Genomic DNA, 115,343 nt, shown 5'->3' on the forward strand with positions numbered 1-115,343 from the left:
CGGCATGCCTGTATTGGAGGCGAACAGCCGCGAGAAATGCGGCGTCTGTCGAAAGCCCGTTTCCTCCGCTACGCGAGCGATCGTCCAGTCCGTCTTAATGAGCAGCAGCTTGGCCTGATCCAAGCGATAATACAGCAAATATTGCTGCGGGGTACAGCCGAACACCTCAGTCATCGAGCGTGTAATGTAATTGGTATGAAGCTGCAGCACCTCGCTCAGCATCGTATTGCTGATCGGATTGCGATAATTAAGCTTTAAATATGCGGCAGCCCTCTCCGCGACGGATACAGCAGCCTTCGCCGCATCCGAGCGCCAGCCCTCGTCAAGCATTTGCAGCAAATGCAGAAACCGTTGCTGACGATCCCAGAAAGCGCCATGCGACGAGCTCTTAGCCGCCTCATGCAGCTGAGAGAATATAACCTTGGCCTCATCCGGATACGTAAGCTTCATATGCTTCGGCAGCCGAATCGCATATGTATAATAGTCGCCTCGGAGCGAGCCCGACTGACTGCCCTCCGTCTCTTCCCATGCGCCGACTGTCTGAAAATGAACCCAGTCAAACACCGTATTTTCCGAGCAAGGCTTCGTTGAATAATGCCAACGATCGGGGCGCAAAATGAGCACGTCTCCCGGACCTAGCGTCCATCTGCGATTTTCTTCGGCTACATGAAGCGACCCCTCATTTACAAATAACAAATCAAATACGCCTAAGTTGGAACGATTCGGATGCTCCTCGCCAACTCGATAGGTTAATCGATTCGATTCTATAAAAAATGGCAGCGGCGGCGAACGAAATGTTAGCAATAATTCCTCTGTCAACCTGATCTCTCCCATTAGCTTCTTATATGACCCTTGCAACTACTGCCATGTTACTTGAAATCGGATTCAATTGTCTATAACAAACAACAAATAAGCAGGTTAAGAATTATCCCGTCGGGATTGCTCTTAACCTGCTTATTCTCGTATCCTCAATTAACTTGCCCCGCATCTATCAGCGGCAACAAACTTTTGGCCAGGCTCATATAGTCTAGCGATTGCAAGAGTGTAGCCTTATCGGGATGATACACGTGTTTTTTTCCATTATACAAAGACAGAATCTCAATTGAAACTGGAAGACACTCGAACGCATGCGCACATAACACCGTTGTCATGTGGAAGAACGTGGAGACCGTTGCTTCATTTGCTTCGAAAACGCACTTTTGAACCTTGTAGCCTTTCGCAGCCGAATCACGGCTATTGTCCTCGACAATAAGCTGGATAATTTGCGAGAGCTCCAAGTCTATAGACGGTATATAGACGCTAAACTGCTCGAAGCAAACGATCGGTTCGCAGGCTCGGTTCTCTCCTGTGAGAAACGCTGCTAGTTGCGAAATCACTTGCTGTTTCGTTTGCAAAAAATGCTCATTGGAATGAAACTTATAATTCCGATTACTCCACCGCCGCTCAATAATAGCCGCTATCGACTGCTCTGTTCGAGCTTCTAATGGAAGCGTATAGAACTCGTTCACGCAATGACTGGCCGCATATTGAGCCAACTGCTGCCAGTTAACATCCCGCTCCCGCTCGCTGTTGCGGCGAGGATTGCGAAGCAGCTCCTCCAGCTTGTAATCCTCTAACCGTAATACCTCATGTGTCTGACTCATCGGAACGGCCGCCCTTCTGCCCTAGTTAACCAACAACTGCAACGAGGCCTGCGATCTGGCGTCCGACGCTCTTGCCTGCTTCTAATTCTTCGTTCGAAGGGTTATATTCGAACTTGATGCTTTCAGCGGCGATGTCTGCTCCTAGCTCCTTAAGCTTCTCTTCGATTGTATCGACTGCTCCGCAGTAGATCGGATACGACGTGTCGCCTGAGCCGAAAACGGCAGCCTTCTTACCTGTCAGATCAAGTCCCTCCATTTCTTCATAGAAATCGATGAACTCGTCGGGCAGTTCTCCGTCTCCCCACGTATATGCGCCGATGATAATACCGTCATACTCAAGCAGCTCTGCTGCGGAAGCATCGAATGCGTCCTTCGACACGACCTCTGCTCCCGCCTCGGCAGCCCCAGCGGCAATCGCTTCCGCCATCTCTTCCGTATTGCCCGTCATGCTTGCATATACTACTAATACTTTTGGCACCGTATCAGCCTCCCGTCTTCTTCTATCCTCTATTCAACGTTTGAATCCCCTGGAACAACGTCGCCATATAAATACTGTCACCCTGCAGATCGATGTCCGTAACCGGGCAACCCAGCTTCACCGAAAGCAGCGTCACCTGCTGTCTCATATAAGCAAGTCGGAATAATCCCTTATCGGTACATACAAAAATGTCATTTCCTTTGGCTTGCACGGAGAATATAAACGGCTTACCGAAGCGGATCCGATTGAAACGCCCCTTTTTATCACCGATTAACAGCTCGCCTTTATCGCTTGTTCCGATTAGATGGCCTCTATATACGGCCAAGCTTGTAACGCTCGCCTCCAGCTCGAAATGCGTCCAATCGTCCATAAAGCGATCATATAGCGAAATACCGCTCTCATTGGCAATAACAAGATATTGAGGTAAGTTGATGAAATCGTAGACTCGTTTATCCGAGCAAGCCGCTTTCTCCCAGCCCCCCGCTCCTTTCGCCCACAACCCGTACTCCGTTGCCGCATAGGAAGTTCCGCCGATCAGGCGGTATTGATAGCAGGGGATTGTCAGACCGTCATTCACCCACTCGCTTCCATCCCATTCATACAAGCCGTCGCTGGTGCAAGCATGAAGCAGGTCGTGCTGCAATTGCAGTCGATTAACCGATGTCCCTTCCGGCATCCCGTTCCCCAGCTTCACCCATTTCTCTGAAGCATCAATCGCGTAGATACCATGACCAACCGAAGCCGCGTACAAAAAGTCCGGACCTGCCTTGATCGATGAAAAAGGGAACAGCAGCCAATTCCAGGGCCTGCTCTTTTCCGTTTGCATACGTTTCTCTCCTTTATTCTCAGTTGTTCGCTTGTTGTGCTGATGCTGCTTCACGTTATTTATTCAACCGCGTATACGCTCCGCGTCAATGGATTATTGTTATCTGCCTGTTTATGCTCTAGGGATACTTCTCCCTTTGGCGTCCGTGCAATTGCTGCTTCGTGTCCGGCAATACGGTTCTCCTCATGCAGCAAAACGCTTATTTCCCGTTTATTCGTTACCATCTCATAAAGCAAGCCCACTCATGAAACCTCCTGCCTGGTTAACGCAACAACTTTTGTTGTGTTGATTTATTGATAATGATTATCACTTTCGTATATATGATAACCATTCTCAGTTTTGGTGTCAATACACCTACCTCATCTTCTTCCTATAACTGCCAAACTTTTTCTGCTCTGCGCCGGTATCTGCCCTCCTCCTCCAAATGTACCTAATTGATAGAGTACTTCGACCTCTACTTGACGTACAACGGCCCCCTCTAAACAAGGGAGATAGGCACTTTCTCTACTTTTTCTAGTGAATCTATGGCTAGCAAACAACTAATTTTAAGAAATAAGGCTAATTCTCTTAACATAGCAGACAAATCCCCAAGCCACTGTTAGAAGACACGCATAAGATAGGAGCAAATACTAGGGAGGTGTTTCATCTGGGTAATCTTTATGAGAAAAAACGTAGTGTTAAAATCTCTGGCTGCCATCCAAAAAGAAAAAAAGATGATTGTATCGTCATTAAGAAAAAAATCGTAACGGGTAAAATTCAAGTCAATGCTCCAACGGGACGTAGAGGTCCCCGCGGTTTCACTGGTCCTGTCGGCCCAATCGGGCCTGCTGGAAGCGGTGCAACCGGTGCTCCTGGACCGCAAGGACCTGCCGGACCTGCTGGCGCTACTGGCGCACAAGGCATTCAAGGGATTCAAGGCTTGATCGGACCTACCGGCGGTACGGGCGCTACAGGCGAACCTGGAACAACCGGTTCGATCATTCCGTACGCTTCCGGTATTCCTGTAGTTCTAATTTCTGCTTTAGGATTAGTAGAAACCGTTAGTCTAGTCGGTTTTGGCATAGCCCTTCCGGGAGTATCCTTGATTGGTGGAACAATCGATTTAACAAGCCTTGCCAATATCGCCCTTCTCGGTCCAAATATGGCATTCTCCGTTCCTCGCGATGGCACAATCACTTCGATCTCCGCTACGTTCAGCAACACAGTTTCTATCACGCTCACGGGTGTGGCAACTGTAACTGCGCAGCTCTATAGCAACACGGATTTAACCAATAACGTATTCTCTCCTGTTCCAGGCGCCCTCGTTAATATGACTCTACCTGCTGGTCTGCTTAATATCGGCGACACGTTTAGCGGTATCACTTCTCCTATAGCTGTTCCGGTAACGGCTACTACTCGCTTGCTGATGGTTTACTCTGTTACAGGCGATGCTCTTATCGAACTCTTCACCGCAACTGGCTTCGGCAGCGCGGGCATTACGATCAACTAATTTTACTAGAATAAAAGAAAGACCGACTCTCGGGGGTCGGCCTTTCTTTATTTCCATCATAAATTCAGCTTAAGTTGCAGCTTGAAAAGTATACTTATCTGCTCGCCGCTGAACTGGACATCCTGTACGGTCACAACGTCCTGCTGCGGCAAATCTAGCGGAATGACTTGCGTCTCTAGCATCCGCAGCGGCAAATGGATATCCTTGACGGTCAGCGCCCTAGGCCGCAGCACGATGTTCGGCGCTTGCCACTCCAGCTTATACTCCGCCTGCAATTGTACGGGCAAGCGATCCTTGTAAGTAACGTTCAGCTTTGCAATCAGACGATCGCCGTCCAAATCGAACGCGGCGCCGTCCAGTGTCGTATCCGGAGCGAGCGGCTCGGCGGACGCGGACATATGCATTTTGACCAAGTTGTTAATATCCGCTTCGGTCAGTACAAGCTCCGGCTTCAGCTTCTTGATCATATCGAGCGCCTTGTCCTTCACGCTGATTGCCTCATACGACATCGTGAGCTCCTCATCCGGCTCGACGTAGGATACGAGCCACCAGCCTCCGCAGGCGAGCAGCAGTATAAGGATACCGATTAGGATAGCTAATCTTTTGAGAGCTTTGCGCATGGTTTGCCTCCTATTCGTCAATTTCTTCGATAGAGAATGCGGTCATTCGGCAATGAAGGTGCTATAATAGACCGATAATTATGGATATTCATACAGATCGAGAGGATGGACGCTATGAGTCAACACGTTGAACCTTCACCCCGCATCGGGCTTGAAGATATTGTACATGCCCAAATGCATTTGAAAGATGTCATTACACGTACGCCGCTGCAATACAATCGTGTGCTCTCCGAGCGTTACGGCTGCAACCTACTGCTTAAACGCGAGGATTTGCAGATCGTCCGATCGTTCAAAATACGCGGTGCTTACCATCTTATCCGCTCCCTGTCTCCTGAGACACTGGAGAAAGGCGTTATCTGTGCTAGTGCAGGCAATCACGCTCAGGGTGTGGCTTACTCCTGTCAGGCGCTCGGTATTCCAGGCAAAATCTATATGCCAAGCACGACACCGCGCCAGAAGGTGAGCCAAGTGTCCTTCTTCGGCGGCTCGCAGGTCGAGGTTATATTGACCGGCGATACGTTCGATGACGCTTACGCAGAAGCGGTCGCCGAAAGCGAGCGCAGCGGCATGTCCTTCGTTCATCCGTTCGACGATGCGAAGATAATCGCAGGCAACGGAACGATCGGCCAAGAGATTATGGAAGCCGCCGATTCGGTTCCCGATTATGTCTTCCTAACGGTCGGCGGCGGCGGCTTGGCGGCGGGTGTTGCTTCTTATATTAAGATTGTATCGCCTACGACGAAGCTCATCGGCATCGAGCCCGAAGGCGCCCCTTCTCTTCGCGTCTCGCTTGACCATGGCGAAGTTACGCCGCTCGATCAAATTGACAAGTTCGTAGACGGCGCTGCCGTCAAACGGGTAGGCGATCTCACGTTTGCGATATGCAAGGAACTTCTGGATGACGTCGTTGCTATTCCCGAAGGCAGAGTATGTACAACGATGCTCGACCTTTACAACGAGAATGCAATCGTCGCCGAACCTGCCGGCGCGCTTCCGATTGCGGCGCTTGAAGCGTTCCGCGATCAGATCGCGGGCAAGACGGTTGTATGCATCGTTAGCGGCGGCAATAACGATATCGACAGAATGCAAGAAATTAAGGAGCGTTCGCTCATCTATGAAGGCTTGAAGCATTATTTCATGTTGAGCTTCCCTCAGCGGGCCGGTGCGTTGCGCGAGTTTCTAGACCAAGTGCTTGGACCGAATGACGATATTACCAGGTTCGAGTACACGAAGAAGCATAATAAGGACAATGGTCCCGCTCTCGTCGGTATTGAACTGAAGCATCGCGACGACTACACATCGCTCGTGGAGCGTATGTCGCGCAAAGGCTTCCAGTTCGTCGAGTTGAACAAGGACCCTGTATTGTTTAATCTGTTGATTTGATTGGTTATTTAGCGCCTTCGCCGACTTGCGGCGGAGGCGCTTTTGTTAATAGCGCAAAGTTGTTGCGCTATTCGGCATTCCGGGGCTGCTATCTTACCAGGCGTAGGCGCGAGGCGCGTCGCCGCCAGGGCCAGGGAAGATCTCGTCGATGCGCTTCAACGCCGACTCGTCGAGCTTAATCTCAACCGCGCGCAGCGAGCGCTTGAACTGGTCGAGCGTGCGCACGCCGATGATCGGCGCCGTCACGGCAGGGTTCGCGAGCAGCCACGCGAGCGATACAAGATCCTCGGGCTCGCCGAGCTCGTCGCAGAACTTGGCATACGCGTCCAGCTTCTCGCGGTGCTGGTCCAGGCGCTTCGAGTCGCCGCTGCGGCGGCCGCCGTCCTTGCGGCGATGGTTGCCGGCGAGCAAGCCGCCGTCCAGCGGGCTCCAAGGGATTACGCCGAGGCCAAGCGCCTGCGATGCCGGAAGCACTTCGAGCTCAGGCAATCTGCACAGCAGATTGTACTTGTGCTGCTCGGATACAAGGCCGATATGCCCTCTCGCTTTCGCTTCTCCTTGGGCTACTGCAATATCCCAGCCTGCGAAGTTGCTTGAGCCTACATAGCCAATCTTTCCTTGCGCTTCCGCGTTCTCGAAAGCTCTCCACAGCTCGTTCCAATCTACGCTGCGATCAACGTGATGCATTTGATAAAGCTCTATATGATCGGTCTGTAGACGCTTCAGAGAGCTCTCCAAATGTCTGCGAATCTTGTATGCGGACAGTCCCGCCTCGCGGTTAGGTCCGTCATGGGCGTCATGCATATCGCCATATACTTTCGTTGCAAGCACGGTGCGCTCGCGTCTGCCATCGCCTTGCTTGAACCAGCGTCCGATGATTTCTTCTGTACGCCCCGAGTTTTCACCCCAGCCGTAAATGTTAGCGGTGTCAAAAAAGTTAATGCCCGCCTCCAAAGCGGCATCCATAATTCGGAATGATTCCTTTTCGTCCGTATCTACTCCAAAGTTCATCGTACCGAGACATAAGCGGCTTACGTTTAGACCTGAACGACCTAGCTTCGTATACTCCATCTTCGTTATCGCTCCTTCAAATTTTAGATAGGCGGATATTAAATCCATTATACAAAAATAATATAAAGGAAACCAACCGTAGTTCACGCTGAGATGACAAATGCCCGCTACACTAACGGCAGGAGGTGTGCCTATGCTTCGTTTCGACTATAATCGGCATCCAAAATTGTTGATTCTATACGCTTCTTACGGTGATGGACATTTGCAGGTGTCCCGCGCTATTCAAGGCGCGCTCGAAGAAAGGGGCAATTATCGTTCCGCTATGATTGACCTGATGGCCGAATCGCACCCTTGGCTCAATGAGGTTACACGGCGCTTCTATCAACAAAGCTATACCCGCATGCCTTCTCTTTATGGCTGGATGTACGACGTTACGAAGCCGATTAAGCACAACTCTCTGCTTGGCGGGCTGCTCCATTCGTTCGGCAGTGAGAAAATAAGGCGGATCATCGCCGCCGAGCGGCCCGACGCGGTTATTCATACGTTCCCGTTGCTGGCCGTTCCGCCCATTACGCGCAGGCGTCGGGCGGTATTTCACCCGCCCTCTTATGCCGTCATTACCGACTTCGACCTGCACCGCCGCTGGGTGCATCCGAGCATTGACCGCTATTATGTCGCGACCGATGACTTGAAGCGTGAGCTTGGCCATATCGGCATTCCGGGCAGCCGGGTGCAAGTGAGCGGCATTCCGCTGAGGCGCAGCTTCCGCATGCTGGACGCATCGGATATGCTGTATGCCCGTTACGGTCTCTCCCCTGATCGGCCGGTCATCCTAATGATGCCCGGCGCGCAAGGCACGCTTGCCGATACCTGGGACATCTGCAGCCTGCTGCTGCGGCATCCGCGACTGCAGATCGCGCTCGTCTGCGGACGCAACGAGCAGCTCAGGGCCGCTGCGCTGGAACAGTTCGCCTTCCACCCCGAGGCCAGCCGGCTGCGGGTGTTCGGCTTCATCGATACGATTCACGAGCTGATGTCGCTCGCTTCCTGCATCGTCACGAAGCCTGGCGGCGTCACGCTCTCCGAGGCGATTGCCGCCAGGCTGCCCATATTCGTCTATCGGCCGGTTCCCGGACAAGAGAAACAGAATGCGAAATACTTATCGTCGAAGGGCGCTGCCACTATAGCACGCGACCCTGCCGAGCTTTGCGCGCAAATTATGAAACTGATTGACGATCCGATACGTTTAACTAACAGCAGGATATTAATCGAACAGCTTCAGACGGCGCATACGGCAGCGGACAGCATTGTTTCGGATATTTTGGCGAGACATTCTATAGTGGGCAGAGCTTCTATCTTGTAATATAAGGAGCTTATCCGTGCCGACAAAACAAACCCGCTGGTTTGGAGCCGAGATGACTCTCATCTCCATCATTATGTTCTTCGTCGAATTCGTCCGCGGCGCCGTGCTTGTCAGCCTGCTGCCGATCTACGGCGCGAAGACGCTGGGGCTCTCCCCTGACGTGATTGGCGTCGCCATATCCGCTCACTACATTACCGACACGCTGCTCAAGATTGCAATCGGCTATTTGCTGGACCGATTCTCCATGCGTCTCATCGTGCAAGTCGGACTCTTCATATCGCTTATTGGCGTCTACCTGCTGCAATTCGCCGATCTCCCTTGGATGTTCATTGGCGCGGCCGCCATCTACGGAATCGGCATGTCGCCGATCTGGATCGTCTGCCTGACCAAAGTAACAGAGGGAAATCGCGGCACGCAGATGGGCTTCCTGTATACGATTTGGTTCGTTGGCCTAGGAAGCGGACCGATTGTTTGCAATATTTTGCTCGATTACAGCTCTTCGTTCACGTACACGCTGCTCGTCAGCCTATCGGTGCTCGCCTGCCTGCTCTCCATGTTCATGAGCAAGCAGCGCGCGCAGAAACGCGAATTTCTGCCGATGCGCGAGCAGCTTGGCGTGCTTAAGAGCAGAATGAGCCAAATGAAGCTGCTGCTGCCGGGCATGATCCTGCAGACAATGGGGGCAAGCATGCTAGTTCCGATATTGCCTGCTTTCGCGGAAAACAGGCTCGGCATATCGGGCACGCAATATTCCGTCCTGTTGACAGTCGGCGGCGCATGCGCCGCCGCAGGCCTTATTCCAATGGGCAAGCTGTCGGACAAGCTAGGCGGCAGGAAATGGTTTCTCGTGTTCGGCTTCGGTTTCTTCGCCTTCGCTTTGTACATGCTGGCATGGGGACTATCCTTTTGGTATTGTTTACTTATAGCGATGGCGCTCGGATTGTCCTACGCCACCGTACTCCCTTCCTGGAATGCACTGCTTGCGGCTTATGTGCCGCCGAAGCAGGAGGGGCTTGGTTGGGGAATCCTGTCCACCGTTGAAGGAATCGGCGTCATGATCGGCCCTGTAGCCGGGGGACTGATTGCCACCTGGAATGGCGAAACGTCCGTCGTTTGGTTCAGCGCCGTTCTGTTCGGCCTTATCGGCCTCTTTTACCTATGGTTTCCGTTCCATGGTCTTCGGGCAAGCGGAACTGCTACAAACAAGTAGATCGGAGTTAACTTATGAACGAATGGCAAGAATGGCTGCATTATTTGAAACATATGGATTTGGATCAAATTCAACGAACGCTGGAGAGCTACTCGCAGCTGGGGCCGTTGCCCGGATTGCTCTTGCCGATGCTCGAGTCCTTCCTGCCCTTCTTGCCGCTAATCGTCATCGTAGCTGCCAATGCCAACATTTACGGTTTAGGCTTCGGCTTCTTATTTTCTTGGATCGGCGCGGCGGCCGGTGCATTATGCGTATTCTGGATAAGCCGAAAGATCGGAAGACGATTCAAGGGCTGGGTCATGCGCCGCTTCCCGAAGTCGGAGCGCTTCTTCACTTGGGTCGAGAATCGCGGCTTCACGCCTCTCTTCCTGCTTGCCTGCTTTCCGTTCACGCCTTCCATTATCATTACCGTCGTATCCGGTATAAGCAATGTGCCGTTCAAGACGTTCATGCTCGCAACGCTGCTCGGCAAAGCGGTCATGATCTTCAGCATATCGCTTATCAGCTTCGATATCGGCAATCTAATCGATGAGCCTTGGCGCATATTCGTTACGATTACGGCCGTTCTCGTGATGTGGTTCGGCGGCAAAAAGTTGGAGTCGCGTTATCAAGTTAACTGATGAGTTGAGGTGAACGAAAATGACAACCTTGGCAGCAGCGGCACTGCATACGCAGCTTCTGTTCTCCTGGTTCGGCTTCGGCGCCACGGCAATCGTTCTGCTGGTGGCGTTTCTGCTGCTAGCGGGGATGATCTTCTTCATTCGCATCGCTTCCAGCGGAGAGGACAAGCATGCCGAAATACGCGAGATGGTCGAGACGTTATTCGGCACGCCCGCTCATCTTCGAGCTGCCCCGCCGAGCGACGCCTCAACTTCCGCTTCTTCCTCACCGTCACCTCTCACGAAACCCGCGGCTTCCTTCTCGGAGCCTTGCCCAGCTTGCGGCGAGACCGTTACTCAGAACGACGTCCATTGTCCCTCTTGCGATCTCCGCTTGCTCTAAGCCTTCCTTATTGCACTCATACAATTCCTCCTTTTGTGGCAAACTGTTGATGATCTTCTGTCGAAGGGAGGATACCGCCATGTCCGGTACACAACCGTCCAATCAGCAAGTAGCTGCTAGCAAAGCGCAATCGAAAGCGGATCGCCATCTCGCCAGCAAGCAAGCTGCCAGTGAACAGCAATCGACCGCCGACCGCGCCGCAGTGCCGAAGCACGGACTTTGATCATAGGAAGGTAGGTATTAGGCAATGAGCGACAATGAGAAGCATAATGCAATGGATCCGCTCTCTGGCGAACCGGTCGAGGTAGACGGCGTCTATAAGAACGAATGGGGCCGCGAAGAGAAGATGAAGCGCGGTGACGTATTTCCCGCCGACGAGATGCTTGGCACGACCGAGTGGGAGCTGGTTGAGCTTGACTTTAGCAATCATCATCAAGGCAAGACCGATCCTAGGCTCGTACCGCATGATGATGACGACGACATAGAAGCTCATATGCAGCATCCGCGTCGTCACGAAGGCAGCAATAAGACGGATGAGGAGTAACTAGAAGAAGCAGGCTTTAGAACGTCATCAAGACGCCTGAAGCCTGCTTCATTTTTCTGAGCTTTAGCCTTCCTTCTCCTCCACTGACACCGTGCGCTGCTGCACCTGATCGATCAGCTTCTCCAATCGGCGCAGGTGATACGCGTATTCGAACAACGCGGAAGCGACAAAAACAAGGCGCTTGTTCTCATCCGGATCATCCATAATATACGCGGTCAGGTCCTTCACTAGGCGTCCTTCGCGCTCCTCTTCCGGTTCAATCTGCGCATTCGGTTTTATCTTCTCCTCATGCTTCAATAAGATGTGCTCATGGTATTTGGTCATATCCTCGATCTGACGGTCGAACCGCGCAGCCCATTCGTTCGCGCTCGGCGAGGCGAAGTAATGCTCTTCGACGACATCGAGCAGATCGGCGCCCTTCTGCAGCGTCTTAATCATCTGCTTGGATACGAGCAGCTTACGGGCGTGGCTGGTTTTCGTGCGAGCTAATATTTTGCGTTCCTCTTCAAAGACGAGGTAGCGCTCTTCCAGCTTGCGCAGCGTCCCATGCAGCTTGTCCTTCTCTTGGCGGAACACCTGCTCCTTCATTTCATTCGATATGGCCGTGCGCAGCAGCAACGATAATTGAGTATAGGCCTGACTTACCTGCTCATTGAACTGGCGCTTCGGTCGCGGCGGGAAGACGAGTACGTTCACCGCAAAGGAAGCTCCGATGCCGGTAAGAACCATAAGGAAACGATCGATCGCCACATCCCACCCTTGTCCGGTCGCCTCCATGATTGCCACGACTGTGACGAGCGTCAGGCTGATCGTACTTTCCATTTTGAGCCGAATACTAATGAGAATGACGACGATGCTGACAAGCCCGACCGCAATCGGCGTATGGCCGAACAATCTGACAGCCGCAAGCGCGATAAGCGCGCCAAGCAGGTTCGTCTGCAATTGATCCGCCACTCGCTGCCAGGAGCGATAGATCGACGGTTGAATCGTGAAGATCGCTGCGACGGCGGCAATAAGCGGCGTCACAAAGCCAAAGAGGCTGCTTAAGTAGATCGAGAGCGCGACGGCCATGCCCGTCTTAAGCACTCTTCCTCCAATAGTCACCACTATACTTCCCCTTTCACGAGCAGCTCGCTGCTCGCTGCCTGAACGCCGTTCACCCATAAGGTTAACCGATGAACGCCTTCATAATGCTTTCGTGTCGTCAGATCGGCGAATCGATGCGTCCTCGTCCCTGAAGCGACAGCTCCGCCGGCGTATTCCTTGTCCGACAAAAGAAATCTTTTCTGCGACGTTTTCCCGCCCGACTTCACGAAGTCGATTCCGTACTCTATTCGCACCTTCGTCCGCGCGGTATCGCGAAGCTGCACCTTGTAGCTCAGCTGTACTTCCCCGCCGATCGCCACTTCGGACGGATCTACGTTAAGCGTCGCCGATGTGAATAGCGTCTCTTCATCTGCGGCGGCCGAGTAACCGAACAGTTGCATGACGCGCGGCTCTGCGCGCTTGATCAACGTACGGCAGCCATGTCTGACGATCCAGTCCGTCCATTCATGCTCTCCATGCCATCTCTCCGCCAGCTCTATGACTAGCTCCGGATGGTCCTTGGCGATATCGTTCAGGTTATTGGCCACGCTCTTGCGCACATACAGCGACGGATCCTGCTTCAGCTTCTCCAGGATCGGCAGGATCGGCGATGGATCGCGCTTAAACAGCGGAAGCGCCTGCGCCCATGGCAGACGCGGTCTTATACCTTCGCTTGCCAGCCTTCTTAGATGCTCATTCGAATCGTCTGCCCACGCATGCATTTGGGCAAGCGTACGCTCTTGATCGGTCAGAATGAATGTCCGAATAGCGAACTCCGCGGTCGAACGCCGCGTGAATCTTGCGAGCGCCGCGAACGATAGCTCCCAATCGGGCTGCTCGAGTCCGTACACCTCTACGAAATCAGGGAAGAAAATATAAGGCAAGCCCGAGCATTGCTCATCGATCTGGAACAATACGGCTATCGCTTCTTCATACTTGCTCGGCAGCTCTGCCCCAAGCGCCAGCGTAATCGCTCTTGCCCGCGCCTTCAGCTCGAGACGCTCCCACTCTCCGCCGCGCACCCGTTCTGCGAAGGAGCGCTCGTTGAAAGGCTGCCACGCCTCCTTCACCTTAGCGGCGAATTGTTCAATAAATAATCCGTCGTATAACGCTTTTAACGGTTCGGCCAAATGGTTCTCCTCCCTTATTGCTCTACTATGATGAATTATACCGTTTGTCCGCAGCAAATGACACAAGCCTACGCTGTAAACGAGGCGAACGTGCAAAAAAACTACGACGGCTCGATTAACGAACATACAAGTTTCTTTGTATTGGAATAGAGGGAATTACTCCAGTTATTTATTTGGATTCCAAACGGAAATGTAGAATAACTGGAATTACTCCAGTTAATTTCAGTGATATGACCCCTTCTGATTGAAAATAGATGATTTTAACGGGAGTTATTCCATCTATTTGATAAAAAGTAGTCGGCGAGCTCAGTAATAGCGGGAAAAATTCCAGTTATTTCGTTCAAGGTGTTTTTTTTCGTATGCTGATTGGTCAATCGTAAAAAAAAGCCTGGAAGGCGCTCCAAGCGGAACGTCTTCCAGGCTGCGGCTGCGGTCTCTGATCGCTATTAACGAGCGAAACGAGCAATAATGTCAGCGAGCTGATGCGATACCGTCGCTGCTCCTTGATTCAACTGCTCATTCGTATATTTGACTCGCACGAATGATTCGTCCATGTTCATCGCTTCCGCGAACATGCTTGCAAGCCCGCGCGCGCGGCGGTCGATCTGGAGCACGATCTCGAGCTCGCGATCCGACGGGAAGAACATCACTTCAACCTCATCCAGCTGTCCGCGGAATTGGGTCGTCGGCACGAATTCGATCTCCTGTACGAACGGCATCTTGCCGCCGAGACGGGATGCGTATTCACAGTCCGCTTTGCGCAGCTGGAAGCCGAGGCGGTTCATCGCTTCAAGAACCGTATTCATCTGCGGCGTCGGCACAACCTCGATCTTGTCGTTGTCGCCTGGATCAACGCCTCCGCGCACATCAAGCTCCGTCTTCACCCATACCGGCGTACGCGCGAAAGTAAGCGGCGTTTGATGCGGAAGGTTGAACGAGAAAGGCACCTCGCGATTCTCTCCTGCCTTCAGCAAGAAAGGCGCGCTAACATGATAACGGCCGACTTCGGCATTCTGGTTGTACTTCTGGTCGTTGCTCTCGCGAACATATTGTGTCATAACGGACAGATKAATCGTCTCGATCTGCTGCTCCACATTGCCTCCGCGTATACGGACGACACCGCGAACCTCCTCGCCCGGCATATAGCGCGGCTTCTCCAATACCGTATCGATCGTTGCGTTCCCAATCCCGATGCTGGCTAGAAAACGATTGAACATGTGAACATCCTCCTATAAATTAGCTTTCCAATTTTTATTCCAGGTGCTTCTACTGTGTATGGTGAGGATTTATACGTGCGTCGTTCGGAACAGGTTTCATTCCCGTTCATCCCGTTTATGTAAATTATATTATAAAATCGTCCATGTGAGCACTTCGAACATGAATGACCGCCATATTTAGTGATAAGGTCCTCTAGGGCACTTTTCACTTTCGGACATTTTCGCTAGAATGATAGAATACATTTGCTAGATTCAGGGCAAACTATAGTTAAATAGGAGCAGGAGGAAGCTTACGTGAAAATCGTCAAAGAGTTCAAAGAGTTCGCCATGCGCGGCAACGTTATCGACCTGGCTGTCGGTGTTATTATAGGGGGAGCGTTCGGCAAAATCGTTACGTCGCTTGTCAACGATGTCATTATGCCGCCGATTGGGAGAGTATTGGGCGGGGTTGATTTCAAGCATTTGAAGATTCCGCTGTATACGAAAGAGCAACTCGATGATAAACCTGCCGATTTCGTCGCACCAGTCATCGCCTACGGGCAATTCATCAACGTACTTATCGACTTCCTAATCGTTGCATTCTGTATTTTCATGCTGGTTAAGGTCATTAATGTTCTACGGCGTACGGAGAAGAAAAAGGATGAAGCGCCTGCTGCGCCAACGGAGAAGGAGTGCCCGTACTGCTTGTCCATGGTTCCGATTAAGGCCACTCGCTGCAAGCACTGCACTTCGCAGTTGGAGGCTGTACAGCATGGCTGATGAGCTGTTCGACATCTATGATGAAGAGATGAATCCGCTCGGCACGGCAACACGATCCGAAACGCATGCGAGGGGCTATTGGCATCGCTCGATCCATTGCTGGCTGACTCGCCGCGAAGGCGACAACCGCTTCGTCCGCTTCCAGCTTCGGCAAGCGACGAAGGATACGAACCCAAGCTGCTACGATATAACGGCAGCCGGTCATCTAACGGCAGGAGAGACGCTCGCGGAAGCGGTGCGCGAGCTGGATGAGGAGCTTGGCGTTCAAGCTCCTCTCGAGCAGCTCATCCCGCTCGGTCAGGTACGCGAGCGATGCGAGGGCATCGTGAACGGTGTTCCGTTCATCGACCGTGAGGTCAGCGATGTATTCGGGCTCGTGTGCGAGACGCCTCTGAGCGAACTTCGGCTGCAGCCCGAAGAAGTGGCCGGGGTGTATGAGGCCGACCTGGAGATGCTGCTTGCTTTGTTCGAGGGCTCGCTGACAGAGCTGCCGGCGACTGGCGTGGCGCTGCCTCCGGGCGGCGGTCCGCTGCTGGCTTCCCATGTTGTAGTGAAAGCAGATCAGTTCGTTCCGCGCGAGCTTTCTTATTATACGAACGTCCTTCGCTCGCTCCGCAATTGCACGTAGAGCGAGCTTTCTTCACTTCCGCGCGATTCGAGTCCGAATCGCGCATTCCCCATGCCCGCTCCCAATTCTGAAACCATCCGTCAATCAAAAAATGAATATTATAAAATTCCGTATTGCGCGGCGCCAGATCGAAGTCGTTCAGCTCCGGATTGTTCCACAGCTGCGCTGCCATCGGATGCAGGCAGCCGTGCAGGTTCATCTCGATGAAGCTGCCCAGCTCATCGGCCGATCGGAACGATTGCGGCTGATAGGTAACGCGCTGCTCGGCTGCCGCATCGTAGCATGGCGCACGCCTAATGGCGTCAGGTATTCCGTTCCATCCGGCAATCGCTCTCGTATCGTAGCCCTGGCTGGCATACCAGCCGGCAACCCGATTAATATAGTCGCGGTGAAATCGCAGAAACCGTTCCCCATAACCTGGCGGCGGCATGGAACCGGGCGCCAAATGGTTCGTATGATGCCATATGCGATGCTCCTCCAGCAATGCCGGAGGGAAATTCGGTATGCGCGGCATATTGTCACTCCTCGCTGCTCAGGAAATCGTTTATCCCAGCTCATGTTTGCTGTAATAAGGTATGCGCCCGAAGCGGCGGCCGTGACTGTCGTCATTAGAAAAGCGATACATAGAAGGAGGATACATATGGCAAGAAGAGCAAAAAGAAGGCGCGGGAACTGGCTTGGACCGTTTTTCAATTTCATGACCGAACTTCTCGGATTCCTTGGCGATCTGATCAAAAAATAGTCTAATCGAACGGCATCTGCCGGAAAATAAAAAAAGCCCCCTGCGTTAATCGCAGAAGACTCCTTCGCACTAAGAGGTATGCTGATGAAGGGAATTGAACCCCCGGCCTACGCATTACGAGTGCGTTGCTCTACCCCTGAGCTACATCAGCAAATCATTTGTTTTTCTCAAAATATAAGACTTTATAAGTTTTCCGACTTATAAACAGGCTTATATTTCACCGGAATGAAACGCGCCTAGCCACCAAAGGACGGCGTTATCCGTTTCACCTCGCAATTTCAAGAAACAACTTTATTAGAATAATAATTTTCAGAACAAAAGTCAATAGATTTGCAGCTGGTTTTCGCTTCCTATATTGTGTCGATTTTTCGTCCGAGCTTTCGCTTCCTGTCTGCATGACATGCCGGCCGAGCGCATACTTATATGACAAATCGATTCGAATGGGGGTAATTCCTTGTCCGACAAAAAACAGCAAGCGGCGGCAAGCAATACGATCGTCTACAAGGCCGATAAGGCGCATACCGCGACGGTTAGCGACATTCGAGACAAGGTCATGCGCCTGTGCGGCAGCCATATGCATAAATACGTCTGTGTCAAAATGTCCGATGGCCGTTGCTACGAGGGCGTCATTATACATGTTGACCCGTGCTTCGTTCATTTGCAGTGCACCATGCACGATCCTCGTGTGTTCCACAGTCCATTCAATACCGTCCTTCCACTGCTCCTATTCGACTTGCTCGTTATCGCTTTGAAATAGCTAGACCGCACACCCTCACTCACTGCCATTCGACAATGCGTGTCCTATTTTGTCAGATTGCAGGTCTACGACGACGCCTGCTGTCATACACATGACAAGGAAGGAATACGTAACGGAAAGAGGTGTGCGCTGCCTTGTTCGAGAGGATCAATAAGCTTCAAATCGAGCTGCCTCCCTCCCCCTACGCAGACGCCAATGCGGCGGCAGCCGTACAAGAGCTGCTAGGGGGCAAATTCGGCGAAATGTCGACGCTGAACAACTACATGTATCAATCATTCAACTTCCGTGATCGCAAACGGCTTAAGCCGTTCTACGATCTCGTCTCCAGCATTACGGCGGAAGAGTTTGGCCACGTCGAGCTCGTATCGACGGCTATCAATATGGTGCTGACCGGCTCCACCCAGCCTGGTCCGCCGGACTCTACGCCGCTGAGAGAAGGCGTGCATAAACGCAATACGTATCACTTCATTGCTACGGCGCAGACGTCCCTAGCCGGGGACTCCATGGGCAGAGCATGGACTGGCGACAATGTGTTCAGCAGCGGCAATCTTGTGCTGGACCTGCTGCATAACTTCTTCCTGGAATGCGGTGCCAGGACGCATAAGATGCGGGTATACGAAATGACCGATCACCCGACAGCGCGGGAGATGATCGGATATTTGCTCGTACGAGGCGGGGTTCACGTACTTGCCTATGCGAAGGCGCTGGAGATTGCGACAGGCGTGGATGTGAAGAAGCTCATTCCGATCCCCGATCTAAGCAATAACGCTTTCGATGCGGCACGGAAGTTCGAGGCGATGGGGCTTGGCAACAAGCTGTATACGTTCAGCCCGAACGATTACAAAGATATTGTTCTTATATGGAACGGACAGAACCCGCAAACCGGTGCCCAGCTCGAAGTCATTCAAGGAGCTCCGCAAGGGGCGCCTATGCCTGATCTAGCACCCATCCCAGAAGAATTCGCGCCAGGTATCTCAGCCGAGGACTTCCGGGAAATTGCTAGACGGCTGCAGAAAAACGCCGGGCTGTGAACCTTGTCCGCTCGTTGATCAGATTCCATAGGATTCGCAGCCTCCCGCTTCCAACTGCCGAAGCTGGGGGCTTTTCTAACCCCTCTATTCCGATCAAGGTTATGCTATACTGGGAAAAACCTTAGTTCAAAGGTGGTTTCCATGCAATTTTTAGCTATGCTGACCATGTTAATCGATCATATCGGCATCGTCTGGTTTCCAGACGACTCCAAGTGGCGGATGTTAGGCAGACTAGCGTTGCCCTTCTATGCCTATGCGCTTGTGATTGGCTACTTCCGCACCCGCAGCGTGAATCGTTATTTGCAGCGTACCGGACTTATCGCTCTACTCTCTCAAATTCCTTATATGATGCTGTTCAAGCAAGCGGAAGTCAATACGGTCGGCACGTTATTCATCAGCTTGCTGCTGCTCATGCTTTTGGATCGATGGAAGGGAAAGCTGCCTGCGCAGATCGCCGTCATTGCATCAGCTATCCTGCTCGTTGAGCTATCACCCTTCAGCTATGGCGCTTATTGCCTATTACTAGTAATCCTATATCGCTACTCGTCTCCTTATTGGATGATAGCTTGGCATTTTGCCCTAAATGCGATCTTCGTATTTTATAAGGGCTGGTATATTCAACTATTCAGTCTTGCTTCGACGATGCTGCTCGTCTACTTGCCCGAATTCGTTCAAGCCGCCGATCGGATCAAAATACCGCGTATCGTTTGGCGAAGTTTCTACCCGCTCCACCTTCTGCTGCTTACCGCCGCCTACTACTTGTTAACTTCCGGATGACGTTGCTTGGCCCTCTAAGCGCTGCAATGAGCTGCACTAATTCCTGTTCACACTGCTCCGCTGATAGATAGCCGTCCTCTCCTGACGTAAGCAGCTTGCGAATGAAGGATATGACTTGCGCGGGAAGCGCCAGCTCCTCCTCCCAGCCGCGTTCCTCGAGATCGTCTGTCGCCTCGAAGCCGGCGTACATCAAGAAGAGGAACAGATGACCGAGACCGTACAGGTCGCTCGTTGGGTTCGGCTCACGCATTCGCCGCTTCACGGCCGCCCAACTGCCGGACGCCGCCTTATCTCCCGTCGTTACCTCCTTAAGCTGTTCACGCAGCTCCTGAGGGAGCTCTTCTCCGATGCGGCAGGCTAAGCCGTAGTCGATCAAATACATGACGCCTTGCTTATACAGCACATTCGGTACACGGACGTCACGATGCACGAACCCCATTCGGTGCAGCTCTTTAAGCGGCTGAAGCAGATTTTGCAATACGCACAACGCCTCAAGCGCCGAATAGGTGCGGCCGTGCTCCTGCAACTCGTCCTCCAGGCAACTGCCGTCGATGAGCTCCATAATGAGGCCGTCTTCACCCGCCATTCTCTCGAAGCCGTACCATCGCGGAATTTGGGGATGCAGCAGCTCCTGCAAAATAAAGCTTTCCCGCTCCAGCAACCGCCTGCCCAGCTCCCCTTTGCTCGGCTTGCTGCGCTTCAGCAATACGGATTGACCGCTCTGCAAATCAAGGCAGGCATATGCCTGACCGTAGCTTCCCATTCCGAGGAACCGCTCGATAAGGTAGCGTCCCTTCCACTTCTTCCCTTCGCGGAGCGGATAATCTCGCCAATGATTAAGCATCTCTCTCCATTTGTGAGCGATTGAATGCAGCATGGTGACTCCCTCCTTAAAGGTTTGCGAATGCAAACCTACTTCGTAAGCGTGTGCTTAAGTTTGCGTAGCAAACTTACTTCGTAAGCGTATGCGTTAGCCTATATATATGCCGTAAGCTCAGCTTACATCGCCTATTTTTTGTTGTCGAGGAKAAAACCGCCATTCGCAAGAAACTTCGGAGCAGCCCCGCCGTACTACTTTTCAAATGGATGAACAGGAGGTCATAACGATGATTAGACATTTGCTAAAGCGTTTGTTTTACTCCCTCATCGGCCGAAAAAACCATAGGCATCACCACTACAGCAGCAGCGACCATAGAAGAAGTCATAACCGTCCACCGCACTATCCACCGCCAAGTCAGCGCCATTACGGGCATGGCTATTATAAGAAAAAATATAGCAGCTTTTCCAGCTCGTAAATGTATTAGGAAAGTATGAGCAAAATAAACAAAATCCTCACGGCAGTTTCATAAGGCGCTAAAAATTGTACGTTAGAATGGGAAAAAATGATCGGAGGTGTTCGAGGTTATGATGCGAATCATTAACTTCAAAAAACGTTCTGTTCCCGTCTATTATCCTAACGAACAATCAGCATTGGTAGAACAGCTCAACCATAAATTGCACCAAATGGAGCTCGATTTCGACTTCCGCAAAAAGTGGAGACGGATCAAATCCGTCGAAATGGTACGCGACGTCGCTATCTTCCAATACACGGACGGCACAAAGCTTTATTTGGAAGTTTCTTAACATTTTCACAATACTTTATACCCTTTATAATTAACCGCATTTCATGTCATCATCTCTCTTTCATATCATTCCGAATCCGCGAAAGCCGCCGACGCCAAGGCGGTTTCTTTGCGTTCCGCCCAGCCCATTGAAGCCTGTAAGCACATATGCGCTCTTACACTGACCAATCACACACTTGTTACTCCCCATTAGCGCACATATGCCCTTACAGCACTACTTCGGCGTGTCACAGGACTAGGCGAGTATTTGCCCAGGAACGCAAAAAGCCGTCCAAGCAGGCAAGCAATCGCCGGCTGGACAGCCCTATTGAAACTACTACACTTGGAATCGATTGATTTGAAGCTGCAAATCCTCGGCCATTCGCGCCAGCATCGTTGAGGCAGCCGCGATCTCTTCCATCGAAGCCGTCTGCTCCTGCGCTGCCGCTGCGACCGACTGGGAGCCGGATGCGCCTTCTACAGCGACTCTTGCAACCTCTTTGATGGACTGCATTACCTGCTCTGTCCCGGCCGCAATACTACCAGCCGCTACGGAAACCTCATCGATCTGCTGAGCTACCTGAAGCACCTCTACGCGGATTGAATCGAACATCTCGCCGGCATTTTCGACAACGACGATACCGTGCGTTACTACTTCGCCTGCCTCATCCATCGCTTTGACAACCTGCTCTGTTTCGATGCCAATCGCATGAATCACAGTCGCGATTTGACCGCTGGACGCTTTCGTCTGTTCAGCCAGCTTCCTTACCTCGCCTGCCACAACGGCAAAGCCTTTGCCATGTTCGCCCGCTCTAGCCGCCTCAATGGAAGCATTAAGCGCCAGAAGATTCGTCTGAGCGGATATGTCGGTTATTACTTGAACCATTCTGCCAATTTCATGCGACCTCGCACCTAATCCGCGCACCGCCACGGCAAGACTGTTGAAGGACTGTTGAATCGACTCCATCTGTGTAACCGCCTGCTCCAGCGTATCGTTGCCCGCAGTTGCACGCTCCGACGTGTATTTGGCCGCATGGGAAGCTTGTTCCGTACTGGATGCGATCTGCTGAATGCTAGCCGACATATCGTGAATGACTTGATAGCTTTCCTCTGCGCTTGACGACTGCTTCTCAGCACCCTCAGCAACCTGCTGAACCGTATTAGCGATATGCTCGCTTGCTTGACTCGTCTGCTCACCGCTTGCCATCAGCTCTTCCGACGACGCAGCCACTTGATCGACGCTCCGACCAACCTCGACGACGAGGCCCTTCAGCTGTACGACCATTTCATTGAAGCTGCCTGCGAGCGCTTCAAGCTCATCTCCGCTCTTGCAAACGATAGGCTCTAATTTCAAGTTACCCTTCGCGACTTCAGACGCGCGCTGTGACACTTGCTTGATCGGCTTCGTCAATCTAATCGTAAACAAGCTGGCCGCCGCTACTCCTAGAAGGCTCGTAATGATGAGCGTAATAATCGTTACTTTAATGATCTTGCTTGCACCGCTGTTGAAATCTTGCATATAGGTGCCGGCCGCTATATTCCAGCCCCAGTTCGGATCTTTCTCTATGTATGTAACCTTGGATGCGTACTTATCCGTCTGTCCCGGCAATTGCCAATCGTAATATACGAAACCACCGCCGGATTTTGCCGTCTCAACGAAGGCGTCGGTAACCGGCAGATGGTTCACGGTATCCAGGACGAGCTCGCCTTTGTTATTCTCAAGTCCGTCAAGGCTCGTTCCTTCCATCGAAGGATGCGCCAGCGTCAGGCCGTTATCATCGATAATGAACGGATAGCCGCTTTCGCCAAGATCAATCGCTTTATTAATCGGCCGTTTGCCATCCTCGCCTTTTGGCCCCAGCATCGTCATGCGGACGAATTCTTCGGCGCCTGCCTTCTCCACTACGCCAGCCTTAACTTGCGCGTCCAGCATGGCGATCAACTGTATCGTGCTTTTGACATTATTTTTAAGAATGACCTCGCCGTTGTGGTTCAATGCATCGGTTGCAGCCTGATAGCTTAATACCGATACGATAACGCTTGGTACGAGAAGCAAAGACAAGCATAACATCATGAGCTTGCCMCGAATAGGAAACCTCCCCTTCATAATACCTTTTGTCTTATTTGATAGCCCCTGCTTCAACATGTACATCTCCCTCGCCAAATGGTAGATCTTGTTTGTCATTTGTCTTGATCATCGATAGATCGAGCTGCTCAGGCTCCATAGGCTTGCCGAACAGGAATCCCTGAACGTAGTCGCAGCCCCAAGACTTAAGCAAATCGTATTGCTCTCTGTACTCGACGCCTTCAGCTATCACCTCAAGGCCAAGCTTATGAACAAGCTCAATCAGAGACTCAACGATTAATCTCTCCGCGCTTGGCAGATCGATCGCTTTAATGAATGATTTATCGATTTTCAAGCAATGAATCGGAAGCTGTTTGAGATTGCTGAGGGAAGAATAGCCCGTGCCGAAATCATCCAGCGCGATACGCACGCCTGCGCCGCGCAGCTTACTTAAGGAGGACAGCACCGTATCGGAATGCTTCAGCGTCACGTTCTCCGTAATTTCCAGCTCAATCGAGCTGTATTGGATTTTGTATTCGTCAAGAATATGAAGCACCGTCTGCGGAAACGTTGGATCTTGAAGCTGCACCGGCGATATATTCACGGACATGATGAGCGGTCCCAAGCCGTATTTGTGCATGCCGGCAAGTCTCTTGCACGCTTCGCGCAGCACCCACTCACCAATCGGCACAATAAGCCCGTTATGTTCGGCAATCGGGATAAACTCCGCTGGGCTAATCGTACCAAGCTCGGGATGCTTCCAGCGAATGAGCGTCTCGAAACCTCTCATCTTGCCATCCACTAAACGGAAGATAGGCTGATAGGCCAGGTAAAACTGCCTCATATACAATGCCGGTCTAAGCGACGCTTCAATGTCAATTCTGCGTTGCAATCTATCTGTATTGTCCGAGTTGTAAAATTGTGTGCGATTGCCGCCTTCATTCTTCGACTGATGGAGTGCGGATTCTGCACGGCATACGAGTTGTTCGCTCGCTAGCCCGTCCTCCGGGAATATGGCAGCGCCTATGCTGGAGGTCAGATATAACTCAGTCCCATTCTCCTCGATCGGGAGTTCGACTGCGTGCTTGATTGCTTCCACAGCATGTAGACAAGTATCCGTACCTTGTGCAAGCTGCATAGCTACCATGTACGTATTACCTCCGATTCTGCATACTGTTGTAGGAGCAATTCCTGTTTCTAACAGCCGATTCCCAACAATGCCAAGCACATCGTCGCCAAATTCATGTCCTCTTGTTTCATTTAACCGATAAAACCGATCCAGATCGACAAGTGCAATAAGCAATCTATTGTCTGCCACTCGAGCAAGATGAACAGCTGATTCCAGTTGCGCAAATGCTTCCTTGCGTCCAGATAAGCCGGTTAATGCCTCCATCCAATGGTCACCGCCTCAACATTTTTTTCGTTAAGGCAATCTTGCCATATAACTATTAGGGAAATTTATGGGAAGGGTTTAGAGTTTCGTTAGATATTTTAACAAACGCAGAGGCAGGCCTAACGACTTATTCCAATAGGTCCTCCGCTGCTATCGAATAACCAGCCGCATGCTAATAGCCCTTGAGCAAAAATAACTATGTTGATAAAAAAAAGAAACCACCCGCTTGAATCGCGGTATGGTTTCTTTGCTAATTAAGTTTCGGTGATTAGTAGAAGATGGGAACTTATTCCTTGCCTATGTTCGAGTGATCTGCCGTGTATTTGTAACCAAATCCCCATACGGTTCGAATGAGACGCGGCTCCTTCGGGTTCTGCTCAATCTTCTTCCGAAGATTGACTATGTGTACGTCTATAGCGCGATCGGTAACGAAGGAGTCGAAGCCTCGAATCGTGTTAATCAGTTCTTCCCTGCTGAACACTTTGCCTGGATAAGCCAAAAACAGCTTCATCAGTTCATACTCGGAAAAAGTCGTCTCCACCAATTGTCCTCGCACGAGCAGCAGTCTTCTCTCAAAATCCAATTGAATCGGATCAAGGTCGAGGGCAATCTCGCTCGTTGCAGCTACCTGCATCACAGTCTCGGATATCGTCGTCTGTGAACGCCTGATTAACGCTTCCACCCTTGCCGTCATTTCGTGCATGCTGAAGGGCTTGCACATATAGTCGTCAGCCCCCGCTTTGAGCGCCTGTACACGCTCAGACACCTCGCTCTTCATCGATAGGATCATAATAGGCACATTAGACCGTTTGCGAATAACAGCGCACACTTCCATGCCGTCTAGGTCGGGGAGCATAAGGTCGAGCAGCACTAGATCAGGGTCGAACTCTGCTGCCAGCTTAATCCCATCGTCAGCGCGATACGCCTGCGCAACGGAGTAGCCTTCCTCCGACAAATACATAGACAACATATCACTCATCATGACATCATCTTCAATAACTAGAACTTTATACATGTCGTCACCCTTTTTCAGGATTGAAGATTTCTGTCGAATATATTTTGTAACTCTACTATACAATACCAATTATATCTGGACAATAACTTGTTAGAAAAATGTTAGGCTTTACTGTCGAAGAGCGCCGGAACGTCTTGAAGCTCTTCCAAAAGAGTTGTAAGATCCCTATTAAGTATGGCAATGGAAGCATGTAATTCCCCCGGTTCGGGCTGCCCTTCTTTCAGAATGCGATCAACCTCGGCTGCAGATGCTGACAGTTCCCCCGCCGACAAATAACCAGCCGCTCCCTTCAGCGTATGAACCATTCTCTTCGCGGTGGATAGGTCCTCCTGCAATACCATCAACCGCAACTGTTCACAGAATGATAGGTAATCCCTTCTAAACTGTTCTAACATATGAATAAAGATCGGAAGCTTGCCGTTCACCCGGGCCAAAGCGCTCGGCACATCCATTCCTTTCACTTCCGGCAGCACCAGCTGGGTCTTCTCCTGCTTGCTCTTGCTGTTCTCTGCTTCAATTAAATCTTCTTCCCATATGCCGGGAGGCAGCAGCTTGTCTTTGCCGGCCTGCGCCAGCCAATACGTAATTACATTTTGCAGACGCTCGGCATCAATCGGCTTCGTCACAACCCCGTTCATTCCCAGCTTCAAGTACTGCTCATGGTCTTGTCTGAGCGCATTGGCCGTTACCGCAATGATCGGAAGCTTACTGAATCTAGGCTGTTCGCGTATAATCCGCACCGCCTCGGAACCATCCATGACCGGCATATGAATATCGATCAGAACAAGATCCCAATGCTCTTCGTCCAGCTTATTCAGCGCCTCCTGCCCATTCTCGGCCAAGCCCGCTTCATAGCCGCTGGCCTTCAATATTTCGAGGGCGACGAGCTGATTGATTTTGTTGTCCTCGGCTAGCAATATTCTGGCCCTGCCCACCCTTACTGCCTCGCTTGCAGCCGCGACTTCCCTGCCATACGGCAATAGCTCCGTACCTGGACCGCGCTTCTCATCAAGTCCGCTAAGTGCACGCTGCAAGCTTGCGCGCGTCAACGGCTTAATAAGCAAGGTAACGGGACGCTGCGAATCCGGCAATTGGAGCATTTCATCCCGCCCGTAAGAGGTCGTCATGGCAATGGTTCTTACACCTCTTTCTTCTGCGACACGGTGGAACTCCAGCCAAGTCTCTACCCCATACATATCCGGCATTTCCATATCGAGAATGATGAGCTTAGGAAGCGTGCCCGCCCCTGTTCGAAGAAGCCTTTCCTTCGTCGTTTTCCATGATTTGAAAGCGACAGGCGCCATTCCGAACGCCTCCATCATGCCGCTCCAATGCGCCAGCATCTCTGCGTCATCCTCAACAATCCATACCGGCTGTTCGATCATGTCGGCGCTAAGCTGCCATGAGCTCTGCGCATAATGATGAATGATTGGGAACGACAAAGTGAAGTAGAAGCGGCTGCCAACTGCCGGCGTACTCTCAACCTTCAGCTTGCCGCCCATCAGCTCGATGAAGCTCTTCGAAATGACGAGCCCCAGTCCCGTTCCCCCGAACTTCCGCGTCGTAGATCCGTCTGCTTGCGTGAAGGGCATGAATAGTTTATCTAGCTGCTCCTTCGACATCCCGATACCGGTATCCGATATCGCAAACCTAAGCTGCACGGTATCTCCCGTCGATTGCAGCTGCTCGACCTCAAGCTTCACACGACCCTTGCTTGTGAACTTAATCGCGTTAATACATAGATTAAGCAGCGCTTGCTCAAGTCGCATCGCATCGCCTATGACCGTCTGCGGCATATGCTCGGACGACTCAATAATAAATTCGAACTGCTCCTTGCCGCCCATGAATACGCTAAGCTGGTCCGCCAGTCGGCTAAACAGCTCATCCGGCTGGAAGGGCAGCCGCTCAACCTCGATTTTGCCGGCTTCAATTTTGGAGAAGTCTAGAATATCATTAATGATGCGCAGCAGCGTCTCCGACGACGTCTGCATCTTGTCCATATAATCCTTCTGCGAGGAAGACAGCCCTGTCTTTCTCATGAGATGGGTGAGCCCTACAATGCCGTTAAGCGGGGTTCGAATCTCATGACTCATAAGCGCCAAAAACCGGCTTTTCGATTGATTCGCCTCTTCTGCTTCCTCCGTTGCCCGAATCAATTCATCCTGCACATGTATCTGCTCCGATATATCACGGGCGATACAGGAGAAAAATCTCTCCCCTGTCGTAATATCCTGATGCGCGACAACGACCATCGATACATGAAGCGGTTCGCCGTCTTTCCTTGCCAATTGCGCGCCGCCCTCCCAAAAGCCGTGTTCAGCGGCAAGAGCAGCCCCCCGCGTCAATTCCTCGTATACGGCGGGCTTTACATGCTCCTCTACTAATTCAGGAGAATCATCCTCGATTGTGATCCCGAGTATTTCCTTCCCGGCACGATTCAAGTAAATCACGTTACCTTCCGTATCAACCGAAGCGATCAAGTCCTTAGCCGATTCAACGATTTCCAGCAGCCGATTGCGGGACTTCTCCACTTGCTTCCGCTCCGTAATATTAGATACCATCCCTACGACGCCAGAGAATCGGCCATTGCGGTCGCGCAAGCCGTTCGAGCTATGAAGAGTAGGAATACGCTTGCCGTCCTTGCTGATGAATGTCCACTCTCTTTCATAAGAGAAGTTTTCATTGCGCAGCTCCTTGAATACTTCCATCCCCGGCTGTACCTCTCGTCCCAACCGTTCCGTCAGCTTGGCAGCTTCCCTCTCGATCTCCTCCATATCCATGAACACCAGCGGCGTAGCCCAGCCCATTAACTCCTCCGTCTTGTAACCGAGCATATCCTCTGCCGTCTTGTTGAGATAAGTGACGCGGTATTGATCGTCAAGCACGATAAACGAATACTGATTTTGATTAATAATCGCCTCAAGACGATCGAACATCTCCTGCAGATGCTCCATCATGCCATTAACTGAATGGGCTAACTGACCGACCTCGTCATTCGGCGTTGCGGCCAAATGATTCGATTCGAAATTGCCGCTCGCGGCTTGCTCCGTAACGACAAGAATACGTTCCAGCCGCTTAATAATACGTTCGAAATACATGTAGAACGATACGGCAATAATCGCTTCCGATACAGCAATCGTCATGAAGATGCGCCAGAAGATAGGGCTGAGCATAGCCTCCAGCTTGGATGCCGGCTCGCGAAGCGCTAGCCGCCATGGCGTCTCCTCAACTTTGGTATAGAATAGCGCATACTGCTCCGCCTGCTCGCTTATTTGCACATAGCCCTGATTAGACGAGGTAAGCTCATCCGCAACAGACTCCAAGCTTCCGCCTTTATCATAGAGCGATACATTCTCGGTAACGCCGGAAATTGAATTATATATAAGGCTGCCATTGTCGTTATACAAATAGAGAACGGATTGATCGCTCTTCTTCTCTAGAAAATGATCGATAGCCGAGAATAGGATCGATGCGTAAACAACCCCTTGCACTTCGTTCTGCGTGCCATACACCGGTACGACAATCAATAATTGCTTCAGATCGGAGAAGGAAGGCGTGTACGGATCGGTAATAACTACCTTGCCTCTGATCGCGTCCTGAAAGAAGGGTTCGTTATTAATATTCCGCCGCTCGCCATCGGTACGCAATACTAGACCATCCTTGTCCGCATAACCCATCGAGTAATAAACGAATCCGCTCCTAATCAGCTCACGCTCAAAATAGGGCAGACGCGTGTCGTCCTTGCCGAACCTTACGGCGTCGGTGCGACTCATCACCAGCACTTCGGCCTTGCGGATCGCCATCCACGAAGCCAAGTCATTCGCTTGAGAACTCTGCTGGCTGCTCGCCTTCTCGAACGCCGATGCCATCATTGACTGCTTCACTGCAGAGTAGTTGCCTATCCCTGCCAACAACAACGGAAATAATGAAATCAGAATGATTAAACATAGCCCTTTGGTCCGTAAAGACATTTTATTCAAGTGTCTTTCTCCTCTCAACCCGTCTGCTTATGTATAACGCCCAAAATGCACAATCTCATTATACCTTTAATTAGGATATTGAACTATATAAAGAGTTTTAGAAATGAAAGGATAACAACTACTCCAAAAAAAAACCGAGAAGCTGTCCAATTGATCAGACAGGCCTCCCGGCTTCATATGTTTCTATCTATTCGGCAGCTAATATGGATTCGATGCGATCAAGCTCAGAATCGCTGAAATCCAGTCTATTAAGCGTTGCAACACAATCATCAATCTGCTCGGTACGGCTGGCGCCGATTAAGGCAGTCGTTACCCTTCCGCCTCGAAGCACCCATGCAAGCGACATTTGGGCCAACGTCTGACCGCGCTCTCCAGCAATCTCATTAAGCAGCTTAACCTTCTGCAGCTTGCTCTCCGTAATTTGATCGCTCTTCAGAAAGACGCTTGGACCAGCCGCGCGCGAATCTGAAGGAACACCGTTCAAATAACGATTCGTTAATACGCCGCCGGCAAGCGGCGAGAACACGATCGAGCCGATCCCTTCTTCATCAAGCACATCCTGCAGCCCGTTCTCAATCCAGCGATTAAACATGGAGTACGACGGCTGATGGATGAGGCAAGGCGTTCCGAGCTCTTTCAGTATGGCCGAAGCGCGGGCCGTCTGCTCAGCGCTGTAATTGGAGATGCCGACATACAGTGCTTTACCTTGACGTACCGCATGATCGAGCGCGCCCATTGTTTCTTCGAGCGGCGTATTCGGGTCTGGGCGGTGCGAATAGAAAATATCCACATAATCCAGCTTCATCCGCTTAAGACTTTGATCGAGACTCGACAGCATGTATTTGCGCGATCCCCAATCCCCGTATGGGCCCTCCCACATATGATAGCCGGCTTTTGTCGATATAATGAGCTCATCGCGATAATCAGCCAGGTCATGCTTCAGAATTTGTCCGAAAGTCTCTTCCGCCGAGCCCGGCGGCGGTCCGTAGTTGTTCGCCAGGTCGAAGTGCGTAACGCCGAGGTCGAATGCGCGGCGAACCATCGCCCGTCCATTCTCGTAACGGTCGCCTCCGCCGAAGTTATGCCATAGGCCCAGCGATATTGCCGGAAGCTTCAGGCCGCTCCGCCCTACGCGGTTATATTTCATGTTTTCATATCGGTTACTTGCTGGCACATAAGTCATTTTCCTGTATTCCTCCATCCGCTGATTGGAATATTGATCCTACATGAATAGCATATCTCCCGCGTCCAAGCAGGTCAAATAGGTCTGCGGTATGTAATCTATTATTTCGCCAGCTTGCGATCAAGCTTCAGATGAGGCGTATTGCGAAGCGTTTCTTTGAAAAATTCAGGTTGCTCGGCAACGAGTCTTACCCATGCCTCCACGCATTTTGGATCAAAATGGATGCCGCTCTCCGCTTCAATAATTTTCATTGCCGCCTCATGGGACATTGCCTTCCGGTATGACCTGGAGGACGTTAACGCATCATATACGTCTGCAACAGCTGTCACGCGAGCTAGCAGCGGTATGAGGTCGCCGGCCAATTGATCGGGATAGCCGCTGCCGTCCCACTTCTCATGATGTGACCTAATAATACCCAGCTCCTCGGGCATAAAGCCAAGGCGCCTGCATAAGTCGTACCCCGTGACGGGATGCTGCTCGATAACGAGCCTTTCCTCAGGCGTCAGCTTACCCGGCTTATTCAAGATGCGATCGGATATCCGAAGCTTGCCCACATCATGAACGAGTCCGCCCTGTGCGATAGCTCGCAGCTCAATTCTTGACAGGCCAAGCTCTTCTGCAAGCTTGAGCGCGTAGAGCGCAACGCGATAGTTATGACCTGCTGTATAGGAGTCCTTCGCTTCTGTTGTCATAATCAACTCTTTGACGCTGGGCGACATATGCGTATTGATCCAATCTCTCGGATTTGCCCGAAATAACAGCTTCACCGACGACGTAATAGACTTGGAGCTCATATATTGTCTAACAATACCGCCTACCATTACGATGACGGATGCTAGCAGCATGAAGTGATAGAGCCACCAGCTTGCCTTCCATGTTTCACCGGTCACGATAATGAGCTGCGCAATGATCATCCAACCGGCGCTGTATACAATAGCAAGCTGTAAGGGAAAACGCGAGGATAAGTAGATTTGAAGATAGCGGTACATGGTCCATAGATTCATCACCACAATAAATGCGCTGACAACCCATTTGATGGGGTTCTCCTTCAAGTGGGCAGCGTGGAGCAGATCAGGGTAATTCCATATCGTAAAGCAGATTGCTGCTAGAACAACAACCCATACAGGAAGCAGCCAGCGCTGCCACTTCGCAAACCATTTTATAATGAATAAATCTGCTGACAAGGAGGAGAGCCATAGCCATATTACTGCGATTAAAACACTCAGCTGCGCGGCATTGCCGGCGATGGTGGAATGATGCATAAGAAAGCCGGGTGTAGACATGCCATGCAAGACGAATAGCGCGGCAAGCGAGACATAGGATAAGGATAGGAAGCTTATCTTGATGTTTCTCTGCCTGATTGCGACGATGCCAACTGCAACCGCTAGGAGCAGCGCAAACAAGGATACGAGACTAACCATGTAAAAATGCTCATTCGGCGCCTGAAATAATTTGTCGAGAGCCGTTGATCTCAGCCATAAATAGCCAAGCCACGGTACAAGCATCGACAATAAGAGACCTGCGAATACCCCCGCATTTTTGCGCAAGCTGATACCTCCTACACTTCAATCGTCGTCTATTAAGTGGCAAGGCGCATTTCATTCCAAATCGATAGCTTTCAGCAAATTGCGAACATATTTTACCTAGATATGGTTATCATACCATCCCTGTCGTATTCGATAAACAAAAGATTACACAGCCTCTTGCTTCAAGCTGAACAGCCAGCGATCAAGCTCCTCGCGGGGCATCGGCCTCTTGAAATAGTAGCCCTGCATGACTGTGCATCCTGCCGCCCGTAAGAAGTCGAGCTGCTGCTCCGTTTCGACTCCTTCCGCCACCAGCTCCAAATTCAGTTGATTCGCGAGCGTAATGATTGTATTGACGATCGCCCGCTTAGACGGAGAGTCGCTCTCCTGCATATAATGCTTGTCAATCTTAAGCGTATGGAACGGAATCTGATCGATCGCCCCGAGGAACGAATAACCCGAACCGAAGTTATCCATCGAGATCGTCACGCCCATCTCCTGAAGCGGGAGCAGTTGACGTATAACATCGGGCGCATCCTTCATTACGATCGATTCTGTAATTTCCAGCTCAAGCATTTCCGGCGCAAGCGTCGCACGCTGCAAGGCAGCCGTAATCATGTCCATTAAGTTCTTGCTCTCGAATACGTTGATTGACAGATTAACGGATACGCCCAGTTTATTGTCCGTTCGCATATTCCACTCTTTACAATCGATGCAAGCCCGCTCCAGTACCCACCGTGTCATGCCGACAATAAGGCCCGTTTCCTCCGCAATCGGAATGAACTCATTCGGCGCAATGAGACCATACTTCGGATGATTCCATCGCAGAAGCGCCTCGAAGCCAACCGGGCAATTGCGTTCCGAATTCCACTTCGGCTGGTAATGCAAAGCGAGCTGCTCGGAAGCAAGCGCGCTTCGCAGCCCCTTCTCAATCTCCATTCTGCGGATCAGCTTCTGTTCCAAGTCGATATTGAAGGAGCAGAATTGATTTTTGCCAAGACGCTTAGCCTGGTACATCGCCGTGTCGGCTGCCTTCAGCAGGGTCGAACGATCCTTGCCATGCTGCGGCGCGAAGCTGATACCGATACTGCCTGTGATGTACAGTTCGTTGCCCTCCAGAACATATACTTTTCGTATTTCTTCTAATATAAGCAGCGCCATCGTTTCTATCGCCTCTTGCTTCATCTCATTAACCAACAGTAGAAACTCGTCACCCCCAAGCCTGAACACATATCTGTCCTGTCCAAGAAACTTCTGCAGACGAGAAGCCACCTCTTGGATAAGCAGATCGCCTATGTCATGGCCAAGCGTATCATTAATGAGCTTGAACTGATCGAGATCGAGGAAGAGCACCGCGCTTTGAGATGAATCTCCGAGCTTTTGGTCAAAATGATGATTCATCGCATGCCGATTATGCAAACCCGTAAGCGGATCGCTGAAAGCCATCCGTTCCAGCAGCGTCCGATCCACGTAAAGCGCAATCCAGGTAACCATCATAATCATAAGCATCACAAGGGTAATCGAAATAAGCAATACGAGGTCGACTCCAACTTTCGAAACCCTCATTAACAGCTCATCGTCGCCGCACCAGAACTCAGCCGCGCTCATACCCGTATAGTGCATCCCGCAAACCGCCAAACCCATTAATGCGGATGCCCCCCACTTCGGCCAGCCCCGGTTCGTGTCTCGGCGAAACTTCGTGAAAATATACAGCGCAGCGTACGAAGCAACGACGGCAAACAATGCCGCCACCGCCCATATAAGCGGCTTATAGGTAATTGTTGTGGCTGGCGCGCGCATAGCGGACATACCGATGAAATGCATCGCAACAATGCCAGCCCCCATGATGAGGCTGCCAAGCGCTAGCCGCCGCTTCGTTGCTTGCCTTGTCATCGTCAAATAAAATGCGGCAAACGAACCGATAATACTGGCAAAAACGGAAATACTAGTCTCGCGGACATCATAATGAACAGGAAGCTCCAAATGGAAAGCAAGCATGCCGACGAAATGCATCGCCCAAATGCCGCTGCCCATGACGAAAGAAGCCGCAATAAGCCAACCCAATCGCGATTTCCCTGAGGTGCTCGTTATTTTAAAAGTGAGATTAAGCGCGGAATAAGCTACGAATAGCGCTATCAAAAATGACAATGTTACAATCCAGCCGTCATAATACCCTCGCAGTATGAACAATTGATCCCTCCGTAAAGCTGTTAACTCGTCAACAGCATGTCTTACATACTATACAATTAATATGAAACGACAATTGTTGCAAGCAATATTTTTATTTTAGATTAAGGTATTTTGCTAAACGATTTGTTATAGTAGGTAAATGACAGGAAGATTGAAGGGAGTTTATCCAATGAATAACAATGAATCGCAGTCCAAAAAAGACGAAGAAAAAGTAACGGCTGCGAAGGAAGAGCAATTCACGCAAGAGAACGAACAGCAGGACGAGCTGTTCGAGCAAGCCGAAGGTCAAGAGGAACTCGACCTTGGGAAAGAAGCCGAGGAAGCCTATGAGGATGATGCTGATCAACAAGCCGCAGCAGCTGCAGAGGTTGTGCCGCTGAACGCAGCGGGACAAGTATCCGACGCGCCAAAGACTGGCGGCGGCAAAGGATGGATGATCGTATCCGCCATATTGGCTGTTGCGCTTGTCATTGTTCTTATCAAGCCTCCATTCGGAAGCAATGGCGGCTCTGTTGCAACCGTCAATGGACAAGATATCCCGCAGAGCAGGCTGTATGACGCGCTCGTAGATGCAGGCGGTCCAACTACATTGGACAACCTGATTACAGAAGAGCTGATACAGCAAGAAGCGGATGCAGCCGGCGTGAAAGTAACGGACGCAGAGATTACTGCTGAGATCGAGAAAATCAAAGCCAACTTTGGCACGCCTGAGGAATTCCAATCCGTATTATCGCAATACGGCATGACGGAAGAAAGCCTGACTCGCGATACGAAGTTCCAATTGACGATTTCGAAGATTCTAGAGCCTAAGACAGAAGTAACGGATGAAGAAATATCCCAATACTTCGAAGCGAACAAAGATACGTTCACGGATACGCCAACAACGATTCGCGCATCGCATATCCTAGTAGCGACGCAAGAAGAAGCGGATGCTATCCTTGCTCAATTGAAAGGCGGCGCGGATTTCGCTACCGTTGCCAAGGAAAAATCGACGGATACGGCTTCGGCAGCAAACGGCGGAGACCTTGACTTCTTCAAGAAGGCTGACATGGACCCTGCCTTCGGCGAAGCAGCCTTCGCACTGAAAGTCGGCGAGCTGAGCGGCGTTGTTCAATCGAGCTTCGGCTTCCACATAATCAAGAAAACGGAAGAGAAATTGGGTACGTACCCAGCACTCGACGAGAAGAAAGAAGAAATTCGTAAGACGCTTGTCGCTCAAGAAGCAAGCGGCCTGTCCCAAGCATGGATGACTGAAATTCGCGAGAAAGCGAAGATCTCGAATACAATGCCGACGCCGCCGCCTGCTCAAGCAGACGCTGGCACAGCTGCTCAATAATAATAAAGACAGCAAGAAAGAAGCTGCAGAACCGCGCATCGGGCGCGTGTCTGCAGCTTCTTTGCTGTCGTTCTGATTATATGGGTTACTCGTAAATAACGGCTCTAACTTCCTCGCTATCGATATTCGTCTTGTCGAACCAGACGAAACCGCTGTCGATCTTCGCCGCCACTGTCTCGCCTTTGGACGCTGCCACGGCTGCTTTGACCGTTTCATAGCCGATGCCGACAGGGTTCTGCGAAATGGCCCCAGCCATCAAACCGCTCTTGATTGCGTCAATTTGCGCTTTGCCGGAATCGTAGCCAATAACGGTAATTTTCCCTTCGGCTTTCATTTCCGTTACGGCGTTGATAACACCGATTGCCGATCCCTCGTTAGCACCGAAGAACCCTTTCAGATTCGGATGCGCCTGCATAATCGCCTTCGCAAGGTCGGTCGACTTCAAATGATCGCCGCCGCCATATTGAATGTCGACGATCTTGATGTTCGGATATTTCTCCTTGATTCGGTTCACGAAGCCGTCGCGGCGGTCGATGCCCGTGCGGCTCGTCTGGTCGTGAACGATAACCGCTATTTCTCCTTCTCCGCCAATCAGCTCAGACATCTTGTCCGCGGCCATGCCCGCTGCGGCAACGTTGTCCGTTGTGACGAGACTGGAAGGAATGTCGCTGTCCACGCCCGAGTCGAATGCGATGACCGGAATACCGGCATCCTTCGCTTTCTGCAGCAGCGGAATGGAAGCTTGGCTGTCGAGGGCAGCGAAACCGATTGCGCTCGGTTTCTTATCCAGCGCGACCTGCAGCATTTCCAGCTGCTTATCGACCTGCGACTCTGTTTCCGGTCCTTCGAACGTGATTTCTACGCCCAGTTCAGCAGCAGCCTTCTCCGCTCCGTTCTTCACCGCTTGCCAGAATTGATGCTGAAAGCCTTTGGATACGATCGGGATGTACATTTTCTCCGCTTGCGCATCCTTGCCGCCGTTATCCGTCTCCGTCTTGGGTGCGGTCGTTGCCGCCGGCTCATTGCCATTATTCCCGCTGTTGCCTCCATTGCCGTTCGAACCGCATGCGCTAATGACCATAACAATCGCGAGTACCAACATAAACAAACCCTTTTTCATTGTTCACTACCCCTTTGTTTGAATGAATGGTTATTGAATGGTTGTTGCCGTTAAGCTTTGCGCCGGCGCAAGTTATCCGCGTAGACAGCGAGCAGGATTACAAAGCCGACAACGACCGTCTGCCACTCCTGCGGTACGGACAGAATGCGAAGCCCATTGGTCAGGACGCTCATAATTAATGCTCCGATGACTGTGCCGATGATCGTGCCCTTCCCGCCGCTAAGCGATGTGCCGCCGATGACAACCGCCGCGATTGCTTCCAGCTCGTAGCCCATGCCGAGCGACGGCTGCGCCGAATTGAGGCGCGAAGCCATTAGAATGCCGGCTATACCTGTGAATGTGCCGGTAATCGTATAGATGGCGATTTTCCAATTGCGCACATTGACACCGGAGAGGCGCGTCGCCTCTTCGTTGCTGCCGATTGCGAAGTTGTAACGGCCCACAATCGTTCGGGAGAGCAGAAGACTTCCGATAATCGCAGCGAGGAAGAAAATAAGAACGGCATTCGGAATATCGAAGCCGGGAATGACGGCTCCCAGCAGTGAGCCTTGCGAGATCTTCATAAATACAGGCGTCTCCGTGAAGTACACCGGCTTCGTGCCCGAGATAACAAGCGCCAGCCCTTTGGCAATCATCATCATCGCCAGCGTGGCAATGAAAGGCGGTATGCCTAACCTCGCAATCACGAGCCCGGACATCATTCCGCATACGGCCCCGGTAAGCAATCCGCCGAGGATGCCGACCCACACCGGCAGCCCCCACATCGTAATGAATACCCCTGTCATGACCGAACAGAGCGTCATTACCGTACCTACCGACAGATCGATGCCGCCTGTAACGATAACGAACGTCGATCCAAGCGCGAGTACACCGATTACCGCAGTCGATAGCAGAATGCCGACCAGGTTAGAGAATACGAAAAAATTGCTCGACGCGATGGAGAAAAAAACAATTAATAGAATTAAGCTGCCGAATGCCAATAATTGCTGCAGTCCGGATTGAATGGCGAACTTTGGTTTGACGCCGCCGGCCATTGTAGCATTTCTCATTGCAAGATATCCCCCTTCTGCCTGGCGCTTAGCTGACTCGATCTGTCGCATACGTCATAATCCTTTCTTGCGAGGCATGTTGATCATTCATAAGCTCTCCCGTAATTCTGCCTTCGCACATCACAACAATACGGTGACTCAGCCGCAGAATCTCAGGCAGCTCCGAGCTGATCATTATAATCGACTTGCCCTCCGCCGCTAGACCTTCCAGCAGCTTATAAATTTCGTTTTTGGCCCCAATATCGATTCCTCGTGTCGGCTCGTCGAAGATGAGAATATCGCAATCCCGCGTCAGCCATTTGCCGATAATAACCTTCTGCTGGTTGCCGCCGGACAGGAACTTCATCTTCTGTGCGATTCCCGGCGTCTTCACGCGCAAATCGTCGATGACTTGATCTGATATTCGAGCCATCCGCCTGTCGCTCATGAAGCCGAGCGCATTCTTGAATCGGCCAAGCGCCGCAAGCGCTATGTTCGTCTTCACATCCATATCCAGCAGGCAGCCGTAGTGCTTCCGATCCTCGGACAAATAACCGATGCCGTGCTTTACCGCTTGATGCGGCCCGGTTATGCGCACCTTGCGGCCGTGCACGTAGATTTCGCCGGCATCGATCGGATCAGCGCCGAAGATCGCGCGTGCGGTCTCCGTTCGACCTGCTCCGACCAGTCCCGCGACGCCCAGAATTTCTCCCTTAGCCAGCGAGAAACTGACATCATGAAGCACGTTCTTTCGCGACAGTCCCCGAACCTCGAGCACTTTCTCAAGCTGCTCTGCGGCTTGCCTGTCTGGCCTCGCAGGTTGATAGATTTCCCTCCCGACCATCATCGCAATGATTCGGTCGATGCTGACAGCGGCTGTATCGACGGTGTCGATATACGTGCCGTCACGCATGACCGTAATCCGGTCCGTAATTCGCTTCAGCTCCGCCATCCGATGGGAGATGTAGACGATGCCGACACCCTTCTCCTTCAGCTGCGCAATCATGCGGAACAGCTCATCGATCTCGGAGTCGCTTAGCGCGGCCGTCGGTTCGTCCATTATAAGCACCTGAGAATCGTAAGAGATCGCTTTGATGATCTCCACCATCTGCTGCTTGGCTACCGTCAGCTTCGACACCGGCGTCGTCGGATCGATGTCCAGCTTCATCTGCTTCAGCAGCAAGGCGGTCTGCCTATTCATCTCCTTGTCATCGAGCCAAAAGCGAAGCTTTCCTCGCGGCTCCTTGCCGATAAAAATGTTCTGGGCTACCGTCAAATCTTGAGCCAGATTAAGCTCCTGATGAATCATTCCGATTCCCAGCTTCTGGGCAGCTCTCGTATCTGCGATTTGCACGTCCTGGCCTTTGTAGACGATGCTTCCTTCATCCATCCGGTAGACGCCGGTCAGCACCTTCATCATCGTCGACTTGCCCGCGCCGTTCTCGCCGACAAGCGCGTGAACCTCGCCGGCACGAAGCTCGAATCGGCAGCTCTTCAAGGCATGAACGCCAGCGAAATGCTTCTCTACGCCTTCCATGCGAACAATCGTCTGCTCCATCCCTGCCCCTCCTTATCGCTAATTGATTCCTGATGTGTCTCTATTTTTGCATATCTTCACCGTCCCCTTACATGTGATTTCTTTCTGTAAAAGTCGAATAATTTTGGGTGTTAAAACAAAAAAACAGAACCCCCAAAAAGGTTCTGCTAGTTCGTAACGAAAGGAAACAGCAGCTTCTGATTTTCCTCCTCGTACATATTCTGTTTCGTAATAACCAAAGAGCCTGTATCGATAGACTTCGGCACCGATTTATTTCTAACTGCGTCAATGGCCGTCTTCATGCTCAAATATCCCATTTGAAAAGGCCGCTGGATAACCGTCGCCTTCATAACGCCTTCGTCCAGCAGCATAATTTCGTTAACCGAACTGTCGAAGCCGACCAATGTAACCTTGTCCTTCCCACCAATTTCCTGGATAGCCCTGCCCGCACCAACCGTCGTCGGCTCGTTCAACCCAATGATGCCGACGACATCCTGCTGCGACTGCAAGATTTCCTTGGCCATGAGGTAAGCGTTCTGCTCCGATCCCTCCACATAATACGTAGGAAGCAATTCAATATTCGAATTGTTCCCCAGTATCGAACGGACACCCTTCTCCCGATCGATGTGCGAGGCGGCATTTTTGACATAACTGATAATAGCGACCTTGGCTTGCCCGTTAATCTGGCTTTGCATCATCTCGCCTGCCTTCTGGCCGGCATTCACGTTGTCCGTCGCAACGCTGCTATGGGCCGCATCGGAATTTATTCCCGAATCGACAATGATGAGCTTGATTCCTTTGCTCCTGACCTTCTCGGCTATAGGGACTAGACGGTCAAAATCATTGGCGGCAAGCACGATCGCATCCGGCTTCTCCCCAATCGCCTGCTCGACGAGCGCAATCTGCTCATCGACATCTGTTTCCGTTTTGGAACCGGTCACCTTCACATTCGCTTCGAATTCCTGGGCAGCCTCCTGAACTCCGTCGATTAGCACTTCCCAGAACTCAATCGAAGCGTCCGTCGACTTAATAATAACCGTAATATCGACCGGATCCCTGCTCGACAACCCTTGCCCCCAGTAAGCCACACCAGCTGCAGCTATCAGCAGCAGCAAGATAATGGCCAATGTTCGTTTATACTTCCAGATCATCTTATGCTGCCTCCTATAACGGGGGATGCTTAGGCAACCGTATCGTTACCGTTGTACCTTCGCCCGGTTTGCTCGTATACGAAAGCCCGTATTGCGCGCCGAAGTAAAGCTTGAGCCGCCCGTGTACATTGCCCACGCCAACGCCTTTGCCCGCTTCTCCCTCGTATTGCTGGGTTAACAGCTTAGCAAGCTTCTCCTCTTCCATCCCGTTCCCGTTGTCCTCAACGATCAGAAGCACATCGGTAGCGGTCTCTTCCGAATATATGGTGATGAGTCCAGGACCGCGCTTCATCTTAATCCCATGATAAATCGCGTTCTCGACAATCGGCTGCAGAATCAGCTTAATCGTCTTGTACTGGCTCACCGATTCATCCGTCTCGATACGATAGTCCAGCTTGTTCTTGTAACGCATCTTCTGGATCTTCAGGTAGTTCGTAATATGCTCAAGCTCCGTCTCGATCGTGACGAGCTCCTCCCCCTTGCTGATCGAAGCCCGGAACAGCTTGGCAAGCGCAGAGGTCATGAGTACGACCTCCTGTGATTTTTTGCTCTCGGCCATCCAAATGATAGAATCCAGCGTGTTATAGAGAAAATGAGGATTGATCTGCGCTTGCAGCGCGTTAATCTCGCTTCTTCGCTTCAGCTCCTGATCCCTGACGACCTGGGACATCAGCTCCTTGATTCGGCCAACCATCATGTTGAACGCCCGCGCCAGCCTGCCGATCTCGATTGTCGTCGGGACGGGGACTTGAATGTCGAAGTTGCCCTTCTCCACTTCTTTCATATAGCCCTGCAGCTGCTTGATCGGCTGGCTTACCCGCTGCGACACGAACAAGGAAATGATGATCGCAATAACGATGCAGACGAGCCCCAGCACAATAATGGACAGCCGCATCTTATTCTGATTGCCGACCAGCTCGCTGACATAGGAGACGCCAACGATTTTCCACCCGAAGTCGGATTCCTGCACCGTGTACATTTTGCGGTTGCCGCCTTCTCCGCTCATGAACGTGCCGTTCTCGATTTGAAGCACCTCTTGAATTTTCTCCGTCTTCAGCTTGCTGTAGATAAGCTGCTGCTGAGGGTGATAGACGATCTGTCCCTCCGAATTAACGATGAACAAATACCCTCGCTGACCCAGTCGAATGTCCTGCAGCATATCGTTCATGACGCTGAAGTTCAGGTCGATCAAGAAGATGCCGAACTTCGTTCCGCTCTCTCTGCTCGTCAGCTCCATGCTCAATGAGACAACCCAAGGATATTTATCCTTGAATACCGGCTGAACGTGCGAAGGAGAAATGACGTATTCGCCTCCCGCTTCCTGAGCGCTGCGGTACCAGGTAAGACTCGGAATATCTATGAATGGGTTGAGCTCCAGCTCCTTGTTGCCAGGCACGAATTGTCCATTGTAGCCGAATAGACTCACCGACGAAATATCGGCGCGCGACACAGCCATCGATTCGAGGAAATCGGCAACAGCCTGCTTGTGCTCCCGTTCCTTCTCAGGGTCGTCCTCTGCCTTCCCCGACATATACTGCTGCACATACGGGTTGCCGTCGACCAGGTCGGAAATATACTTCATGCCGTTCACGTACGATTTAATATTGTTGTTCACTTGCTTCACAAGTTCCGTCGTATAGGTCTTCGCATTCGATTGTACGGCATCCTCCGACAGGAAATAAGAAACAACGCTCATGATAACGATAGTCATCAGAATGAGCAGCACAAACGCGAGCACCATATTCGTCTGCATGCTTCGAAAACGCAAGAAGGACGCGAGCTTCATCCTTCGCCTCCCAACATCTTGCCGCGGAATTCCGTAGGCGTATCCCCCGTATGTTTCTTGAACGCGCTGCTGAAATATTGCGGATCGCTGTAACCTACCGCGTAAGCGATTTCATAGCTTCGCATGGCGGTGAGCTTGAGCAGCTCCTTCGCTTTCTCCATTCGCTCGTGAATGACGTATTCCACGAACGTCTTGCCCATATTTGTTTTGAAAAGGGTGCTGAAGTAGCTCGTGCTCATGGATATATGAGTGCATACCGTCTTTAACGAAAGCTCCGGTTCCGTATAATGCTGCTTCACGTAGGCCATCGCCTTCTCGATCTGCAGCATGCTGTGATCCTCCCGCATACTGCGGATGATCGTTACCGACTTGCCGCACAGCTCCTTCATCCAGCTCTCGAGCTCATTCAATGAAGCAAGCTGCCCCATCTCGGCAATCGGATTTGCCGCTTCCCCGAATATCGTATCGGTATCGGCTCCCATCTCGTAGAGCGTATGCATAAGCGTAAGCACGAAGCGCTGCAAATAAATATAACAAACGTCGAGCGAGAAAATCCGGTTCCGGAACGTCCCGAACAGCCTGCTTATCCACTCGTCCATATCCTGAGGCGTCCCCGTCTTCAGCTTCGTAATGAGCTCATTCTCCCATGCGACGGCAGACAGCATCGCCGGCTTCTCCCGCCGTTCCATGTCCGAGATGCGAATGATTTCGTTCGTCCCGATAACGAAGCGGTAGACGAGCGCGGACAACGCCGATCGATGCGCAAGCGCGATGTTATCCTCTTGCTTGCATATATGGCCGATTCCGATTGACGCTTTAAGCGGCAAATAAGCGGTAATTGCGGCATGAATCTGTTCCGCTGCTGCGCCCGCTTCCTCGCGGAGCGCCTCGGAATCGGAACCCGACAACAAGACAAGCACACGATTTTCGCGGTCGCGAAACACCTCCGCCCCTGCATATCTCTCCATGACTTCCTTCGTAATATTATAGATGGCGAATCGGAACAGCTCATCGTCGGAAGGCGTCGACGGCAGCTTCAATTCAAGCTCGTCGACGTCGACGGCCAGCTCGACCAAGAACGGTCCGCTCCAAGCGATCTGAAAATAGTCATAACTCTCGCTTCTCTGCTTCGCCGTCATCGAGGAGGTGACAAGCCGCTCAAGGAAGCGCTCCTTCAAGAGCGGCATGCTTTCATTCAATTGCTGCTCTAATCTTTCGTAATCTCTTTTTTGCTTATTCTCCATATCCATCTGTCCGGCAATCCTGACGAGTATCTCTTCCATTTCCATAGCGGTAACCGGCTTCATAATATAGTCGGCAACCTTCATCTTAAGCGCCTGCTGGGCGTACTCGAATTCATCGTACCCGGTCAGAATAATAACCTTGATGTCCGGGTAACGAACGGAGAGCTCGCGCGTCAGCTCGATGCCGTTCATGAACGGCATTCCGATATCGGTCATGACGATATCCGGCTTCTCGCGCTCGATGAATTCCAGCGCTTCAATGCCGTCCTCGCAAGTGCCCGCACAGACGAGCCCCATGCTTTCCCAATTCATGCCCTCCTGAATCGCTTCGCGAACGAGCGCCTCGTCATCCACAATCAATAGCTTATACATGGAGCCGTCACCTCAAAGTCTCAGGGGTATCTTCTGCTTATATAGCTCATTATAAGGCCGTCCCCCGCTTCTGCCCATTTGTAATTATCGCTTTTTAGTTGAATTATTTCCTGAGGTCACGATATAGCGTAGCGTCTAAGAGCATACGGGCTCCGCCTGCATACAATACAACAAATGAAAATTGGTATGCGAAATACTCTCACTTGTCTCGTATGCCTTCTTGGGAGGCCTTAAGGTGAGAATATTGCAGTGGGTAAAGCTCGGAAGCACGATACGGGTCTATTTCGGCAAAACGTCGGTAGAAGGAAAATATCAGGGCGTTCGAGACGATACGGTCGTGATCGTAACGGATAAAAACGCAATATTTTATGTACGTGTGGCCTCGATTACCGCCATTAAGGTATGAACGGCGAACAACCGCGCCGTCGCTCGGAGGGGCGACAGCACGGATGCCGTTTTTTTCAGATGCAGGGATCGATTGTTATCATTACGGGATAGAGATAAAGTTAATTTGGCGAAGAGGGATAAAAACGAGAGCACCAGTTGTTGTTGTTAAAAGAACATTTCCGTTCTCAATACCAGCGAATCTGCCTGTAAAGTTGCCGCTGTCTGTTCCAACTGTGATCGTTTGTCCCAAGCTAACATTGCGAAGAATAGCAAGGATCGAGTTAACTTTGGAGTTAGATCCAAAGTTGTTCGAACCAGCGCCGGCGACGTTGTTTCCAAATTGTCTGCAGTTTGACATAATCTTTCACCTGCCCTTCTCTTGAAGCTAATAACATACTATTCTCGTAACTCGGAATGGCGTAGATGAATGATTTAATAGAAACGCCCAATCTCAAACCCGTATTCCATGTGTGAGAGCTATGCAGACTAATAGAGGGGAAGGTTTCCTGTCCATGAAGGCGAAGCCCCCATTCGCTGTATGAGTGATGTGGTGTTCAAGAACAATGCTATGGTATGCTTTGTCTATACGTTTTTTATCACATTTAGCATGTACATATGGAGGTTATGTTAGTGAGCAACTATGGAGTACGCAGCTACGTGGACACCTATACGATCTATGAGCTGACGGAGCAAAGCACGGTATCGCGTATCATTGTATGCCCCGAGCGAGGCGGAATCGTTATCGGCTGTCAATTGAACGGCTATGAATTGTTTTATTTGGACAAACCAACCTTCGAGCATCCGACCGCTAACATTAGGGGCGGCAATCCGATTCTATTCCCGATCTGCGGGCAACTGGAGAATCAATCCTATGAGTGGGATGGACAGGCTTACAGCATGGCCAATCACGGCGTAGCGCGTACGTCCCCTTGGGACGTTATCAGCACGAGCGAGGAAGGCGAAGCCTCCATTACGATCAGGCTGCGCAGCAATGAGCAGACGCTTGTTTCCTTCCCGTTCGAATTCGAGCTGCTGTTCACTTATGCGCTCAAGGACGGCAAGCTGCATACGCGCCAGCAATACCGCAATCTAAGCACGGACAGGACGATGCCGTTCTATGCCGGCTTCCACCCCTACTTTGCAATCGAAGACGGCAAGTCGCTTGTATATGATACGGATGCTACGCAATATCTCGACTATAATGACAATGTCACTAAACCGTTCGAGGGCGAATTCGATCTAGAAGGCTTGGTTGAATCCGTCACGCTGCTCGATGCGAAGCAACGCGAGATCGCCTTCCCGGTTGCCGGCGATGTTCGCGTGAGAATGACGTACGACGATATATTCAAATACGTCGTTCTCTGGTCGGTGAGCGGCAAGCCGTTCATCTGCGTCGAGCCTTGGATGGCGATGACGGGTGAGCTTAACCGCCAAGAGGAGCTTGTGCTGCTGGAGGCCGGACAGGAGCTTCACGCTAATCTGACGATCGCTTGCGAATCGTAATATAACGCAAAAAAGGCAAACCGAGCTCTCTCGAAGCAAGCTTCGAATAGAGACGGTTTGCCTTTTTTGATTATTCGCTTCGCTAATTGGAGTCTTAGTAACCCTCGCCCTTGCCGCCGGTTACAATGGCAATGCTCGAGCTGGCGCCGATTCTTGTTGCTCCTGCCGCGAACATTTGCAATGCAGTTTCCAGGTCTCTTACTCCCCCGGACGCCTTAACGCCTATGTCCGGACCGACCGTACGACGCATAAGCGCAATATCTTCCACCGTCGCTCCGCCCTTGCCGAAGCCCGTCGACGTCTTCACGAAGTCAGCGCCCGCTTGCTTGCACAGCTCGCATGCGGTAACCTTCTCTTCATCCGTCAGCAAGCCCGTCTCCAGAATCACCTTCAGCTTCGCTTTCCCCTTGCATGCCGCGACGACGCCTTCAACGTCGCGTCGCACGCCATCGTTGTCCCCCGACTTTAACAACCCGATATTAAGAACCATATCGACCTCTGTCGCTCCGTCCTCAATCGCTTGTTTCGCTTCGAACGCTTTGGATGCCGTGCTTGTCGCGCCTAACGGAAAACCGACTACCGTCGTAATTCCAACGCCCGATCCGGCTAGCTCGCTAGCCGCAAGCGACACCCAGCCCGCATTTACACATACGGTTGCAAATTGATATTGCTTGGCCTCCTTGCATAGCTGAACCACTTCATTACTAGTCGCGTCCGCCTTCAGCAGCGTATGGTCAATCATTGAAGCTACTTGCTCCGGCGTATAATTCGTTTGTATGCTCATCGTCATTCCTCCGATTCATCTAGCCTGTCCCTATTGGCGGCGTTTCGATACGTCTGCTACTTCTGCTACTTATCATAATACGAACGATTCAGCGAAACAACAACGCGGCTGGCCTGCATCCCTCTGCGGTTTACTTTTACTCGCGCGTTACGCTATGATAATGATGCTGTCAAAGCATTCCAAATCGAGTAAGGAGGCATTATAGCMCTATGGACAATATGTTAGTCAAAATAAAAGAAGCGGCTGCCTACATCCGCGGCAARCTGCAAGCACCGCCTCAGATCGGCATGATTCTTGGTTCCGGCCTAGGCGTAATGGCCGATGAAGTGAAAGACGCCATCGTCATTCCTTATGGTGAAATTCCGCATTTCCCGGTTTCGACGGTTGAGGGGCATTCCGGTGAGCTTATCATCGGAGAGCTGGAAGGCAAGAGCGTTCTCGTCATGAAAGGCCGCTTCCACTATTATGAAGGTTATTCGATGAAAGAAGTCGTCTTCCCTGTCTATGTCATGAAGCAGCTCGGAATCGAAACGCTGCTCGTTACGAATGCGGCCGGCGGCATGAACCGCGCCTTCTCTGCCGGGGATCTCATGTTAATTACCGACCACATTAACAATACAGGCAGTAATCCTTTAATGGGAGCAAATATCGGCGAGCTTGGCCCTCGTTTCCCCGATATGTCGCAAGCGTACAACCGGGAGCTCCGTTCCATCGTTGCTGCTCAAGCCGCCGAGCTGAATATTCCATTGCAGCAGGGCGTATACGTCAGCATATCCGGACCAACATATTGCACCCCTGCTGAACTCGCTATGATGGCTGGATGGGGAGCCGATGCCGTGGGCATGTCGACTGCGCCAGAGGTTATCGCAGCCAACTACTGCGGCATTCGCGCAGTAGGCATTACATGCATAACGGATATGGCGATCAGCGAAGAGCTTGAGCCGCTCACTCATGAGCAAGTCGTTCGTGTAGCCGAGCAAGCCCGCCCTCGCTTCATTTCATTGGTTAGAGCATCCGTGCGCGCGTTCCAAGTGTAGGTTGATCTTGATTGAAAAGCGCTTTGACTGCTCATTCGAGCGGCTGAGGCGCTTTTTTATTGTTGATGCACTTGATGCTTGCCTGTTGGCGCCCCGCTCCCACCACCATCGTCGTTCTCACCATTCATAAGCTGCATTTCACAGCTTATTTTCCCTCAAGTAGCCTATGTTTGTACCAATAAGATGCAATTCACAGCCTACTCTATGTCCAACGCCGTCGGCTCCCTCCACCATYGTCGTTCTCACCATTCWTAAGCTGCATTTCACAGCTTATTACCCCTCAAGTAGCCTATGTTTGTGCCGATAAGCTGTATTTCACAGCCTATTCTTTCTACACCGCCGCCCGCTCCCTCCACCATCGTCGTTCTCACCATTCTTAAGCTGCATTTCACAGCTTRTTRCCCCTCAWGTAGTCTATGTTTGTGCCAATAGACTGCATTTCACAGCCTATTCTGCCTACACCGCCGCGAACTTCGAGTGAGTTTTAGATCAGAATTTTCTGATAATATAAAAGGAATTAGTGGGAAAATGTAGAATATTACTGGTGGGCTTTAACCAAATATATAGATATGGAGGATTGAGCAAATCATGCGTAAAAGGTTCAAATGGTTGACGTCAGCATTGCTCGCCAGCGCCTTGGTGCTTGGACTTATGGGCAGCGCTGCGGCAGAGGATGCGACGGAACAGACAGGGAAACATATCACGCTGCTGCACACGAACGACATGCACGCTCGTGCCGTCGAGGCCACGAGTGGCGAGATGGGTTTCGCCAAGGTGGCCGGCATAATCGATTACTACAAGAGCAAAAATCCGAATACATTGGCCATTGATGCCGGAGATGCCATTCACGGCACGACCTTCGCTACTTTGGTCAACGGCGAAAGTGTCGTAGCCGCGATGAACAAGATGGGCTATGACGCTATGGTGCCAGGCAACCATGAATTCAATTATGGCTCGGCGAGATTGATCGAGCTTGCCGGCAAGCTGAAGTTTCCAATGCTGAGCGCCAATATCAAAGGACTAGGCGCCAAACGGGTCTTCGAGCCGTATATCATCAAAGAAATTGACGGCGTAAAGATCGGCATCTTCGGTCTTTCGACTTCAGAGACGGTGTACAAGACGCATCCGAAGAACGTGGCGGGGCTTCACTTCACCGACTCCGCATCGGAAGCGCAAGCTATTGTCGATGAGCTAAAGGACAAGACCGACGTCATCATTGCGGTCGGCCACCTCGGACAGGACAAGTCCAGCTATGACACGAGTCTTCGGGTCGTCAAAGCCGTAGCGGGCATCGATATCTTTGTCGATGGACACAGTCATACCGTTCTTGAAGACGGCCTTGTAGGCGACAATGGCACACTGATTGTCAGCGCGGGCGAGTATACGAAATACGTCGGCGTCGTTGACTTTTGGGTCGAGAATGGTGCTGTCGTTAAGAAGCAAGCGACGCTTATCAACCAAGCCGAGGCAGCGGAAATCACGCCGAACGCCGAAGTCGCTGAGCTTGTTGCAGCCACGCTGAAGAGCCAAGAGACGATTCTCGCAGAGCAAGTTGGCGAATCGTCCGTTGCTCTTGAAGGCGCAAGGGAGAAAGTACGCGCAAGCGAGACGAACCTTGGCAACCTGGTTGCCGACGCTTTGGCCGACATCTCGGGAGCTGATGTTGCGCTTACGAACGGCGGAGGGATTCGCGCTTCTATCGATGCTGGCCCGATTACGAAAGGCGAAGTCATTACCGTTCTGCCGTTCGGGAATCAGATCGTGACGCTCAAAGTAACCGGCGCAGATATCAAAGCCGCGCTCGAGAACGGCGTCTCTGATTATCCGAATCCGAAGGGCGCTTTCCCGCAAGTGTCCGGCGCCGCTTTCAAAATCGACAAGGAAGCAGTCAAAGGGGAGCGCGTTCATTCCGTCACAATCGGCGGCAAACCATTGGATGAAGCCGCGACATACACCCTTGCCACGAATGACTTCATAGCTGCGGGCGGCGATGAGTACACCATGTTCGGCAAGTATCCGCAAGCCGGCATGTACGGCGCGCTGGATGAAGCGCTCATCGCTTATATTCAGAAGCTTGGCAAAGCAAATCCAACCATTGAGGGACGCATTAAGGAAGGAGTGAAACCCGCCACTCCTTCCCCTGAACCCGAGCCGAAGCCCGAGCCCGAGCAACCTGAACCGAAACCAGAACCTAAGCCTGAACCAAAACCCGAGCCTGCAGCCTCGGCCTACATCGTTGTAAAAGGCGATACGCTATGGGCGATTGCTAAGAAATACGGAACGACATGGCAGGTGCTTCGCGATCTTAATAAGTTAACGAATGCAGACCTCATCTTCCCGGGTCAAAAGATCATATTGCCTTCATAATGTAGCTTATACAAATGCAAAGGGCTGTTCCACGAGCGGATAACCGCTTAAGGAACAGCCCTTTAATTATTAGTCGTTGCTCTTATTTCTTCTGTGCAGAAAAGCGGATCAGAAATCCTAGCATTACGATTACCAATCCAGCCATGTAGAACGGCATGGTGCTGCTATCGCCTGTCTTAGGCAATGTATCAACATCCACTGAACCATCTTCCGGTGTCCCTAAGCCTATTTCTTCATCGTCTACCGTTACTTCTTCGTCATCCGTAGTTTGCTCCTCGCCATCTTCAGGCGCTCCGCCTTCATCCGGTGAGCCTCCCGGCACTTCTTCTTCATCAATAATCACTTCATCGGAAGGCGTCGGCGTTGGATCAGGTGACACTGTAGGCTCAGGAGTAACCGTTGCCTCCGGTATCGGAGTTCCCGTCGGCATCGGCGTCGGCGCCGGTGATGGCGTTACGACTGGTGTCGACGTTGGCGTCGCCGTTGGTGTCGCTGTCGGCATTGCCGTCGGTGTTGCTGTCGGCGTCTCCGATGGAGTTGCCGTCGGTGTCGGTGTTGCCGTCGGCGTCGCTGTCGGTGTCTCCGACGGTGTCGCTGTCGGCGTTGGTGTCGGCGTCTCCGACGGTGTTGCCGTTGGTGTTGCTGTCGGTGTCTCCGACGGTGTTGCCGTCGGCGTCTCCGACGGTGTCGCTGACGGCGTTGGTGTCGGCGTCTCCGACGGTGTTGCTGTCGGCGTTGGTGTCGGCGTTTCCGACGGTGTTGCTGTCGGCGTTGGTGTCGGTGTCTCCGACGGTGTCACTGTCGGTGTCGGTGTTGCCGTCGGTGTTGCTGTCGGTGTCTCCGACGGTGTTGCTGTCGGCGTTGGTGTCGGTGTCTCCGACGGTGTTACTGTCGGTGTCGGTGTTGCTATCGGTGTTGCTGTCGGTGTCTCCGACGGTGTCGCTGTCGGTGTCTCCGACGGTGTCGCTGTCGGCGTTGGTGTCGGAGAAGGCGTCGCCGACGGGCTAGGCGTTGGCGTCGCTAGCGGTATCTCCCCCTCGAAAGGTACCCAATGCGGCTGAATTCTGCCTTTCGTGAGCGAAGCTCCTACTAATATGCCGTCGATATTGCCGCTCGTTGCCGTAATATCAGCCTGCGGGGCTAGTAGACTGCCTTTTACCCCGCTATAGCCGAGCGTCAGCGCCGTAGCATCCGGGAAGTTAAACAATATTTTAGATTGGCGGTCTTTACCGTCAAAGCCAAAATAACCTTGCCACCCCATTGATCGAGTCGCACCCGTAACGTTAATAATCACTGTCGAGCCATTTGGAACGTCCAGCCATACCTCATTCAGATCATACCCTACTGTAAATACATTGAGCTGAGGGTCTGTTCCCTTTAAAGTCGTTTTATTCGAATTGTATTGATCTTTGCTTGTTGTGCCGTTGGTCGGCAAAGCTGCCAGCTCAGCGGACAAATTCAACAAATATTCAGCTTCTGCTTCAAAATCGATAGGTGCCCCTTGATGCTTATTGCCTCTTACGAGCGTGAAGGCCGATGTTGAATGAAGCGTTCCGTAGTAGGCATCGCCATAATCAATTTGACCATTCGTGAACTTCAGTTCTCCGCCCGCCACTAAGCCAATGTCTCCCGATGCATTCGCTCGATTGACGCCAAATCCGGTTATATCAATATCTCCTCCGGCCGCCAGTCCACCTTCGACTTGCTCGTAATACAGCTTAAAGTCACCGAGCATGAACACGTTGTAACTGCCTGCCGTACCGAGCACAGAGCTGTTGCCTCCGCCTGCTCCAAATACAAAAGCGTTGCATAGAATGCCGAAGACGATGACCCCAGTCACGACTAGTGATGCGCTCTTACGAAATGCTTTTCTCATGATATACCCTCCCTATCAAAAAAAATAAAAAAGACCGCACACGAATACGAGATTCATGGCGGTCGGACGATCATAGCGCCTTAGGCGCTGTAGACTCCAGACTTTGCGTCCCACTCTTTCAAATGGTTTGCTATTGGCATAATCGAACAATTCGTTCGTAATCTATGACTCTATCAAAAAGGAACTATACCTATTTTAGCTAATTTTGGTCGCAACCGCAATCCGCTAAATTATCTAACCCTATGTAAAATATACCCATGTATGTACATGGAAATGAACTTCAATTCCGCTCTCCATATGCCGATTGTTAATATAGGTAATAGGAACTATATCATGAAGCTGTGAAAAGAGGAATGATCCCATTGAAGCAACTAGATCCGCACCAACAAACTCCCGCAAGCGTATATCGTGCTTTCCTCCTCCAGCTCGTCTACAACTATGTATTTGGATCGACCGTCGCCGTGCTCGGAGTCGGGGGCATCATCATTTTCTCCACGCTTAAGCTGCCCCAAGGCGAAGGCTTCGTGCTCGGCGTCATCTTATTCGCTTCTTTGCTCATTATGCTTGCCTGCGAGCTGTTCGTATTCTATCGGCATGCAAAGCCGATTCAAGTCGCTTTCCTGTCCGATCAGCCAACAGCGGAGCAGCTTCGCAAAGCTTATATACAAACGCACCGCTTTCCGGTACTGTCGCTGAAGCGGACTTTCGGACCTCATCTGCTCGGCATATCGGTGCCGGCTATTGCAATGAGCTATATTTTCATCCAAATGGAATGGCTCTCGTTCCCTTATTATTATATCGGACTTGCTTCCGTTGGCGCGCTGCTCGTTGCCAGTATGCATGCCATGATTGAATTTTTCMTGACCGCACGGGCTATTCGACCTGTTGTCACCTATATGCGCAACAAACATGTAGCACTCTATGGGCAGGATCTGACCCTCGGCGGCCAAGTATTTGCTTCGATTCGCACGAAGTTTCTGCTAAGCGCTTTTTTAATCGGTACGCTTCCACTGCTCTTGCATAGTCTTGCGGCTCAGATCAGGCTTGAAGGACTGGACGGCGGGGGCACCTCCGCCTATTGGCAATGGGCCGGTATCATTCTTGTTATCGGCGTCTTCTTCTCCTTGTTCGGCGCCTCGCTCCTATCTCGCAATATTGAGGATCCGATCCACAAGCTCCAAGCTGCGATGATTGCCGTGCAGAACGGCCATTACGACACCCGCGCGGAAGATATTCATTCCGATGAATTTTCGAAGCTGGTCGCAGGCTTCAACCATATGATCGAAGGTCTGCAGGAGAGGGATGAGCGTAATAAGCAGCTTCACCAAAGCTACTTCTTCACGCTTGCTGCCGCGCTTGACGCGCGCGACACCTATACCGCGGGTCATTCGGAACGCGTTGCCGAATATTCCGTCGCGATCGGCGAGCAGGCTGGCTGGCCGCAAACCGACATTGAACTGCTGCGCAAGTCGGCTCTGCTTCATGACATCGGCAAAATCGGCATTCGTGACTCGGTGCTGTTGAAGGATGGCAAGCTAACGGACGAGGAGTTTAATCAGATTAAGGCACACCCGGGACTGGGCGAAAATATATTGAAGCAGATTGAGCCTGCGGACGCGATGGCCGATCTGCTTCCGGGCGTACGCTCCCATCATGAGCGCTATGACGGACGCGGTTATCCCGACGGGCTCGCAGGAGAGCACATTCCTCTGCTTGGCCGAGTTATTGCCATTGCCGACGCTTTCGATGCGATGACATCGGATCGGCCGTACCGTAAAGGAATGACTCGCGAGCACGCCCTAGCGATTCTGGAGGAAGGCAAGGGAACACAGTGGGATCCCGCCTTAATCGAGCTGTTCATTAATTCGCTGCGGCAAAACGAATAATAAAAATAAGAGCTTCGCGACCGGGCATTATGCCACGCGCGAAGCTCTTATTTATTGGAGCGAGCCTATTTTTTGATCAGACGGAAATCATCATAGTGGAAGCCTGGCGCAACGACGCAAGATACGAGTACCGGCTCGTCGCCGAGCGCTCTCGCCATCTGCCATTCGTTAGCCGGCACAAGCGCCTGTGGTTGATGTCCTGCGGAAATGTCCGGGCCCACAATAATTTCCTTACGGGTATGCGGGTCAGCTTCTGTTCCGCCAAGCGTGAGCAGCAACGGGCTTCCCGAATGCCAGAACCATACTTCGTCGGAGTAAACCGTATGCCAGTCCGAGAACTCCTCAGGATGCAGCAAGAAATAAATCGACGATGCGGCAAAACGCGGTCCCGAATACGGAGCGCCGAGCACCTGCTGCGGAATTTCAAAATTAGCTTTCCAAATTTCCTTGTACCATCCGCCTTCGACATGCGGCTTAAGATCAAGCGCATGCACAAGCGGCGACAGCTCCTTCACTGTTGCTCCCATCCCAATCAACCTCTCTCTGTTATGCTCTATTCTATTGAAAACTTTCATTCATTCTATCATATCGGAAATGCCGGTTCGCTGATTAATAGCAAAAAAATCGTTGCTAATTGATCCCACGGTTATAAGCCTTGAATTGTTCACCTATTCGACCAACAAAAAAATGGAATTGTCTATGATTTTAATCATTTATAAGATATACTTATAAATATAGCCGCAGGAGGTGAGCAGATGAGATTGACGATAAGCATGAAGCACAACCAAAGACCCGCGTTTCGCAACCGGTTCTTTAACCTGCTTATTATTTTGCCACTGCTGCTCACTGCACTGTTTGCTTACCAAGCAGGCAACAACTTCGAGTTGACGGCCGGCTCCAGCCGGTTCAATCCTGTTGCCCGCGCAACGACCTGCGCTGCTCTGAACGGGCGCTCCCCAAGCAAGCTGCTTCAGCCTATTCGCCGCAAGCCCGCGGCTTATAAGGTATCACTTGCCGTCTTATTTGGACGGCCCGCTTATTTATCCCCCTTAAGTCTGACCATCCTGCAGCGATTGAAGCGTTTACTGCTTAAGCCTATTAAATATACATCGGTCTACATTGGTTAGAACCCATTTTTTTGGTACAAACTACAAAAAAATGAGGAGGCAAACCCAATGAATATTAGAGAATCTGATTTGCCTGGAATCGGACGCAAATACCAGATTATTACGCGCGGAGGCGATAAGTTCGTCATTATCATTCATGATGACGGCCGACGTGAAATGTACCATTTTGACTATGAGGATCCGGATGACAGCATCTCCATGGTAACGCTTGAGGATGAAGAAGCTCGTCAGATTGCCGCTATTATCGGCGGAATGACTTACAAGCCGAAGGCGCTCGAGACGATTGAAGTAGCGCTGGATGATCTAACGATCGAATGGTACAAAATCGAGCCAAACGCCGCTTGCATCGGCAAAACGATCGGCGAGGCGGATATTCGCCAAACGACCGGCGCAACGATTATTGCTGCCGTCGAAAAAGAAGCTAAGCATATTAATCCAGGTCCCGACTATGTTTTCAAAGCAGACTCGACCCTTATTGTGGCTGGTGAACGGCAGAACCTTAAACAGCTTAAGCTCATGCTCCAAAACGGGAGTCGTTAATTATGGACCACATGGTGCTGGAGATCGGTCTCGCCGTTATACTCATCGCCTTGGTCGGGCTGTTAGCTTCAAAAATTCGTTTTTCGGTTATTCCTTTTTATATATTGATCGGTATGGCTGTCGGCCCTCATGCGCCTCACTTCGGCATACTAGACTTCAGATTCATTCACAGCGCTGAATTAATTGAATTCATGGGGCGCCTCGGCGTGCTCTTCCTGTTATTTTATCTAGGTCTCGAGTTCTCGGTTGGTCGACTCATGAAGTCTGGCAAAGCGATCGCGGTTGGCGGAACGATCTATATTTTAATCAACTTTTCACTCGGCTTATTGTTCGGATGGGTTAACGACTTTCCTATCGAGGAAACGATGGTCATTGCAGGTATAACGACCATCTCATCCAGCGCAATCGTAGCAAAGGTGCTCGTCGACTTAAAACGGACGGCGAACCCGGAGACAGAGATGATTCTCGGGATCATTATGTTCGAGGATATTTTCCTCGCGGTGTATATATCCGTATTGTCGGGTCTTGTGCTCAGCGACTCTTCGTCGCTTGGCGGTGTGTTGCTCTCGGCCTCTTATGCGCTTGGATTCATGTTGTTATTCCTCATTATTGGCAGGAAGGCTGCCCCGCTGCTTAACAAGCTGTTCAATATTCGCTCCAACGAATTATTCCTATTGCTCGTCTTCGGCTTCTTGTTCCTTGTCGCCGGTTTCTCCGAGACGATTCATGTCGCAGAAGCGATCGGCGCGTTGCTCGTCGGGTTAGTATTAGCGGAGACGACGCATATGAAACGGATCGAGCATATGATTTTGCCGTTCCGCGACTTCTTCGGCGCTTTGTTCTTCTTCAGCTTCGGTCTCACGATCGACCCGCTCGCACTCGGCGGTGCGGTATGGCTGTCGCTCGGCGCTGTCGGCATTACGCTGCTCGGCAACTTCGTTGCAGGCATGTTCGCAGGCAAGAGCGCTGGACTGTCGCCTAAGGCATCGTCCAACATCGGACTAACGATTGTGTCGCGCGGCGAGTTCTCGATCATTATGGCTAATCTGGGCAAAGCCGGCGGCTTGATGGAGCTGCTGCAGCCGTTCGCTGCGCTATATGTGCTGATCCTAGCCATATTAGGCCCGCTGCTCACGAAGGAGTCTAAGCTCATCTATAAAGGGCTGAACATGATATTCCGCTGGGAGAAGCGGAAGCTCGTGAAAGAGCCCGACCCGCCTGCCCCGCAAGGCGGCAAAGGGTAACTAAAGAGGCAGGCGCGACAGGTCAAGATGACTGCCGCGCCCGCCTCTTCTTTGTGCTTGTGTAGTATGCTCACATTCGCTACCTTCCCTTAGCGATAGAGATACTTTCTATCTCTATCTGCCCCTAACACACCCCGATTTGTTGAATAGAGCTGTTTTCTAGCTCTATTCCGCTCAGCTGACCCGCCGTATGCTCAATTTCGCCACTCTCCCTTACAGATAGAGATACTTTCTATCTCTATCTGCCCCTAACACACCTCGATTTGTTGAATAGAGCTGTTTCTAGCTCTATTCCGCTCAGCTGACCCGCCGTATGCTCACATTCGCCGCAATCCCTTGCCGATAGAGATACTTTCTATCTCTATCTGCCTCTAACACACCCCGGTTTGTTGAATAGAGCTGTTTTCTAGCTCTATTCCGCTCAATAGCCCCGCCGTATGCTCACATTCGCCGCTCTCCCTTGCCGATAGAGATACTTTCTATCTCTATCTGCCTCTAACACACCACAATTTGTTGAATAGAGCTGTTTTCTAGCCCTATTCTGCTCAGCTGACCCGCCGTATGCTCACATTCGCCGCTTTCCCTTAGCGATAGAGATACATTCTATCTCTATCTGTAACCAACACACCACGGTTTGTTGAATAGAGCTATTTATTAGCTCTATTCCGCTCAGTTGCCCACCGTATGCTCATATTGGCCGCCTTCCCTTAGCAATAGAGTTACTTTCTATCTCTATCTGTAACCAACACACCACGGTTTGTTGAATAGAGCTGTTTATTAGCTCTATCTGCTCAGCAGACCCGCCGTATGCTCACATTCGCCGCTCTCCCTTGCAGATAGAGATACTTTCTATCTCTATCTGCCCCTAACACACCCCGATTTTTTGAATAGCGCTGTTTTCTAGCTCTATTCCGCTCAGTTACTCCGCCGTATACTCACAATCAAAAATAGGCAGTTCCGACGTGGTCTATGCCCCGTCGAAACTGCCTTTTATATCGTTACCTGGCGCCTACGCTTGCACCGCCGAACTGCGCTTTGTGGAGGCGGCTGTAGATGCCGCCCGCTTCCACGAGTTCGTCGTGACGGCCTTGCTCGGTGATGCCGTCCTCGGTGACGACGACGATACGATCCGCATTCTTGATTGTTGCCAATCGATGAGCGATAACGAGCGTCGTGCGGCCGACGGACAGCTCAGCCAGCGACTGCTGAATAGCTGCTTCCGTCTCGGTATCTAGTGCTGACGTCGCTTCGTCAAGAATGAGGATTGGCGGATTTTTCAAAAACATCCGCGCAATGGCGAGACGCTGCTTCTGTCCGCCGGACAGCTTCACGCCGCGCTCCCCGACAACCGTATCCAGTCCATCCTTCTGCGAATGAATGAACTCTTCCAGCTTCGCGCGCCGCGCCGCTTCCATGATCAGCTCATCCGATGCGCCGAGCTTGCCGTAAGCGATGTTCTCGCGTATCGTTCCCGCGAACAGGAATACATCCTGCTGCACAATCCCGATCTGCTTGCGCAGCGATTCCAGCTTAATATCCTGAATGTCGTACCCATCGACGGAAATGCTGCCTCCATCGATCTCATAGAACCTCGGCAGCAAGCTGCAAAGCGTCGTCTTGCCTGCGCCAGACGGACCAACGAAAGCAACCGTCTCGCCGGCCCGAATCGTAAGATCGATATGCTCCAGCACCTTCGCTACGCCTTCGTAACCAAACGATACGTTACGGTAGACGATATCTCCCTGCAGCCCATCCACTTCAACCGCATTAGCCTTATCCGCAATATCAGGTTCGGTCTCCATCAGCTCCGTGTAGCGCTTGAAACCGGCGATACCTTTTGGATAGCTCTCGATAACGGCATTGATCTTCTCGATCGGTTTGAAGAAAATATTCGTCAACAGAACGAACGCAACAAAGTCGCCATAATTCAGACTGCCCTTCAACACATACCATGTTCCCGCGATCAAGACGAATACGGAAACTAGACGCATAAGCATATACGTGATGGAGGAGTTCATGCCGATGATTTTGTACGAGATCAGCTTCGCCTCGCGGAAGCGCAAGTTGTTCACTTTGAACAACTTTCTCTCATGCTTCTCGTTCGAGAACGCCTGTACGACGCGAATGCCGCCGACCGTATCCTCGACCCGCGCGTTGAAGTCGGCCATATCCGAGAACAGTCGATTCGCAGCTTTCGTCATCTTGCCGTTGAACAGCAGCACGAGCCATATAATGATCGGTACGATGATAAACGTAATGACAGCGAGCTCTGGATTAATGAAGAGCATAATACCGAACGCGCCAATGAGCGTCATAGCGGCAATGAACATGTCCTCCGGACCATGATGCGCAACCTCGCCAATCTCGAACAAGTCGTTCGTCATCCGAGAAATCAAATGACCCGTCTTCGTATTGTCGAAGAAACGGAAGCTAAGCTTCTGAATATGGTCGAACAGCTGCTTCCTCATATCCGTCTCGATGTTGATACCAAGCATATGCCCCCAGTAGGTAACCACATAAGAGAGCAGCGTATTAATCGCATATACAACGAGCAGCACCGCGCAAGCCGTTACGATGAGACCCCAATTCTCGTCGGGCAAAAGCGTGTTGATGACATAGCTGACCGCAAGCGGAAAAATAAGCTCAAGGACAGCCAGCAGCACCGCACAAAAGAAGTCGATGAAGAAGAGCTTCTTATACGGCTTATAATAGGCAAAAAATTTACGAAGCATCGGAAACTCCTTTTCTGTCGAATAAGCATAATCGCTTATGTAATTGATAATGATTTTCACAAGCGTAAACGGCTAACGGCGTCCTCTGGCAGCGTGCAGCATTCGTTTCGCGGTGAAATATAGGCATAAGGATAAGAGTGAAACTTATACTTCCTATATTTTAAAAAATGATATTAAATGATTCCAATACTGTCAACCTATTTACTTCCGGCTTCACTCATCCTACTAAGCTTCACGCTCCCCTTATTATCCCCTACACTCACATAAGTTACCGCTGCCCATCCATAATGAGGTTAAGCTCATTAAGTATGAAGCTAACCTCATATCTTCGGCATCATTTCATGTCTGCATAACAAAATAGTGAGCCAAACCTCACTCCCCATGAACCTAACTTCACGAAGGATGAGGTTTGACTCACTAATTCAGTACAACTGCACCAATCTGCTCTAAACAATGAGTTTTGCCTCATATAACAATGAGTCTCCTCACTCTCGATTCGTATGCATCGTGTATTTCGTATCCCTATACAGGGAGCAGTTGTACCTGCGCTTGCTTGCCGCTGGTTTGAATGCCTGACTGCTTCTTGCCCGATGTCTTCAAATCCGCTACAAGACGCTCCAGCAGCGCTTTCGCCTGCGCGCCCTCTTTGCCTTGTATACGAACGACTAGCTGTACGGCATTGCCTGCTTGCAACATCTTCTCCGCTTGGCGCAGCTTCGTATCGTAATCATGCTCTTCGATATGCGGCGTCAAACGGAGCTCCTTCACCTTGGCAGGCTGCTCCTTCACGCGCTCCGCCCGGGCATCCTTGCTCTGCTGCTGCTTCGCTTGCCCTCTACCGACGAGCTTGCAGGGCGGCGGACTGCTCATAAGCGACGTGCACACAAGATCGACTTTAAGCTCGCGAGCGAGAGCCAGCGCCTCATCTCTCGACATAACGCCGAGATTCTCCCCGTCCAGTCCCGTGAGTTGCACTTCGGATGCTCTTATTTTCTCATTCATTACTAAACCAGTAGCCATAAGCGACGTTCTCCCCTTCGCATCATCGATATCATCTATTAACGTCTATTATACGCCGGGAGCGGCTTGTTTTCTAATCGCAGGCGCGACCGAGGCTGCAGCAGCTTTGTCCGCTTCCCTCTGTTCGGCCATTCGCAAATATTTGCGTCCGCGCCAGCGAAACAGCGAGAAGATGCCGCGAACGTACTCGTCGAGAATCATGCAGCCATAAATGCCGATTAATCCCCAGCCCAGCTCGATGCCCACCCAATAAGCAAGCGCCGTCGCGATCAGCCACATGGAGAAGACGGCCAGCCACATCGTAAAGCGTGTATCCCCTACCGCGTTCAAGGAGTTGCTAAGCGCCATATTCATCATTTTGCCCGGCTGCAGCAGCAGGTTCATCCCAAGCAGCGATGCGCCGATCGCAATAATATCGTCATTCGACGTGAACAGCCCAAGCAAGTGCCTTCCGAACAAATAAATGACGAAAGCATTTACGGTGACAACAACAAGCCCAATCCATAACGCACGATAAGCTGTACCATAAGCCTCTTTGATCTTGCCCGCACCGAACAGATGGGCGATCTGAATCTGTACGGCAAGCGCAATCGAATAACCTAACATGAAGCAAAACGATTCAAGCGTGTTCATATAAGTTCTTGCAGCCAGCTCACTTGTGCCAAGCATCGCTATGAAGGAGAAAATGAGCAGTTGCGTGAACACCCAGCAGAACATATTGATGCCCAGCGGCCAGCCGATGCGCAATATCTCCTGAAACAGCTTGCCGTTGAACGTTTTGAAATCTCTAATCGCTATGCGGCGCTCGAATGTATACAGGAACATAATGAACAACACAATTGACGCAAGCAGTCGGCAGACCACCGTTGATACCGCTACGCCGAGCAAGCCCCATTTCGGTAAACCAAGTGCTCCGAAGATGAATCCATAGTTGAGAATAACATGGACCACATTCATGCCAATCGCAATGTACATCGGCCCTTTGGTGTTGCCCGTGTTGCGAATCGCCGTACTCAGCGAGGACATAAGCGCCACAAGAACCATGCCCCCGCCCACAATCGATATATAAGTCTGAGCAAGCGGAAGCAGCGTGTCAGGCAGCTTCAGCATTGCAGCAATCTCCGTCGGAAAAGTGTATAACATAACACTGAGCAATATTCCGATACCCGCGCTGACCGTTACCGACATGATGCCGATCGTCCTCGCATCGCCGGCTTGGCGGGCGCCAAGTTTCTGAGCGATCAAAATACCCGCCCCGCTTGCTACCGTCACAAGCAGCGTCGTTACCGCTTGAAATAACTGATTGGAGAAACCGACAACAGCTACCGCATCATCCGATATTCGGCTGACCATGAGCGTATCCGCCGCTCCAAGCAAAAACTGTAAAAACAACTCAATAAAAATAGGCCACGCAAGCACCCATAAAGAAATTTTTTTCCCGTGATCCGCCATCCTATAATCCCCCTGCACGAGCCGCCCTTCTGCGGTCTCATCCTCATCAGTCTCAACCATCGTCTTTTCAAATTATAGATGCTATACTGAGCTTGATGTATCAGTTTTACAACCGAAACTATAAAAATTCCAACCTCGATCACGAACAATTACATTCAAGGAGGCTTGCCCCCTTATGCCGCTTATTCAGATGACGATTCCACCGCTTCCCCACTACATTACAGGAGGGCCGGCCGTATCTCCCGTAGGGAGAAAGCACCCTAGCAGACGCAACATTGGCGTGTTCGATTTGCTTATTGTTACTAACGGATGTCTCTATATGGGGGAGGAGGACAACCATTTCGACGTGGAGGCCGGACACGCGCTCATCCTCCGTCCCGATGCCCACCATTATGCGACTAATGCGAATAAGGAGCATACGACGTATTATTGGATTCATTTTCAGACGACAGGAGACTGGAGCGTAGTCGAGCACGCACTCGAAAGACCCGCTGAAGACAGTCCTGCCATGACAGCGCATACAAATAATATTTACACTACAAAAACCTTCATTAAGCAGCTCCCCCAATTCACAAAGCTGCTTCAGCCTACGAAAATGGCAGATTCGCTGCAACGGCTCGTCCAGCTTAATATGAACGATCATATTCCGAGTGTCCGCTGGAAGCAGCAGCTTATTTTCCAAGAAGTAATCGAGCACCTCTCGGCATCGATCGAGCTAAGCGGACCGTCCCCTCAAGCGCTCTGCGCGGAGAAGGCCGCTTCTTATCTGCGCGCCCACTACCGCTCGGACATTACCGCGCAGCAGCTCGGCGAGAGCATCAACTTCCACCCCGTTTATATCGCCCGCTGCATGCAAAAGGAGTTCGGCTGCGCGCCCTTCGACTATTTGCTGCGATTCCGAATCGAGCAAGCAAAGCTGCTGCTGCTGCAAACTGATCTTGCGGTCGCCCGCATTGCCGAGGAAGTCGGCTTCAATCACGCCGCTTACTTCACCTCCTGCTTCGCCAAATACGAGGGCATCTCGCCTCGCAAATACCGTCAGCAGTTCTCGCACGGTTAAATGAACAACAATAAAAGCCGTCCTCTCCAAAGAGAAGGACGGCTTTCCGCTTATTTTTGATTACATGCTTGCCGAAGTCTTGCCTTTCGCAGTGACCGGCGTCTGCTGCTTCTTGCGCGACGTGGTCAACAGCCCGCCAAGCTTAATTGAAGGCAGCTCGACATAATAGTAGCTGGCCGCAGCAGCTCCGAATGAAGCGGCGAATGCGATCATCGCGATAAACGCCGGGTCCATCGTCCCGTTCAGCTTATGCAAGAATGTGAGCAAAATGATCATATGGTATAAGTAGAGACTGTAAGAGATTTTACCAAGGAATAATAGCGGCTTCAGATGCAGCAGCTTCGATGCGCGAACCGATGACATGGCTGCCACGATAAATATCGAAGCGCCCAGCGCAATCAGCCAATCGCCTTGCGGCTCTGTAATATGCTTAGCGAACGACTTGCTGTAAATAACCCATTTGTACGAATAGCTGAATAACGCTGCGACTAAGACTGCGGCTGCAAACCAACCATTCATACGGTTGTACAATTGCTTAAGAGACTCTCTATATTTGGCCAGCATCGCCCCAATGACGAAGAAGGAAGCATAATGCAGCGAAATGACATAGTTTGTTGTGTAGCGCGTCTCGATAGCTCCCAGCAAATACATGCTTACGAGCGAAAGCCCGATCGCGAGCGGCACGCCAGCCTTCCAGCCCCATTTTGCCACAAAGAACATAGCGAATGGGAATATAAGCGAAATCCGCATCTCATGGACAAGCGTCCATATAATCGGATTGTATTTTGTCGTGTTGTAGTTGGTAATGAAACGCAAATGATCCCCAATCGACGCAAAATCCGGCGACCGTGTCCAAAGGCTGTTGAAGTAAGGCGTCAAATCCGACAGCTTCTTCAGGAATACCGCATCACGGAATAAAATAGCGATAAACAAAGCGACCACGAACGGCAAATAAATGCGGCAAATCCGTTTCACGACGTATTTCGGGTAGGATTGCTGTTTGTTGCTATAGAACGGAAGCGACAATACGAAGCCGCTAAGCAGGAAGAACATAATCACTGCTTCATGACCGCCCCAAAAAGCATGCAGCGGCGAATATTTCAGCACATTTAGCGGATACTCCAAATAACTCATACTTGATGTATTCTGAGCCATAGGCATGAATACGAGGAAAAAATGTCCGATCATGACGGCCAATGCGGCCAACCCTCTAAGCGAATCCAATTGGTCATACCTTTGCTGCAAGCGACTGCACCTCAATTTCCAGTTCTTCTTATTATCGACTTAGACGATTATATCGGATTGGCGCGGGTTTGTCCGCATTTTTTTGTTTCCTGCCTTCACTCGATTTGGAAATCCCCGCTGATGTGCGCATTCATGAGCATATCAAAAAAAGACCCAGTCACCCGCAGCAAGCTTCATCCGCTTGCCCGGGTGACCGAGTCTCAGGTCTAACTCATTCCATGGTTAGTTAATAAATCCAATCTGTTTAAGCGTTCGTTGCAGCATCGTTACCGCTTCAGCGCGGGTAGCCTTCGCAGCAGGCGCAAATGTACCTGCAGCTTTGCCTTCCACGATGCCTGCAGCCAGTGCTTCAGCTGCAGCTATCTTCGCCCAGGCCGCTATCGAACCCGCATCCTTAATAGCAGATAATGGGTTCAGCGATTCAGCTTTCGCTGCAATCGTTGCCGCCGTATTGGCATCTGCGTAACGAACGGCTTTCATCAGAATCGAAGCCATTTCTTGTCTTGTTATCGTCAGCTCTGGACGGAATGTTCCGTCGTCGTAGCCGCTGATAACACCTGCTTGCACAGCCGTCTGGATCGCACCCGCGTACCATTTGCTTGCCGATACATCGGAGAAGCTGCTGCCGGCCGCCGCTTCATTTAGACCGAGCGAGCGAACGATGATAGCTGTAAACTCTGCACGCGTAATGGATTTGTTCGGAGCAAAATGATTCTCGTCCACGCCGCTTACGATAAGTTTCGATGCGAGCGAATCAATAGCCGGCTTCGCCCAGTGGGAGGCCGCGTCGTCGAATGTCTTGCTGCCGTTAATGACTGTATATACGCTGTTTCCGTTCCGTTTCATGTTAACGATCGTATCGCCGCCAGCCGCCGTGAACGTTGATGGCACGAATACAAGTCGGCCTGTCGCTTCATCGAAGCGTACAGCTGTTGCCGTACTGCCGTTAACCGAAGTACCGTCTAACGTAATCGTACGGTCGTTATACGTTCCTCCGAAAGAAGCAATCGTATATTTGCTGCCATTAGCGCCTTCAGCAACTACAGTGAACTCCAACGCGCCTGTGAGCAAATCAACTTGTTGACCCACAGCCGCTTGCTCGATCTGCTCGCTAGCACCGCCGCTTGCCGGACGAACGGATACGGTAATCTTCGCCGCATCTCCGCCAAGCTGCTTGCTAACCTCATTCCAATTGATTGCCGAGATCGGAAGCTCATAGCTGACGTTATCGCCTTCAATGACGATCACTAAGTTCGGATTCGCAGTTGCCGCATTCTTCACGCCCGCTGGCAGTACGACCGAGATCCCGTTATCGCCAGGTGTACCCGCATCGAACGTAAGTTCATTCGTGCCCGCCGGAAGCCCAGCAAGTTTATCCGCAAATTGCTCTGCCGTAACGTTCAACTCGCCTGGCTTAACTTCCGGCGTAAGCGTTGGTGTCGGAGTTGGCTCCGGAGTTGGGCTTGGGCTAGGCTCCGGCGTTACCTCCGGCACTGACGGTGTGCTTGGCTGCTTCGGCGCCGTAATCTCGTATACCGCAATCGTGCCGGACACTTCATGTGCCGCCAGCAGCAGCGCCTTGCCCGTTGGGCTCTTCGCGGCAGGTACGAACTTCAAACCCTCCGGCGCAATATCGCCGGCTTCGTTAGCTTCAATGTCGCCATCCACACGGGAAGTCATATAAGTAACGTAAGTCGGTTTCTTTGGATTTGTAATGTCATAAACCATGACGCCGCTTATGCGCTCAAGTCCGATAAACGCATACGTCTTGCCTTCGACTGTGCCGACTTCCACGTATTCCGGCTCAGGTCCTTTTGCCGCGCTTCGTACGTCTTTATCATTGTTCTTCTCATTATCTGCGTTAAAGAAAGGCAAATCCTTCGTCAATTGCTCAAACTGATCGCCGCTATCGAATACGAGCGCCCCTGTCGAAGCATCCCAAACCGAGAACGAACGTGTGCCGTAGCTGTACAATCTGTCATACACGCCATTATTCAGGCCATCCAGCGTGGATACGCTTAATCGACCAAGCACCGTATCCAAACCGAATGCTCCGCTGGTTTTGAAGGCATCCAATTCCTCTTGCGTAAAGCCCTTGTAATAAGCCGCATTAAGCTGAATATTATCCTTAATGGACTTGATTCTTCCCTTTTCGGCAAAATCACCATATTCTCTGTCGTCGCCTTCATTAGCAGTCAAAATATACGACTTGCCGCCATAGCTGGTAATCGCCATTCCATCCGGCAAATACATGCCGAGCACAGGCTGCGGTTTAATATCGATAGTTTTATCTTTATCGGATGCATCTAAGCCATTCCCTGGCAACGAATGATCTTTGAAGCCTAGAGCGTGAACACTTGTAACTTGCTTAGTCGTCAGGTTAACCTCTGCCATTGCATTGTTTTCTTGCAGGGATACGTATGCTTTCTTGCTGTCAGCCGACACAACGATATATTCGGGCTCCAAGTCTTGCGCTGCACTAGATCCTGGTCCGAAAATCCGCACGTCCTCAGGAATTGTAACGCTGCCGAAACCAGCCGTTGCCACATCCTCATCCGTCAATGCTCCAACTTCACCTGTTACGTCGATAATGGATACCGAACCTTCCGGGTCAACCGTATAATCCCCGTTCGGCTCGCCTTCGTTAGCGACCAACAGTTGTTTGCCGTCCGGCGAGAACGTCAGCATATCCGGCAGCGACCCTACCGTCACTGAAGTAATCTGAGTACCGTCCATGTCCATGAATACGACTTTGCCCGGATCAGTCTTAGGGCTTGCCGGCACGGATGCCGCAATATATTTACCTGATGGATGAACAGCTACGCTCGTTACGCCGTCCGGTGTGAAGCCTTCAATATTGAAGCTTTCTACTGTTACACGGTTAAGGCGTTCAATCGTTTCTTCTTGACCGAGTTTGGAGAGATCGATTATATCAATTGCTTTCTCGGCCGAGTTAGTCGAGTATGCMCGTTTGCCTTCCCAATCATATACGACGATTTCCGTACCGGCATTCAGATAGCCGGCTCCGCTATCGTAACCTGCGATTTTCTCCATAGAGAACGTTGCAGCGGCTGCTTCTGCCTTATTCAAGTTAACAGGTCCGATTAAGGTAAATGCCATAAGTCCTGCAGCAGCAACCTGCAGTGCTTTGCGAATGCTTGTGCTGTTAGTATTGCGTACGAAGCTCACAATAGTTCCCCCTACGATCTCCCGATCTGAATGTACCTACCCGATACTCTCAGATTAGAACCGAGCGCATCCTAGGTCGATACCATCGTACAAGCCAACTATTAAGCCTATGTAAGCGATTTTTAGAGTTTTTGTAAAAGACTCATGCCGCGCCGGGAATCCTCAACCCCTTATTTACTGTTTCTTCCTCAGAAACGATTATTTACGAATCAGGGTATTCTTATTTCATCCCAACCCTTGCCATTACGCTCCATTTCAGTTAAATAAGGTTCGCTGAGTTCGTTAGAAAACAAATAACCGTTGAAATTCGCAAATAAGATGTTCTAGATTCGTTAGAAAATGAAACTAAAAAAAGCGACCCGATGGGAATTACTTCCCTCCGAATCGCTTCGCTTCTTATATTATATTACAGAAGTTCCTTACGCAGCTGCGCGCCAGACTTTGGCGACAAGTAGGCGAACGGAATGTCGAATACCGTCTTGGCTCCTGCTTGTCCTTCTGCTGCCAGCTTGTATACTGCCCGTGCATACGCAACGAGCACGCTCGCCGTAAATTCCGGGTTGCTGTCTAGCTTCAAGCCGAATTCGATGATTTGCGTGCTGTTCACGCCTGTTTTGCCGCTGCGCAGCACCATGCCGCCGTGAGGCATAGCCGAATGCTCCGCCTTCATCGTCGCTTCATCGATGAAATGAACCGTCGTGTTATAATCGGCAAAATAGTTCGGCATCGTACGAATCTCTTCGGCAATCGCCGCTTGATCCGCACCTTCCTCCGCAACGATGAAACATTCACGAAGATGCTTCTCGCGTGTTGCGAGCTCCGGATTTTCGCCGCTGCGTACCCGATCTACCGCTTCATCGCTTGGAATCGTGTATTGTACGCCATGCTTAACGCCATTCACGCGGCGAATCGCATCGGAGTGGCCTTGGCTGACGCCTTTGCCCCAGAACGTATATTCATTGCCTTCCGGCAGGATCGACTCCGCAAGCAGACGGTTCAGAGAGAACAAGCCCGGATCCCAGCCAGTCGAGATTACGCTCACCTTACCGTTCGCGCGGGCAACCGAATCGACCTGTTCGAAATATTCCGGAATACGCGCATGCGTATCGAAGCTGTCGACGGTGTGGAACAGCTTGGCAAACTGCGGCCCCTGTTCAGGCAGGTCGGTAGCCGATCCGCCGCATAAAATCATAACGTCGAACTCGCTTGTCAGCTTCTCAGCATCGTCAATATGGAAAGCTTTAACCTCGGAAGGAATCGTTGCAGGGTCGCGGCGTGTAAATATGCCGTCCAGACGCATGTCTGGGTTTTGCTTGATCGCCATCTCTACCCCGCGGCCCAGGTTGCCGTAACCTACAATACCAATACGGATTTGTTGTTTCATGATGCCTTCACCTCTTCATTATGTTCGAGTAAAAAGATGCCTATTGTTAGATCCAGCCGCGAGCTTCCATTGCTGCTGCAATCCGTTTAATCGAAATCATGTATGCTGCCGTACGAAGGTCGGTCTTGTGCTCTGCTGCCAAATCGCGAACAGCTACGTAGGAAAGAATCATATTCGTCTCCAGTTTCTCAAGTACCTCGGCTTCGCTCCAGTAGTAATTCATCAAGTTCTGAACCCACTCGAAGTAAGATACCGTTACACCGCCTGCATTCGCAAGCACGTCAGGAATGACCGTAATGCCTTTAGCATGCAGTACGCGATCCGCTTCAGGCGTCGTTGGTCCGTTAGCAGCCTCTGCAATAATTTTCGCTTGGATACGGTCTGCATTCGCGGATGTAATCACGTTCTCAAGCGCAGCAGGAACGAGAATGTCAACGTCCAGTTCCAAAATCTGTTCATTCGAAATCGCATATTGTTGGCCGTAATCGCTAATCGAAGCCGTATCCTTCAGTTGGCCGATGTACTCTACATCAAGGCCTTCTGCGTTATAAATACCGCCTTTGGAATCACTCACCGCTACGATCTTGCAACCTGCTTCGCTAAGCAGGCGAGCCGCAATACGTCCAGCGTTGCCGAAGCCTTGAATAGCCGCAGTCGCGCCTTCGACAGCAAGACCTTTGTCCTTAAGCGCAGCCAGTATCGTGTAGACACAGCCTTGCGCCGTCGCCTCGTTGCGTCCTTTGGAGCCGCCGATAATAAGCGGTTTGCCCGTAATGACGCCTGGAGAATATTTTCCGCTAAGACGGCTGTAAGTATCCATCATCCATCCCATAATTTGCGGAGTCGTGTATACGTCCGGAGCCGGAATATCTTTGTCCGGACCAACGAAGTCAGCGATCGATTCCATGAATGCGCGGCTTACGCGCTCAAGCTCGCCCTTGCTCATCGTACGCGGATCACAAATAACGCCGCCTTTGCCGCCGCCGTAAGGCAAGCCAACTACGCCGCATTTGAAGCTCATCCACATCGACAGAGCTTTTACTTCGTCAAGCGTCACGTCCGGATGGAACCGAATGCCGCCTTTTGTTGGTCCGATTGCGTCATTATGCTGGGAGCGATAGCCTTCGAATACACGAACCGAACCATCGTCCATGCGTACAGGGAAGCTTACGGACAATACTCTTCTTGGGTGCTTCAAGATGTTAGTAACATGCTCGGGAAGCTGCAACAGAGCAGCAGCCGTATCGACTTGCTGTTGAGCAATTTCGTACGGGTTTAATGTTTCTTTTGTTGTACTTACGGTTGCACTTACAGTCATTGTATATCCGTCCTTTTTTCTTAATGTTCGCTTTAGCACAGCAGTCTATTAGAGCTGCACTGAACGCCGATTTTTTCATTTTACCTGTTTCAAACCCTTTTTGAAACTATTTTTTATCGCAAAAATGCAAATTTTTTACGTTTTAATCCATTGTTAAATAGAGTTTCATTGATTGTTAGATAGAGTGACACCTGACATGAAGAGCGATAATCGCCGCCGTATCAACGTTTTCTTCCCTTCAAACTTCTTAAAAACTTTAAATATTTGGGTATTTTCATCGAAAAACGTACGTAAAAACGATTCTCGTCCATACGTAACAATCCATGTCATGTTTTATGTGCGTATACTATTTTTTATCTTCTACCGCATCCGAATTCTTTTGTTCAAAATAGCGCCGCTACAGTCCGTTACGACTAACTACTAACGCCAGCAGCCTGCTGCAACAAAAAAGACTGCTCCGAGCAAGGTCGTATGACCTCATTMGAAGCAGTCTTTTTGAAACAATCCCCTGCCAACCTATGCCTTCTTACGTTCTACGCTGATCCACACAAGTCCGGCCGCCATAAGCGCCGCCCCGCCTATCTGCAGCATAGCGATCCGCTCGTCGAACAAAATATAACCTGCTATAACCGCTGCTGCCGGCACCGCATAACGGAAAAAGTTCGAGCGCGTCGCGCCTACTTTGAACATGCAAGCGTTCCATACGACAAATGCAAGCACCGTGCAGATAAGTACGTTATACGCAATGGACAACCATTGCTCCGTCCCTAGACTTTGCCAATCGGTCTGCCCCCATGAGCCGATCGTCAGCGGCAGCATGAAGATAGCGCCGAATACAATCGTCCACGTACTCACACGCAGCGCTGAGTACTGTTTCATAAGCGAGACCGAGCTCAAGTTGAACAAAGCGCCGATGATGCTGACGCCGAATGCCATCGCATTGCCAAGCATATTGTCGGACGAAAGCGCGAAGCCTTCATCGCCACCAAGAATAACGAAGCATACGCCGATCATCGCGATGACTCCGCCGACCACAAGCCGCGAAGTAATCGTCTCGCGTGTGAATAGCGGCGCGAACAAGGCGACGAAGATCGGCCATGGCGCCACGTTCAGCAACGACGCGTTCGCAAGCGTCGTATACTTAATGGAGTACATGACGGTAATCTCAAGCAGCGTAATGCCGAGCAATCCGATTAGCATCAGCTTCGGAACGAGACGCCACGGTACGCCGACACTGCCCTCCGTAAGCTTCAAGATAAGGAAGAAGAACGGGATCGCGACGCCGAAACGCAGAAATGAAAATACGATCGGATGGAAGGACTCCATCGCAAGCCGCGAAATACCGAAATTCGCCCCCCATATAACGGCAACAAGCACGAGGCCGGCATAGTTCAGCCACTTCTTATTCATGATGTATGTTTCCCCATTTACTCTTATTTGCTGTGCATCTTGAACTCCAGGAACAGCTCATTATAGTGAGCCAGCATCTTCTTACCCAAGTTGTCGTACACCTCAAGCTTACTCGTCAGCTCTTCGCTCGGGTAGAACCGTTCATCGCCCGATATATCCTCCGGCAGCAGCGCCAGCGCATCCTTGTTCGGCGTCGAGTAGCCAACGTATTCCGTATTCTGCGCAGCGACTTCGGGATCGAGCATAAAGTTAATGAACTGATGCGCCCCTTCAATATTGCGGGCCGTCTTCGGTATGACCATATTGTCGAACCACAGATTCGAGCCCTCTTGCGGCACAACGTAATCCAGCTTCTCGTTCTCACCCATAATTTCCGAAGCATCGCCGGACCATACGAGCCCTACAGCCGCCTCCTCGCCCGCAAGCAGCATCTTGATCTCGTCGCCGACAATCGCCTTCACGTTAGGCGTTAGCGTTCCCAGCTTCGCTTTCGCCTCCTGCAGATGCGCCTCGTCGGTATCGTTCAGCGAGTAATGAAGGCTGTTCAGCCCCATGCCTATAACTTCGCGAGCGCCGTCGAGCAACAGGATCTGATTGCGCAGACGCTCGTCCCAGAGATCGTCCCAGCTCGTAAATGCAATGCCGTCCACCAGCTCCGGGTTGTAGACGATGCCAACCGTTCCCCAGAAATACGGGATCGAATACGCGTTATCCGGATCGAACGATAGATTCAAGAAGTTATCGTCGATATGCTTCAGGTTCGGAATTTTCGAATGATCGAGCGGAATGAGCAGATCTTCTTCTTTCATTTTGCTAATCGCGTATTCGGAAGGAATGCTCACATCGAACGTTGTACCGCCTTGCTCGATCTTCGTCATCATCGCTTCATTGGAATCGAATGTCTGATAGATGACCTTGATGCCCGTCTCCTCTTCAAACCGATCAAGCAGTTCGGGATCGATATAATCGCCCCAGTTATAGATCGTCAGCGTATTGCCGCCCGTATAGCCTTCGCTCGAATTCAGATAGGAAGTCAAGTACATAAGCCCAAGCGCAACAATAATGACGGTCGCGAACATTCTAACCAGCTGTTTCATGCCCGTCCCTCCTTACCGGCCTTGCCAGCCCCGCCATTGCTCCGCCGATTAATGAAGTAGTAGCCGATAACGAGCAGAATGGTGAATAGGAATAGCAGCGTCGACAACGCGTTGATCGATAACGATACGCCTTGACGCGCCCGTGAGTAGATCTCGACAGATAGCGTAGAGAAGCCATTGCCCGTTACGAAGAACGTAACGGCGAAGTCATCGAGCGAATACGTCAGCGCCATGAAGAAACCGGCGAATATGCCCGGCTTAATATATGGCAGCACAACCTTCGTGAGTACATTCCACGAGCTTGCGCCCAGATCGCGCGCCGCATCGATCAGCGTAGAGCTCATCTCCTCTAGCTTCGGCAGCACCATAATAACAACGATCGGGACACTGAAAGCGATATGAGACAACAATACGGACATGAAGCCAAGCTTAATGCCGATAATCGTAAACAGAATTAAAAATGAAGCGCCGATAATAACGTCCGGGCTTACAATCAGCACGTTGTTCAGCGTCAGCAGCGTCTGTTTCGGCCGATTGCGTCTCATCTGGTGGATAGCTATCGCGCCAAAGACGCCAAGGACGGTCGATAGCGCCGCAGACAGCAAGGCAATAACGAACGTATTCAACACGATAATGAGCAGCCGTGTATCTTGAAATACTTCAACATAATAATCGAACGTGAAGCTCTCGAAGTCGCGCATCGAGCCGCCGCTATTGAAGGAATAGAACATCAAGTAAAAGATCGGCGCATAGAGCAGCGCAAATACGATTACGAGATAAATGTTCGACCATTTATTTTTTTCGCGCAACGACCGCACCCCGCTTTCGGTTGCCTGTCAGAAGCATCATTAGAGCCATCGCAATGACGAGGAATACGGCTATGGTCGCGCCCATGCCCCAGTCTTGCGTGACGAGAAAATGCTGCTCAATCGCCGTACCGAGCGTAATAACCCGGTTGCCAGCGATCAGGCGTGTAATCATAAAGAGCGACAGCGCCGGAATAAACACTGCCATGCAGCCCGCCTTCACGCCGCTGATCGTCAGCGGGAATACGACGCGGCGGAACGTCGTCCAAGAGGACGCGCCTAGATCGCGCGCAGCGTATACAAGCGATGGATTCATTTTCTCCAGCGCATTGAAGATCGGCAGCACCATGAACGGGATGAAAATGTACACCGATACGAACAGGAAGCTGAAGTCGGTGAACAAAATTTGTTGCGTGCCGATGCCCAGCACTTCAAGCACCGAGTTGGCGAAGCTGTATGTACCGAACAAGCCGATGAACGCATAGGCCTTCAGCAGCAAATTGATCCAACTCGGCAAAATAATAAGCAGCAGCCATAACTGCTTATGCTTCGCGCGGGTTAAATAATACGCCGTCGGGTACGAGACGAGCAGCGAGAACGCCGTAATTAAGAACGCGTACCAGAACGAGCTTAACGTCATTTTCAAATAGACAGGGGTGAAAAAGTTAACATAGTTGCTGAACGTGAAGTTACCTTCCACGTCGAAAAACGAATAATAAGCAATCAGCACAATAGGCGCAATGACGAACAACACGATCCATGCCGCGTAGGGCACGAAATAGAAGCTTCGTGATCTATTCGACATCGGCAGCCTCGCTGTCGCTGTACGATTCCAGCCGCTTATCGAATTCCTCTTCCGTCTCCCCAAGCCTCATGACGTGAATCGCCTCCGGATCGAAGGTTAAGCCGATCTGCTCGCCAACCGTTGCTTTGCGCGTGGAGTGGACAAGCCATTCATTGCCCGCTTCGTCCAGGCAGCATATCTCGTAATGAACGCCGCGGAATAGCTGCGAGTCGACCTTCACTTGGAGCTTGCCTTGATCCGGCTTCGTAATCTCCAAGTCTTCGGGACGAATGACGATCTCTACTCCCTCGTCTTTGTTAAGCCCTTGGTCAACGCACTCGAATAAGCGGCCGGCGAATTCGACCTCGAAGTCCTGCTTCATGCGGCCCGGCACAATATTCGATTCGCCGATGAAGTCGGCTACGAAACGGTTGATCGGCTCATCGTAAATATCGGTCGGCGAACCGCTCTGTTGGATTTTCCCCTCATTAATAACGAAAATCTCATCCGACATCGCCAGCGCTTCCTCTTGGTCATGCGTAACGAAAATAAACGTAATGCCCAGACGGCGCTGCAGCTCGCGAAGCTCGTACTGCATCTCCGTCCTCAGCTTAAGGTCCAGCGCCGACAACGGCTCGTCCAGCAATATGATTTCCGGCTCGTTCACGATCGCGCGCGCGATCGCGACACGCTGGCGCTGACCGCCGGACATCTCAGTGATCTCGCGCGACTCATAACCGACCAGGTTAACGAACCGAAGCGCGTCCTTTACTTTGGCGGTGACGTCGGCGTTTTTCATTTTTTTGATACGCAGTCCGAAGGCGACGTTCTCGAACACATTCAGATGCGGGAACAGCGCGTAATCCTGGAACACCGTATTCACTTGGCGTTCATTCGCAGGCACGCGGTTAATGACTTTGCCATTGAAGTAAATCTGTCCCTCCGAAGGCTCCGTGAACCCGGCAATCAATCGAAGGATGGTCGTCTTGCCGCAGCCAGACGGTCCTAGCAGCGTATAGAACTTGCCCCGCTCGATGGTGAAGCTAACATCTTTCAGTACTGCGTCATCATTATCGTAACGCTTCGTAACATGTTCAAAGCGAATAATCGTTTGATCCGGCATTCCGCATTCCCCTTTACCTATAAAGAAACACTTGTGATTATACAGTATATCAGTAAATCGGCAATAGCAATCATAAAGTCGGCTATTATCACGCGCCGATTATCCGCTCTATCTCTTCCAGCTTTCTGTAAGCGCATATACGCTCTTACAGCATAATGTGGGCTTACCCTTCTACTCATCCTCCCTCCGTAAGCGCATATACGCTCTTACAGACCAAACACACTAGCTACTCCCCGCGTGTAAGTTCATATATGCTCTTATAGCTCATTTCCTGCCACCGCCGACTAAACAAAATAAAGAGGCAAGCCCCTCACCTATGAACAACCGTTCACGGTGGTCAGGCCTCGCCCCTCTACTTACTCATTGCTTTATGCTAATGTCGTTGTCGCAGTCTCGCTGCCATTCTCGCCTTTCGTCTTGTGATGGCTGTACGTGAAGTAACCATACGAGAGAAGCGCGAACAGCAATGCGATACCAGCAAGAATCAAGCTGTCGCTCCATAACGAGCTGTAGTCGCCGCTTGAAATAATATCTCTAAAGCCCGCTACCGAATAGGTCATCGGCAGCCATGGCGATATCGCTTGGAGCCAATCTGGCACCAGCTCGATCGGGAACGTACCTGCGGAGCTCGTCAATTGGAAGATAAGCAATATGATCGCAATGAAACGGCCCGGGTTGTTCATCGAAGAAGCGAGGAACTGAATAATCATCATATAGGTAATGCTCGTCAGCACAGAGTAACCAACGAATAACGGCACACTCGTCACTTGCAGATCGAGCAGATACAACAGCGCCGCATCGGCGATAAGCGCTTGAATCGTACCAATCGCCACGACTGTCAACGCTTTGCTCAAGAACCAGCTCCAACCGTTAACCGGACGGATCATCGGATCGCGTACCGAATATACAATCGTAAGCATCATCGCGCCAACATATAGACCTAGCGATAAGAAGTACGGCGCTAGTCCAGTGCCGTAATTATCGACCTCGCTTACTTTCTCGACATCAAGCTGGATGGGATCGGCGAACATATCGACCATCGGATCGGTCAGATCCAGATCCGCCGTCTGATCCGATGCCTCGCTCAGCTTACCCGACAACTCTTGCGTGCCGTCCTCCAGCTTGAGCAGCCCGGTCGTCATATCCTTCGCACCGACTTCTAGCTTCACAGATCCGTCAACGAATGGCCCTACGTTCGATTGCAACGTATTCAATCCATTCGCCAGCGTAGCAACACCGCTATTAAGTTTCTCCGCTCCTGCCGCAATATCTTTGCTGCCATCAGCCGCTGCCGACAGCTTCTCGCCGAACTGCTTCATACCACCGCTAAACTGCTCCGCACCGGCAACCAATTGCTTGCCGCCGGCACTAAGCTCATCCGCGCCTTTCGAAGCTGCCGTCGCTTTCTCGTCGAATTGACTTAATCCCGCTGTCAGGTTCGCCAGACCACCATTAAGCTGGTCCACTCCCGAGCTTAATTGCTTCTGTCCCTCTGCAGACTTCGACAGCCCTGCGGCCAGCTCTCTACTCGACGTCAGCAATCCACTGAAGCTTTCATCCTTCGCAAGCTCCGGATCAGCTTGCGCCAGCTGCGCTAGATCGTTCGCGAGCTTCGCCGCGCTTGCTGCCAGCTTCGCCTCACCGGCGGCCGAGTCGCTCAGCCCGCCGGCGATCTGCCCCGCAGCCTGCTTCGCATCTTCGCTGCCTGTGGCAAGCGTGCTGCTAGCATCCGCCAGCTGTGTCAAGCCGCCGGCAAGCTCGCTCGCTCCCGCGCCGAGCTTCGACGCTCCCGCACCGAGCGACGCGCCGCCGCTTGCGAGCTGCTGCTGCGCTGCCGACAGCTGCGCCAGTCCGCCCGACAGACCAGCCGTTCCGGCGCTTAACGAAGCAGCGCCTTCACCGAGCTCAGAGCTGCCGTTCGCCAGCTTCGCCACTCCCTCTTGAAGGGCGACGCTGCCGCTGACCAGCTTGCTTAGATTCTCCTGAATCAGCTTCGCGCCATCTTTCGCCTTCGTCGTGCCGTCCGCAATTTCCGTAGCACCGCCAGCCGCCTTGCCAATTCCGTCGGCCAGCTCTTCCATCTGCTCGAACACCGTTCTCGTATACGCCGACGTCACTTCCTTATTCAGCTCCGCCTTCATCGTATCAACGGCCTTGCTGCCGATTTGCGAAGCAAGGAAGTTAAAGCTCTCATTCGACAAATACGTAATTTGCGCAGGTACGGGTTGGTCGGAATTAAGCGACGTTGTTTTCTCCGAGAAATCCGAAGGAATTTCAATCGCCATGTAATAGTCATGGTCTTCCATGCCTTTCAGCGCGTCTTCCTTGCTTACGAAATGCCATTCGAACTTTTCGTTTTCCTTTAGTTCTTCCGTAAAATCATCGCCGATATGCAGCGTCTCCTCGTTGTACGTATACCCCACATCGGCGTTAACGACCGCCACCGGCATTTTGTCCAAATTCCCGTACGGATCCCAAAAAGCGCTAATAAACATCGACGAATACATCACCGGTATGACCATAACTCCAGCTATCGAAATAAGCAGCATCTTGTTTTTGCCGATGCCGGACAGCTCCTTGCCGAACTGCTTCAATCCGAACCACTTCATAATTATCCACTCTCCCGCATACTTTATGACCATATTTGTCATTCGGTCACTTTTTCTGATGAAAAAAGGCATCCCAGTTATCTAGGAGCCATAACCAAACCTTCTTGCAAATAAAACCGCAGCCGATCGGATACTTCGCCCTTCTCAAGCGGCTTGTAAGCCTTATTCCAATCGACGGTTAATGCCATATATAATTTCAGCATGACGAATGCTGTCATCTCCGGATCACAAGGCTTAATCTCGCCTTTATCAATCGCAATCTGCACTTGCGTCTTAATATATCCTACCACAGCCTGTTCAATCTGCCTTAAACCCTCGATCGCCATTGGCGTTCCAATCTCGCGTACCTCATGCGACAACTTAAGCGCAAGCTCATGCTTTTCGCGGAATTCAAGCAATTGCTCAAGCACTGCGTATAAATTATCGAAGAACCGCTTATTCGGGTCGATAACCGTCTCCGCTACTAACCTCATATGATGAAGCAGTTTCTTCATAATTTCTTGGAACAGCTCTTCCTTATTCGCGAAAAAAGTGTAGATCGTCCCTTTGCCGACATTCGCGATCTTGGCGACCTGGTCCATTGTTGTCGCTTTGTAGCCAAATAACGCGAACGACCTTTCTGCCGCCTCTACGATTTGTTGCCTGCGATCAACAGCCATTTGTCCACCTCCGCACCCTTGTCGTTTTTACATCCTCAAATTTCTGACTGAATGACCAAAAAACCAATTCGGTCATTTTTACTGAAGTCATCATATCACGACCATTAATCAAACGCAATACGCCAATAAGACGATTATTATCGCACCGTGCCGCAAAGATGCTTTTAACAGCAATTAACGTTATACTAGGGAGACAAGTCCTGCATATACAATCATACAAAAAGGAGTGTTACCTATTATGTCTTATAAAGAAATTACGACGATCGAAGAATGGAACAGCGCGCTCGAGGGCTCCGATTCCCGTCCTGTCGTTGTCCTTAAGCACAGCACAACCTGCCCGGTTAGCGCGAATGCGTTTAACGAATTCAATCAGTATTTGAACGACAAGCCGCGCGAAGACGTAGACTACTTGCTCGTTAAGGTAATCGAGTCCCGCCCGGTATCGAACCAAATCGCGGAAGATACTTCGGTCAAGCATGAATCGCCGCAAATCTTGTACATCGACAAGAAGGCTAAAGTATGGACAGCCTCCCACTGGTCGGTAACGAAGGCTCATATCACAGCCGTTCTCGACTAATTTAACTGATCCAAACATGCCATTCATCCCGGATGTTCGCTAACTATTAGCGGATGTTCGGGATTTTTTGTCGTGTCGGCCTATGACGGATATGCTGTCCGACCTAACGGTTATGCGCCCAACTAACCCCATTCGCTATAGTTATAAAGGCAGTTCTCTCCCTTGCTTAAATATGGTTATCTAGAACTCGAGGCATTCGTTTATAAATTAGGAGGAAATGATTTTAATGAAGCGTTATGTTCTGTTATTCTTTACGATTACTTTACTGACATTCGGGTCTGCAGGCGCATTTGGCACCGGCATCGACCACGCCTCCGCAGCAACCGCTCCCTTCAAGGACACACGCGGACACTGGGCCGAACAGACGATTGCCGAGATGGTGAAGCGCGGCGTTCTTGCCGGCTATCCCGACGGCAATTTCAAACCTCAAGCCCCCGTTCAAGTCGATCAATTCATCAAAATGCTCATTTTTTCCTATTCCGATTTGCATTTGAACGGCTCGAGAAGCTGGTCCTCGGGCTTCCTGCAATCGTTAAGCACGGAGAACCAGGCGATTCTTAAGCAGGACTATCGCTACTTTACATTCACTCCGAACACGGTCGGGTACTGGGCCAAGGATTTCATCGAAATCGCCAGCGACCTCCACTTCCTGAACAAAAGCCGCTACAGCGACTTCCAAGCCAACATGACCCGCGAGAACGTCGCCGAGATCATCTACTACACCCTGCAAGAAACAGAGTTTCTGGAGGACGGCATATTCGGTCAAAAGATGGCGCAAGCGTACGGCGACATTATGGGCGCGTCCGAGCGCGAACAGAAGTTTATTGCCGAGTCGCTCGTCAAAGGCATTATGGTCGGCTACCCGAACGGCTTCTTCGGCGTAGGCGATACCGTTACCCGGGCGGAAGCGCTCGTTATCCTGAACAGGCTGACCGATAAAACCAAACGACTCGCCGTTAAGGTATCGCCCGAGAAGCTCGAACGCATCGTCCCAACGGCAGGCGGCGGCAACAAGATCGTTGTATTCCCGGACAAGCGGATGTGGGACGCCTATGAAGCGCTGAGCGCAGCGGGTCAACTCCGCGGCTCGAATCATGATTTATACGAAACGACTCTGCGCCTGTTCAAAGACCAAGCGGAGAAGGACAGCGTTACTAACCATGCTTCAGGCACTTCCGCCGCAACCGAGGAAGCTGCCATATGGCTTGACCCGCAATACAACACCTACGGCGTGACGATCCGTCTGCGCGAAGGGGCATTGGCCCGCAATTCAGAGGTTGTCGATCAGTTCGCCAACCAGCTGTTCGGCTACAACGCCTATGCGTTCCGCGAGCTGTTCGCCGACATTTGCAAACGCGTCGAAAGCGGCAGCAAAGTCGCTTCGCAGCAAACAACGATTGACAATGACAACGTCAATATTCAAGTCGACAGCGCCGCCAAAACGGTCATTTTCTCGATCGCAGCGAAGAAAGCGTAAGCGGCGCAAAGCAAAAATCAATAACATGTTTTCCAGCAATTATTATATAATGTGTGGGTACGTTATTTTTACGTAGAGAGGATTGGTTCGATGTTTGGCAAAATAGCAGCGGATGTGCTTGGCCTGAGCGACGTAGGCTCCGTTATTCATCCCGATAATTACGACAAGGTAGATTCCGATGATTACGTCTTGCACGAGGATAACGAGAAAATTTATTTCCTGATCAAATCGAAGGCCGATGAATACTGCTTCACGAACTTAGCGCTCATCCATCTCGACGGCACAAGCGCAATGAGCAAGAAGCGTACGCTTAGACGTTACCCGTATGCGACCAACCCGATTGCCAACGTATCGATGGAAACAGCCGGAACGGTCGATCTCGACGTGGAGATTAAGTTCACGATCGGTCCCGTCGTTCTCAGTATCGACGTGCACAAGAAGCATATCGAGGAGCTTAAGGATCTGTACAAAGCGCTTATGAAAATTTCCGAAATTACGCACGAAAATAACTTGACGCTCGAATTCGCTAGAAACAGCCTGAACATGGCATCCACGACGATCCAATCGGTCCACAAGGGCGACTTCAACGTCGTATCGCAGTTCGATGCGATTAACAAAGCGGCCTTCACTTGGATGGTAGACACGCATAAGCAATATAAAGTAAAAGATTTTGGTTCAATCTTCGAGCGTTATATCAATCAGTAACGCCAATAGCATACTGCAATAAGCCGGCGCATCAAGCGTCGGCTTATTTTGGTTCACCCTTAACATAGTGCTATGTCATATAAACTAACATAATTGTTGCATAAACCTCACTTTCGCGTTTATATTTAAGACATACACTGCTCTCTTAACTTTGACATAAAGAGGTGAACGGACATGACGAGAGAACTCATCTTAACCGTAGACGACGAAATTAGGATCGGCGAGCTCGTTGGCATGTACTTGACGAAGGATGGATTCCGCCATTTAAGCGCAACAAGCGGCAAGCAGGCTATCGAGCTAGCCGAGAACGAACAGCCTTCATTAATCGTCCTTGACGTACTGCTCCCCGATATGGAGGGCTACGAGCTGTGCGCTAGGCTGAGACAGAAGACTGATGTGCCTATCGTCTTCCTCACCTGCAAAGATACCGAAATCGATAAGGTCGTCGGCCTTAGCGTCGGCGCAGACGACTATGTGAGCAAGCCGTTCAGTCCGATTGAGCTGGTCGCCCGCATTAAGGCGCAGCTACGCAGGAACCGCATCGTCCGCGACAGAGGAACCCCTGTTGTCTCCAACTCCATTACTTCCGACCATGTACAGCTCAGGATCGACGCCCATGAGGTGTACGTAGACGGCGCCAAGGTCGAGTTGTCCGCCAAGGAGTTCCAACTCCTTTCTTATCTCATGCAAAATGCGAGACAAGTGCTGACGACCGAACGTCTGCTAAGCCATATTTGGGGCTACGAGAACAGCCTCGACACGAAGACGCTGCAAGTGCATATCGGTCATCTCCGCAAGAAGATCGAACGCAATCCCGCAGCACCGGAGCGCATCGTCACCATACGCGGAATCGGATACAAGTTCGATGAACCGATTAAAGAGATTTAATTCCACCCTTAAACCGCGCACCTTCGCTTTCCAGATGCTTGCGGCTATGTTGACCGTCTCTCTCGTCCCTCTTCTGCTTCTATCCATATTTGCCGGCAAGACCGTTACTTCGCAGCTCAGTCACTTCAATGCTAGGAATACGGCTATGACCGAAAAAAATTACATAAGCATGTACGAAGCCAATATCGACGGGCAAGTTCGCGCGATCGACACCGAACTCAGGCTCGTCGAAGATGCCGTACTGCTCTCGAAGTCTCTTGCTGAATCAATCTTCTCCGTGAAGAATAATAGCGACAATATCGAACCGATCGTCTTCGGATACGATCCGGTCAAACATCGGTTCATCGAGAAGAACGCCAGCGGCGAAGGTACCGTAGCGCTTCAATCGAACAATCCCGAGAACTATCCGTCCACCGAGCAGGCCCGTGATCTCGCCAAAGCCAAAGCTCTATTCCCTTTATTCAAGTCCGAAACGTCTCGCAAGCCCAATATCGTGAACATCTACTACATCCATCCAAAGGACGGCTCGTTCTTTTATCCCGAGTACACCGGATCGGCGAAGCGAGACCCTAACTTGCCGATTTATGCACTTACCTCCTATCGCTTCTATTCGGACGCACTTAGCGTACGTCCTAACATTAACCGAGTTGCCTGGACGAAACCTTACTACGACATTACGCCGCGTGGCTGGATGTTCACCGCTACGACGCCCGTCTATGATGAGCAGCGCGTGCTGCGAGGCGTAGTTGCCGCGGACGTAACAATCGAGCAATTCGTAGACAATGTGCTCGACACAAGATTCGGCGACGAGAACGGGTACGCCCTTCTGCTCGATCGCGACCACGAGCTGATCGCCGCCCAGCAGCACGGCATGGAGGAGATCGAGCAACTGAAGCTGGATACGCTGTTCAGCAACGATACGGTAGACAGCTATCGAAGCCTCAAAATTAACGGCGAGCAGAAGCTTATATTCAGCCGCTCGATACCAACGACCAACTGGATACTAGGCTACGTTATTCCCGAGCATAAGCTGCTGGAGCCGATTCACAGCGCAACGCAGGAACTCTCGGAGAAGACGCGCGATCAACTCATTATGCAACTGTCATTGCTTGGCGTAGTCGCTTTCTTTCTATGCGTTGCGCTTGCCTTCTACTTGCGCTCCAAAGTATCGCGGCCGGTCAACCTTCTGGCGGACGCTTTCGCCGAGCTCGGCGAAGGACAATTCTCCGCAGCGCCGAACGATACGAGGACGCTGGAATTCAATCAGCTGCTGCGGTCATTTAATCGCATGTCAACGAAAATCCGCGAGCTTATGGAGCAGCAGAACGAACATAATTTGCAGCTCGAGCATAAGGTCGAACAGCGTACGGAGCAGCTCAGTGAAATCAACTCCGAGCTTGCGATGCGGGTTGACGAACTCACGCGCATGGAGCATTGGCGCAAGGAGCTGCTCATGAACATATCGCATGACTTGAAGACGCCGATTACACTCATTCGCGGTTATATCGACGCCATAACGGACGGCACAATAGCTCCGGCCGATACAGGCATCTATCTGAAGCGGATTTATGAGGATATTCAGACCATCAACCAGTTCGTTCGAAATCTGAACGAGCTTAGTTTGCTGGAGACCCGTCAGCTAAGCGCCGAGTTCGACAGCGTGAATGCTGCAGCCTTCTTCGATACGGCAGCCGCGAAATGGACGGCCTACACACGACTGGAGAAGAGGCCATTCACAGCTGTTCGACCGCAACTATCAGCGCCGTTAATTATCAATGGCGATAAGCATCTAATCGCGAGAGTCATCGACAACCTCATCGATAATGCCCTTAAGTATTCCGATGCCGACTGCCCGATCAGTTTCACCATGGAGCATGCAGACGAAGCCGTCATCTTCCGCGTCACCGACGCCGGCGCAGGCATTCCGGAAGATGCCCTGCCGTTCATCTTCAATTCCTTCTACCGCGTCGACAGGTCGCGGAACAGCCGCATTCCCGGCAGCGGCCTCGGCTTGTCGATCGCTAAGKAAATCGCCGATATTCACGGCGGCGAGCTGACCGTAAGCCTTAACGAAATAGACGGCAGCGGCTGCGTCTTCTCGCTGTTAATTCCTTTAGCTACTTCGTAGCCGCAGCCCAATCTCCCCCTCGGTTGGGCTGCCAAATCCCCTTCGCTAATTAGCCAATAATAGACCTAATTGTTTATACTCCCCTTATTGATCGGGCTCCGAGGCTGGGATAGGATGGAAACAACTTATCGAACCTTCCATCCTTTGCATAAGGAGCGTATGTAATGAAACGAATATCAAGACTCATTCCGCTAGCCATTCTTCTGTCGCTTGCATTCGCAGCAATACCGCCTTCGCCTACGTACGCCGCTAACGATCCCGCGCCAAATTKGCAGTTGATCGAACCACTCTACGAAAGCAGCTCCACGCTCATAGCCGCCTATTCCGCTCCAGAACACGGCATCGTCGGCGACGGCATAACCGATGTCACCAGCAAACTCCAGTCCTTGCTTGACGCGTTAGGCAGACTAGGCGGCGGCACGCTGTTCCTGCCGGAAGGGAAATATGTCGTTCAAGGCAATCTGGTATTGCCGAAAGGGGTAACGCTGCGCGGCGAGTGGGCCAAACCGATCAAGGGACAACCCGTTCAAGGGACGGTTCTCATGGCATACGCCGGCAGAAACGACGCCGAAGCGCCCGCCTTCGTAACGATGGAGACCTCCTCCGGCATTCGAGATTTGTCCATTTGGTACCCCGAGCAATTGCCCGACGATATCGTCCCATACCCTCCTTCCGTCTTGCTCGGCAGACCTAACGTATGGGGCAACGAGAACTGCAATGTCACTAACCTAACTTTTGTTAACGCTTACTCGGGGATTGTGTTCTCCCATTCAAACGGAGGAACGAGCCCCGTTATCCAAAATATTTACGGCACACCGCTATCCCAAGGCATAGAGATCGATAATATTGTAGACGTCGGGCGGATCGATTGGGTCGATTTCTCGCCTGCGTATTGGGCAGGCTCCGGGCTGCCAGGCTCGCCCAACAGAGGCCAATCCTATGAACAATGGATCTACGAGAACGGCACCGGCATTATAATGAGGCGCAACGACTGGTCTTATACGAGCTATGTATCTATTGAGGGCTATGGCATAGGCTACCACGCCGCCCATTCCATAGCTACGCCAGGGGCGGTGCCGAACGGCCACCATTACGATCTGCACATCAAAGACGCTAAAACCGGCATCCTGTTCGACGGAGTAAGCGGCGTAGGCATTATGTTCACAAACGTCAAGATCGAACACAGCGTGAACGGCATCGTTGCAAGCTCCGAGCAGGAAGGGGCGCTTCAGCTGTACGGCTGCAGCATCGAGGCCTCGGAGAAAGCGATCTATTCGAGCTCCGCCTCGTTAACGAAGCTGATGATGCGCCAATGCGATATTACAAGCGGAGAAGTCGCAATCGACGGAGGCACTTTGATCGCTTCCGACAATGATTTCAATAACCAATCGCCGCATGTAAGCTTGGGCGAAGAATCCCGAGCCATTCTAACCAGCAATCGGTTCAATGGCGATCCATTGATCGATAATCGATCGAAATATATATCGATCATCAATCATACGCCGGTCACCTACAAGCAGCTCCCACCCTTCCCCGTCATGTCGCCTCAGACTCACAAGCCGAAGCGACAGGCACTTTACGTCGTCACGGATGCGCCGTTCCAGGCGAAGGGTGACGGCAAGACGGACAATACGAAGGCCATCCAGCGGGCGCTGGACACTGCAGGCGATGAGGGCGGCGGCGTTGTATTCTTGCCTCCAGGCAAATACAAAGTGCTCGGCCGCCTCGTCGTTCCAGCCGGCGTCGAGTTGAAGGGTTCACTAGATAACGGTTCGGTACCAACAGGTCCAGGCAGCATTATTCAAGTATATGCCGACCGAGACAATCCGAACGGCGAGCCGTTCCTGAAGCTTGCGCAAGGCAGCGGGGTGCGCGGCCTCGTCTTCGATTACCCCGAGCAGCAAATGCCGAAGGTCTCGTCTTATCCTTATTTGATGCAGTCGCTCGGAAGCGATGTATACATTATCAACATCGGCATGCGAGGCGTCTATAACGGCATCGACTTATTCTCGCATCGTTCGGACCGCCATTATGTCGACTATGCCGCCGGACACGTCTTCCATAACGGCGTTACGGCGGGCGGCGGTTCGCAGGACGGAATTATAAGCAATCTGCAATTCAATCCGCTTCCCTACGCGGCGGGGCAAGAATCGAAATACGGCAGCTGGCCGAGCTCCCCCGCTAAGGACGAAGATTTCCAAGCCATCTACGATTACGGATATAACGAGCTCGATTTCCTGACGCTCGGCAACGTCAGCAATCAAATTCTGTACAATGTGTTTCACTTCGGCTCGGAGAGAGGATTGCTTCTGACCGAGGAGAACGGCATTGGACCATCGGGAATCAGCCTCGGCCTCGGCGTTGACGGAGCCAAACGATCGGTCGTCATCGAGAAGACTGGGGCGCAAGGCTTCGACTTCATAAATACGCAGCTCGTAATCATAGGGGCGGCAGAGGATCGACGCTATATCGAAACGGGGACCGGGTTTGACGGAGAAGTGACCTTCTTCAGCTCCGATCATTGGGGAGCGCCCGTCAACAGCATCGTGCTGGAGAATGGAACGGTGAATATGCTGCTCCCGCATTTCGAAAGCGCGGGCGAGCACGGCTTCTCCAACGTGAAGGACGGCGAGCTTCGGATTAACAACGCCTTCATTCGCGGAGCTCATCCCCTATTTAACGCAGGCAAGGAGGCTCAGGTGACGGTCCAGTCCTCCATCGCCGATTCCCTCGGCATCCAGTGGCGCAACAATCCGTTATGGCAGCATAATCTCGCCAATTTGAAAATTATAGCGCCAAAGCCGCAAGCAACACCCGCAGGGCAGCCGGAGCAGGAACAGAATCCTTTGCCGGAGGAAACAGCAGCAGCCTCGGCAACCGAACCCGAATCCGCCGGGTCCGCCCCGTACGGCATTATCGCCGCCGTTGTCGCAGCTATAGCCGCAGCCGCGCTGGGACTGACGTTATGGCTGCGCAAGCGTAGAAAACAACAAGCCGACAAACCTAATCTATAAATCAGCAATGAAATAGCCCGTTCGCTTGCCTTCTTAGGCTCGCGAACGGGCTATTTCACTTTAGTCTATTAAGCTTGGATAACCTGTGTTATTGGGCAGCCGGATCAATGATCGGCAGGTCAAGCGTTGGCGTCTCGTCGAAGAAGTTCCAAGGCTTGATCATAGCCGTCACCCACTCCGTAGGCATGATCGGGAATTCTTCCGCACGCATGACGTGCGTCGTACCCGTTGTCAGCCATACGACCGAGTCTTCGCTTTCAATATCACGGTTTTGCTGCGTCCAGAGGCCAAGACCCGTGTCCGTATTATGCGTCGTGTATTTACCCTCCGAGTACAGCTCATCCTTTTTGTAAGGCGTAACCCAAATGTGATTATTAATGAATTCCGCACGTTTCAATACATAGTCCGTTTTCGTGAAGAGCGGTTCTTCCATGAACGGGTGCGTGCCGCCCGCGAACGGAATAACTTGGTAACCCGTCGTGTTTCCGAGGATGTTCTTTCTCGATTCGCTCTTAACGAGTACGATTTTGTCGGGATCGAACTTTTGAATCGCTTCTTGCTCCGTTTTGTAAGTTTTCTCTTGCATAATCATTTCGCTGCGGGCAAATTCCGGATTGGATACCGTAATCGCCTTAGGCAAAATTTCGCCAACGGAGTTCGTTTCACCGTCAACGTCCAAGTCCAGACGGTAGCTGAAGATATGCTGATGCGTAGGCGCTACAATGTTCTTATCCACAAGCGTGCCATTGCGCGTATCTTTTGCCGCCGTTGGGTCGGACATCGTTTTCGTGTCGACCGCTTTGGCTTGAGCAAGGCCCGTTGCGCCGGCCATCAGCTTGATTGAACCATTTTGCAGGAATACCCAGTCCAAAATGTAATCGTAGTTGCCGATTGTCGCAATCGCGCGAAGCACAAGCTCACGGCGTTCCCTTGCGTCGCCGTTATGCGACCATTCCGCATCGGCGTAACGTTCGAACAAGGCAAATGCGCTTTTAATTACGTTAGCTTTGCCCGCCGTGTCATTAAGCGCAGCGTCGAACAATGTTGCATTTTTCGGAACATCGGAACCTATATTGAGCGTACGAACCGACAAGCCTACGCCGTATTCGCCTGCGTCCATGAAAATTTTGTACAGCCAAGCCGGATCCGGATCGCCGTAAGGAACCATCATGCCGCCAAGACCGCCTTCGTACATGACCTTACGCTTGTCGCCGTTCTCCGTGTACGTAACAGTCGATACAATCGGACCTACACGCGGATCAAGACGGAAGTGGAACTTCCAGTTCTGCCAATCTACCATCGTGCCCTTAACCGAGAAGCTTGCGCCTTCAGGCTGGCTAATGATGAGCGGCTTGATTTCATCCGTGCGTTTTGTTTTGATTACTTTCGAGTAATCGTTCAGGTCTGTTGGAATAGGGGGCGTTCCTGTTTCATAAATTTTAAGCACTTTTTTCGCATTCAGGTCAACCAGGAAGGAAAGTCCGTCCATCGGGTGAGCCATGTTGTTCACCATACCCTCTACGCTCACTCGAGGTACGGAGATGGCAAGGCGCGATCCCGGAGGCGTCAGTTGCGGGCCGTAATCGCCCAGCGGACCGTCAGCGAACCGTACTTTGGACAGGTCGGTAAGACCGCGTTTCGCAAGCGCGGCGACCGCTTTTTCGTCCGCCTCAACAATGGACTCCGTTTGCCCCCACTCCGTATAGAGCGGCCAGCCGGTTTTGACTTCCTTCCAATAAGTGATTTTGTCGGTATCCAGATTAACCGTACCCTCGTAAGGTTTACTTCCTTTAATCAGCGTGAAAGTCGCTTCCCTCGGCAGCTTCGTGATCGGGTTCGCATCCCAAGCCCAAACCTTCGCTTTTTCCGGCTCTTCGAGCTTAATCTCGGAGAAATACATATCTTTGCTGCCATACTGGGAATCGCGAATAATTTGCGATGCTTTCTCAATCTCCTGCGGAGTTAGCGGATTCAGCGGGTGATAGACCATCTTGTTGATTTCTGCGGCACTCAGTCGATCGATGCCTAACGCTCCTGGCAGGAAGCTAACCGTGGCAAAAGCGACAGACAAAGCGATAACCGATGCAACCATCTTTTTCTTATTCATAGTTTCCCTCCGTTATGAACGTATTCTCGTGCGGTTATAATTGCTAGAATGTATGCCCACCCCTATCTCACACCATCGCATCCCTCTTCTCTTTCGATCTATGTCAATTATCCTAACATGCAAAGGTAATAATTCACGGAGGCCAAGGTAAAGGTTGCATAAGAACTTCCTCTCATTTCGGTAAAATGTTGCTGCCGATCTCTTCACTCCTTGCAGAGAACAAAAAAAGCCCCATCCTCGCATTCGCGAGGATAGAGGCTCGAATCGTTAATGCCGCTACACCTTAATGACGAACGGCACTACGAACGTCTTGCCGTTTCGTTGGAATTGCCCCCATACTTTGTACATGCCGCTTACAGGGAATGCTGCCCCGAACACAGCCTGAGGGCCTGATGACGCCCAGTTAAGCGGGTGAATATGGATGAACTGCTCCGTTGTCTGATCGATCGCAACAACATGGCCGACCGCCCCCAAGTAAAGCTCAAGATCCGTAATCGGATCACCCGTTTTCTCATCAGTAAACGTATAGGTCATGCTCATTTGCGTCTGCGGCGCGAGCTCATCCGAGAACTCGAGCTTCACCTTCATCCCGTCAACACTGGCCTCAAGCATCTCGCTCGGCTTAAGCACCGCTGAACCTGCCGCCGTGCCGCTCACCGTAACCAATCCGGTTCTCGTGAGCTCATTCAGCCCCGTCGGAACAAAGTCGGCATATAGTTTGAACTTGCCGCTAGCAGGGAATGTTACCGGCAGTTCGAATACACCGCCGCCTTTGTACTCCGGATGCACATGCTGGAAATGCTGCAGATCCTCGCTTACTACGATGAGATGCAGCAGCTTCTCATTCGTTATATCGAATGCATCGATCGGCTTACCGCCGCCTCCGGCAATCGATAGCGAAAGCTTGGACGGCATGCCTGCCTGCGGTTCACCCTCCGGCCATTCCAGTCGAATCGCCACGCTTTTCTCCGCCGCTGTCTCCGACCACGCCCCCGCATGGCGATGCGCCAAGGATAACGCGTACGGATCAAGGAACGGATCCGATAAATCACCAGTCGCCCCGGCATCCTTCGTTCCTTGCAAGAGAAATATCACCGCAAGAACGAGCACGAACGCCGTCGATAATAACGTCCACTTGTACTTGACCAATCCGCCACCTCCTGCCTCATTCATGCGCTATGAAGCTATTGTATAGAAGTAGAGTAAAAGTAACGCCCCGCAAAAGTAAAAATAAAGTAAAGCTTTGTTAAAATTCAGCCAAGCAACAACGTAATCTTCCCCACATCGCCATGATGCGGTAGAATAGGAGCTAGACGAAGAACGTCCTGTTGCCATTTTTGGCGAGGGCGTTCTTTTTTTGTTTTCAGAACCAGGGAGCGAGTGGAATGGATCAGTTCGAGTTGGCGCACAAGGCGCTTATCGAGGAGCATTTGGAAAAAAGAAAAGGTGAGCGCAAAGGCCGTTTGCTAAGAGGTCACGGTTTCGGCGAGAGGCTGCTGCTTCAGAATGTATGGTGGCCGCTATTCGGCAGCTTTGAGCATTGTCATCCTGAATATGAAATCTACGATTGGAATCGAAAGTCTCAATTCTTGGACCTGGCTTACATTACCCCATTTGGCAAATTCGGCATTGAATGCGATGGTTTCCAAAGCCACATTAAGGATATGGATAGGGAACGGTTCAACTATACATTGAATCGAGACACCTTCCTTACGGGCTTAGGCTGGAAAATGATCCATTTCTCCTTCGATGATATTGAGCGCCGACCTGAGCTGTGCCGCATGCTTTTGCAGCACGTTATTGGTCCTCATATGCTTCGCAAAGACCCAGATGGGACCAACGCCATCGCAGAGAAAGAACTGCTGCAATTCGCATGGCGTCTGGGGCGGCCGGTTCGCCCCAAGGATGTGTGCAGCCTCTTAAACATTGATTTCCGCACCGCCCGCAAGCTATTGCTCACCCTTGTCCAGAAAGGCTGGATGCGCAATATTTCGCAAGGCAAAACAGCCCGCTACTACGAGCTGACCGGCAACGCGCTTCACATGCTCCGGTAAACCGCAGCATCATCAATGTTACCTTCTTTCAGACCCTCCCCGTCGCCACGTTATTATTGAGCTATGTTGGATTTCTGCAGTAACTTTGGGCTGAATTGGCGGGTGCGGTGAGCTATGTTGAATTTTCGCAGTAACTTCGAGCGCTACACTGCCTTTTGGACACAAAGCAGGGGGCTATGTTGCAAATATCCAACATAGCTGTCTGTAGGCTACGTTTCACGCGCCGCGCCCACCAGCTCGAAGATCGAGCCGGAGTCAGTAGACGTCAAGCATATGCGTTCAATGCCGCTTGCACGGCGCGGCCAGCTTCCAGCTTGTGACCTTGACGCAACAGAGCTGCTTCGAGCGCGCCGAGCGTGAGCAGCACGTTGCGTTTGCTGCAGCTGTAGCCCATCGTGCCAATGCGCCATATTTTACCCTTCAGCACGCCGAAGGAGCTTGCTATCTCAATGCCAAAATCCTGCAGCAGCGTACTTCTAACCGCTTCGCCGTCGATTCCCTCAGGGATTTCGACGCAGGCGACGACCGGCATTTTGCAGCCGGGGTCGCCATACAGCGACAGTCCCATCGCCTCAATTCCGGCGACAAGCGCCGCTTCATGCGCCTTATGCCGCGCATATCGCGGCTCCAGACCTTCCTCCAGCACAAGTCGCAGTCCTTCTCGCAGCGCATACAGCATCGATGTCGCTTCCGTATGATGGTTCAATCGAGCTGAGCTCCAATAATCCTGGAGCATGCTGAGGTCGAAGTAATTGCTCTGCACCGGACGCAGCAGCGACTCCTCTTCGCCGCCCGTCAGCAGGCCGCGCTCAATCTTCTTGCGCCTTGCGATCTTCGCCGCCGCACGGCTGTTGTACGTAATCGGCGCCATGCCCGCCGGCACGGATAAACATTTCTGCGTGCCGCCGATAACCGCGTCAAGCAGCAAGCGGTCCGTCTCCAGCGCCACGCCGCCTATCGTGGCTACCGCGTCGACGACAAGCAAAGCATCGAGCTCGCGGCACACTTGTCCAATGCCTTCAAGCGACTGCATCCGCCCAGTTGACGTCTCGCCATGAACGATCGCAACAAGTCTAGGCCGATGTGTCCGTATTGCCGCGACAAGCTCCTCCGTATCGAAGACGAAGCCCCACTCCTTCTCGATTGTCACAACTTCGGCGCCGCAACGCTCGGCAATCTCCGTCAACAGATGTCCGAACCGGCCATAGATCGGCACAAGCACCTTATCTCCCGGCTCGATTAAGCTGACGAGAACCGCTTCAATACCGGACCGCGACGTGCCGTCCACCGGAAATGCCCATTCATTTTCGGTAACGAACAGCTTCCGCAGCATTTCCATCGTTTCATTCATTATCGAAGTGAACTCGGGATCGAATTGCCCTAATATCGGATACGACATCGCCCGCAGCACGCGCGGGTCAACCTCTACCGGCCCCGGCGTCATTATCGTACGCGGCGATGGCGACAAATCCTTGTATACCTTCATAACGCTTCCTCCCCATACCCTAATCTGTACAACAACTCCGTCAATACCAGCACGCCAACAGCCAGCTCGCTTGGCGCTGTATATTCAAGCGGCGAATGCGAGATGCCGCCGCGGCTTGGAACGAACAGCATTCCAGTAGGGCAGATGTGCTCGAACATTTGGGCGTCATGCCCCGCTCCGCTAACCATCCGCTTCGAAGAAATGCCCATCTCTCGGCTTATTTCGTCCAAATGGCGTATAATACCCGCATCCATCGGGACAGGCTTCTCGCAAAACCATTCCATCCCGCTAATCTCAAGCTGTCTTTCATCGGCGAGTCGCTTAAACGTCTCCATGACCCACTTGCAAAATAAGCCCAACGCCGCCTCGTCCGCATGCCTGGCATCCACCGTGAACGTCACTTTGCCGGGAACGACATTCGGCACGTTCGGCAATACATTCAGCCGTCCTACCGTCGCCACCAGCGGCGCACCTTGCCGAGTCGCTTCGCGACGCAGCTCCAGAATCATCGCGCTGACACCTTCCAGCGCATCTCTTCGCATATGCATCGGGGTCGTGCCGGCATGATTCGATTCGCCGGTTACCTCGAATTTCATTCGTCTCTGACCAGCTATCGCGTCAACAACGCCAACAGCTACGTTCTCCGTCTCAAGCACTGCTCCTTGCTCAATATGAACCTCAATGAATGCGCCGATATCGTGACGACGACTGCTCCGGCCAGAGCCTTCCCCGAAGCCGCACTTCGCCATCGCATCCACGAACGAAACCTCATCTATATCCTGCAAATGAGCAACCTGCTCAAAGTCCCTTTTGCCCGCTATACTGCCAGACCCCCAGTAAGCCGTCGGAAAACGACTGCCTTCCTCCTCGCATAACGCAACGACCTCCATCGTCCGCTTCGGCTTGCCGTACCGGCCATGCAAGTAGCGCAGCGCCAGCAAGCTTGCCGCGATACCGTATGCGCCGTCATACTTGCCGCCTTGCACGACCGTATCAATATGTGAGCCCGTCAATATGGAAGAGGCCTCTGCATGCTCCCCCGGCAGCTTGCCGAATAGATTGCCTACCTCGTCGAACTCCGTCACGAAACCGTAGCTCTTCATCCGCTCAGCCAGCGCATGCTGCGTACTCAGCCACGTATCGCTATACAGCAGACGGGTAACGCCGCCCGCCTCGTCTGGGCTGAATGCGGCCAACCACTCCAGCACTTCTACAATTTGCTCTTCGAAAATTGCGAGCAGTTCTTCCTTCTCTTGCGGGTGTGCTGCAATTCCTTGTCCCATGGCCGCTCCCCCTTTCAAAGCACTGCTGCAATTAGAACCCTCATGGACTATCGAATAAAAGTTCCCCGCTTCTCACTGCCAAGTCCCGTCTCCGAATCATATACCTTACGCCCTCTGCTATACACGGCCATAATKCCGCAATGAAAGGTCTCGCCAATATAAGGACTATGCTTATGACGATGATAGAGCTGCTCCTTCTGCAGTACATAGGTTGTGTTCAAGTCTATTAAAATAAGATCGGCATCCGAGCCTAATCTGATCTCTCCCTTAGCGGGATACAGGCCAAATCGCTTCGCAGGCTCGCCGGATATCATTCGGCTAATTTCCGTAAGCGGAATACCGCGTTTCACATGACCCTCGCCTACAAAGAATGCGACCGAGCTTTGCGCTCCGGCAATCCCTCCCCAAGCATCGAAGAAGTTGTCCGCTTCCTTCATTGAAGTTGGGCTTGGCGAATGATCCGATGCAATCAGATCGATTCGACCTTCCCTTACCGCTTGCCACAGACGCTCTCGTTCCTCGTTGTCCCGCATTGGAGGCGCACACTTGGCGATCGCGCCTTTCTCCACCATTGTTGCCGAGGTAAACGCTAAGTAATGCGGACAAGTTTCTACCGTAACGTCCATGCCGCGCTCGCGCGCTTCATGAATGGCTCGAACCCCCGCCCCACTGCTTATATGCACAAAATGCAAGGCACAACCCGTCTGCTCGGCGTAGAACAAAGCTCGATTGATTGCCTCAAGCTCAGCCACAATCGGACGCGTGGCGACGTAATCAGCAGCACCAAGTCGACCCTCCGCCCGTGCGGCGTCAGCAAGCCTCGAGACGATCGGCTCACTCTCGGCATGCAGCGCAAGCACTTTGTTCAAGCTCTTAATGATTTTCATTCCTTCAAGCAACGTATAGTCGTCAACCTCGCGGAAGATATCCTCCCCTTCTCCCCCAGGCGCTGACATGAACGCTTTATAACCAACTACACCAGCGTCGCTTAGCGGCTTCAACTCATGCAGCTTGCCTGGAACAAGGCCGCCCCATAATGCGTAATCCACATAGGACCGTTCATACGCCGCATCCAGCTTCATCTGCATAGCGGCGACCGTCACCGTAGGAGGCACCCCGTTCAGCGGCATATCGATATAAGTAGTCACGCCGCCGGCAGCAAGCGCAGCCGAGCCGCTCTCGAAGCCTTCCCACGCGCCAAGTCCCGGCTCATTCAGATGCACATGAGCATCGATCATACCGGCCATCACCGTAAGGCCCGATGCATCGATTGTTTCGAGTGCCGGCGCGTCAATGCCATGACCAAGCTGAACGATAAGTCCATCCTTCACGCCAATATCGAGAATGCGAACCTCATCCTTCAGCACGACGGAACTATTTTTGATTAACAAATCCAGCTTCCCTCTGTCACTCAATGCATCCACCCGCCCTCTCCATGTATTTCTATGCCGACTCGCGGCAACTCATTATTCGAGCCAAAACACTTTTCCCGTTAACTTACATGACATCAATTAAAGATAGATAAACTCATCATAAACGCTGCAAAATAAATTGTCATTGTGTACACTGACCAAAAATCAACGACATTCATTGAACAGAATAAACAATCCCGCATTTACATAGCTTCGTATAAATGATATATTCATGTCATATTATCTAACATATATTACGTAGAGGGTGGTTTAACCATGCTGCTCAAAGATTTAATATCGCTTCCTGTCTACGCGAATGCCGTGATCGTAGCCGGCCGTGAAGGAATAAGCAACACCGTTCAATCGATCACCATTATGGACGCGCCCGACATCATTCATTATTTGAAGCCGCAGGAACTGCTTCTGACGACTGGCTACGCGATGAAGGATCATCCCGATGCGCTGCTCTCGCTCGTTACGAATATGGCTAATGTCGGCTGCGCCGGCCTCGCCATTAAGACCAAACGTTTTTTCCGCGAGGTGCCGCCGGAAGTCATTAAGCGAGCCGACGAGCTGCAATTTCCAGTCATCGAGCTGTCGCTCGAGCAATCGCTTGGCGATATATCGAGCCACTCGCTCAGTCATATTCTAGAGAAACGGACGGACGAGCTGAACTACGCGCTGACAACGCATAAGCAATTTTCTCAAATGATCATGCAGGGCAAGTCGACGCAAGACATCATTGAGGAGCTGTCCCTTCTCATCAGCTCGCCCGTTATGCTCATTGATTCGGAAGCTAAGCTGTTATGCAGCTCCGGCGGCGCTGCTTCGCAGCAATACCGCAGCTTGCTTCCTAGCCTGCAAGAGCGAATCGGTTCCTCTCTCGAACCTGGAGGGCAGCTCCCGCAAACGCCTTTTACAATTGCGGCGTCAGTGTTTCACCCGATTATGACCTACCAGCTCGAAGGCTACGTCGTTACAAGCATTGACCGAAGCCATGCGCACTACAACTTGTCCAAGCATGCGATGGAGCAAGCAGCTAACGTGATTGGGCTTGAGCTTATGAAACGGCAAGCTGTGAAGGAGCGGTCGCGTCGTTACAAGAATGAGTTTTTCTCCGACTTTGTGGATGGCCTCATTTCCTCGGAGCAAGAGCTTACCCATCGCATCAAGTATTATAGACTGATGAATCATCCATACTACGTCAGCATCGTTGTCAAACGGGATACGTCCTACGATACCGCAGACGCCTCGAACACACTTGAATCAGACGGCAGATTCATTTCGGAACGCGACCGCCATTACAATGTGCTTAAGAACGAGTTTTCCAAGCTCGATCAACGGTTCGTGCTGTTCACCAAAAACGATTATTTCTGTGTATTAATTGCCCTTCAGCGAAGTATTGACGTGAAGGCAGGCAAGGTAAGCAAGTTTCTCGAGCAAATGCGGCAAGTCGTCGATAGCCTGCACCTGTTGCACGGCATTCCGATATCAATGGGTGTAGGCAACCCCGTCTCTCAGCTCGCAGACATTCCGTTGTCCTACAAGGAGGCAGTGGAAGCTCTGCAGACCGGCTATGATGCGCGCAAGCGACAGTTCGTCCAGCCTTACCGCGCCAAAAACTTCAATAACCTGCTGCGTATGATCCCGAAGGAAGAGCTGAAAGAATATTACGAGGATACGTTCAAGGATCTGCTCCATATTGAAGGCAAGGAACGAAGCGATCTTCTGAAGACACTAAGCACGTTCTACGAGACGCATTGCCAGCTGGCCGAGACTGCCAAGCAGCTATTCGTTCACCGCAACACCGTCACCTATCGCCTCGAAAAATGCGAAAGGCTCACCGGCCGGGACTTGCGCGACCCGGTCGAGAGCCTTCGATTCCGCACTGCCTTCTCAATGGAATCTATCGTCCATTCCGATTGAGGGGCGTGCATTACTGCTATTTACACTTATACGCCGCGCCTAGCCTTGCCGCAATTGAGCGCGTAGGTGCGGCCATATGCCCTCGCGTAACGGATAATTCTGCGCAGCATCGTTTGATTAGGCAGCAGCGTGAATGGACAAGGATCGGGCGCCGTGTTAACCTCCAATATCCATGGCTTCATTTGTTTATCCAGCGCGAGGTCAAGTCCGATCACGCGCAGCCCCGGATATGCAGCACGAAGCTGCTTCGCCGTAACCAGGCCGATATAGTCCATATGCCGCAGCAAACGATTGCGATAACCCGCATCGGAATATTTTTTCAACAGACGCGCAGTCGGGTATATTGATCCGCCCTGACTGCCGTTTGTTACGATTTTACGCGGATGAGCTACTCTTCCGAGTGTACCCGTCGCTTCCCAGCCGCCATACGGCGACCTCTGCACCATTAAGCGAATATCGAACGGTCTGCCTTTATGCTTAAGCAGGTTTATCCCTTTTTGCACGATATAAGTCTTACCCCTCGTCTCCCTGACAAGAGCGTGATAGAGCGCCTCATAACTGCCGAACGATGCCTTCCGAAGCCCATTCTGATACGTAAACTTGCCTCGATACGCTTCCACGCGCATAACGCCGATGCCCATTTGACCGCCCGTCGGCTTCACATATACCATACCGAATTTTTGCAGCATTCCATACAAGGATTGCTTGCCGAACAGTTTTGTCATCGGCACGTGATGACGCAGTTCTCCGTGACGTAGCAGTATCTTCGTCTTGGCCCATTTATCCTTATACGATTTGCTCGCTTTAACGACTGGTTTAGACACCTTGCGCTTCACCGGAGCTTGTTGTACATATTTCCTCTTAGGAGACGCCGCATACCTGCTTCTGACCGGGCGACCGTTCCCAGCCGATAATCCCCGTTTCCTCTTCGCTGTTTTGAATTTCTTCTTAGGCTCTGAATGCCATCTCTTGTACCTAGAATAGCTGTTAATAGATACCTCGGCCTTGGGGCCATCCTCGATACTGCCAGCTTTCCGAACCGTTGCCGCCTTGTTCACATACACGTCCACGCAATCCCTCCGTTATTTTCAGTCTCTTGTTACAATATTAAACTAGTCAAAAAATAGCCCTAGGCCGCTATCGTCATAAACAGAACCGAGCTGTCATCGCGAACATATGCTTAAGTAATTCAGCTTTGAATCTATGCGATAGGAGGTTCATACCTATGACTCTAGCAATGCCGATTCAGCAACAAGTAGAGCTGATAGGCAAGCTTCATCCCTGGTACACCGAATGGCTCGCGCAGTTGGGACTCCATACTTCTGTGCAAAATGTTGCAGAGCTGCCTCTTGTTACATCCGAAGTGCTTGAACAGGGGTATTATGCAGTATCGAGCAGAACGGAACCCGGCTTATCCGTTTATCGGACGTCTGGAACATCATCAGGCAAGCGCAAGTCCATCTATTATTCGGAGTCGGATGATGAGCGCTATATCGATGCCAAGATGACTTCCTTCCAAGAATGGCTGGGCAGTGATCTACCGAGCGTACGCAAAGCGCTTGCCGATATGGGTACTGGGCATGCGGCCAGCACGGCCGTCACTATTTTCGAGAAGATGGGTTTCGTAGCTGACTCCTTGTCMTTCTCTTCTCCCATTGAAGAGCACATTGCCCGCCTTGACACTTTCAAGCCCGACCTCCTCTACACTATGCCTTCCATTCTGGACGGCATCGCCGCAGCCGCTCCCGCACCGTCCGCATTCGGCATCAAAAAAATAATCGTTGTAGGCGAGATCGCTACCTTGGAATGGCAAGCCAATATGGCTGAACGCTTCGGCATTCAGCGGAGCGATATTCTCGACACCTACGGCTCCATCGAGATCGGAGCTATCGCCGCCTACTCGCATGAGCTTGGCAAATACGTTTTATCAGAAGGGTTATTTGCCGAAGCGCTGCCGGCTGAACAGATTGATCCGAGCTTCTCTCCGCTTCAGGAGAATGAAGGCGTACTTGTGCTGACTTCATTCGTTCGTTCTATGTTTCCTGCTATTCGTTTCGTCACTTATGACGTCGTGAGAGATTTTGAGACTCATATAGTTAACGGGGTACCAAGGCAAACCTTCAGGTGCATCTCCAAGCGAATCGGTTCGGAGCTGAAGCATGGCGAGAAGATTAGCCTTTACGACATTGAAGAGGTCGTAAACCGCTACGTGCATGATGCGGAGCTGCGGGTGCGCATTAGCGGCAATAAGCTTGCCGTCCATATTAAGAGCAGATCGCTGGATGAGGCAATGATAGAAACGATTCAGCAAGCCATTGAGGTGAAAATCCCCGAGATTGGCGAAATGATTCAAAACCAAATATTAAGCGGGATTGTCGTAACGAAAGCAAAGGATAATGAGCAGTTGGAACGAGGAGCGGTGAAGGCGAAAAAGATTTATTCGTGAGAGGTGGACCATTGTGGTGAATGACAATATATTGGCCGTTATTGGAGAAACGCCGCTCGTGCGGCTGTCCAAACTATTCGAGGAGCGCCGCGGCATACGAGTATACGCCAAGCTAGAGCTGATGAATCCGAACGGCAGCTCCAAAGACCGGCCTGCGGCACGAATTATCAATCAAGCGATCAAGGACGGACGAATCGGCCCGGGATCGGTCGTCATTGAATCCAGCTCAGGAAATATGGCAATCAGCCTCGCGTCCATTTGCTCCTATTATGGAATGAAATTCATATGCGTCATCGACCCAAAAACATCCGAGCAGAACATCAAAATTATGAAAGCATACGGTGCGGAGATTGAATTCGTGGCGAAGCCCGATGAAGCGACTGGCGAATATTTGCCTGCAAGGCTGCAGCGGGTGCAAGAGCTGCTTACCCGTATACCGGGCAGCTATTGGCCGAACCAATATGCGAATGAAAACAACTACAGCGCTCATTATGAAGGCACGATGCGCGAGATCGTAGACAAGCTTGGGACAGTCGACTATGTTGTCGGAGGCGTCAGCACCTGCGGCACGATGCTTGGATGCTCCATGTATGCGCGCAAGCACTCGCCTGGCACGAAGCTCGTAGCTGTGGATGCCGAAGGCAGCGTCATATTCGGAGGCGCCAAAGGTCCGCGCGTGTTTCCCGGTCTCGGGGCAGGCATCGTCCCCCCTTTTGGCCAGTCGTCCTTTATGGACATTTCTATGAATATACCAGAACGTGAAATGGCAGCCAGCTGCAGAGCGCTCGTACAGAAAGAGTCGATTCTGGCCGGTCCGTCCTCGGGTGCCGTCATTGCGGCTATGACGCGTCTCTACGATCAGATTCCAAGCGACTCCGTCTGTGCCGTTATTCTCCATGATCGCGGCGAGCGCTACTTGGATACCGTCTACTCCGACGCCTGGATCGAACGGCAATTCGGCACTGCTAATTCACCGTTGAAAGGATAATGCGCGTGTTATATTTGAACGATAATCATCTACGCATGGTMGGCTTGCAATGGAATGAGCTTGTGAATAGCGTAGAACATGCCGTCACCGTTATGGACCAAGGCGATTTTGCCCAGCCCTTGAAGCCTTATTTGCGCTACAATGATCCGGCCAACCGCATTATCGCAATGCCCGCTTATATCGGCGGCGACGTGCAAGCGGCCGGCTTGAAGTGGATCGCCAGCTTTCCCGGCAACATTCATCTCGGACTACCTCGCGCGCATAGCGTGACAGTCCTGAACAATGCGGCGAGCGGCGTGCCGTATGCCATCCTTAACGCACCGCTCGCGAGCGCCGCACGGACGGCTGCAGTAAGCGGTCTCGTCATTCGCCATTATTTGAAGGCTCATCCGGGCCGCCGCATGAAGGTAGGCATTATCGGATGGGGTCCGATCGGTCAGCTTCATTTCGATATGTGCGCCGATCTATACGGCGATCTCATCGACTCCGCGCTCGTCTACGACATTAGAGAACCGAAGCTCGATGACATCCACCCCGCCCTTCGCGGCAAGACGCTTGCCGCAGCCACTTGGCAGCAGCTCTACGCCGAATCGGACGTCGTCATTACCTGTACCGTGAGCAGCAATCGCTACATCGATGTGCCTCCTGCGCCGGGAACACTGCTGCTGGACGTGTCGCTGCGCGATTTCAAGACGGACGCCATCGGCAAGGTGAAGGCGGTCATTGTCGACGACTGGAGCGAAGTATGCCGCGAGAATACCGACATCGAGCTGCTGCATAAGGAGTGCGGCCTTGTGAAGGAGCAGACGCATTCGCTCGCCGACGTTGTATGCCGCGAGGCATTAGCCGCTTGGGCCGATGACGAACCGGTCTTGTTCTGCCCAATGGGCATGGCTTCTTTCGATATGACCGTTGCCGCCTATATGGTACGACGAGCGGAAGCGCTTGGAATCGGCGTCAAGCTGGAATAGCTGTTGCCGGTATGCCGACTCATTCTTATTCTAATAGATATACTTTCCATCTCTATTTCTCCCAAACTAGCTAGACTTCGCGGAATAGGTATACTTTCTATACCTATTCCATCACGCGGCGGTTGGTGGGGCACGTTAGTCATATAAAAGGTAACTGAAAAAAGGCCCTCGGCTCACACGATGAACATATCGTGAAGGCGGAGGGCCTTTTTACAATTTACACTCTAGCTCCAGCCCCAGAAGAAGCCGTCCCGTTCCCATGCCGCTTTGCCGCGGTGGAGCTTACGGAACGCCTTCTTCACCTCTTTGTCGATCGACTCGTTGCCGTTGTCGTTCACATAAATGAATGATTCGCCAAAATGGCTTTTAATATATTGGACTGCGGCTTCTTGATGCAAGATACCCGCTGATTTCACTTCATTTAACATCCATTCCGCCACATCTTCTGCGGTATGCGCCATTTCTCTACTCCTCCATTCCACATCAAATAAACGCTGTAACTATAGCATAATCAGCTGGAGATCACAACGAAGTTTCACTGCGTACACCGACCGAGAAGATGGCAATGGATCGCGAATGGAAAAATATTCTTCAATTAGACGGGGAAATAAAAAAAGATAGCCTCATTGGAATATAGTCCAACCTCCCGACGCTGAAGCAAGCAGGGCAGCCTATACCCTGCCTAATGCCTTGTTGACAGCCGGCAGCCGTGTGAACTATATTTTATTTAATACAATTTAATTGGATAATCATCAATGTAAAGGGGCATTTTATTTATGAACAATGCCTATATCTATGGAGGTACTTATGAATATCGACGATACAATAAAGCTAGATAACCAAATCTGCTTCTCCATCTATGCCTGTTCACGGGAAATAACGAAGCTGTACCGCCCTATTCTCGATGTGCTCGGATTAACCTATACACAATACGTCACCATGCTTGCCCTTTGGGAGCAAGATCATATATCGGTAAGTGCGCTCGGCCATCGATTATACCTAGATTCGGGCACGCTTACGCCGTTGTTGAAGAAGCTCGAAGCAGCAGGCTTACTGACGCGCACCCGCGATCGCGAAGATGAGCGCAGCGTCCTCGTCACGCTTACGGAACAAGGTCAGGCTTTGAAGAACAAAGCTTATGAAGTCCCTCCGCAGCTTTACTGTCAGCTGGGCAGCTCGCCGGAAGAGGCGCATTCGCTCCTGCAACAGATGAATGAGCTGTTGGGCAAAATTCAACAAATCACCGGTAAATCCTAGCCTGTCCTATAGAACGATTGTTATTTGTCACAAAAGGAGACCACTGCCATGCCTCAATCCACCTATCGACGATTTGGCAATACTTCTATGAAGTTATCTCCTATCGGACTCGGCTGCTGGCAGCTCAGCAATGGGAATGGCTTGTTCGGCAAGTTCTGGCCCGCTCTTGATCCGAGCACGATCAACGACATCGTCAGAATCAGCTATGAAGGCGGCATCAACTGGTTCGACACCGCCGAAATCTACGGCAACGGGCAGTCGGAGCAGCAGCTTGCCCGGGCTTTGCGCGAGGCGCTGCCTGCAGGCGCTCATAGCCATATCGCAACGAAATGGTGGCCGGTCCTTCGTACCGCAACCAATATCGGACGGACGATCCACGATCGTATGAACGCTCTCGAGGGTCGGAAGATCCATTTGTATCAGATTCATAAGCCGTTCTCCTTCTCCAGCATAAGCAGCGAGATGAGCGAGATGATAAAGCTTGCGGAAGCCGGCATGATCGAGCATATTGGCGTCAGCAACTTCAGTGCTAAGCAGATGGTTGAAGCCGACCGTGTTCTGCGCAGTCATGGCATGCGGCTTGCTTCCAATCAAGTAAAATTCAGCTTGCTTGACCGTGACATAGAGAACAACGGCATCCTGGATACAGCGAAGGAGCTGAACGCCGCTATTATCGCTTTTTCGCCACTCAAGCAAGGCATTCTAACCGGCAAGTTCCATGACAATCCACAGCTGGTCAGATCAATCCATGGCCCTCGCAGATTCGGCGCATCCTTCCGCCCTAACGGACTGCAGCGCTCGAAGCCGCTTATCGATACGATGCGTCAGATCGCTTCCCACTATGATGCCACCGTCGCGCAGATCGCGCTCAATTGGCTCATTCACTTCAATGGCGATACCGTGTTCGCAATTCCCGGCGCATCCAAAGCGCAGCACGCCGAGCAGAACGTCAAGACGCTGCGCTTCAAGCTGACGATTGACGAGATGCACGAGATTAGCGAAGTGTCGAAGTTCGTTATTCGCTAACCTGCACGCAGGAGCAGCGCCTCGTCTAAGCGCGCTCTCCCATCCTTCCCCTTTACGTATATAGCCACCAAACCCCCGCGCATTCCGGCACATGAGCCGCATCGCTGCCAACCCCATCTGCCCTCTCCCTATCTTCTCCGAAAAAGAAATCAGTCAGCTCCTCTGCCTGCTCCGCGCTCTCGAACTCGTAGTCCAAACGAATCCACTTATGCGAAAACCCGTACTTCTCCGTCAATGCAGAATAATAGCTAAGCAGAAAATCCGGCGGGTTCGGCTGCTCAAACCCCGTTCCCATCGTCTCGAAAATAACAATCGTCCCGCCCGGCCGCAGCAACCGCTTCAGCTCCTTCATGACCGCATCCACATCTTGTTCCCAGCTCGGATTATCGCTAGATCCCAGGTAGCATATACTCCAGCCCGCCACGATGAGATCGGCGCTTCTCTCCGCAAGCGGCAGCTTCCTCATATCAGCGGCGATTGTCCGCCAGTTCGCATGCCCTGACGCCGTGAGCTTATCCGCCGCAATGGAGAGCATCGCTTCGGAAACGTCCGTTGCCACGATAGACCGGGCCTCTCCCGCCAGCACCGCAGCGAGTCTGCCCGTACCCGCTCCAACATCAACAATATCCAGTCCGGCATAAGGCTTAATCTCGCGGATGCATGCCTGCAAAGCAGGCTGCTTCGTAATCAACGCGTCGTAACGCGCCGCTTCCTTCCTATAAATCGATTCATGATCCGGCATTCCAGTAATCATCCTTTCGTATTCGATTAGCACTACGAATTCATCGTAAAGCTTTCCCTTACGAGAAGGTCAACCCTCCGTCTTAAGCAATCCGTTCCCTACTCCCACTCGCAATCAAATCCATCGATATGCTATTATACAAAGTGGATCATATACAAGGGGGATGCGTACACATGCTGTTGAATAAAAGATTATTTGCAGGGCTGCTCGCCATACTCGCCGTTATGCTTGTCGTAACGACAGGCTGCGGAGCTAGCAAGGAAAATAACGTAGGCAACACCCAAGGCTCGGGCAACAACGAGAATGCTGCCGCCACCGAACCGCCGCAGGAAGAAGGTCCTGAGCTGCTTGGATCGGACAAGCATCCAGTCGTTACAATAGAGATGAGCAATGACAAGGTCATCAAGGTCGAGCTCTATCCAGAGGTCGCTCCGAATACGGTCAACAACTTCATCTCGCTTGTGCAAAGCGGATTCTATGACGGCGTTATTTTCCACCGTGTTATTCCAGGCTTCATGATTCAAGGCGGAGATCCCGAGGGCACAGGCACTGGCGGTCCAGGCTACAGCATTGCCGGCGAATTCACGTCGAACGGCTTCGAGAACAAGCTGAAGCATACGCGCGGAGTCATTTCCATGGCGCGCACGGGCGATCCAAATTCGGCGGGTTCGCAGTTCTTCATTATGCATGAAGACGCTACTTCGCTTGACGAACAGTATGCATCATTCGGCAAAGTCATTGAAGGCCTTGATGTCGTTGATGAGATCGTTGCCCAAGAACGCGATGGCAGCGACAAGCCGCTCGATCCTCTTTCCATGAAGAAGGTTACGGTGGATACGAAGGGCATGACGTTCGAAGCTCCGAAAAAAACAGAATAACGCTTATATCGATTAACTGCTCAAGAAGAGAGGACCCGGTTCCTCTCTTTTTTTGCGTTCATGAGTAGCAATTCAATCTATGGCTTGTTAAATGGGCAGAAGAATAATATAATAATTTCATTAATCGATTAATGTTTATATGAATTATTATAGGTTTGAACAGGGGGAACACCACTTTGAACAAAAGGACAGCTTTTATCGCGTCCGTATGCGTTCTCGCATTAATGAGCGCTTGCAGCGACAACGGTGGCGGCAACAACGTGCGTAACCAAAATACGAATAGCCCCGCCCCCACGACCGTACCTAAGGCAGAAGCTAACACGAATAGTTTGGAAGCGATTACAGAAGATGAGCCTCAGTTCAAAAATGCATCTGTACACGATCCGTCGATTATTAAAGTCGGAGATACGTTCTATGTGTTCGGCTCTCATCTCGCGGTGGCCAAGTCGAACGATCTAATGAGCTGGGAGCAGTTGAATTCCAGCGTCTACGACGAGAATCCCATTATTCCGAACGTAACGAAGGAAATGAGCGAAGGACTGGAATGGGCCGAGACAGATACGTTCTGGGCTGGCGACGTCATTCAGCTCGCGGACGGCAAGTTCTATATGTATTACAGCATGTGCAAAGGCGATTCGCCCCGCTCCGCGCTCGGCATCGCCGTTGCGGACAACGTCGAAGGTCCTTATACGGACAAAGGCTTAATTCTCAAATCCGGTATGTGGAATGATCTCGGCGCAGACGGCAAGTTATACGATGCTACCGTCCATCCGAACGTCGTTGATCCGAACGCGTTCTTCGACAAGGACGGCATTCTGTGGATGGTATACGGCTCCTATTCCGGAGGAATTTTCATTATGAAGCTTGATCCGGCGACGGGGCTGCCGCTCGAAGGGCAAGGCTACGGCAAGAAGCTGCTCGGCAACAACCATAGCCGCATAGAAGCGCCTTATATTCAGTACGTCGAAGAAACCGGCTACTATTACCTCTACCTATCGTACGGCGGCCTTGATGCGATAGGCGGCTACAATATTCGTGTCGCCCGATCCGAGAATCCAGACGGTCCTTACGTCGATTCGGAAGGTAAAGAGATGATTAACGCCTTCGGCGCATACGGCACTTTGTTCGATGATTTATCCATTGCCCCCTACGGCGCTAAGCTAATCGGCAACTTCCAGTTCGAGAACGTAGAAGGTGAAATTGCGAATATCGGAACGGGATACGTATCTCCCGGCCATAATTCCGTTTATTACGAAGCCAACTTGAATAAAAACTTCATTATCTTCCATACCCGCTTCCCGTCGCGCGGCGAAGCGCATGAGGTTCGCGTTCATCAATTGCTTATGAATACGGAGGGCTGGCCCGTCATAACTCCGCATCGATACACCGGCGAGACGGCGGAGAAGGTTGATGCTGCGGAGATTGTCGGGGCTTACAAGTTCATTAACCACGGTAAAGAAATTACCGCCGATATTAAAGCTGCCGCGATGATCGAGCTGCAGAAGGACGGCAACCTAACAGGCAGCGTCCAGGGAACGTGGAAGAACACCGGGGACTACACGGTCGATATTACGATAGACGGGATCGTCTATCATGGCGTTTTCCTCCGTCAATGGAATGAAGGAACGTTGTCTTACGTCATGACGTTCAGCGCCCTTTCCGATGAAGGTATCGCAATATGGGGAAGCCACGTCTCCAAGGAATAATTTCATACCGTTAATAATTGTTCATCGTTCCTCAGATGCCTCGTTATAGGCATGTTCCAAGATTCTAATCATATGGTGGAATAGAAGCGAATCTGGAAGGACGGTGCAGCAATGTATTCCTTTGGCCCGCCGAACGTGGTCGATATCACCAATCCGTTCATCAAGTCATTGCAAGGAAAGTATTTCATGGGGGAGACGGATCAGCTTCAGCCGACGGATTCCAACCGCGTCTGGGCTGCGCTCGTCAACCCGCCTCATTCCGGCGTTAATCTATTTTTTGACGTATACGTCATTAGCAATTTGTCGCATGAGCCTCTCGTCTCGCAAATCTGCTTCTGCAACGGCCTGCCTACTCGCGGCATGATGTCGCATGAAGTATCGGCAACGAATCTAACGATACATCCGAGACCGGCGCCTTGCGGACAGGTGCAATTCGGCAGCGAGCTCGATCCTAAGACGCTCGGCGCCGTCCCCGTCTCCACCCGGGTCATACCGGGCTACTCGAGTATTACGAGCGAGAAGGACGGCCGCTGGATCTTCGGCCCAGGCCAATCGCTGCTGTTCACGCTGACCGGACCGATGTACCGCTCCGCCCCTGCCGTTGTGTCATTCGGCTGGTGGGAGGAGCCGGTGGGAAGATACTGAGCTGAGTTGCCTGCTGTGAGGAGGCTCATTATTCAATGAGGCTAATCTCATAGAAATCATGCCTGCTCACGCGACCGCTTCCTATTAATGAAGAAAACCTCACTGCTCATGAACCTAGCTTCATGGCGAGTGAGGTTTTCTTCACTATTACTATATTAAGCCCTGATTCGGTCAGATTTAGTGAGATTAGCCTCATTAAACAATGAGGTATGCTCACTTCACTTCACTTCATCATCGTCTCACTGACCCGCAATCGCCACATCGTTGCTGCCAGCGGCAGCAAGCCCGATCGCGCTCGCTTCTCTTTGCTCACCTTGCACCGATGCCCACTTATTGCGGAAATGTCCGATGCCGGGACGCTCAAGCCCTAGATGCTCGCGCAGCGTGCTGCCGGTGTATTCTTCGCGGAACAGACCGCGCTGCTGCAGGATCGGAACGACTTGATCAACGAAGTCGTCGAGTCCGCCCGGCAGCACCGGAGGCATAATGTTGAAGCCGTCGCAGCCGTACTCGTCGAACCAATGCTCCATGAGATCGGCTAGCTGCTCGGGCGTTCCGACGAATTGCATATGTCCCCTCGCGCCAAGTATCCGTCTGCCAAGCTCCAGCATCGACAGCTGCTCGCTGCGCGCCATATCCATAATAAGCTGTACGCGGCTCTTCATGCCGTTCGACTTCTCGACCGGATCCGGAATGTCCGGCAACTGATCGTCAAGCGAGTAACCGCTTAGATCGATGCCAAGGAATGCCGACAGGAAGCCGGTAATCGCCGAACGAGGAATTAGCTCCTGCAGCTGGCGGTAACGAGCTTGCGCTTCTTCCACCGTCGCGCCGAGAATCGGCGACAGGCCCGGCATGATTTTCATGCTGCCGCGTTCCCTGCCATAGTCCGCCAGCTTGCTGTTCACGCTCTCGTAGAACGTTTTGGCCGCTTCCAGCGATTGCTGCGCCGTGAAGATGACCTCTCCCGTGCTTGCCGCGAAATCCTGTCCCGGCCCGGACGAGCCGGCCTGGATCAGAACAGGATAGCCTTGCGGCGAACGCGGTACGTTAAGCGGCCCGCGCGTTTTGTACCAATTGCCCTTGAAGTCGACCGTCCGCACCTTCGAACCGTCCGCGAATTGTCCCGCCTCGCGGTCGAGCACTAACGCATCGTCTTCCCAGCTGTCCCATAAGCGAGTAACCGCATCGACGAATTCACGAGCCATCTCGTAACGAAGGCCGTGCTCGGGATGCTTATCCTTGCCGTAGTTGAACGCCTCGACATCCTGCTGCGACGTCACGATGTTCCAGCCTGCGCGACCGCCGCTAATATGATCGAGCGAAGAGAACTTGCGCGCCACGTTGAACGGTTCGTTGTACGTCGTCGATACCGTTGCCGTCAGACCGATCTTCTCCGTCGCCCCCGATAATGCCGACAGCAGCGTAATCGGCTCCAGCATGCCGGCAACCGCTTCATCGACGCCCATCACATACAGCAGATCCGCGAAAAAGATCATATCGAACTTGCCGCGCTCAGCCGTCTGCGCCAGCTTGCGATAAAAGTTAATGTCGAACATGCCTTCCACGCCGGAATCAGGATGACGCCAGCCCGCATGGTGATGCCCGGTATAGTAGATGAATGCTCCGAGATGAAGCTGCTCTTTTCTCGTTCCCATAGTTGTTACCTGCCCTTCTCGTCTCTTCTGCTTTACTGCCCCTAATAACCAGCTTAACCTTTATACGTATCGCGCCAGCGCAGCCACTTTTTCTCCAATAGCCGTATGGCCGAGTCCGACAGCTTGCCGAATACCGCGAATATAATAATACCCACGAACACGATCTCCGTCTGCGAATACGCTCTTGCGTCCTGAATCATATAACCGATGCCGGCGCTCGTTCCCATCATTTCGGCAACGACGAGCAGCAGCCAAGATACCCCCAGCGATAATCGTACGCCTAGCAAAATGTTCGGCAGCGCCGTAGGGATAATAAGCTTCGTTATTTGCTGCAGCTTCGTGTATTGCAGAATCCGTGTTACCTCGTACAGCTTCGTTTCCGTGCTGCGAATGCCGAGGAATGTATTTACATATACCGGGAAAAACGCCCCAAGTCCAATGAGCAGCACCTTCGAGAACTCGCCGATTCCGAACCAGAGGATGAACAACGGAATGACTGACAATAGCGGTACGGTCCGCAACATTTGCAGCGAAGGATCAAGCGTCTTCTCGACGACTTTGCCAAGTCCGGCAGACAGCCCGAGCAGCAGCCCAAGCCCGCCGCCTAGCAGGAATCCTAATCCAGCGCGATAAGCGCTTATGCCGAGATGCTCGAACAACTCTCCGCTGACGCATAGATCAATGAAGCTTTTCCCGATAAGAACAGGCGATGGCAGCATCGTTCTAGGCAGCAACTCCAAGCCGCTTACTAATTGCCACACCGCTACGATGACAATGGGCACTAACCATGCATGCGTCCATTTCGGAAAAGAATCCAACCAATCGCGGCGTTCCTCTGCCTGATTCGCAGGCTTCGCCTTGTTAGCAACAACCTGCTCAGCCATGATTGCCGCCCCCTTTGTAGCTGTCCTGCCAGCGCAGCAGCCGTTTCTCAAGCAGCTTCACCAGCGAGTCCGTTATTTTACCCACAGCCGCGAAGACGATAATGCCCACGAATACAACCGTTGTAATCGAGAAATATCTAGCATCGTTAATGAGGAAGCCGATACCTGAGCTCGAGCCCATCATTTCCGCAACGACGAGTCCCAGCCAAGCTACCCCGATCGACAGCCTTACGCCTAAGAAAATATTCGGCAGCGACGCCGGCAGCACCAGCTTCGTAATCAACTGCCAGCGGCTGAATTGCAGCACGCGGGCAACGTCGAACAGCTTGCCGTCAACCGAGCGGATGCCAAGAAACGTATTGACGTATAGCGGGAAGAAGGCGCCTTTGGCGATAAGCAATATTTTCGAAGCTTCGCCGAAGCCGAACCATAGAATGAACAACGGCGCGAGCGCCAAATGAGGCAGCGTGCGCAGCATTTGAAGCGACGGATCGATAAGCCGTTCCGTCCGGTACGAGAAGCCTACCCATAAGCCTGCCGCCAAGCCGATCGCTCCGCCTAGCAGGAAACCAAGCAAGGCGCGCCAGAACGAAATGCGCAGATGAAGGAACAGCTCGCCCGATGCCGTCAGGTTAACGAACTCCTCTATAATCTGGCCCGGCGTCGGGAGCAGCGTCGGATTGAGCTTGCCCATCATCCCGGCACTTTGCCAAATGACGAGAATGATGACCGGTACCAGAATACCCAGGAACAGATTAAACGTTTGAATCTGGAGACGGCTGCTCGGCCGTCTCTTCGATTTGCTCTTGTTTGCCGCAATGGATGGCGCCGCCAACTTCTCCGTGCTTGCTTGAGCCATGACTTACGCCTCCTTTCCCTGTATGCTCAGCCGCTTACTTCAGCGGCGATTTCAATGCTTCTTCTATGAAGCTGTTATCGAATACATCAGCTACTTTAATCTCCTTGCGAATCGACTTGATCGAATATTGGAAGTCAGCTGTTTTCTGCTGCTCGGCAATAATGTCGTCGGTTACCGGAATGCTGATCGTCTTGGAGCGCTTGAAGATGCCCTCGATAAGCGCCTCCGGCACTTTGCGTTCCTCCGCATAACGTTTCAACGCTTCGTCCCAGTTGTCATTTTCCCAAGCCAATGCTTTGTTAAGCACTTGCAGATAAAGCGTAACAAGCTCCGGATAGTCCTTCGCGAACTGCTCTCTTACGATATTGAAGGAAGGAGACAAGACGCCAAGCTGCTCGCCGTCAGTCAGCACGCGCGCTTTGTCCGTTAGCGTATTGAGCGTAATGTTCGGATCCCAAGTTGCCCAAGCGTCAACCTTGCCAGTCTCGAACGCCGGTTGCGCTTCATCCGGCTGCAATTGGATAATTTCCAGATCGGAAGCTTTAAGCCCCGCTTCTTCCAAGCCGCGATAAAGGAAGTTGTAGGCGTTGCTGCCCTTTGCTACCGTTACTTTTTTGCCTTTCAAATCTTCAATCGTTTGAATATCGCTATCCTTTGGCACGATGATGGCCACGTTGTTCTTGCCTTCAAGCGCCTGCGAAATGACTTTGAACTTGATGTTCGCCGCTTGCGCCGCGATGATCGGCATATTGCCTAGACCTGCAAAATCAAGTCGGTTCGAAGCCATCGCTTCCGTCATCGGAGGACCGCTTTGGAACTCCGCATATTCAACCTTAACGCCCAGCTTATCGAATTCTTGCTCGAACCATTTCTCTTCTATGATCTTGCCGAATAGTCCGCCGCTGCCTTGATATCCGATCTGAACGGTCAAGCCCTCGTATTTGTTGCCGCCGTTTTCGGATTTACCGCCATTGTTCGTTGCGCAGCCGCTAAGGAACACCGCTACCACGATTATTGCTGCCGTTAACCATTGCAATCTTTTCATAATTGTTTCTCTCCCTTATCCCTTATATTTCTGTATGATGGTTTGCCGAGTTAAAATTTCACCGTGTTAAATGCCTGCGCCTACATCAATCTCCGGTCCTTCGACCTTCTCGAATTCGCTGAGCACCTTCGTCCGCAGCTCTTGGAAGGAGCTACCTGTCCGCTTCCGCGGGAACGGAAGATCGATCGGCAGTATGCTGCGAATATGGCCCGGCCGCGGATTCATGATGACGACCCGTTCTCCGAGGAATACCGCTTCGTCCAGATCATGCGTTACGAACAACATGGTCGTTCGATTTTTCTGCCATATATCGAGCAGAACTTCTTGCATATGCGACCTTGTGAAAGCGTCGAGCGCGCCGAACGGCTCATCCAGCAGCAGCACATCCGGACTGCGAAGCAGAGCTCTTGCTATCGCTACCCGCTGCGCCATCCCGCCGGACAGTTCTCGCGGATACGATTTCTCGAACCCCTTGAGCCTCACCAGCTCGATCAGCTCGTCAACCCGCTTCCTCACTTCCGGCTTCTTCAGCGACAGGTTGGCGGCGATGTTTTTCTCAACCGTGAGCCAAGGGAACAAACGCGGCTCTTGAAAAATAACCCCTTTCTCAATGCTCGGCCCGTCAATCCGTTTCCCGTTCAGCAGTACCGTGCCGTCATAGTGAGTGTCCAGCCCCGCGACGATCTTGAGCAATGTGCTTTTGCCGCAGCCGCTCGGACCGATGATGGTTATGAATTCGCCTTGCTTCACCTTCAGCTCGATTTGATTCAGTGCAATAACATCGCCTGCCGGCGCTTTGAACGTCTTATTCAATTGCTGGACAACGAGTATGTCGGTAGCCATATGTGTTCCCTCCTCAGACGGTTTAAATATTATTCATACCTGAATACTTGGTATTATGTCTAAAATAAAAAGACTTAACGTTTCGCCAGGCTAAAGCTGCCTCCCTGGTTCATAATTCACAAACGTCAAATCTCCAGTTGTCTGGTAGACTCGAGTAATGTAATTGTCGTTTTCACAAATTGAACGTTGATTCGGTTTGTATGTTGATTATTTTTACATGACTTCTCAATCGTTGTCAACAACATTTTTTAGCGGCTTGCGGAAGACTTAGCCTCGAACAATCGGATTATCGCAGCGACATCCATGTCTATCGGCACCTCGTAGCCCGGCATGCGCTGGAGCGTTAACCCTTGGATGAGGCTGACGAAATAAAACGCTAGTTGAAGCGGATCACCCTCGATGATTGTTCCGTCTTCGATTCCGTCGCGCATAATGTTCGCAACCGGCTGCAAATTTGTCGTAAAACGATCCGTTACCGCCCGTCTGATCTCATTCGGCGTTGCATCGGATAAGCGCGCGCTTTGCATCAGAATGGTGAACGCCCAGCTCGTCTGAATGGACAGCCACGAGGAGCAGATCGTAGTCAACTTCGTAAGAGGCGGGAACGTCGTCTTCGAAATGTCCGTCACATGAATCCCGTAATTCGTCTGTCCTCTGCGAAGCACCTCGCTGAATATTTCGTCCTTCGATTCGAAGTAGTGATACACGTTGCCGATACTAACATCGGCCTCCTTCGCAATGTCCTGCATGCTCGTCGGCTGGAAGCCTTTGATCGCCATCACTTTAAGCGCGCTGTCCAATATCTGCTCGATGCGCCGTTCTCTGGCGATGCGATCCTTCTCTGGATTCCTTGGTGACATGACTTAATCCGCCCTTTCTATGTTCCAGTCGTCAGTTATGGAGACATTATACAGAAATTCGGGCAAGCTTCGCCAACAAAATGTTCAGTCAGCCACGTTTGCCCTCTTATCCAGCAGCAGCTTCCTTCATGCTCATCCATTGCACTTTCTGCAATGAGAAGAGATGCTGGACCGCCAGCGAAAAAAAAGATAGAGCCCCTGCCAAAACAACGCAAGGGAACTCTATCTTTATTCAGTTTCTACGCTCGCGCGACGCGCTACAGCTTGAGGCTAACGATAAGCAGCACGGCAATGACTGCCGCCGCTATAATCGCCGACACCGTCAAGTAACTCGACAAGTTCACCGTTTGCGAAGCCGAGGCTTGCGTTGCTCCGGAAGCAGTGCCCGCCAGATTGATCCTCTTCCTCAGCTTACCCCCGAATATCCCCGTTAATATAAGCGATAACAGGGCGATCGTGCCTCCGCCTTTCTCCATTACGTCCAGCCATAGCGGCTTGTCCGAACCCAGCTCCATCTGAATGAGCATGAGTACTCCTGATACGAGAACAAACAGCGCACTCGGGTGCGAGATCAAGCTGAACGCGCGCGTTATTTTGCCAATTAAAATATTCGCTT

98 protein-coding genes, 1 tRNA gene and 1 riboswitch (2 of these 100 cut by a window edge) are annotated in these 115,343 nt (G+C 51.6%); of the genes, 41 read left to right on the forward strand and 58 right to left on the reverse strand.

Annotated features, from left to right (window positions below; translation table 11 throughout):
• From AC1DF0_RS20815 to AC1DF0_RS20835, 5 genes are all read right to left on the reverse strand, one after another.
• On the reverse strand, window positions 1–819 hold the 5' portion of the coding sequence (locus AC1DF0_RS20815) for an AraC family transcriptional regulator (RefSeq protein WP_337104075.1). The gene continues 33 nt to the left of window position 1, outside the view; the window shows 819 of its 852 coding nt (coding positions 1–819); the start codon lies at window positions 817–819; the stop codon falls past the left edge of the window.
• Window positions 820–968: 149 nt separating this feature from the next.
• Window positions 969–1,643 (reverse strand): hypothetical protein, encoded by a 675-nt coding sequence (locus tag AC1DF0_RS20820; protein ID WP_477575174.1) that lies wholly within the window; start codon window positions 1,641–1,643, stop codon window positions 969–971.
• A 25-nt stretch (window positions 1,644–1,668) separates the two neighbouring features.
• Window positions 1,669–2,121, reverse strand: coding sequence for a flavodoxin (locus AC1DF0_RS20825; RefSeq protein WP_477575175.1), 453 nt, complete (start codon window positions 2,119–2,121; stop codon window positions 1,669–1,671).
• A 22-nt stretch (window positions 2,122–2,143) separates the two neighbouring features.
• Complete coding sequence (locus AC1DF0_RS20830) at window positions 2,144–2,947, reverse strand: hypothetical protein (protein WP_442048150.1); 804 nt, start codon at window positions 2,945–2,947, stop codon at window positions 2,144–2,146.
• Window positions 2,948–3,006: 59 nt separating this feature from the next.
• Window positions 3,007–3,189: a hypothetical protein gene (locus tag AC1DF0_RS20835; RefSeq protein WP_442048149.1), complete on the reverse strand. Its 183-nt coding sequence runs from the start codon at window positions 3,187–3,189 to the stop codon at window positions 3,007–3,009.
• Window positions 3,190–3,584: 395 nt separating this feature from the next.
• Here AC1DF0_RS20835 and AC1DF0_RS20840 point away from each other — a divergent pair, with 395 nt between their 5' ends.
• Window positions 3,585–4,436, forward strand: coding sequence for an exosporium glycoprotein BclB-related protein (locus tag AC1DF0_RS20840; RefSeq protein ID WP_477575176.1), 852 nt, complete (start codon window positions 3,585–3,587; stop codon window positions 4,434–4,436).
• A 56-nt stretch (window positions 4,437–4,492) separates the two neighbouring features.
• Here AC1DF0_RS20840 and AC1DF0_RS20845 read toward each other — a convergent pair whose 3' ends face one another.
• Window positions 4,493–5,056, reverse strand: a complete 564-nt coding sequence (locus AC1DF0_RS20845; protein WP_442048147.1) for a hypothetical protein — start codon at window positions 5,054–5,056, stop codon at window positions 4,493–4,495.
• A gap of 114 nt (window positions 5,057–5,170) precedes the next feature.
• On the opposite strand from AC1DF0_RS20845, the gene ilvA reads away from it, so the two are divergent.
• Window positions 5,171–6,439: a threonine ammonia-lyase IlvA gene (gene ilvA, locus AC1DF0_RS20850; protein ID WP_477575177.1), complete on the forward strand. Its 1,269-nt coding sequence runs from the start codon at window positions 5,171–5,173 to the stop codon at window positions 6,437–6,439.
• 93 nt (window positions 6,440–6,532) lie between these two features.
• Here the strand turns inward: ilvA and AC1DF0_RS20855 are convergent, their stop codons facing one another.
• Complete coding sequence (locus AC1DF0_RS20855; RefSeq protein ID WP_337104068.1) at window positions 6,533–7,510, reverse strand: aldo/keto reductase; 978 nt, start codon at window positions 7,508–7,510, stop codon at window positions 6,533–6,535.
• Window positions 7,511–7,643: 133 nt separating this feature from the next.
• Here AC1DF0_RS20855 and AC1DF0_RS20860 point away from each other — a divergent pair, with 133 nt between their 5' ends.
• The 6 genes from AC1DF0_RS20860 to AC1DF0_RS20885 all read left to right on the forward strand — a co-directional run bounded on the left by AC1DF0_RS20860 (window position 7,644) and on the right by AC1DF0_RS20885 (window position 11,569).
• Window positions 7,644–8,813: an MGDG synthase family glycosyltransferase gene (locus AC1DF0_RS20860; RefSeq protein WP_442048145.1), complete on the forward strand. Its 1,170-nt coding sequence runs from the start codon at window positions 7,644–7,646 to the stop codon at window positions 8,811–8,813.
• A 16-nt stretch (window positions 8,814–8,829) separates the two neighbouring features.
• Entirely contained in the window at window positions 8,830–10,023 is a 1,194-nt protein-coding gene (locus AC1DF0_RS20865) for an MFS transporter (protein ID WP_442048144.1), read from the forward strand.
• Window positions 10,024–10,037: 14 nt separating this feature from the next.
• Entirely contained in the window at window positions 10,038–10,643 is a 606-nt protein-coding gene (locus AC1DF0_RS20870) for a TVP38/TMEM64 family protein (protein ID WP_477575178.1), read from the forward strand.
• Between the two features lie 19 nt (window positions 10,644–10,662).
• On the forward strand, window positions 10,663–11,025 hold the full coding sequence (locus AC1DF0_RS20875) for a hypothetical protein (RefSeq protein ID WP_442048142.1): 363 nt from the start codon (window positions 10,663–10,665) through the stop codon (window positions 11,023–11,025).
• A gap of 79 nt (window positions 11,026–11,104) precedes the next feature.
• Window positions 11,105–11,248: a hypothetical protein gene (locus AC1DF0_RS20880; RefSeq protein WP_442048141.1), complete on the forward strand. Its 144-nt coding sequence runs from the start codon at window positions 11,105–11,107 to the stop codon at window positions 11,246–11,248.
• 24 nt (window positions 11,249–11,272) lie between these two features.
• Window positions 11,273–11,569, forward strand: coding sequence for a transposase (locus AC1DF0_RS20885; protein WP_337104062.1), 297 nt, complete (start codon window positions 11,273–11,275; stop codon window positions 11,567–11,569).
• Window positions 11,570–11,632: 63 nt separating this feature from the next.
• Here AC1DF0_RS20885 and AC1DF0_RS20890 read toward each other — a convergent pair whose 3' ends face one another.
• The 3 genes from AC1DF0_RS20890 to AC1DF0_RS20900 form a co-directional block, all read right to left on the reverse strand.
• Window positions 11,633–12,673 (reverse strand): FUSC family protein, encoded by a 1,041-nt coding sequence (locus AC1DF0_RS20890; RefSeq protein ID WP_477575179.1) that lies wholly within the window; start codon window positions 12,671–12,673, stop codon window positions 11,633–11,635.
• A gap of 2 nt (window positions 12,674–12,675) precedes the next feature.
• Window positions 12,676–13,785: a DNA alkylation repair protein gene (locus AC1DF0_RS20895; RefSeq protein ID WP_442048138.1), complete on the reverse strand. Its 1,110-nt coding sequence runs from the start codon at window positions 13,783–13,785 to the stop codon at window positions 12,676–12,678.
• A 446-nt stretch (window positions 13,786–14,231) separates the two neighbouring features.
• Entirely contained in the window at window positions 14,232–15,002 is a 771-nt protein-coding gene (locus AC1DF0_RS20900) for a sporulation protein (RefSeq protein WP_477575180.1), read from the reverse strand.
• A 327-nt stretch (window positions 15,003–15,329) separates the two neighbouring features.
• Here AC1DF0_RS20900 and mscL point away from each other — a divergent pair, with 327 nt between their 5' ends.
• The 3 genes from mscL to AC1DF0_RS20915 all read left to right on the forward strand — a co-directional run bounded on the left by mscL (window position 15,330) and on the right by AC1DF0_RS20915 (window position 17,131).
• Window positions 15,330–15,761 carry a large-conductance mechanosensitive channel protein MscL gene (gene mscL, locus AC1DF0_RS20905; protein ID WP_442048244.1) on the forward strand — a complete coding sequence of 144 codons (432 nt, stop codon included), beginning with the start codon at window positions 15,330–15,332 and terminating at the stop codon, window positions 15,759–15,761.
• Window positions 15,754–16,389, forward strand: a complete 636-nt coding sequence (locus AC1DF0_RS20910; RefSeq protein ID WP_477575181.1) for an NUDIX hydrolase — start codon at window positions 15,754–15,756, stop codon at window positions 16,387–16,389. Before mscL ends, AC1DF0_RS20910 begins: the two co-directional genes overlap by 8 nt.
• 91 nt (window positions 16,390–16,480) lie before the next feature.
• On the forward strand, window positions 16,481–17,131 hold the full coding sequence (locus AC1DF0_RS20915) for a hypothetical protein (protein WP_477575182.1): 651 nt from the start codon (window positions 16,481–16,483) through the stop codon (window positions 17,129–17,131).
• Between the two features lie 79 nt (window positions 17,132–17,210).
• Here AC1DF0_RS20915 and AC1DF0_RS20920 read toward each other — a convergent pair.
• Window positions 17,211–17,282: transfer RNA gene (locus tag AC1DF0_RS20920), tRNA-Thr, on the reverse strand.
• A gap of 303 nt (window positions 17,283–17,585) precedes the next feature.
• On the opposite strand from AC1DF0_RS20920, the gene AC1DF0_RS20925 reads away from it, so the two are divergent.
• From AC1DF0_RS20925 to AC1DF0_RS20935, 3 genes are all read left to right on the forward strand, one after another.
• Window positions 17,586–17,888, forward strand: coding sequence for a hypothetical protein (locus AC1DF0_RS20925; protein ID WP_477575183.1), 303 nt, complete (start codon window positions 17,586–17,588; stop codon window positions 17,886–17,888).
• 134 nt (window positions 17,889–18,022) lie between these two features.
• Window positions 18,023–18,919, forward strand: a complete 897-nt coding sequence (locus AC1DF0_RS20930) for a manganese catalase family protein (protein WP_477575184.1) — start codon at window positions 18,023–18,025, stop codon at window positions 18,917–18,919.
• Window positions 18,920–19,060: 141 nt separating this feature from the next.
• Window positions 19,061–19,696 carry a TraX family protein gene (locus tag AC1DF0_RS20935; protein WP_442048132.1) on the forward strand — a complete coding sequence of 212 codons (636 nt, stop codon included), beginning with the start codon at window positions 19,061–19,063 and terminating at the stop codon, window positions 19,694–19,696.
• Here the strand turns inward: AC1DF0_RS20935 and AC1DF0_RS20940 are convergent.
• Window positions 19,662–20,573: a serine/threonine protein kinase gene (locus AC1DF0_RS20940; RefSeq protein WP_477575185.1), complete on the reverse strand. Its 912-nt coding sequence runs from the start codon at window positions 20,571–20,573 to the stop codon at window positions 19,662–19,664. The genes AC1DF0_RS20935 and AC1DF0_RS20940 overlap by 35 nt on opposite strands.
• 527 nt (window positions 20,574–21,100) lie before the next feature.
• On the opposite strand from AC1DF0_RS20940, the gene AC1DF0_RS20945 reads away from it, so the two are divergent.
• Entirely contained in the window at window positions 21,101–21,319 is a 219-nt protein-coding gene (locus tag AC1DF0_RS20945) for a hypothetical protein (protein ID WP_442048130.1), read from the forward strand.
• A gap of 315 nt (window positions 21,320–21,634) precedes the next feature.
• Here AC1DF0_RS20945 and AC1DF0_RS20950 read toward each other — a convergent pair whose 3' ends face one another.
• The 7 genes from AC1DF0_RS20950 to AC1DF0_RS20980 form a co-directional block, all read right to left on the reverse strand.
• Window positions 21,635–23,371, reverse strand: a complete 1,737-nt coding sequence (locus AC1DF0_RS20950) for a methyl-accepting chemotaxis protein (RefSeq protein ID WP_477575186.1) — start codon at window positions 23,369–23,371, stop codon at window positions 21,635–21,637.
• A gap of 46 nt (window positions 23,372–23,417) precedes the next feature.
• On the reverse strand, window positions 23,418–24,755 hold the full coding sequence (locus tag AC1DF0_RS20955) for a putative bifunctional diguanylate cyclase/phosphodiesterase (protein ID WP_477575187.1): 1,338 nt from the start codon (window positions 24,753–24,755) through the stop codon (window positions 23,418–23,420).
• A 286-nt stretch (window positions 24,756–25,041) separates the two neighbouring features.
• Window positions 25,042–25,770 (reverse strand): response regulator transcription factor, encoded by a 729-nt coding sequence (locus tag AC1DF0_RS20960; protein ID WP_477575188.1) that lies wholly within the window; start codon window positions 25,768–25,770, stop codon window positions 25,042–25,044.
• Between the two features lie 101 nt (window positions 25,771–25,871).
• A complete protein-coding gene (locus AC1DF0_RS20965) occupies window positions 25,872–29,741 on the reverse strand; it encodes a response regulator (RefSeq protein ID WP_477575315.1) in 3,870 nt (1,289 codons plus the stop codon).
• A gap of 196 nt (window positions 29,742–29,937) precedes the next feature.
• Window positions 29,938–30,933, reverse strand: coding sequence for an L-glyceraldehyde 3-phosphate reductase (mgrA, locus tag AC1DF0_RS20970; protein WP_477575189.1), 996 nt, complete (start codon window positions 30,931–30,933; stop codon window positions 29,938–29,940).
• 101 nt (window positions 30,934–31,034) lie between these two features.
• Window positions 31,035–32,480: an HD-GYP domain-containing protein gene (locus AC1DF0_RS20975; protein WP_477575190.1), complete on the reverse strand. Its 1,446-nt coding sequence runs from the start codon at window positions 32,478–32,480 to the stop codon at window positions 31,035–31,037.
• A 144-nt stretch (window positions 32,481–32,624) separates the two neighbouring features.
• Window positions 32,625–34,649, reverse strand: a complete 2,025-nt coding sequence (locus AC1DF0_RS20980; RefSeq protein WP_477575191.1) for a putative bifunctional diguanylate cyclase/phosphodiesterase — start codon at window positions 34,647–34,649, stop codon at window positions 32,625–32,627.
• A gap of 169 nt (window positions 34,650–34,818) precedes the next feature.
• Between AC1DF0_RS20980 and AC1DF0_RS20985 the strand changes: the two genes are divergently transcribed.
• Complete coding sequence (locus AC1DF0_RS20985; protein WP_477575192.1) at window positions 34,819–35,985, forward strand: peptidylprolyl isomerase; 1,167 nt, start codon at window positions 34,819–34,821, stop codon at window positions 35,983–35,985.
• An 85-nt stretch (window positions 35,986–36,070) separates the two neighbouring features.
• Here AC1DF0_RS20985 and AC1DF0_RS20990 read toward each other — a convergent pair whose 3' ends face one another.
• From AC1DF0_RS20990 to AC1DF0_RS21015, 6 genes are all read right to left on the reverse strand, one after another.
• Entirely contained in the window at window positions 36,071–37,105 is a 1,035-nt protein-coding gene (locus AC1DF0_RS20990; protein WP_442048122.1) for an ABC transporter substrate-binding protein, read from the reverse strand.
• A 50-nt stretch (window positions 37,106–37,155) separates the two neighbouring features.
• The gene (locus AC1DF0_RS20995; RefSeq protein ID WP_477575193.1) at window positions 37,156–38,154 is read right to left on the reverse strand and encodes an ABC transporter permease; all 999 of its coding nucleotides are present in this window, start codon (window positions 38,152–38,154) and stop codon (window positions 37,156–37,158) included.
• Window positions 38,155–38,182: 28 nt separating this feature from the next.
• A complete protein-coding gene (locus AC1DF0_RS21000; protein WP_442048120.1) occupies window positions 38,183–39,691 on the reverse strand; it encodes a sugar ABC transporter ATP-binding protein in 1,509 nt (502 codons plus the stop codon).
• A gap of 146 nt (window positions 39,692–39,837) precedes the next feature.
• Window positions 39,838–40,821, reverse strand: coding sequence for a substrate-binding domain-containing protein (locus AC1DF0_RS21005; protein WP_475822260.1), 984 nt, complete (start codon window positions 40,819–40,821; stop codon window positions 39,838–39,840).
• 13 nt (window positions 40,822–40,834) lie between these two features.
• Window positions 40,835–42,607 (reverse strand): cache domain-containing sensor histidine kinase, encoded by a 1,773-nt coding sequence (locus tag AC1DF0_RS21010; protein ID WP_477575194.1) that lies wholly within the window; start codon window positions 42,605–42,607, stop codon window positions 40,835–40,837.
• Window positions 42,604–44,223, reverse strand: a complete 1,620-nt coding sequence (locus AC1DF0_RS21015) for a response regulator (protein ID WP_477575195.1) — start codon at window positions 44,221–44,223, stop codon at window positions 42,604–42,606. The genes AC1DF0_RS21010 and AC1DF0_RS21015 overlap by 4 nt, the downstream gene beginning before the upstream one ends.
• 235 nt (window positions 44,224–44,458) lie before the next feature.
• Here AC1DF0_RS21015 and AC1DF0_RS21020 point away from each other — a divergent pair, with 235 nt between their 5' ends.
• Window positions 44,459–44,629 carry a DUF2642 domain-containing protein gene (locus AC1DF0_RS21020; protein ID WP_442048116.1) on the forward strand — a complete coding sequence of 57 codons (171 nt, stop codon included), beginning with the start codon at window positions 44,459–44,461 and terminating at the stop codon, window positions 44,627–44,629.
• Between the two features lie 611 nt (window positions 44,630–45,240).
• Complete coding sequence (locus AC1DF0_RS21025) at window positions 45,241–46,113, forward strand: aldose epimerase family protein (protein WP_477575196.1); 873 nt, start codon at window positions 45,241–45,243, stop codon at window positions 46,111–46,113.
• 94 nt (window positions 46,114–46,207) lie between these two features.
• On the opposite strand, the gene deoC is transcribed toward AC1DF0_RS21025, so the two are convergent.
• The gene (deoC, locus tag AC1DF0_RS21030; protein ID WP_475822266.1) at window positions 46,208–46,897 is read right to left on the reverse strand and encodes a deoxyribose-phosphate aldolase; all 690 of its coding nucleotides are present in this window, start codon (window positions 46,895–46,897) and stop codon (window positions 46,208–46,210) included.
• A 209-nt stretch (window positions 46,898–47,106) separates the two neighbouring features.
• Here deoC and AC1DF0_RS21035 point away from each other — a divergent pair, with 209 nt between their 5' ends.
• Window positions 47,107–47,934 (forward strand): purine-nucleoside phosphorylase, encoded by an 828-nt coding sequence (locus AC1DF0_RS21035; protein WP_442048113.1) that lies wholly within the window; start codon window positions 47,107–47,109, stop codon window positions 47,932–47,934.
• A 263-nt stretch (window positions 47,935–48,197) separates the two neighbouring features.
• On the opposite strand, the gene AC1DF0_RS21040 is transcribed toward AC1DF0_RS21035, so the two are convergent.
• Window positions 48,198–48,326: a hypothetical protein gene (locus tag AC1DF0_RS21040; RefSeq protein WP_477575197.1), complete on the reverse strand. Its 129-nt coding sequence runs from the start codon at window positions 48,324–48,326 to the stop codon at window positions 48,198–48,200.
• A 196-nt stretch (window positions 48,327–48,522) separates the two neighbouring features.
• Here AC1DF0_RS21040 and AC1DF0_RS21045 point away from each other — a divergent pair, with 196 nt between their 5' ends.
• Window positions 48,523–50,301, forward strand: a complete 1,779-nt coding sequence (locus tag AC1DF0_RS21045; RefSeq protein WP_442051886.1) for a 5'-nucleotidase C-terminal domain-containing protein — start codon at window positions 48,523–48,525, stop codon at window positions 50,299–50,301.
• An 82-nt stretch (window positions 50,302–50,383) separates the two neighbouring features.
• On the opposite strand, the gene AC1DF0_RS21050 is transcribed toward AC1DF0_RS21045, so the two are convergent.
• Window positions 50,384–52,177, reverse strand: coding sequence for a choice-of-anchor A family protein (locus AC1DF0_RS21050; RefSeq protein ID WP_477575198.1), 1,794 nt, complete (start codon window positions 52,175–52,177; stop codon window positions 50,384–50,386).
• A 54-nt stretch (window positions 52,178–52,231) separates the two neighbouring features.
• A riboswitch (cyclic di-GMP riboswitch) is annotated at window positions 52,232–52,319 on the reverse strand.
• A gap of 220 nt (window positions 52,320–52,539) precedes the next feature.
• Here AC1DF0_RS21050 and AC1DF0_RS21055 point away from each other — a divergent pair.
• Entirely contained in the window at window positions 52,540–54,063 is a 1,524-nt protein-coding gene (locus tag AC1DF0_RS21055; RefSeq protein ID WP_477575199.1) for an HD-GYP domain-containing protein, read from the forward strand.
• A gap of 65 nt (window positions 54,064–54,128) precedes the next feature.
• Here the strand turns inward: AC1DF0_RS21055 and AC1DF0_RS21060 are convergent, their stop codons facing one another.
• Entirely contained in the window at window positions 54,129–54,590 is a 462-nt protein-coding gene (locus AC1DF0_RS21060; protein WP_442051883.1) for a cupin domain-containing protein, read from the reverse strand.
• A gap of 228 nt (window positions 54,591–54,818) precedes the next feature.
• Between AC1DF0_RS21060 and AC1DF0_RS21065 the strand changes: the two genes are divergently transcribed.
• The 3 genes from AC1DF0_RS21065 to AC1DF0_RS21075 are packed head-to-tail and all read left to right on the forward strand — an operon-like array spanning window position 54,819 to window position 56,974.
• Window positions 54,819–55,190: a hypothetical protein gene (locus AC1DF0_RS21065; protein WP_477575200.1), complete on the forward strand. Its 372-nt coding sequence runs from the start codon at window positions 54,819–54,821 to the stop codon at window positions 55,188–55,190.
• A 48-nt stretch (window positions 55,191–55,238) separates the two neighbouring features.
• The gene (locus AC1DF0_RS21070) at window positions 55,239–55,730 is read left to right on the forward strand and encodes a cation:proton antiporter regulatory subunit (protein WP_442051881.1); all 492 of its coding nucleotides are present in this window, start codon (window positions 55,239–55,241) and stop codon (window positions 55,728–55,730) included.
• Between the two features lie 2 nt (window positions 55,731–55,732).
• Window positions 55,733–56,974: a cation:proton antiporter gene (locus AC1DF0_RS21075; protein ID WP_477575201.1), complete on the forward strand. Its 1,242-nt coding sequence runs from the start codon at window positions 55,733–55,735 to the stop codon at window positions 56,972–56,974.
• Window positions 56,975–57,972: 998 nt separating this feature from the next.
• Here AC1DF0_RS21075 and AC1DF0_RS21080 read toward each other — a convergent pair.
• From AC1DF0_RS21080 to AC1DF0_RS21090, 3 genes are all read right to left on the reverse strand, one after another.
• Window positions 57,973–59,706, reverse strand: coding sequence for an ABC transporter ATP-binding protein (locus tag AC1DF0_RS21080; protein ID WP_477575202.1), 1,734 nt, complete (start codon window positions 59,704–59,706; stop codon window positions 57,973–57,975).
• Window positions 59,707–60,228: 522 nt separating this feature from the next.
• On the reverse strand, window positions 60,229–60,726 hold the full coding sequence (infC, locus tag AC1DF0_RS21085; protein WP_475822274.1) for a translation initiation factor IF-3: 498 nt from the start codon (window positions 60,724–60,726) through the stop codon (window positions 60,229–60,231).
• 48 nt (window positions 60,727–60,774) lie between these two features.
• Entirely contained in the window at window positions 60,775–62,178 is a 1,404-nt protein-coding gene (locus AC1DF0_RS21090; RefSeq protein WP_477575203.1) for an MATE family efflux transporter, read from the reverse strand.
• Between the two features lie 175 nt (window positions 62,179–62,353).
• Here AC1DF0_RS21090 and AC1DF0_RS21095 point away from each other — a divergent pair, with 175 nt between their 5' ends.
• Window positions 62,354–63,238 (forward strand): helix-turn-helix transcriptional regulator, encoded by an 885-nt coding sequence (locus tag AC1DF0_RS21095; protein WP_442051877.1) that lies wholly within the window; start codon window positions 62,354–62,356, stop codon window positions 63,236–63,238.
• Between the two features lie 60 nt (window positions 63,239–63,298).
• Here AC1DF0_RS21095 and AC1DF0_RS21100 read toward each other — a convergent pair whose 3' ends face one another.
• From AC1DF0_RS21100 to AC1DF0_RS21150, 11 genes are all read right to left on the reverse strand, one after another.
• A complete protein-coding gene (locus AC1DF0_RS21100) occupies window positions 63,299–64,483 on the reverse strand; it encodes an acyltransferase family protein (protein WP_477575204.1) in 1,185 nt (394 codons plus the stop codon).
• 222 nt (window positions 64,484–64,705) lie between these two features.
• A complete protein-coding gene (locus tag AC1DF0_RS21105) occupies window positions 64,706–67,672 on the reverse strand; it encodes a choice-of-anchor I family protein (protein WP_477575205.1) in 2,967 nt (988 codons plus the stop codon).
• Between the two features lie 406 nt (window positions 67,673–68,078).
• The gene (locus AC1DF0_RS21110; protein ID WP_442051874.1) at window positions 68,079–69,056 is read right to left on the reverse strand and encodes a diaminopimelate dehydrogenase; all 978 of its coding nucleotides are present in this window, start codon (window positions 69,054–69,056) and stop codon (window positions 68,079–68,081) included.
• A gap of 46 nt (window positions 69,057–69,102) precedes the next feature.
• Window positions 69,103–70,374, reverse strand: coding sequence for a Glu/Leu/Phe/Val family dehydrogenase (locus AC1DF0_RS21115; protein WP_477575206.1), 1,272 nt, complete (start codon window positions 70,372–70,374; stop codon window positions 69,103–69,105).
• A gap of 516 nt (window positions 70,375–70,890) precedes the next feature.
• The gene (locus AC1DF0_RS21120; protein ID WP_337104278.1) at window positions 70,891–71,784 is read right to left on the reverse strand and encodes a DMT family transporter; all 894 of its coding nucleotides are present in this window, start codon (window positions 71,782–71,784) and stop codon (window positions 70,891–70,893) included.
• Window positions 71,785–71,807: 23 nt separating this feature from the next.
• The gene (locus AC1DF0_RS21125) at window positions 71,808–72,881 is read right to left on the reverse strand and encodes an ABC transporter substrate-binding protein (RefSeq protein WP_442051871.1); all 1,074 of its coding nucleotides are present in this window, start codon (window positions 72,879–72,881) and stop codon (window positions 71,808–71,810) included.
• Window positions 72,878–73,690, reverse strand: a complete 813-nt coding sequence (locus tag AC1DF0_RS21130; protein ID WP_442051870.1) for an ABC transporter permease — start codon at window positions 73,688–73,690, stop codon at window positions 72,878–72,880. Before AC1DF0_RS21130 ends, AC1DF0_RS21125 begins: the two co-directional genes overlap by 4 nt.
• The gene (locus tag AC1DF0_RS21135; RefSeq protein WP_477575207.1) at window positions 73,674–74,492 is read right to left on the reverse strand and encodes an ABC transporter permease; all 819 of its coding nucleotides are present in this window, start codon (window positions 74,490–74,492) and stop codon (window positions 73,674–73,676) included. The genes AC1DF0_RS21130 and AC1DF0_RS21135 overlap by 17 nt, the downstream gene beginning before the upstream one ends.
• A complete protein-coding gene (locus tag AC1DF0_RS21140; RefSeq protein WP_442051868.1) occupies window positions 74,482–75,594 on the reverse strand; it encodes an ABC transporter ATP-binding protein in 1,113 nt (370 codons plus the stop codon). Before AC1DF0_RS21140 ends, AC1DF0_RS21135 begins: the two co-directional genes overlap by 11 nt.
• Window positions 75,595–75,962: 368 nt before the next feature.
• Window positions 75,963–78,203, reverse strand: a complete 2,241-nt coding sequence (locus tag AC1DF0_RS21145; RefSeq protein WP_477575208.1) for a YhgE/Pip family protein — start codon at window positions 78,201–78,203, stop codon at window positions 75,963–75,965.
• A 77-nt stretch (window positions 78,204–78,280) separates the two neighbouring features.
• Complete coding sequence (locus tag AC1DF0_RS21150) at window positions 78,281–78,862, reverse strand: TetR/AcrR family transcriptional regulator (RefSeq protein WP_477575209.1); 582 nt, start codon at window positions 78,860–78,862, stop codon at window positions 78,281–78,283.
• A gap of 238 nt (window positions 78,863–79,100) precedes the next feature.
• Here AC1DF0_RS21150 and ytxJ point away from each other — a divergent pair, with 238 nt between their 5' ends.
• The 6 genes from ytxJ to AC1DF0_RS21180 all read left to right on the forward strand — a co-directional run bounded on the left by ytxJ (window position 79,101) and on the right by AC1DF0_RS21180 (window position 87,651).
• Window positions 79,101–79,439: a bacillithiol system redox-active protein YtxJ gene (gene ytxJ, locus AC1DF0_RS21155; protein WP_337104271.1), complete on the forward strand. Its 339-nt coding sequence runs from the start codon at window positions 79,101–79,103 to the stop codon at window positions 79,437–79,439.
• A 226-nt stretch (window positions 79,440–79,665) separates the two neighbouring features.
• Window positions 79,666–80,916 (forward strand): S-layer homology domain-containing protein, encoded by a 1,251-nt coding sequence (locus AC1DF0_RS21160; RefSeq protein WP_477575210.1) that lies wholly within the window; start codon window positions 79,666–79,668, stop codon window positions 80,914–80,916.
• 90 nt (window positions 80,917–81,006) lie between these two features.
• Entirely contained in the window at window positions 81,007–81,621 is a 615-nt protein-coding gene (locus AC1DF0_RS21165) for a PH domain-containing protein (protein ID WP_477575211.1), read from the forward strand.
• Window positions 81,622–81,795: 174 nt separating this feature from the next.
• Window positions 81,796–82,509 carry a winged helix-turn-helix domain-containing protein gene (locus AC1DF0_RS21170; protein ID WP_477575212.1) on the forward strand — a complete coding sequence of 238 codons (714 nt, stop codon included), beginning with the start codon at window positions 81,796–81,798 and terminating at the stop codon, window positions 82,507–82,509.
• A complete protein-coding gene (locus AC1DF0_RS21175) occupies window positions 82,487–84,637 on the forward strand; it encodes an ATP-binding protein (RefSeq protein WP_477575213.1) in 2,151 nt (716 codons plus the stop codon). The genes AC1DF0_RS21170 and AC1DF0_RS21175 overlap by 23 nt, the downstream gene beginning before the upstream one ends.
• A 164-nt stretch (window positions 84,638–84,801) precedes the next feature.
• Complete coding sequence (locus tag AC1DF0_RS21180; protein ID WP_477575214.1) at window positions 84,802–87,651, forward strand: glycosyl hydrolase family 28-related protein; 2,850 nt, start codon at window positions 84,802–84,804, stop codon at window positions 87,649–87,651.
• 88 nt (window positions 87,652–87,739) lie between these two features.
• Here the strand turns inward: AC1DF0_RS21180 and AC1DF0_RS21185 are convergent, their stop codons facing one another.
• Window positions 87,740–89,758, reverse strand: coding sequence for a copper amine oxidase (locus AC1DF0_RS21185; protein ID WP_477575215.1), 2,019 nt, complete (start codon window positions 89,756–89,758; stop codon window positions 87,740–87,742).
• A gap of 276 nt (window positions 89,759–90,034) precedes the next feature.
• The gene (locus AC1DF0_RS21190) at window positions 90,035–90,907 is read right to left on the reverse strand and encodes a hypothetical protein (RefSeq protein WP_477575216.1); all 873 of its coding nucleotides are present in this window, start codon (window positions 90,905–90,907) and stop codon (window positions 90,035–90,037) included.
• A gap of 236 nt (window positions 90,908–91,143) precedes the next feature.
• Here AC1DF0_RS21190 and AC1DF0_RS21195 point away from each other — a divergent pair, with 236 nt between their 5' ends.
• Window positions 91,144–91,812: a hypothetical protein gene (locus tag AC1DF0_RS21195; RefSeq protein WP_477575217.1), complete on the forward strand. Its 669-nt coding sequence runs from the start codon at window positions 91,144–91,146 to the stop codon at window positions 91,810–91,812.
• A 265-nt stretch (window positions 91,813–92,077) separates the two neighbouring features.
• Here AC1DF0_RS21195 and AC1DF0_RS21200 read toward each other — a convergent pair whose 3' ends face one another.
• From AC1DF0_RS21200 to AC1DF0_RS21210, 3 genes are read right to left on the reverse strand one after another with little or no spacing between them, the layout of a single operon-like run.
• The gene (locus tag AC1DF0_RS21200) at window positions 92,078–93,298 is read right to left on the reverse strand and encodes a pyridoxal-phosphate-dependent aminotransferase family protein (RefSeq protein ID WP_477575218.1); all 1,221 of its coding nucleotides are present in this window, start codon (window positions 93,296–93,298) and stop codon (window positions 92,078–92,080) included.
• Window positions 93,295–94,581 carry an allantoate deiminase gene (allC, locus tag AC1DF0_RS21205; protein ID WP_442048524.1) on the reverse strand — a complete coding sequence of 429 codons (1,287 nt, stop codon included), beginning with the start codon at window positions 94,579–94,581 and terminating at the stop codon, window positions 93,295–93,297. The genes AC1DF0_RS21200 and allC overlap by 4 nt, the downstream gene beginning before the upstream one ends.
• Before the next feature lie 47 nt (window positions 94,582–94,628).
• Window positions 94,629–96,005: an allantoinase gene (locus AC1DF0_RS21210; protein WP_477575219.1), complete on the reverse strand. Its 1,377-nt coding sequence runs from the start codon at window positions 96,003–96,005 to the stop codon at window positions 94,629–94,631.
• Between the two features lie 264 nt (window positions 96,006–96,269).
• On the opposite strand from AC1DF0_RS21210, the gene AC1DF0_RS21215 reads away from it, so the two are divergent.
• Window positions 96,270–97,919, forward strand: coding sequence for a PucR family transcriptional regulator (locus AC1DF0_RS21215; protein ID WP_477575220.1), 1,650 nt, complete (start codon window positions 96,270–96,272; stop codon window positions 97,917–97,919).
• Window positions 97,920–97,945: 26 nt separating this feature from the next.
• Here AC1DF0_RS21215 and AC1DF0_RS21220 read toward each other — a convergent pair whose 3' ends face one another.
• Complete coding sequence (locus tag AC1DF0_RS21220; protein ID WP_477575221.1) at window positions 97,946–98,989, reverse strand: YheC/YheD family protein; 1,044 nt, start codon at window positions 98,987–98,989, stop codon at window positions 97,946–97,948.
• Window positions 98,990–99,144: 155 nt separating this feature from the next.
• On the opposite strand from AC1DF0_RS21220, the gene AC1DF0_RS21225 reads away from it, so the two are divergent.
• The 3 genes from AC1DF0_RS21225 to AC1DF0_RS21235 are packed head-to-tail and all read left to right on the forward strand — an operon-like array spanning window position 99,145 to window position 102,324.
• Window positions 99,145–100,365 carry a phenylacetate--CoA ligase family protein gene (locus tag AC1DF0_RS21225; protein ID WP_477575222.1) on the forward strand — a complete coding sequence of 407 codons (1,221 nt, stop codon included), beginning with the start codon at window positions 99,145–99,147 and terminating at the stop codon, window positions 100,363–100,365.
• A gap of 16 nt (window positions 100,366–100,381) precedes the next feature.
• Entirely contained in the window at window positions 100,382–101,353 is a 972-nt protein-coding gene (gene sbnA / locus AC1DF0_RS21230; RefSeq protein WP_477575223.1) for a 2,3-diaminopropionate biosynthesis protein SbnA, read from the forward strand.
• 5 nt (window positions 101,354–101,358) lie between these two features.
• Window positions 101,359–102,324, forward strand: coding sequence for a 2,3-diaminopropionate biosynthesis protein SbnB (locus tag AC1DF0_RS21235; RefSeq protein ID WP_477575224.1), 966 nt, complete (start codon window positions 101,359–101,361; stop codon window positions 102,322–102,324).
• 224 nt (window positions 102,325–102,548) lie between these two features.
• Here the strand turns inward: AC1DF0_RS21235 and AC1DF0_RS21240 are convergent, their stop codons facing one another.
• A complete protein-coding gene (locus AC1DF0_RS21240; RefSeq protein WP_442048517.1) occupies window positions 102,549–102,785 on the reverse strand; it encodes a DUF6953 family protein in 237 nt (78 codons plus the stop codon).
• A 346-nt stretch (window positions 102,786–103,131) separates the two neighbouring features.
• On the opposite strand from AC1DF0_RS21240, the gene AC1DF0_RS21245 reads away from it, so the two are divergent.
• Window positions 103,132–103,581: a MarR family winged helix-turn-helix transcriptional regulator gene (locus AC1DF0_RS21245; protein ID WP_477575225.1), complete on the forward strand. Its 450-nt coding sequence runs from the start codon at window positions 103,132–103,134 to the stop codon at window positions 103,579–103,581.
• A gap of 48 nt (window positions 103,582–103,629) precedes the next feature.
• The gene (locus tag AC1DF0_RS21250; RefSeq protein WP_477575226.1) at window positions 103,630–104,607 is read left to right on the forward strand and encodes an aldo/keto reductase; all 978 of its coding nucleotides are present in this window, start codon (window positions 103,630–103,632) and stop codon (window positions 104,605–104,607) included.
• 52 nt (window positions 104,608–104,659) lie between these two features.
• On the opposite strand, the gene AC1DF0_RS21255 is transcribed toward AC1DF0_RS21250, so the two are convergent.
• A complete protein-coding gene (locus tag AC1DF0_RS21255; protein ID WP_477575227.1) occupies window positions 104,660–105,349 on the reverse strand; it encodes a class I SAM-dependent methyltransferase in 690 nt (229 codons plus the stop codon).
• Between the two features lie 173 nt (window positions 105,350–105,522).
• Between AC1DF0_RS21255 and AC1DF0_RS21260 the strand changes: the two genes are divergently transcribed.
• From AC1DF0_RS21260 to AC1DF0_RS21270, 3 genes are all read left to right on the forward strand, one after another.
• Window positions 105,523–106,227, forward strand: a complete 705-nt coding sequence (locus tag AC1DF0_RS21260) for a peptidylprolyl isomerase (RefSeq protein WP_477575228.1) — start codon at window positions 105,523–105,525, stop codon at window positions 106,225–106,227.
• A gap of 176 nt (window positions 106,228–106,403) precedes the next feature.
• Complete coding sequence (locus tag AC1DF0_RS21265) at window positions 106,404–107,933, forward strand: glycoside hydrolase family 43 protein (RefSeq protein WP_477575229.1); 1,530 nt, start codon at window positions 106,404–106,406, stop codon at window positions 107,931–107,933.
• Between the two features lie 111 nt (window positions 107,934–108,044).
• On the forward strand, window positions 108,045–108,578 hold the full coding sequence (locus tag AC1DF0_RS21270) for a DUF6143 family protein (RefSeq protein WP_477575230.1): 534 nt from the start codon (window positions 108,045–108,047) through the stop codon (window positions 108,576–108,578).
• A gap of 239 nt (window positions 108,579–108,817) precedes the next feature.
• On the opposite strand, the gene AC1DF0_RS21275 is transcribed toward AC1DF0_RS21270, so the two are convergent.
• The 7 genes from AC1DF0_RS21275 to AC1DF0_RS21305 all read right to left on the reverse strand — a co-directional run.
• Window positions 108,818–110,236, reverse strand: a complete 1,419-nt coding sequence (locus AC1DF0_RS21275; RefSeq protein ID WP_477575231.1) for an LLM class flavin-dependent oxidoreductase — start codon at window positions 110,234–110,236, stop codon at window positions 108,818–108,820.
• 53 nt (window positions 110,237–110,289) lie between these two features.
• Complete coding sequence (locus AC1DF0_RS21280) at window positions 110,290–111,120, reverse strand: ABC transporter permease (protein ID WP_477575232.1); 831 nt, start codon at window positions 111,118–111,120, stop codon at window positions 110,290–110,292.
• Window positions 111,113–111,979: an ABC transporter permease subunit gene (locus tag AC1DF0_RS21285; protein WP_475822310.1), complete on the reverse strand. Its 867-nt coding sequence runs from the start codon at window positions 111,977–111,979 to the stop codon at window positions 111,113–111,115. The genes AC1DF0_RS21280 and AC1DF0_RS21285 overlap by 8 nt, the downstream gene beginning before the upstream one ends.
• Before the next feature lie 34 nt (window positions 111,980–112,013).
• The gene (locus tag AC1DF0_RS21290; RefSeq protein WP_477575233.1) at window positions 112,014–113,024 is read right to left on the reverse strand and encodes an aliphatic sulfonate ABC transporter substrate-binding protein; all 1,011 of its coding nucleotides are present in this window, start codon (window positions 113,022–113,024) and stop codon (window positions 112,014–112,016) included.
• Between the two features lie 66 nt (window positions 113,025–113,090).
• The gene (locus AC1DF0_RS21295) at window positions 113,091–113,867 is read right to left on the reverse strand and encodes an ABC transporter ATP-binding protein (RefSeq protein ID WP_477575234.1); all 777 of its coding nucleotides are present in this window, start codon (window positions 113,865–113,867) and stop codon (window positions 113,091–113,093) included.
• Between the two features lie 248 nt (window positions 113,868–114,115).
• Entirely contained in the window at window positions 114,116–114,727 is a 612-nt protein-coding gene (locus AC1DF0_RS21300; RefSeq protein ID WP_475822312.1) for a TetR family transcriptional regulator, read from the reverse strand.
• 257 nt (window positions 114,728–114,984) lie between these two features.
• On the reverse strand, window positions 114,985–115,343 hold the 3' portion of the coding sequence (locus AC1DF0_RS21305) for a hypothetical protein (RefSeq protein ID WP_477575235.1). It continues 112 nt past the right edge of the window; 359 of the gene's 471 nt are visible here — the last part of the coding sequence; the start codon falls outside the window, past its right edge; the stop codon is at window positions 114,985–114,987.

The sequence above is a fragment of the Paenibacillus sp. 05T425 genome, assembly GCF_056396205.1.

What these genes read in the sequence shown, in the direction of transcription:
- AC1DF0_RS20820 (WP_477575174.1), bottom strand. Translation starts at nt 1,643, where the DNA reads ATGAGTCAGACACATGAGGTATTACGGTTAGAGGATTACAAGCTGGAG.
- AC1DF0_RS21240 (WP_442048517.1), bottom strand. Translation starts at nt 102,785, where the DNA reads ATGGCGCATACCGCAGAAGATGTGGCGGAATGGATGTTAAATGAAGTG.
- AC1DF0_RS21075 (WP_477575201.1), top strand. Translation starts at nt 55,733, where the DNA reads ATGGACCACATGGTGCTGGAGATCGGTCTCGCCGTTATACTCATCGCC.
- AC1DF0_RS21245 (WP_477575225.1), top strand. Translation starts at nt 103,132, where the DNA reads ATGAATATCGACGATACAATAAAGCTAGATAACCAAATCTGCTTCTCC.
- AC1DF0_RS21260 (WP_477575228.1), top strand. Translation starts at nt 105,523, where the DNA reads ATGCTGTTGAATAAAAGATTATTTGCAGGGCTGCTCGCCATACTCGCC.
- AC1DF0_RS20990 (WP_442048122.1), bottom strand. Translation starts at nt 37,105, where the DNA reads ATGAAAAAGGGTTTGTTTATGTTGGTACTCGCGATTGTTATGGTCATT.
- AC1DF0_RS21215 (WP_477575220.1), top strand. Translation starts at nt 96,270, where the DNA reads ATGCTGCTCAAAGATTTAATATCGCTTCCTGTCTACGCGAATGCCGTG.
- infC (WP_475822274.1), bottom strand. Translation starts at nt 60,726, where the DNA reads ATGGCTACTGGTTTAGTAATGAATGAGAAAATAAGAGCATCCGAAGTG.
- mgrA (WP_477575189.1), bottom strand. Translation starts at nt 30,933, where the DNA reads ATGACTTATGTGCCAGCAAGTAACCGATATGAAAACATGAAATATAAC.
- ytxJ (WP_337104271.1), top strand. Translation starts at nt 79,101, where the DNA reads ATGTCTTATAAAGAAATTACGACGATCGAAGAATGGAACAGCGCGCTC.
- AC1DF0_RS21060 (WP_442051883.1), bottom strand. Translation starts at nt 54,590, where the DNA reads ATGGGAGCAACAGTGAAGGAGCTGTCGCCGCTTGTGCATGCGCTTGAT.
- AC1DF0_RS20915 (WP_477575182.1), top strand. Translation starts at nt 16,481, where the DNA reads ATGAATATTATAAAATTCCGTATTGCGCGGCGCCAGATCGAAGTCGTT.
- AC1DF0_RS21015 (WP_477575195.1), bottom strand. Translation starts at nt 44,223, where the DNA reads ATGTATAAGCTATTGATTGTGGATGACGAGGCGCTCGTTCGCGAAGCG.
- AC1DF0_RS21195 (WP_477575217.1), top strand. Translation starts at nt 91,144, where the DNA reads ATGGATCAGTTCGAGTTGGCGCACAAGGCGCTTATCGAGGAGCATTTG.
- AC1DF0_RS20855 (WP_337104068.1), bottom strand. Translation starts at nt 7,510, where the DNA reads ATGGAGTATACGAAGCTAGGTCGTTCAGGTCTAAACGTAAGCCGCTTA.
- AC1DF0_RS20955 (WP_477575187.1), bottom strand. Translation starts at nt 24,755, where the DNA reads ATGGAGGCATTAACCGGCTTATCTGGACGCAAGGAAGCATTTGCGCAA.
- AC1DF0_RS20985 (WP_477575192.1), top strand. Translation starts at nt 34,819, where the DNA reads ATGAATAACAATGAATCGCAGTCCAAAAAAGACGAAGAAAAAGTAACG.
- AC1DF0_RS21165 (WP_477575211.1), top strand. Translation starts at nt 81,007, where the DNA reads ATGTTTGGCAAAATAGCAGCGGATGTGCTTGGCCTGAGCGACGTAGGC.
- AC1DF0_RS20995 (WP_477575193.1), bottom strand. Translation starts at nt 38,154, where the DNA reads ATGAGAAATGCTACAATGGCCGGCGGCGTCAAACCAAAGTTCGCCATT.
- AC1DF0_RS21250 (WP_477575226.1), top strand. Translation starts at nt 103,630, where the DNA reads ATGCCTCAATCCACCTATCGACGATTTGGCAATACTTCTATGAAGTTA.
- AC1DF0_RS20910 (WP_477575181.1), top strand. Translation starts at nt 15,754, where the DNA reads ATGGCTGATGAGCTGTTCGACATCTATGATGAAGAGATGAATCCGCTC.
- mscL (WP_442048244.1), top strand. Translation starts at nt 15,330, where the DNA reads ATGCGCGGCAACGTTATCGACCTGGCTGTCGGTGTTATTATAGGGGGA.
- AC1DF0_RS21065 (WP_477575200.1), top strand. Translation starts at nt 54,819, where the DNA reads ATGAGATTGACGATAAGCATGAAGCACAACCAAAGACCCGCGTTTCGC.
- AC1DF0_RS21080 (WP_477575202.1), bottom strand. Translation starts at nt 59,706, where the DNA reads ATGCTTCGTAAATTTTTTGCCTATTATAAGCCGTATAAGAAGCTCTTC.
- AC1DF0_RS20935 (WP_442048132.1), top strand. Translation starts at nt 19,061, where the DNA reads ATGCAATTTTTAGCTATGCTGACCATGTTAATCGATCATATCGGCATC.
- AC1DF0_RS21125 (WP_442051871.1), bottom strand. Translation starts at nt 72,881, where the DNA reads ATGAAACAGCTGGTTAGAATGTTCGCGACCGTCATTATTGTTGCGCTT.
- AC1DF0_RS21150 (WP_477575209.1), bottom strand. Translation starts at nt 78,862, where the DNA reads ATGGCTGTTGATCGCAGGCAACAAATCGTAGAGGCGGCAGAAAGGTCG.
- allC (WP_442048524.1), bottom strand. Translation starts at nt 94,581, where the DNA reads ATGGGACAAGGAATTGCAGCACACCCGCAAGAGAAGGAAGAACTGCTC.
- AC1DF0_RS21090 (WP_477575203.1), bottom strand. Translation starts at nt 62,178, where the DNA reads ATGGCGGATCACGGGAAAAAAATTTCTTTATGGGTGCTTGCGTGGCCT.
- AC1DF0_RS20870 (WP_477575178.1), top strand. Translation starts at nt 10,038, where the DNA reads ATGAACGAATGGCAAGAATGGCTGCATTATTTGAAACATATGGATTTG.
- AC1DF0_RS21295 (WP_477575234.1), bottom strand. Translation starts at nt 113,867, where the DNA reads ATGGCTACCGACATACTCGTTGTCCAGCAATTGAATAAGACGTTCAAA.
- AC1DF0_RS21050 (WP_477575198.1), bottom strand. Translation starts at nt 52,177, where the DNA reads ATGAGAAAAGCATTTCGTAAGAGCGCATCACTAGTCGTGACTGGGGTC.
- AC1DF0_RS21160 (WP_477575210.1), top strand. Translation starts at nt 79,666, where the DNA reads ATGAAGCGTTATGTTCTGTTATTCTTTACGATTACTTTACTGACATTC.
- AC1DF0_RS21275 (WP_477575231.1), bottom strand. Translation starts at nt 110,236, where the DNA reads ATGGGAACGAGAAAAGAGCAGCTTCATCTCGGAGCATTCATCTACTAT.
- AC1DF0_RS21270 (WP_477575230.1), top strand. Translation starts at nt 108,045, where the DNA reads ATGTATTCCTTTGGCCCGCCGAACGTGGTCGATATCACCAATCCGTTC.
- AC1DF0_RS20940 (WP_477575185.1), bottom strand. Translation starts at nt 20,573, where the DNA reads ATGCTGCATTCAATCGCTCACAAATGGAGAGAGATGCTTAATCATTGG.
- deoC (WP_475822266.1), bottom strand. Translation starts at nt 46,897, where the DNA reads ATGAGCATACAAACGAATTATACGCCGGAGCAAGTAGCTTCAATGATT.
- AC1DF0_RS21115 (WP_477575206.1), bottom strand. Translation starts at nt 70,374, where the DNA reads ATGACTGTAAGTGCAACCGTAAGTACAACAAAAGAAACATTAAACCCG.
- AC1DF0_RS21110 (WP_442051874.1), bottom strand. Translation starts at nt 69,056, where the DNA reads ATGAAACAACAAATCCGTATTGGTATTGTAGGTTACGGCAACCTGGGC.
- AC1DF0_RS21200 (WP_477575218.1), bottom strand. Translation starts at nt 93,298, where the DNA reads ATGAAGGTATACAAGGATTTGTCGCCATCGCCGCGTACGATAATGACG.
- AC1DF0_RS21045 (WP_442051886.1), top strand. Translation starts at nt 48,523, where the DNA reads ATGCGTAAAAGGTTCAAATGGTTGACGTCAGCATTGCTCGCCAGCGCC.
- AC1DF0_RS21255 (WP_477575227.1), bottom strand. Translation starts at nt 105,349, where the DNA reads ATGCCGGATCATGAATCGATTTATAGGAAGGAAGCGGCGCGTTACGAC.
- AC1DF0_RS20860 (WP_442048145.1), top strand. Translation starts at nt 7,644, where the DNA reads ATGCTTCGTTTCGACTATAATCGGCATCCAAAATTGTTGATTCTATAC.
- AC1DF0_RS20950 (WP_477575186.1), bottom strand. Translation starts at nt 23,371, where the DNA reads ATGATGTTATGCTTGTCTTTGCTTCTCGTACCAAGCGTTATCGTATCG.
- AC1DF0_RS21280 (WP_477575232.1), bottom strand. Translation starts at nt 111,120, where the DNA reads ATGGCTGAGCAGGTTGTTGCTAACAAGGCGAAGCCTGCGAATCAGGCA.
- AC1DF0_RS21070 (WP_442051881.1), top strand. Translation starts at nt 55,239, where the DNA reads ATGAATATTAGAGAATCTGATTTGCCTGGAATCGGACGCAAATACCAG.
- AC1DF0_RS21300 (WP_475822312.1), bottom strand. Translation starts at nt 114,727, where the DNA reads ATGTCACCAAGGAATCCAGAGAAGGATCGCATCGCCAGAGAACGGCGC.
- AC1DF0_RS21140 (WP_442051868.1), bottom strand. Translation starts at nt 75,594, where the DNA reads ATGCCGGATCAAACGATTATTCGCTTTGAACATGTTACGAAGCGTTAC.
- AC1DF0_RS21285 (WP_475822310.1), bottom strand. Translation starts at nt 111,979, where the DNA reads ATGGCTCAAGCAAGCACGGAGAAGTTGGCGGCGCCATCCATTGCGGCA.
- AC1DF0_RS21010 (WP_477575194.1), bottom strand. Translation starts at nt 42,607, where the DNA reads ATGAAGCTCGCGTCCTTCTTGCGTTTTCGAAGCATGCAGACGAATATG.
- AC1DF0_RS21145 (WP_477575208.1), bottom strand. Translation starts at nt 78,203, where the DNA reads ATGAAGTGGTTCGGATTGAAGCAGTTCGGCAAGGAGCTGTCCGGCATC.
- AC1DF0_RS20965 (WP_477575315.1), bottom strand. Translation starts at nt 29,741, where the DNA reads ATGTCTTTACGGACCAAAGGGCTATGTTTAATCATTCTGATTTCATTA.
- AC1DF0_RS21290 (WP_477575233.1), bottom strand. Translation starts at nt 113,024, where the DNA reads ATGAAAAGATTGCAATGGTTAACGGCAGCAATAATCGTGGTAGCGGTG.
- AC1DF0_RS20945 (WP_442048130.1), top strand. Translation starts at nt 21,101, where the DNA reads ATGATGCGAATCATTAACTTCAAAAAACGTTCTGTTCCCGTCTATTAT.
- AC1DF0_RS21120 (WP_337104278.1), bottom strand. Translation starts at nt 71,784, where the DNA reads ATGAATAAGAAGTGGCTGAACTATGCCGGCCTCGTGCTTGTTGCCGTT.
- AC1DF0_RS21095 (WP_442051877.1), top strand. Translation starts at nt 62,354, where the DNA reads ATGCCGCTTATTCAGATGACGATTCCACCGCTTCCCCACTACATTACA.
- AC1DF0_RS20845 (WP_442048147.1), bottom strand. Translation starts at nt 5,056, where the DNA reads ATGCGCAAAGCTCTCAAAAGATTAGCTATCCTAATCGGTATCCTTATA.
- AC1DF0_RS21185 (WP_477575215.1), bottom strand. Translation starts at nt 89,758, where the DNA reads ATGAATAAGAAAAAGATGGTTGCATCGGTTATCGCTTTGTCTGTCGCT.
- AC1DF0_RS21000 (WP_442048120.1), bottom strand. Translation starts at nt 39,691, where the DNA reads ATGGAGCAGACGATTGTTCGCATGGAAGGCGTAGAGAAGCATTTCGCT.
- AC1DF0_RS20960 (WP_477575188.1), bottom strand. Translation starts at nt 25,770, where the DNA reads ATGTATAAAGTTCTAGTTATTGAAGATGATGTCATGATGAGTGATATG.
- AC1DF0_RS20880 (WP_442048141.1), top strand. Translation starts at nt 11,105, where the DNA reads ATGTCCGGTACACAACCGTCCAATCAGCAAGTAGCTGCTAGCAAAGCG.
- AC1DF0_RS20830 (WP_442048150.1), bottom strand. Translation starts at nt 2,947, where the DNA reads ATGCAAACGGAAAAGAGCAGGCCCTGGAATTGGCTGCTGTTCCCTTTT.
- AC1DF0_RS21135 (WP_477575207.1), bottom strand. Translation starts at nt 74,492, where the DNA reads ATGTCGAATAGATCACGAAGCTTCTATTTCGTGCCCTACGCGGCATGG.
- AC1DF0_RS20885 (WP_337104062.1), top strand. Translation starts at nt 11,273, where the DNA reads ATGAGCGACAATGAGAAGCATAATGCAATGGATCCGCTCTCTGGCGAA.
- AC1DF0_RS20875 (WP_442048142.1), top strand. Translation starts at nt 10,663, where the DNA reads ATGACAACCTTGGCAGCAGCGGCACTGCATACGCAGCTTCTGTTCTCC.
- AC1DF0_RS21005 (WP_475822260.1), bottom strand. Translation starts at nt 40,821, where the DNA reads ATGATCTGGAAGTATAAACGAACATTGGCCATTATCTTGCTGCTGCTG.
- AC1DF0_RS21170 (WP_477575212.1), top strand. Translation starts at nt 81,796, where the DNA reads ATGACGAGAGAACTCATCTTAACCGTAGACGACGAAATTAGGATCGGC.
- ilvA (WP_477575177.1), top strand. Translation starts at nt 5,171, where the DNA reads ATGAGTCAACACGTTGAACCTTCACCCCGCATCGGGCTTGAAGATATT.